Source organism: Pseudomonadota bacterium (assembly GCA_040752895.1).
In the GTDB taxonomy this organism is placed as follows: domain Bacteria; phylum Pseudomonadota; class Alphaproteobacteria.
Window position 1 is genome coordinate 387,850 of sequence record JBFMHN010000002.1, and the last position, 113,565, is coordinate 501,414.

The 113,565-nt window shown below is 64.0% G+C and carries 104 protein-coding genes, 1 tRNA gene and 1 pseudogene (2 of these 106 cut by a window edge); 72 read left to right on the top strand and 34 right to left on the bottom strand.

All coding sequences use genetic code 11. The features are described 5' to 3' along the window. From AB1781_05730 to AB1781_05820, 19 genes are all read left to right on the top strand, one after another. A protein-coding gene (locus AB1781_05730) for a PhoH family protein (GenBank protein ID MEW5704072.1) crosses the window boundary here: on the top strand, window positions 1-90 show its 3' end. It extends 927 nt beyond the left edge of the window; only the last 90 of its 1,017 coding nucleotides appear in the window; the start codon falls outside the window, past its left edge; its stop codon occupies window positions 88-90. Then, entirely contained in the window at window positions 83-625 is a 543-nt protein-coding gene (gene ybeY, locus AB1781_05735; protein MEW5704073.1) for an rRNA maturation RNase YbeY, read from the top strand. The genes AB1781_05730 and ybeY overlap by 8 nt, the downstream gene beginning before the upstream one ends. After that, window positions 622-1,506, top strand: a complete 885-nt coding sequence (locus AB1781_05740; GenBank protein MEW5704074.1) for a hemolysin family protein — start codon at window positions 622-624, stop codon at window positions 1,504-1,506. The genes ybeY and AB1781_05740 overlap by 4 nt, the downstream gene beginning before the upstream one ends. Next, complete coding sequence (lnt, locus tag AB1781_05745) at window positions 1,499-3,118, top strand: apolipoprotein N-acyltransferase (GenBank protein ID MEW5704075.1); 1,620 nt, start codon at window positions 1,499-1,501, stop codon at window positions 3,116-3,118. The genes AB1781_05740 and lnt overlap by 8 nt, the downstream gene beginning before the upstream one ends. A 117-nt stretch (window positions 3,119-3,235) precedes the next feature. Next, the gene (locus AB1781_05750; GenBank protein MEW5704076.1) at window positions 3,236-3,724 is read left to right on the top strand and encodes a helix-turn-helix transcriptional regulator; all 489 of its coding nucleotides are present in this window, start codon (window positions 3,236-3,238) and stop codon (window positions 3,722-3,724) included. Between the two features lie 115 nt (window positions 3,725-3,839). Beyond that, window positions 3,840-5,009 carry a methionine adenosyltransferase gene (metK, locus tag AB1781_05755; protein MEW5704077.1) on the top strand — a complete coding sequence of 390 codons (1,170 nt, stop codon included), beginning with the start codon at window positions 3,840-3,842 and terminating at the stop codon, window positions 5,007-5,009. 16 nt (window positions 5,010-5,025) lie between these two features. Beyond that, window positions 5,026-5,745 (top strand): tRNA (guanosine(46)-N7)-methyltransferase TrmB, encoded by a 720-nt coding sequence (gene trmB / locus AB1781_05760; GenBank protein MEW5704078.1) that lies wholly within the window; start codon window positions 5,026-5,028, stop codon window positions 5,743-5,745. Window positions 5,746-5,889: 144 nt separating this feature from the next. Beyond that, window positions 5,890-6,387: a ribosome maturation factor RimP gene (gene rimP, locus AB1781_05765; protein ID MEW5704079.1), complete on the top strand. Its 498-nt coding sequence runs from the start codon at window positions 5,890-5,892 to the stop codon at window positions 6,385-6,387. 9 nt (window positions 6,388-6,396) lie between these two features. Next, on the top strand, window positions 6,397-8,004 hold the full coding sequence (gene nusA / locus AB1781_05770) for a transcription termination factor NusA (GenBank protein MEW5704080.1): 1,608 nt from the start codon (window positions 6,397-6,399) through the stop codon (window positions 8,002-8,004). Between the two features lie 141 nt (window positions 8,005-8,145). Beyond that, window positions 8,146-10,668 carry a translation initiation factor IF-2 gene (gene infB / locus AB1781_05775; GenBank protein MEW5704081.1) on the top strand — a complete coding sequence of 841 codons (2,523 nt, stop codon included), beginning with the start codon at window positions 8,146-8,148 and terminating at the stop codon, window positions 10,666-10,668. Between the two features lie 41 nt (window positions 10,669-10,709). Continuing rightward, a complete protein-coding gene (rbfA, locus tag AB1781_05780; protein MEW5704082.1) occupies window positions 10,710-11,129 on the top strand; it encodes a 30S ribosome-binding factor RbfA in 420 nt (139 codons plus the stop codon). Next, window positions 11,119-12,063, top strand: a complete 945-nt coding sequence (gene truB / locus AB1781_05785) for a tRNA pseudouridine(55) synthase TruB (protein ID MEW5704083.1) — start codon at window positions 11,119-11,121, stop codon at window positions 12,061-12,063. The genes rbfA and truB overlap by 11 nt, the downstream gene beginning before the upstream one ends. A gap of 11 nt (window positions 12,064-12,074) precedes the next feature. Continuing rightward, window positions 12,075-12,344 (top strand): 30S ribosomal protein S15, encoded by a 270-nt coding sequence (gene rpsO, locus AB1781_05790; protein ID MEW5704084.1) that lies wholly within the window; start codon window positions 12,075-12,077, stop codon window positions 12,342-12,344. 112 nt (window positions 12,345-12,456) lie between these two features. Next, the gene (pnp, locus tag AB1781_05795; GenBank protein MEW5704085.1) at window positions 12,457-14,586 is read left to right on the top strand and encodes a polyribonucleotide nucleotidyltransferase; all 2,130 of its coding nucleotides are present in this window, start codon (window positions 12,457-12,459) and stop codon (window positions 14,584-14,586) included. Window positions 14,587-14,736: 150 nt separating this feature from the next. Continuing rightward, window positions 14,737-16,134, top strand: coding sequence for a nitronate monooxygenase (locus AB1781_05800; GenBank protein ID MEW5704086.1), 1,398 nt, complete (start codon window positions 14,737-14,739; stop codon window positions 16,132-16,134). 98 nt (window positions 16,135-16,232) lie between these two features. After that, the gene (irrA, locus tag AB1781_05805) at window positions 16,233-16,655 is read left to right on the top strand and encodes an iron response transcriptional regulator IrrA (protein MEW5704087.1); all 423 of its coding nucleotides are present in this window, start codon (window positions 16,233-16,235) and stop codon (window positions 16,653-16,655) included. A gap of 194 nt (window positions 16,656-16,849) precedes the next feature. Continuing rightward, window positions 16,850-17,272 (top strand): rubrerythrin family protein, encoded by a 423-nt coding sequence (locus tag AB1781_05810; GenBank protein ID MEW5704088.1) that lies wholly within the window; start codon window positions 16,850-16,852, stop codon window positions 17,270-17,272. 115 nt (window positions 17,273-17,387) lie between these two features. Beyond that, on the top strand, window positions 17,388-18,734 hold the full coding sequence (locus AB1781_05815; GenBank protein MEW5704089.1) for a heterodisulfide reductase-related iron-sulfur binding cluster: 1,347 nt from the start codon (window positions 17,388-17,390) through the stop codon (window positions 18,732-18,734). Further along, window positions 18,731-19,330, top strand: coding sequence for a DUF3501 family protein (locus tag AB1781_05820; protein ID MEW5704090.1), 600 nt, complete (start codon window positions 18,731-18,733; stop codon window positions 19,328-19,330). The genes AB1781_05815 and AB1781_05820 overlap by 4 nt, the downstream gene beginning before the upstream one ends. On the opposite strand, the gene AB1781_05825 is transcribed toward AB1781_05820, so the two are convergent. Beyond that, a complete protein-coding gene (locus tag AB1781_05825; GenBank protein MEW5704091.1) occupies window positions 19,327-19,827 on the bottom strand; it encodes an SH3 domain-containing protein in 501 nt (166 codons plus the stop codon). The genes AB1781_05820 and AB1781_05825 overlap by 4 nt on opposite strands. A gap of 216 nt (window positions 19,828-20,043) precedes the next feature. Between AB1781_05825 and AB1781_05830 the strand changes: the two genes are divergently transcribed. After that, the gene (locus AB1781_05830) at window positions 20,044-21,030 is read left to right on the top strand and encodes a D-glycerate dehydrogenase (protein ID MEW5704092.1); all 987 of its coding nucleotides are present in this window, start codon (window positions 20,044-20,046) and stop codon (window positions 21,028-21,030) included. Between the two features lie 10 nt (window positions 21,031-21,040). On the opposite strand, the gene moeB is transcribed toward AB1781_05830, so the two are convergent. The 6 genes from moeB to AB1781_05860 all read right to left on the bottom strand — a co-directional run bounded on the left by moeB (window position 21,041) and on the right by AB1781_05860 (window position 25,987). Then, the gene (gene moeB, locus AB1781_05835; GenBank protein ID MEW5704093.1) at window positions 21,041-21,847 is read right to left on the bottom strand and encodes a molybdopterin-synthase adenylyltransferase MoeB; all 807 of its coding nucleotides are present in this window, start codon (window positions 21,845-21,847) and stop codon (window positions 21,041-21,043) included. A 23-nt stretch (window positions 21,848-21,870) separates the two neighbouring features. Continuing rightward, a complete protein-coding gene (gene cysK / locus AB1781_05840; protein ID MEW5704094.1) occupies window positions 21,871-22,851 on the bottom strand; it encodes a cysteine synthase A in 981 nt (326 codons plus the stop codon). 77 nt (window positions 22,852-22,928) lie between these two features. Next, window positions 22,929-23,384: an Rrf2 family transcriptional regulator gene (locus AB1781_05845; protein MEW5704095.1), complete on the bottom strand. Its 456-nt coding sequence runs from the start codon at window positions 23,382-23,384 to the stop codon at window positions 22,929-22,931. Further along, window positions 23,381-23,851, bottom strand: a complete 471-nt coding sequence (gene dut, locus AB1781_05850) for a dUTP diphosphatase (protein ID MEW5704096.1) — start codon at window positions 23,849-23,851, stop codon at window positions 23,381-23,383. Before dut ends, AB1781_05845 begins: the two co-directional genes overlap by 4 nt. Further along, a complete protein-coding gene (gene coaBC / locus AB1781_05855) occupies window positions 23,848-25,053 on the bottom strand; it encodes a bifunctional phosphopantothenoylcysteine decarboxylase/phosphopantothenate--cysteine ligase CoaBC (GenBank protein ID MEW5704097.1) in 1,206 nt (401 codons plus the stop codon). The genes dut and coaBC overlap by 4 nt, the downstream gene beginning before the upstream one ends. A 127-nt stretch (window positions 25,054-25,180) precedes the next feature. Then, complete coding sequence (locus AB1781_05860; GenBank protein MEW5704098.1) at window positions 25,181-25,987, bottom strand: class I SAM-dependent methyltransferase; 807 nt, start codon at window positions 25,985-25,987, stop codon at window positions 25,181-25,183. A gap of 48 nt (window positions 25,988-26,035) precedes the next feature. Between AB1781_05860 and mutM the strand changes: the two genes are divergently transcribed. The 4 genes from mutM to rpsT all read left to right on the top strand — a co-directional run bounded on the left by mutM (window position 26,036) and on the right by rpsT (window position 28,426). After that, window positions 26,036-26,866 carry a bifunctional DNA-formamidopyrimidine glycosylase/DNA-(apurinic or apyrimidinic site) lyase gene (gene mutM / locus AB1781_05865; protein MEW5704099.1) on the top strand — a complete coding sequence of 277 codons (831 nt, stop codon included), beginning with the start codon at window positions 26,036-26,038 and terminating at the stop codon, window positions 26,864-26,866. Window positions 26,867-26,878: 12 nt separating this feature from the next. Further along, a complete protein-coding gene (locus tag AB1781_05870; protein ID MEW5704100.1) occupies window positions 26,879-27,277 on the top strand; it encodes a hypothetical protein in 399 nt (132 codons plus the stop codon). A 39-nt stretch (window positions 27,278-27,316) separates the two neighbouring features. Then, complete coding sequence (locus tag AB1781_05875) at window positions 27,317-28,090, top strand: enoyl-CoA hydratase-related protein (protein ID MEW5704101.1); 774 nt, start codon at window positions 27,317-27,319, stop codon at window positions 28,088-28,090. A gap of 75 nt (window positions 28,091-28,165) precedes the next feature. Next, on the top strand, window positions 28,166-28,426 hold the full coding sequence (rpsT, locus tag AB1781_05880; GenBank protein MEW5704102.1) for a 30S ribosomal protein S20: 261 nt from the start codon (window positions 28,166-28,168) through the stop codon (window positions 28,424-28,426). Between the two features lie 61 nt (window positions 28,427-28,487). Here the strand turns inward: rpsT and AB1781_05885 are convergent, their stop codons facing one another. Next, on the bottom strand, window positions 28,488-28,721 hold the full coding sequence (locus AB1781_05885) for a hypothetical protein (protein MEW5704103.1): 234 nt from the start codon (window positions 28,719-28,721) through the stop codon (window positions 28,488-28,490). 217 nt (window positions 28,722-28,938) lie between these two features. Here AB1781_05885 and dnaA point away from each other — a divergent pair, with 217 nt between their 5' ends. The 4 genes from dnaA (at window position 28,939) to gyrB (ending at window position 35,334) form a co-directional block, all read left to right on the top strand. Then, entirely contained in the window at window positions 28,939-30,342 is a 1,404-nt protein-coding gene (dnaA, locus tag AB1781_05890) for a chromosomal replication initiator protein DnaA (protein MEW5704104.1), read from the top strand. Between the two features lie 214 nt (window positions 30,343-30,556). Then, window positions 30,557-31,675, top strand: a complete 1,119-nt coding sequence (dnaN, locus tag AB1781_05895) for a DNA polymerase III subunit beta (protein MEW5704105.1) — start codon at window positions 30,557-30,559, stop codon at window positions 31,673-31,675. 14 nt (window positions 31,676-31,689) lie between these two features. Further along, on the top strand, window positions 31,690-32,862 hold the full coding sequence (gene recF, locus AB1781_05900; GenBank protein MEW5704106.1) for a DNA replication/repair protein RecF: 1,173 nt from the start codon (window positions 31,690-31,692) through the stop codon (window positions 32,860-32,862). A 21-nt stretch (window positions 32,863-32,883) separates the two neighbouring features. Next, window positions 32,884-35,334, top strand: a complete 2,451-nt coding sequence (gene gyrB / locus AB1781_05905) for a DNA topoisomerase (ATP-hydrolyzing) subunit B (GenBank protein MEW5704107.1) — start codon at window positions 32,884-32,886, stop codon at window positions 35,332-35,334. A gap of 11 nt (window positions 35,335-35,345) precedes the next feature. Here the strand turns inward: gyrB and AB1781_05910 are convergent, their stop codons facing one another. Both AB1781_05910 and cobA read right to left on the bottom strand, forming a co-directional pair. Continuing rightward, entirely contained in the window at window positions 35,346-35,936 is a 591-nt protein-coding gene (locus tag AB1781_05910; protein MEW5704108.1) for an SCO family protein, read from the bottom strand. After that, window positions 35,933-36,763, bottom strand: a complete 831-nt coding sequence (cobA, locus tag AB1781_05915; protein ID MEW5704109.1) for a uroporphyrinogen-III C-methyltransferase — start codon at window positions 36,761-36,763, stop codon at window positions 35,933-35,935. Before cobA ends, AB1781_05910 begins: the two co-directional genes overlap by 4 nt. 125 nt (window positions 36,764-36,888) lie before the next feature. On the opposite strand from cobA, the gene AB1781_05920 reads away from it, so the two are divergent. Further along, entirely contained in the window at window positions 36,889-37,986 is a 1,098-nt protein-coding gene (locus AB1781_05920; protein ID MEW5704110.1) for an ankyrin repeat domain-containing protein, read from the top strand. Here the strand turns inward: AB1781_05920 and AB1781_05925 are convergent. Then, window positions 37,983-38,750: a sirohydrochlorin chelatase gene (locus AB1781_05925; GenBank protein ID MEW5704111.1), complete on the bottom strand. Its 768-nt coding sequence runs from the start codon at window positions 38,748-38,750 to the stop codon at window positions 37,983-37,985. The two genes, AB1781_05920 and AB1781_05925, sit on opposite strands and share 4 nt — an antisense overlap. A 69-nt stretch (window positions 38,751-38,819) precedes the next feature. Here AB1781_05925 and AB1781_05930 point away from each other — a divergent pair, with 69 nt between their 5' ends. Next, entirely contained in the window at window positions 38,820-39,800 is a 981-nt protein-coding gene (locus AB1781_05930) for a cobalamin biosynthesis protein (GenBank protein MEW5704112.1), read from the top strand. Here AB1781_05930 and AB1781_05935 read toward each other — a convergent pair. From AB1781_05935 to AB1781_05955, 5 genes are all read right to left on the bottom strand, one after another. Further along, a complete protein-coding gene (locus AB1781_05935) occupies window positions 39,788-41,260 on the bottom strand; it encodes a cobyric acid synthase (GenBank protein ID MEW5704113.1) in 1,473 nt (490 codons plus the stop codon). The two genes, AB1781_05930 and AB1781_05935, sit on opposite strands and share 13 nt — an antisense overlap. Window positions 41,261-41,282: 22 nt before the next feature. Beyond that, window positions 41,283-42,002 (bottom strand): lipid-binding SYLF domain-containing protein, encoded by a 720-nt coding sequence (locus tag AB1781_05940; protein ID MEW5704114.1) that lies wholly within the window; start codon window positions 42,000-42,002, stop codon window positions 41,283-41,285. Window positions 42,003-42,015: 13 nt separating this feature from the next. Next, entirely contained in the window at window positions 42,016-42,657 is a 642-nt protein-coding gene (locus AB1781_05945; protein MEW5704115.1) for a histidine phosphatase family protein, read from the bottom strand. A 118-nt stretch (window positions 42,658-42,775) separates the two neighbouring features. After that, window positions 42,776-43,588 carry an ABC transporter permease gene (locus AB1781_05950; protein MEW5704116.1) on the bottom strand — a complete coding sequence of 271 codons (813 nt, stop codon included), beginning with the start codon at window positions 43,586-43,588 and terminating at the stop codon, window positions 42,776-42,778. Then, window positions 43,588-44,340: an ABC transporter ATP-binding protein gene (locus AB1781_05955; protein ID MEW5704117.1), complete on the bottom strand. Its 753-nt coding sequence runs from the start codon at window positions 44,338-44,340 to the stop codon at window positions 43,588-43,590. The genes AB1781_05950 and AB1781_05955 overlap by 1 nt, the downstream gene beginning before the upstream one ends. A gap of 153 nt (window positions 44,341-44,493) precedes the next feature. Between AB1781_05955 and AB1781_05960 the strand changes: the two genes are divergently transcribed. Continuing rightward, window positions 44,494-44,820 carry a PqqD family protein gene (locus AB1781_05960; protein MEW5704118.1) on the top strand — a complete coding sequence of 109 codons (327 nt, stop codon included), beginning with the start codon at window positions 44,494-44,496 and terminating at the stop codon, window positions 44,818-44,820. Here the strand turns inward: AB1781_05960 and AB1781_05965 are convergent. Together AB1781_05965 and AB1781_05970 are read right to left on the bottom strand one after the other, a co-directional pair. Beyond that, a complete protein-coding gene (locus AB1781_05965; GenBank protein MEW5704119.1) occupies window positions 44,771-46,114 on the bottom strand; it encodes an HlyD family type I secretion periplasmic adaptor subunit in 1,344 nt (447 codons plus the stop codon). The two genes, AB1781_05960 and AB1781_05965, sit on opposite strands and share 50 nt — an antisense overlap. After that, on the bottom strand, window positions 46,111-48,282 hold the full coding sequence (locus AB1781_05970) for a peptidase domain-containing ABC transporter (protein MEW5704120.1): 2,172 nt from the start codon (window positions 48,280-48,282) through the stop codon (window positions 46,111-46,113). The genes AB1781_05965 and AB1781_05970 overlap by 4 nt, the downstream gene beginning before the upstream one ends. Before the next feature lie 284 nt (window positions 48,283-48,566). Between AB1781_05970 and AB1781_05975 the strand changes: the two genes are divergently transcribed. The 5 genes from AB1781_05975 to AB1781_05995 all read left to right on the top strand — a co-directional run bounded on the left by AB1781_05975 (window position 48,567) and on the right by AB1781_05995 (window position 54,965). Then, window positions 48,567-49,712 carry a hypothetical protein gene (locus AB1781_05975; protein ID MEW5704121.1) on the top strand — a complete coding sequence of 382 codons (1,146 nt, stop codon included), beginning with the start codon at window positions 48,567-48,569 and terminating at the stop codon, window positions 49,710-49,712. 100 nt (window positions 49,713-49,812) lie between these two features. Then, window positions 49,813-51,060, top strand: coding sequence for an outer membrane beta-barrel protein (locus AB1781_05980; protein MEW5704122.1), 1,248 nt, complete (start codon window positions 49,813-49,815; stop codon window positions 51,058-51,060). 17 nt (window positions 51,061-51,077) lie between these two features. After that, the gene (locus AB1781_05985; GenBank protein MEW5704123.1) at window positions 51,078-51,722 is read left to right on the top strand and encodes a polysaccharide biosynthesis/export family protein; all 645 of its coding nucleotides are present in this window, start codon (window positions 51,078-51,080) and stop codon (window positions 51,720-51,722) included. Window positions 51,723-52,016: 294 nt separating this feature from the next. Beyond that, window positions 52,017-54,260: a polysaccharide biosynthesis tyrosine autokinase gene (locus tag AB1781_05990; GenBank protein ID MEW5704124.1), complete on the top strand. Its 2,244-nt coding sequence runs from the start codon at window positions 52,017-52,019 to the stop codon at window positions 54,258-54,260. An 18-nt stretch (window positions 54,261-54,278) separates the two neighbouring features. Beyond that, window positions 54,279-54,965 (top strand): hypothetical protein, encoded by a 687-nt coding sequence (locus AB1781_05995; protein MEW5704125.1) that lies wholly within the window; start codon window positions 54,279-54,281, stop codon window positions 54,963-54,965. Here the strand turns inward: AB1781_05995 and AB1781_06000 are convergent. Both AB1781_06000 and AB1781_06005 read right to left on the bottom strand, forming a co-directional pair. After that, the gene (locus AB1781_06000) at window positions 54,962-56,359 is read right to left on the bottom strand and encodes an O-antigen ligase family protein (GenBank protein ID MEW5704126.1); all 1,398 of its coding nucleotides are present in this window, start codon (window positions 56,357-56,359) and stop codon (window positions 54,962-54,964) included. The genes AB1781_05995 and AB1781_06000 overlap by 4 nt on opposite strands. After that, a complete protein-coding gene (locus tag AB1781_06005; GenBank protein MEW5704127.1) occupies window positions 56,356-57,783 on the bottom strand; it encodes an undecaprenyl-phosphate glucose phosphotransferase in 1,428 nt (475 codons plus the stop codon). The genes AB1781_06000 and AB1781_06005 overlap by 4 nt, the downstream gene beginning before the upstream one ends. A 173-nt stretch (window positions 57,784-57,956) precedes the next feature. Here AB1781_06005 and AB1781_06010 point away from each other — a divergent pair, with 173 nt between their 5' ends. The 5 genes and pseudogenes from AB1781_06010 to AB1781_06030 all read left to right on the top strand — a co-directional run bounded on the left by AB1781_06010 (window position 57,957) and on the right by AB1781_06030 (window position 62,397). Next, on the top strand, window positions 57,957-58,727 hold the full coding sequence (locus AB1781_06010; GenBank protein MEW5704128.1) for a metallophosphoesterase: 771 nt from the start codon (window positions 57,957-57,959) through the stop codon (window positions 58,725-58,727). 7 nt (window positions 58,728-58,734) lie between these two features. Beyond that, window positions 58,735-59,817 (top strand): nucleotidyltransferase family protein, encoded by a 1,083-nt coding sequence (locus tag AB1781_06015; protein ID MEW5704129.1) that lies wholly within the window; start codon window positions 58,735-58,737, stop codon window positions 59,815-59,817. A gap of 95 nt (window positions 59,818-59,912) precedes the next feature. Further along, window positions 59,913-60,179, top strand: a pseudogene (locus AB1781_06020) (hypothetical protein). Between the two features lie 16 nt (window positions 60,180-60,195). Next, a complete protein-coding gene (locus AB1781_06025; GenBank protein ID MEW5704130.1) occupies window positions 60,196-60,918 on the top strand; it encodes a methyltransferase domain-containing protein in 723 nt (240 codons plus the stop codon). A gap of 114 nt (window positions 60,919-61,032) precedes the next feature. After that, entirely contained in the window at window positions 61,033-62,397 is a 1,365-nt protein-coding gene (locus AB1781_06030; GenBank protein MEW5704131.1) for an O-antigen ligase family protein, read from the top strand. 63 nt (window positions 62,398-62,460) lie between these two features. Here AB1781_06030 and AB1781_06035 read toward each other — a convergent pair whose 3' ends face one another. Together AB1781_06035 and AB1781_06040 are read right to left on the bottom strand one after the other, a co-directional pair. Next, the gene (locus AB1781_06035) at window positions 62,461-63,606 is read right to left on the bottom strand and encodes a glycosyltransferase family 4 protein (protein ID MEW5704132.1); all 1,146 of its coding nucleotides are present in this window, start codon (window positions 63,604-63,606) and stop codon (window positions 62,461-62,463) included. Between the two features lie 70 nt (window positions 63,607-63,676). Continuing rightward, window positions 63,677-64,960 carry a lipopolysaccharide biosynthesis protein gene (locus AB1781_06040; GenBank protein ID MEW5704133.1) on the bottom strand — a complete coding sequence of 428 codons (1,284 nt, stop codon included), beginning with the start codon at window positions 64,958-64,960 and terminating at the stop codon, window positions 63,677-63,679. Window positions 64,961-65,673: 713 nt separating this feature from the next. On the opposite strand from AB1781_06040, the gene AB1781_06045 reads away from it, so the two are divergent. The 7 genes from AB1781_06045 (at window position 65,674) to AB1781_06075 (ending at window position 72,115) form a co-directional block, all read left to right on the top strand. Beyond that, window positions 65,674-66,858 carry a glycosyltransferase family 4 protein gene (locus tag AB1781_06045; GenBank protein MEW5704134.1) on the top strand — a complete coding sequence of 395 codons (1,185 nt, stop codon included), beginning with the start codon at window positions 65,674-65,676 and terminating at the stop codon, window positions 66,856-66,858. Beyond that, on the top strand, window positions 66,858-67,850 hold the full coding sequence (galE, locus tag AB1781_06050; protein ID MEW5704135.1) for a UDP-glucose 4-epimerase GalE: 993 nt from the start codon (window positions 66,858-66,860) through the stop codon (window positions 67,848-67,850). Before AB1781_06045 ends, galE begins: the two co-directional genes overlap by 1 nt. After that, on the top strand, window positions 67,828-68,610 hold the full coding sequence (locus AB1781_06055; GenBank protein ID MEW5704136.1) for a WecB/TagA/CpsF family glycosyltransferase: 783 nt from the start codon (window positions 67,828-67,830) through the stop codon (window positions 68,608-68,610). Before galE ends, AB1781_06055 begins: the two co-directional genes overlap by 23 nt. A 4-nt stretch (window positions 68,611-68,614) precedes the next feature. Further along, window positions 68,615-69,202 carry a D-sedoheptulose 7-phosphate isomerase gene (locus tag AB1781_06060; protein ID MEW5704137.1) on the top strand — a complete coding sequence of 196 codons (588 nt, stop codon included), beginning with the start codon at window positions 68,615-68,617 and terminating at the stop codon, window positions 69,200-69,202. A 9-nt stretch (window positions 69,203-69,211) separates the two neighbouring features. Further along, the gene (gene rfaE1, locus AB1781_06065) at window positions 69,212-70,699 is read left to right on the top strand and encodes a D-glycero-beta-D-manno-heptose-7-phosphate kinase (GenBank protein MEW5704138.1); all 1,488 of its coding nucleotides are present in this window, start codon (window positions 69,212-69,214) and stop codon (window positions 70,697-70,699) included. Between the two features lie 276 nt (window positions 70,700-70,975). After that, window positions 70,976-71,221, top strand: coding sequence for a hypothetical protein (locus tag AB1781_06070; GenBank protein MEW5704139.1), 246 nt, complete (start codon window positions 70,976-70,978; stop codon window positions 71,219-71,221). Between the two features lie 48 nt (window positions 71,222-71,269). Next, the gene (locus AB1781_06075) at window positions 71,270-72,115 is read left to right on the top strand and encodes a hypothetical protein (protein ID MEW5704140.1); all 846 of its coding nucleotides are present in this window, start codon (window positions 71,270-71,272) and stop codon (window positions 72,113-72,115) included. Between the two features lie 4 nt (window positions 72,116-72,119). Here the strand turns inward: AB1781_06075 and AB1781_06080 are convergent, their stop codons facing one another. Then, window positions 72,120-73,346 (bottom strand): alpha/beta fold hydrolase, encoded by a 1,227-nt coding sequence (locus AB1781_06080; GenBank protein MEW5704141.1) that lies wholly within the window; start codon window positions 73,344-73,346, stop codon window positions 72,120-72,122. 17 nt (window positions 73,347-73,363) lie between these two features. Next, on the bottom strand, window positions 73,364-75,160 hold the full coding sequence (locus AB1781_06085; protein ID MEW5704142.1) for a tetratricopeptide repeat protein: 1,797 nt from the start codon (window positions 75,158-75,160) through the stop codon (window positions 73,364-73,366). 276 nt (window positions 75,161-75,436) lie between these two features. On the opposite strand from AB1781_06085, the gene AB1781_06090 reads away from it, so the two are divergent. Beyond that, window positions 75,437-77,224, top strand: a complete 1,788-nt coding sequence (locus AB1781_06090; protein MEW5704143.1) for a PQQ-dependent dehydrogenase, methanol/ethanol family — start codon at window positions 75,437-75,439, stop codon at window positions 77,222-77,224. 123 nt (window positions 77,225-77,347) lie between these two features. Next, on the top strand, window positions 77,348-77,953 hold the full coding sequence (locus tag AB1781_06095) for a cytochrome c (GenBank protein ID MEW5704144.1): 606 nt from the start codon (window positions 77,348-77,350) through the stop codon (window positions 77,951-77,953). 11 nt (window positions 77,954-77,964) lie between these two features. Here AB1781_06095 and rlmJ read toward each other — a convergent pair whose 3' ends face one another. Both rlmJ and AB1781_06105 read right to left on the bottom strand, forming a co-directional pair. Then, window positions 77,965-78,804 (bottom strand): 23S rRNA (adenine(2030)-N(6))-methyltransferase RlmJ, encoded by an 840-nt coding sequence (gene rlmJ / locus AB1781_06100; GenBank protein ID MEW5704145.1) that lies wholly within the window; start codon window positions 78,802-78,804, stop codon window positions 77,965-77,967. A gap of 67 nt (window positions 78,805-78,871) precedes the next feature. Beyond that, a complete protein-coding gene (locus tag AB1781_06105) occupies window positions 78,872-80,056 on the bottom strand; it encodes an acetyl-CoA C-acetyltransferase (GenBank protein ID MEW5704146.1) in 1,185 nt (394 codons plus the stop codon). 309 nt (window positions 80,057-80,365) lie between these two features. Here AB1781_06105 and AB1781_06110 point away from each other — a divergent pair, with 309 nt between their 5' ends. The 4 genes from AB1781_06110 to AB1781_06125 all read left to right on the top strand — a co-directional run bounded on the left by AB1781_06110 (window position 80,366) and on the right by AB1781_06125 (window position 83,724). Then, a complete protein-coding gene (locus AB1781_06110; GenBank protein ID MEW5704147.1) occupies window positions 80,366-80,764 on the top strand; it encodes a hypothetical protein in 399 nt (132 codons plus the stop codon). A 74-nt stretch (window positions 80,765-80,838) separates the two neighbouring features. Beyond that, window positions 80,839-82,497 carry a copper resistance system multicopper oxidase gene (locus AB1781_06115; protein ID MEW5704148.1) on the top strand — a complete coding sequence of 553 codons (1,659 nt, stop codon included), beginning with the start codon at window positions 80,839-80,841 and terminating at the stop codon, window positions 82,495-82,497. After that, window positions 82,494-83,204: a copper resistance protein B gene (locus AB1781_06120; protein MEW5704149.1), complete on the top strand. Its 711-nt coding sequence runs from the start codon at window positions 82,494-82,496 to the stop codon at window positions 83,202-83,204. Before AB1781_06115 ends, AB1781_06120 begins: the two co-directional genes overlap by 4 nt. A 25-nt stretch (window positions 83,205-83,229) precedes the next feature. Next, a complete protein-coding gene (locus AB1781_06125) occupies window positions 83,230-83,724 on the top strand; it encodes a plastocyanin/azurin family copper-binding protein (protein MEW5704150.1) in 495 nt (164 codons plus the stop codon). A gap of 204 nt (window positions 83,725-83,928) precedes the next feature. On the opposite strand, the gene AB1781_06130 is transcribed toward AB1781_06125, so the two are convergent. The 3 genes from AB1781_06130 to AB1781_06140 form a co-directional block, all read right to left on the bottom strand. Next, a tRNA-Arg gene (locus AB1781_06130) sits at window positions 83,929-84,005 on the bottom strand. A gap of 19 nt (window positions 84,006-84,024) precedes the next feature. Next, window positions 84,025-85,050, bottom strand: coding sequence for a lysophospholipase (locus tag AB1781_06135; GenBank protein ID MEW5704151.1), 1,026 nt, complete (start codon window positions 85,048-85,050; stop codon window positions 84,025-84,027). Next, window positions 85,047-86,045 carry an ABC transporter ATP-binding protein gene (locus AB1781_06140; GenBank protein MEW5704152.1) on the bottom strand — a complete coding sequence of 333 codons (999 nt, stop codon included), beginning with the start codon at window positions 86,043-86,045 and terminating at the stop codon, window positions 85,047-85,049. The genes AB1781_06135 and AB1781_06140 overlap by 4 nt, the downstream gene beginning before the upstream one ends. A gap of 92 nt (window positions 86,046-86,137) precedes the next feature. Here AB1781_06140 and AB1781_06145 point away from each other — a divergent pair, with 92 nt between their 5' ends. Both AB1781_06145 and polA read left to right on the top strand, forming a co-directional pair. Next, window positions 86,138-86,311, top strand: a complete 174-nt coding sequence (locus AB1781_06145; GenBank protein MEW5704153.1) for a zinc-finger domain-containing protein — start codon at window positions 86,138-86,140, stop codon at window positions 86,309-86,311. Further along, window positions 86,308-89,079, top strand: coding sequence for a DNA polymerase I (polA, locus tag AB1781_06150; GenBank protein ID MEW5704154.1), 2,772 nt, complete (start codon window positions 86,308-86,310; stop codon window positions 89,077-89,079). Before AB1781_06145 ends, polA begins: the two co-directional genes overlap by 4 nt. 71 nt (window positions 89,080-89,150) lie before the next feature. Here polA and AB1781_06155 read toward each other — a convergent pair whose 3' ends face one another. Beyond that, window positions 89,151-90,761 (bottom strand): phosphoenolpyruvate carboxykinase, encoded by a 1,611-nt coding sequence (locus AB1781_06155; GenBank protein ID MEW5704155.1) that lies wholly within the window; start codon window positions 90,759-90,761, stop codon window positions 89,151-89,153. A 259-nt stretch (window positions 90,762-91,020) separates the two neighbouring features. On the opposite strand from AB1781_06155, the gene AB1781_06160 reads away from it, so the two are divergent. From AB1781_06160 to trxA, 13 genes are all read left to right on the top strand, one after another. Next, entirely contained in the window at window positions 91,021-91,500 is a 480-nt protein-coding gene (locus tag AB1781_06160; protein MEW5704156.1) for a copper chaperone PCu(A)C, read from the top strand. A gap of 92 nt (window positions 91,501-91,592) precedes the next feature. Beyond that, a complete protein-coding gene (locus AB1781_06165; GenBank protein ID MEW5704157.1) occupies window positions 91,593-92,024 on the top strand; it encodes an HPr kinase/phosphatase C-terminal domain-containing protein in 432 nt (143 codons plus the stop codon). Further along, window positions 92,024-92,926 (top strand): RNase adapter RapZ, encoded by a 903-nt coding sequence (gene rapZ, locus AB1781_06170; protein MEW5704158.1) that lies wholly within the window; start codon window positions 92,024-92,026, stop codon window positions 92,924-92,926. The genes AB1781_06165 and rapZ overlap by 1 nt, the downstream gene beginning before the upstream one ends. Window positions 92,927-92,935: 9 nt before the next feature. After that, window positions 92,936-93,352, top strand: a complete 417-nt coding sequence (locus AB1781_06175) for a PTS sugar transporter subunit IIA (GenBank protein ID MEW5704159.1) — start codon at window positions 92,936-92,938, stop codon at window positions 93,350-93,352. Window positions 93,353-93,358: 6 nt separating this feature from the next. After that, window positions 93,359-93,658 (top strand): HPr family phosphocarrier protein, encoded by a 300-nt coding sequence (locus tag AB1781_06180; protein ID MEW5704160.1) that lies wholly within the window; start codon window positions 93,359-93,361, stop codon window positions 93,656-93,658. Window positions 93,659-93,785: 127 nt separating this feature from the next. Then, a complete protein-coding gene (gene ahcY, locus AB1781_06185; protein MEW5704161.1) occupies window positions 93,786-95,084 on the top strand; it encodes an adenosylhomocysteinase in 1,299 nt (432 codons plus the stop codon). Window positions 95,085-95,158: 74 nt separating this feature from the next. Then, the gene (locus tag AB1781_06190) at window positions 95,159-97,690 is read left to right on the top strand and encodes an ATP-binding protein (GenBank protein ID MEW5704162.1); all 2,532 of its coding nucleotides are present in this window, start codon (window positions 95,159-95,161) and stop codon (window positions 97,688-97,690) included. 62 nt (window positions 97,691-97,752) lie between these two features. Further along, entirely contained in the window at window positions 97,753-98,259 is a 507-nt protein-coding gene (gene tsaE / locus AB1781_06195) for a tRNA (adenosine(37)-N6)-threonylcarbamoyltransferase complex ATPase subunit type 1 TsaE (GenBank protein ID MEW5704163.1), read from the top strand. Next, window positions 98,252-99,262, top strand: coding sequence for a phosphotransferase (locus tag AB1781_06200; protein MEW5704164.1), 1,011 nt, complete (start codon window positions 98,252-98,254; stop codon window positions 99,260-99,262). Before tsaE ends, AB1781_06200 begins: the two co-directional genes overlap by 8 nt. A 2-nt stretch (window positions 99,263-99,264) precedes the next feature. Beyond that, window positions 99,265-99,981 (top strand): nucleotidyltransferase family protein, encoded by a 717-nt coding sequence (locus tag AB1781_06205; protein ID MEW5704165.1) that lies wholly within the window; start codon window positions 99,265-99,267, stop codon window positions 99,979-99,981. Beyond that, the gene (addB, locus tag AB1781_06210) at window positions 99,978-102,953 is read left to right on the top strand and encodes a double-strand break repair protein AddB (protein MEW5704166.1); all 2,976 of its coding nucleotides are present in this window, start codon (window positions 99,978-99,980) and stop codon (window positions 102,951-102,953) included. Before AB1781_06205 ends, addB begins: the two co-directional genes overlap by 4 nt. Continuing rightward, window positions 102,950-106,351: a double-strand break repair helicase AddA gene (gene addA, locus AB1781_06215; protein ID MEW5704167.1), complete on the top strand. Its 3,402-nt coding sequence runs from the start codon at window positions 102,950-102,952 to the stop codon at window positions 106,349-106,351. The genes addB and addA overlap by 4 nt, the downstream gene beginning before the upstream one ends. A 60-nt stretch (window positions 106,352-106,411) precedes the next feature. Further along, window positions 106,412-106,732, top strand: a complete 321-nt coding sequence (trxA, locus tag AB1781_06220; GenBank protein ID MEW5704168.1) for a thioredoxin — start codon at window positions 106,412-106,414, stop codon at window positions 106,730-106,732. A gap of 50 nt (window positions 106,733-106,782) precedes the next feature. On the opposite strand, the gene AB1781_06225 is transcribed toward trxA, so the two are convergent. Next, window positions 106,783-107,142: a MarR family transcriptional regulator gene (locus AB1781_06225; GenBank protein MEW5704169.1), complete on the bottom strand. Its 360-nt coding sequence runs from the start codon at window positions 107,140-107,142 to the stop codon at window positions 106,783-106,785. 125 nt (window positions 107,143-107,267) lie between these two features. Between AB1781_06225 and AB1781_06230 the strand changes: the two genes are divergently transcribed. Next, complete coding sequence (locus tag AB1781_06230; GenBank protein MEW5704170.1) at window positions 107,268-108,458, top strand: class I SAM-dependent rRNA methyltransferase; 1,191 nt, start codon at window positions 107,268-107,270, stop codon at window positions 108,456-108,458. A 49-nt stretch (window positions 108,459-108,507) separates the two neighbouring features. Beyond that, window positions 108,508-109,695: a CoA transferase gene (locus AB1781_06235; protein ID MEW5704171.1), complete on the top strand. Its 1,188-nt coding sequence runs from the start codon at window positions 108,508-108,510 to the stop codon at window positions 109,693-109,695. A 65-nt stretch (window positions 109,696-109,760) separates the two neighbouring features. On the opposite strand, the gene AB1781_06240 is transcribed toward AB1781_06235, so the two are convergent. Beyond that, window positions 109,761-110,222 carry a DUF3775 domain-containing protein gene (locus AB1781_06240; protein MEW5704172.1) on the bottom strand — a complete coding sequence of 154 codons (462 nt, stop codon included), beginning with the start codon at window positions 110,220-110,222 and terminating at the stop codon, window positions 109,761-109,763. A 160-nt stretch (window positions 110,223-110,382) separates the two neighbouring features. On the opposite strand from AB1781_06240, the gene AB1781_06245 reads away from it, so the two are divergent. Further along, window positions 110,383-111,033, top strand: coding sequence for a cytochrome b/b6 domain-containing protein (locus AB1781_06245; GenBank protein MEW5704173.1), 651 nt, complete (start codon window positions 110,383-110,385; stop codon window positions 111,031-111,033). 69 nt (window positions 111,034-111,102) lie between these two features. Here AB1781_06245 and AB1781_06250 read toward each other — a convergent pair whose 3' ends face one another. Further along, on the bottom strand, window positions 111,103-112,416 hold the full coding sequence (locus tag AB1781_06250) for a DUF1329 domain-containing protein (GenBank protein ID MEW5704174.1): 1,314 nt from the start codon (window positions 112,414-112,416) through the stop codon (window positions 111,103-111,105). An 11-nt stretch (window positions 112,417-112,427) separates the two neighbouring features. After that, on the bottom strand, window positions 112,428-113,565 hold the 3' portion of the coding sequence (locus AB1781_06255; GenBank protein ID MEW5704175.1) for an MFS transporter. Its footprint extends 131 nt past the window's final position; only the last 1,138 of its 1,269 coding nucleotides appear in the window; its start codon lies off the right edge, out of view; the stop codon is at window positions 112,428-112,430.

A 113,565-nucleotide genomic window follows, 5' to 3' on the forward strand; every position in this document is an offset into this window, starting at 1 on the left:
GTGTCGGACATCGTTCGCGCCTACGACGCCCGGGACCAGCGGGAAGGCGGCACTTCCTACGATTCGAACAAAACCTTGCCCGATGGCTGAACCCAATCCGCCGGCCGCCCCGATCGTGCTCGCCATCGCCATCCGCGATCGGCGCTGGCGCGAAGCCTTGCCGGAGGTGCGCACGGTCGTCCGCCGCGCCGCCGCCGAGGCGCTGGCCGTCGAAGGGTTTGCCGCCGGCGGCGAGATCAGCTTCGCCCTGGTTGGGGACGCGGAGATCCGAAGGCTCAACCGCGACTACCGCCGGAAGGATCGTCCGACCAACGTCCTTGCCTTTCCGGGCGAAGCGCCCGGCCGCCGGAACGGTGCGCCCGGCCTCTTGGGCCCCGCCCTCTTGGGCGACGTCGTCATCGCGCTTGAGACGGTGACGGCCGAGGCGCGCGCGCAAGCAAAATCTCTTGCCGACCATCTCTCCCATCTCGTCGTCCACGGGGTGCTTCACCTGTTGGGGTACGACCACGGCGCGGCCAAAGCCGCCAACGCGATGGAGGCGCGCGAACGTTGCGTGCTCGCCAGGCTCGGTATTGCGGATCCTTACGTGGCGGCAGGGTCCGCCGCGGCCGAGGGGGTGCGATGAAACCGCCCGCGCTGCCACCCGGTCGTTCCCGGCTCAAGGGTATCCGTGACCGGCTTTTCAGACGCGCCTACGTTCGGGCGGAAAGCCCGCTCGATCGCGCGATCGGCGAGCTGATACCGAACGAAGACGCAGCGAAAATCACCATCGATCCGGACCAACGCGTCCTTCTCGAAAACGTGCTCGCGGTCCGCAACGTCGCCGTCGTCGACATCATGGTGCCGCGCGCCGATATCGTGGCGGTCGAGGCGGAATCGACATTGAAGGAGGTGGCCGCGCTCATGAGCAGCGAAGCCCATTCCCGCCTGCCCGTCTATCGCAAGACCCTGGACGACGTGATCGGCATTGTGCACATCAAGGAGATTCTGGACAGTTGGATCTCGCAAGCGCCGTTCCACCTTTCCAAGATCGATCGGCCGGCTCTGTTCGTGGCGCCGACGATGCGGGTTCTCGATCTTCTTCTGCAAATGCGCTCGGCCCATACGCACATGGCGCTGGTCGTCGATGAATATGGCGGTGTCAACGGGCTCGTCACCATCGAGGATCTGGTTGAGGAAATCATCGGCGAGATTCAGGACGAGCACGACGTCGAGACGCCCCCCATGCTGGCCGCCCTTCAGGACGGCTCGCTTCTGGCCGACGCCCGCGTCGAGCTGGAAACGTTCGAGGCGCGCATCGGCCGTCGGCTTCTCGTCGACGAGGACGAAGACATCGACACGTTGGGCGGCCTCGTTTTTTATCTTGCCGGCCGTGTGCCCGCCCGCGGCGAGATCATCCACCACCCTTCCGGCATCGAGTTCGAGATTCTCGAAGCCGACGCGCGGCGCATCCGGCGCCTTCGAGTCCGCAACCTTTCGGCAACGCTTCCGCCGACCGATGAGTGAAAGCGCGGCCGGTCGGCGGCGTGCCCGTTTTCTCGGCGCGGCCGGCGCGCTGCGCGAACGGGTGGGCGCCCTTTCCGGCTGGCGCCGCTACGGCATGAGCTGCCTGCTCGGCGCGCTGGCTGCCCTTGCGATGCCGCCCTGGCACGCCGTGCCCCTGCTTTTTCTCGCCTTCCCGGCGCTCCTCTGGCAGATCGAGATGGCAGGCCGCCCCCGCATCGCCTTCCTGGTCGGGCTGGCCTTCGGCTTCGGTCACTTCCTTGTCGGCGTCCAGTGGATCGCGAACGCCTTCCTGGTTGACGCGGAACGCTTCGCCTGGCTCGTGCCGGTTGCGATTCCGGGCCTTGCCCTCTATCTCGCCCTTTTCCCTGCCGCCACCACCCTTCTCTTTCGCCTGCTGCGGTCTTCTTTCGCGGCGCGCGGCTGGAGCGGTGCCCTTCTTTTCGCGCTTCTGTGGACGGGAACGGAATGGCTGCGCGGGGAACTTCTGACCGGTTTTCCGTGGACGCCGGTGGGGCTCGTCTGGGCGGTGTCGGATGCGATGCTGCAAGGGGCCGCTTTCTTCGGCGTCTTCGGCCTCAGTTTCTTCACCGTGCTGGCGGCGGCGCTGCCGGCCTTCCTGGCCGAGAGAGGAAGGTGTTGCCGCCTTTTGCCCTTGCTGGCGGCTTGTTTGCTGATGGCCGGCCTTTGGTTCGGCGGTATGGCGCGACTTGCCCGGGCGGAGGCCGCATTTTTTCCGGGCGTTCACTTGCGCCTCGTGCAGCCGGGCATCCCCCAAAGCCTGAAATGGGATCCCGCCCTTCGCGAGCAGCATTTCGAGCGTCACCTGGCGCTCACGCTTGGCGAAGGCTTCGCGCGCGCCACCCTTGTCATCTGGCCGGAAATGGCCGCGCCTTATTTTCTGGCCGAGGATCCGGAACGGCGCGCCCGCCTCGCGCACGCCGTGCCGAAGGGCGGGCTCTTGCTTACCGGGGCGCCGCGCCTGCCGCCGGAAGCGGCCGAGCCAAACCGGGGCTTTTCAAACGGGCTCGTCGCGCTCGACGGCCAGGGGCGAATCCTTGGCGGCTACGACAAATTCCATCTCGTCCCCTTCGGCGAGTTCGTGCCCTTGCGGGACGTTCTGCCCCTCCCGCGGCTGGTCCCCGGCATCGGCGATTTTTACCGCGGGCCGGGGCCGCAGACGCTCATCCTTCCCGGTCTTCCGCCGCTAAGTCCCCTCATCTGCTACGAGGTGATTTTCTCGGGCGAAGTCGTGGGAAAGGCCTTGCCGCCGCGCTGGCTTCTGAACGTGACGAACGACGCCTGGTTCGGCGAAAGTTCCGGCCCATACCAGCATTTCGCCGCCGCCCGCTTCCGGGCCGTCGAGGAAGGGCTGGCGCTGGTGCGCGTCGCCAACACCGGCGTCTCGGCGATCATCGACCCGTACGGACGGGTGCTTGAACGCTTAGATCTCGGCGCGGTCGGCGTGCTGGACGGCCCCCTGCCGGCGTCGCTCGACCTGGCTCCCTTATACGGGCGGCTGCACGGAAAAGCACTCGGCCTTCTTCTGGCGGCCGGTCTTGGACTGCTGGGTCTGCGACGGATCTTGTGCCGTCCCGGCGGCAAGATTTCTTGACGGTTACGATCTCGGCTTGGCCGCCCTACGGGCGTATGCTACATATGGTTGTATGCCGCCGCCGGTTACAATCGCATACTCGAAAAGCCGTCCGGCAAGCCCGGAACGGTGCCGCCCATGACAGCCGCAATCTCGGCGAAGAAGGAACCCCCCCGTCGCTACGGGCGGGCCGGCCGGAAAAGCGACGGCCCCAACCCCGTTGACATTCATGTCGGCGGCCGGGTCCGGCTTCGCCGCACTCTTCTCGGCATGAGTCAGGAAAAACTCGCCAAGGCCTTGGGCCTTACCTTCCAGCAGGTCCAGAAATACGAACGCGGCACGAACCGGATCGGCGCCAGCCGTCTCCATGAGTTGAGCCAGGCGCTGGATGTGCCGGTGGCGTTCTTTTTTGACGATTTGGACGCCGGGTCGGGCGCGGCGCCGGCCTTCACGGGCGGCTATTTGCACGAGGACGCCGCCCCCCCCTTCGAGGGCGATCCGATGGGCAAGCGCGAGACGCTGCAACTGGTTCGCGCCTACTACCGGATCAAGAGCCGCGCCGTCCGCAAGCGCATTCTCGATCTCGCAAGGTCGCTGGCTGACGACAAGGAAGCGGACGAAGACTAGCACGCCTTGCTCGGGCCGCGCGCCTTGACGGCCCGGCGAAAGGCTGCCACAAAATCGCCCCTTAAAAGCCGCCGCCGTTCCCGTGCGGCAAAATCTCGAACCGGGAGGAAGCCTTTTGCGAAAGGGCGAATATCTATTCACCAGTGAGTCCGTGTCGGAGGGTCATCCCGACAAGGTGTGCGATCGCATCTCGGACGCCATCGTCGACACGTTCCTGGCCGCCGAACCGCAAGCGCGCGTCGCCGTCGAAACCCTGGTGACGACGAACCGGATTGTCCTCGCCGGCGAGGTCCGCGGGCCCGCGGCGATCACCCCCCAGACGCTCGAAGACGTTGCCCGCCAAACGGTTCGCGCCATCGGTTACGATCAGGAAAGCTTCCACTGGCAAGAGGCGGAAGTGTCCGTCTATGTCCACAACCAGTCCGAAGACATCGCGCTTGGCGTGGATGCGAAAGGCAACAAGGACGAGGGTGCGGGCGACCAGGGCATCATGTTCGGCTATGCCTGCCGTGAAACCGACGTCCTGATGCCGGCCCCCATCTACTACGCCCACGCCATCCTGCGCGCCCTCGCGGACGTCCGCCACAGCGGCAAGGAGCCGGGCCTGCGTCCGGATTCGAAAAGCCAGGTCACGCTCGCCTATTTGGACGGTTCCCCGGTGCGCGCGACCTCGATCGTCGTTTCAACCCAGCACGCGCCGGAACTTAGCCAGGACGACGTCCGGCGGATCGTCCGCCCCTATGTCGAGAAGGCACTGCCCGCAGGCTGGATGTGCGACGACGAAAATTTCTACGTGAATCCGACGGGCCGTTTCGTTGTCGGCGGGCCGCACGGCGATGCCGGCGTAACCGGCCGCAAGATCATCGTGGACACCTATGGCGGTGCCGCTCCCCATGGCGGGGGCGCTTTTTCCGGCAAGGACCCGTCGAAGGTCGACCGCTCGGCGGCCTATGCGGCGCGCTACCTTGCGAAGAACGTCGTCGCGGCTGGGCTGGCCGATCGCTGCACGATCCAGCTGGCCTATGCGATCGGCGTGTCGAAGCCGCTCGCGGTTTATATCGACACGCACGGCACCGGCCTTGCCGACGAAAGCATTCTTTCCGACGTGCTTTGCGATCTGGTTGACCTCTCCCCGCGCGGCATCCGCGAGCATCTGAAACTCAACCGCCCGATCTACGAGCGGACGGCGGCCTACGGCCATTTCGGCCGCGCGCCGGAAGCGGACGGCGGGTTTTCCTGGGAGCGGCTCGACCTCGTTGACGAACTCAGGGCCGCCTTTAAATAAACAAAAAGGGGTGGGAATGGCCGACGGCCCGCCGCCACGGAAGCGCATTCTGTACGGCAGGCGGCACGGCCATCGCTTGCGCCAGGTCCAGAAGGCCAGGTTCGAACGTCTGCTGCCGGGCCTTGCCGTGCATCTTCCCCGGGAAGGCGACTTGCTCGAACCCGAACGCCTGTTCCATGCCCGGCCGGCCGAGATATGGCTCGAGATCGGCTTCGGCGCCGGCGAGCATCTGGCGTGGCAGGCGCGGGCGCACCCGGAGATAGGCTTTCTCGGCTGCGAGCCTTTCGTGAACGGCATTGCCGGGCTTTTGAAGCAGATCGAGGAAGGCGCCTTGCAAAACGTCCGCATTTTTCCGGACGACGCCAGGCTTCTTCTCGCCGCCCTGCCGACCGGTTCCGTGGGCCGCGTTTTCCTCTTATTTCCGGACCCGTGGCCGAAGAAGCGTCACCACAAGCGGCGTTTCGTCACGCCGGAGAACCTGGACGTCCTTGCGCGCGTCATGCGGGAAGGGGCCGAACTCCGGCTTGCCACCGACGACCCGGACTATGTCCGATGGATGCTGCGGCACGCCCTCGCCCATCCGGACTTTGCCTGGGAAGCGAAGGGCCCCGGGGCCTTCCGGCAGCGTCCCGCCGACTGGCCGGCGACCCGCTACGAGGCGAAAGCGGCACAAGCAGGGCGGCGGGCGGCCTATTTGCGCTTCCGCCGCCTGGCCGCCGCGCCGGCCAGGGCTTAGAAAAAGGGTTGAAGAAACCGCGGAGTCTTTCTATTTTAAAGAAAAATTCCCTAAGCCTGAAAAGCTTCAGACGATAAAAGGGGTGGGCCAACGGCCCGCCTTTTTTGTTACGGAATGCCGGAGTGGGCGAAAGGGGAGGGCCGGATGCGAGAGCGCTCGCCAAAACTGGAAGAGCCGATCTTGAGGATGATCACACCGCCGTTGGAGGCAATGGGCTTTGAGATTGTCCGCGTGCTTCTTACCGGTGGCCGCGCGCCGACGTTGCAGGTGATGACGGAGCGCGCCGACGGAACGGACGTCACGATCGAAGACTGCGCTGAAGTGAGCCGGACGATCTCGGCTCTTCTCGATGTCGAGGACCCAATCACGGGCGCCTACCATCTGGAGGTGAGCTCGCCAGGCATCGATCGGCCGCTCGTGCGGCGGAAGGACTTCTCCCGGTTCGCCGGTGAACTTGTGAAGCTGGAAGCTGCGCGGCCGGTCGGCGGGCGCAAGCGGTTCCAGGGGAAGCTCCTGGGCCTCGACGGCGACACCGTCCGCGTGGAACATGACGGGGAAGTCGTGGCGCTTGATTTCGACGAGATCCGGCGCGCAAAACTTGTTCTGACCGATGAATTAATTGCAAGGAAGACAAAACCATGAGGCGTGGACATGGCCATAGCAGCTGAGACCGCAACGGAACCAAGACCGGAGCTTCTGCAGGTTGCGGAGAGCGTTGCTCGAGACAAAGGCATCCAGCCCGAAGAGGTCCTGGTGGCAATGGAGCAGGCTATCCAGAAGGCCGGCCGTTCGAAGTATGGTCACGAGCACGACATCCGCGCGACGGTCAATCGCAAGAACGGCTCCATTCATCTCGCGCGCTACATCGAGGTCGTCGAGGGGGTGGAGAACGAAGTCACGCAGATGACGCTGGACACGGCGCGCAAACAAAAGCCCGACGCCGAAATCGGCGAGTTCCTGGTCGAGCCGTTGCCGCCGATCGACTTCGGCCGGATCGCCGCCCAGACCGCCAAGCAGGTCATCGTGCAGAGGGTGCGGGAAGCGGAGCGCGAACGCCAGTATGAGGAATACAAGGACCGCGTCGGTGAAATCGTCAACGGTATCGTCAAGCGCAGCGAGTTCGGCAACCACCTGATCGTGGATATGGGGCGGGCGGAAGCCCTGCTGCGCCGGGACGAAACGCTGCCGCGGGAAGTTTTTCACAACGGCAACCGCGTGCGGGCCTATATCTACGACGTGCGCAAGGAACTGCGTGGCCCGCAGATTTTTCTTTCGCGCACGCATCCCCAGTTCATGGCGAAACTCTTTACCCAGGAAGTGCCGGAAATCTATGACGGCATCATCGAGATCAAGGCGGTGGCGCGCGACCCCGGCAGCCGGGCGAAAATCGGCGTTCTTTCGAACGATTCATCGATCGATCCGGTCGGCGCCTGCGTCGGCATGCGCGGCAGCCGCGTTCAGGCGGTCGTGAGCGAGCTGCAGGGCGAAAAGATCGACATCATCCAATGGTCGCCGGACCCGGCGACGTTCATCGTGAATGCGATGGCGCCGGCGGAAGTGACGAAGGTGGTGCTGGACGAAGAACAGCACCGGATCGAAGTGGTTGTCCCGGACGATCAGTTGAGTCTCGCCATCGGGCGGCGCGGCCAAAACGTGCGTCTTGCCTCTCAACTCACCGGCTGGGACATTGACATCCTGACCGAGGCGGAGGAATCCGAGCGCCGGACCGAGGAATTCCGCAACCGCTCGCAAAAATTCACGGAAGCGCTCGATGTAGACGAAGTCATCGCGCATCTTCTGGTGACGGAAGGCTTCTCCACCGTCGAAGAGGTTGCCTTCGTGCCGACCGAGGACCTCGCCGAGATCGAAGGCTTCGACGAGGGGGTTGCGACGGAACTGCGCGATCGCGCACGGGCTTACATCGAAGGCCAGAACGAACGCCTGACCGCCCGGCGGAAGGAACTTGGCGTGACGGACGAAGTGGCGGTCGTTGAAGGCTTAAACCCCACCTTGCTCGTCAAGCTCGGCGAAAAAGGCATCCAGACCCTCGATAATCTGGCGGATCTTGCCAGCGATGAACTTCGCGACGTCGTGGGCCACGCCCAGCTTAGCGTCAGCGAAGCGGACGCCATCATCCTGGCGGCGCGCGCCCACTGGTTCCCGGAAGAAGTGACAGAAGAGACAGCATCGGCTTCGCCTGCCGCGGGGGCGGACGCCGAGGAAGGGCAGGCGAGCAAAGCAAAAGAGGAAAACACTTAACCCTTTCGGTTTTGCGGTAGATGCCTTGGGCGCGCGGTTTGTGGCTTCCGGTAGGGAAGGGTATGATTTCGGGCGCGCCCGCTTGGCAAGAGAAGAACGGCGTATAGAAAGAATATAGAAAGAAAAGAACGGCCGATTTTAATGACGGAAATGAACGAAACGGAAGAGAAGGAAGGGAAGAAGCTCTCGCTTCGCCGCCCTGGACGGCTGGAACTGAATAAAACCGTCAAGGTTGGCCAGGTAAGGCAGAGCTTCTCGCACGGCCGGACGAAGGCGGTGACCGTCGAGGTGCGCAAGAAGCGCACCTTCTCGAAAGACGCCCGCGGCGGCATGACGGAAGTCAAGCACGTGGCGGAGGCGCACCCTTCTTCCCCCCCGGTGGACGAAAGCGAGACGGCGGCCGCTGTACGGCTGACGGAGGAGGAGCGCAAGGCCCGCGCCCGCGCCCTCGAAAGCGCCTCGGAAGGAGAGGTGGCCCCGCTCCCCGTTACGGAAGCGGAGGAAACGCCGCCGAGCGGCGAGATAAAAGCCCTTGTCCTGGAACCGGAGGGGACGCTTCCGCCCGCCGAGGCGCTTACCGCCAAGGCGCCGCCCGCCCCGCCGCGGGGCCGCGCCGCCGAGCGCCAGAAGGGCGGCCGGGCCAAACTCGAAAGCGAGGAGGAAAGCGATGCGCTTTCCGCCGCCGCCGCCCGCATCCGCGAGAAGGAAGGCCGGGTGGGAAAGAAGGCGGCGCCGAAACGCTTGCCGCCGGTAAGCCGCTTGGAGCCGCGCCGCCGCGCCGGCAAGATGCGGGTCGCGGAAGCGCTCAACGAAGAAGAGCGCATTCGCAGCCTTGCCTCGGTGCGCCGTGCGCGCGAGCGCGAAAAGCGAAAAAGCAGCGAGACCGAAGAAGACGGCAAGATCATCCGGGATGTTATCATCCCGGAAACAATCACGGTGCAGGAGCTTTCGAACCGGATGGCGGCGCGCGCCATCGACGTCATCAAGGCGCTGATGAAAATGGACGTGATGGCGACCGTCAACCAGGCGATTGACGGCGACACGGCGGAACTCATCGTCACGGAATTCGGCCACCGGAGCAAGCGCGTCAGCGAAGCGGACGTGGAAGTCGGCTTAAAGACCGCGCCGGACGACGAGGAAACGCTCGTGCCACGGGCGCCAGTCGTGACCGTCATGGGCCATGTCGATCACGGGAAGACTTCGCTTTTGGACGCGCTTCGCAAGACGAACGTCGCCAGCCACGAAGCGGGCGGCATCACCCAGCATATCGGCGCCTATCAGGTGCAGCTTCAGTCCGGGAACCGAATCACCTTCCTCGACACGCCGGGCCACGAAGCCTTCTCGGCCATGCGCTCGCGCGGCGCCAGAGCCACCGACATCGTCGTCCTGGTGGTTGCCGCCGACGACGGGATCATGCCGCAGACGATCGAAGCCATTCACCACGCCAAGGCGGCCCAGGTGCCGATCCTTGTCGCGATCAACAAGATCGACAAACCGGAAGCCAACCCGGAGCGGATTCGGACGGAGCTTCTCCAGCATGAAATCGTTGTCGAATCCATGAGCGGGGACGTGCTTGCCATCGAGGTTTCGGCGAAGACCGGCCAGAACCTGGACAAACTGGAAGAAGCAATCCTTCTTCAGGCGGAGATTCTCGACCTTAAGGCAAACCCGAACCGCAAGGCGGAAGGCATCGTCGTCGAGGCAAAACTCGACCGCGGCCGCGGCGTGGTGACGACGCTGCTCGTCCAGCGCGGCACGCTCCGCGTCGGCGACATTTTCGTCGCCGGCAGCGAATGGGGGCGTGTCCGCGCGCTGATCGACGACAAGGGCCAGGCGATTGACGAGGTGAAGCCCTCGATGCCGGCCGAAGTTCTTGGCCTGAACGGCGTGCCGCTCGCCGGCGATGAATTCGTCGCCGTTGAAAACGAGGCGCGCGCACGTGAAATCGTCGCCTACCGCAAACGCCGGGAACGCTCGGTCGCCGCCGCGGCGAAGACCCGCGGCACCCTCGAACAAATGCTTGCGAAGATCGCAAGCGGCGCCGCGAAGGAGCTTCCCATCATCGTCAAGGGCGACGTGCAGGGCTCGGTGGAGGCGATCGTCAGCAGCCTTGAAAAACTGTCCGGGGAAAGCGAAGAGGTTTCCGTCGTCGTGCTTCATTCGGGCGTGGGCGGCATCAATGAATCGGACGTGACGCTTGCGAGGGCGTCGAACGCGCTCATCATCGGCTTTAACGTGCGCACAAATCCGCAGGCTCGCGAGCTTGCGCGGCGGGACGGGGTGGACATTCGCTATTACTCCATCATCTACGACGTCACACGCGACATGAAGGCGGGGCTTGAGGGGATGCTGTCGCCGATTCGCCGCGAGAGTTACCTCGGCAACGCCGAGATTCGCGAAGTCTTCGATATTTCGAAGGTCGGCAAGATCGCGGGGTGCATGGTGACGGATGGTCTCGTCCGCCGCGGTGCGGGCGTACGGCTTCTGCGCGACAGCGTCGTCGTTCATGAAGGCAAGCTGAGCAGCCTCAAGCGCTTCAAGGACGAAGTCAGGGAAGTCCGCGAAGGCAACGATTGCGGCATGGCCTTCGAGAATTACCAGGACCTCCGGGTTGGCGATACGGTTGAATGCTTCGATGTCGTGGAGACGGCGGCGAAGCTGTAGGCGGGTTTCTTCGCGTATTTCGACAGGACGGAAGAAACGTCATGACGTCTTCCCGGGGCAAGGCCCCTTCCCAGCGGCAGCTTCGCGTCGGCGAGGAGCTCCGGCATGCGCTCGCCCAGATTCTCGAACGCGGCCACTTCCGCGACCCCGCGCTGGTTGCGACGTCGATCACGGTGACGGAGGTTCGCGTGACGCCGGATCTCCGCCAGGCGGTTGTTTTCGTGACCCCTTTGGGCGGCGCCGGCATGGAGCCTGTCATCGAGGCCCTGCGCCGGGCGGCGCCTTATCTGCGCGGCCAGTTATCCCACCATGTTCGGCTTCGCTACATGCCGACGCTCATTTTCGAGCCGGACCTCTCCTTTGCCGCCGTCGAACGGGTCGAGGGGCTGCTCAACCGGCCGGAGGTGGCGCGCGATCTTGCCCCCGCCGAGCCGGTCCGGAAACGGAAGGATGGCGCGTAAACGCAAGGGAACGCCCATTCACGGCTGGCTGGTTCTCGACAAGCCGCCGGCCCTGACGTCGGCCAAGGTGGTCGCGATCGTGCGCCGGCATCTCGACGCCGCGAAGGCCGGCCACGGCGGTACGCTCGACCCGCTGGCGACCGGCATCCTGCCCATTGCCTTCGGCGAGGCGACAAAGACGGTGGCCTATGCGATGGAGCGTCGCAAGACCTACCGCTTCGTGGTGCGCTGGGGCGAGGCGCGGGCGACGGACGATGTCACGGGCGAGCTCTTGGGCGACAGCGCCGTCCGGCCGACAGCCGAGGCAATCCGCGCCGCTCTCGCCACCTTCACCGGCGCCATCGCGCAGGTGCCCCCCGCCTATTCGGCGATCCAGGTGGCGGGGAGAAGGGCCTATGCCCGGGCCCGGGCCGGCGAATCGCTCGAACTAGCCCCGCGGGGCGTCGTTGTCCATCGCTTGAGCCTTGAGGGCCTGCCGGACAGGGATCATGCCCTTTTCGAGGTGGTGTGCGGCAAGGGAACCTATGTGCGGAGCCTGGCGCGCGACTTGGGCGTAACCCTTGGCACGCTTGGCTGTATCGCCGAATTGCGCCGCCTGGCGGTCGGTCCTTTCACCGAAAACCAAGCAATTTCGCTGGATTATCTGACTTCCCTCGGGCATGATGCCGTGCTTGCGAAGCATCTTCTGCCGGTTGAGACCGGGCTGGACGACATCCCGGCTCTGGCCTTGACGGAAGAAGAAGCTGCCCGGCTTCGGCATGGACAAATCATCCCGATGCTTGGCGACGACCACCACCACCGGCAGGCGCATGTGCGGGCGGCGGGCTCCGAGCAGGAGGAGACGCTGGTTTGCGCTATGTCGGAAGGTCGACCGGTCGCGGTGGCGCGGCTGGCGGGCGGCAAGCTCCGCGCATTACGTGTGTTGAATTTGTAGGGTGAATTACGATGTCGATTACGGCCGAGAAGAAGACAATCCTTATAAAAGAATATGCCTTGAAAGAAGGCGACACCGGCTCGCCCGAGGTGCAGGTCGCGATTCTGAGCGAGCGAATCGGCAACCTGACCGAGCATCTCAAGGGCCATGGCAAAGACGTTCATTCCCGCCGCGGCCTGCTGAAGATGGTCAGCCAGAGGCGCCGGCTTCTTGACTATCTTCAGAAGACGGATGCGAGCAGGTACGAAAATATCCTTAAGCGGCTTGGTTTGAGGAAGTAACAAGACCGATGCGCCTTGGCGGGGATGGGCTCGCCTGGCGGAGGTGTGTGTCAACGCGGACGAGCCGCGGCGTAGGGCGCCGCAGGTTGTTGGATGGAAGGAAGAAAGAAGAATGTTTGATATTACGCGTAAGGAAATTCTGTGGGGAAAGCGGAAGCTTGTTCTGGAATCGGGAAGAATGGCAAGGCAGGCGGACGGCGCGGTGCTCGCGAGTTACGGCGAGACGTCGGTCCTGTGCACCGTCGTCGGTCAGAAAACGGCGAAAGAAGGCATTGATTTTCTCCCCCTTACGGTAAACTATTTCGAAAGAACCTACGCCGCCGGAAAAATCCCTGGCGGCTTCTTCAAGCGGGAAGGCCGGCCCAGCGAGAAAGAAACCCTGGTCTCCCGTTTGATTGATCGGCCGATCCGGCCGCTTTTCCCGGACAATTTTCATAACGAAGTGCAAGTGATCTGCACGGTGTTGAGTCACGACCTCGAGAACGATCCGGACATCGTGTCGATGGTTGGCGCCTCGGCCGCGCTTGCGATCTCCGGTCTGCCTTTCCGCGGGCCCATCGCGGGTGCCCGGGTTGGCTATATCGACGGGCGCCACGTCCTCAACCCCCAGCTCGACGAAATGGTGAACTCGACTTTGAACCTCGTCGTGGCCGGCACCAGGGACGGCGTGCTGATGGTCGAATCGGAGGCCAGCGAGCTTTCCGAGGACGTCATGCTGGAGGCCGTCATGTTCGGCCATCGGGAATTCCAGGCGGTCATCGAGGCGATCTCGGAAATGGCGAAGGCCTGCGGCAAGAAGCCATGGGAGATAGCAAAGCCCGCCCAGTCGGTCGAAGCGGTGGCGAAGGCCGTGAGCGGGAAGGCGACGAAGGGCTTGCAGGAGGCCTACAAGATCACGGAGAAACAGGCCCGCGTCGAGCGCCTGGCCGATGTCCGCCGGGGCCTCGTTGAAACGCTTGCGACAGAGGAACTCGGCGAGACCGCGATCCTCAATGCGACGAAGAAAGTCGAAAAGGCCATCGTCCGCCACGCGATTCTCGAGACCGGGCGCCGGATAGACGGGCGGGATACTCGGACGATTCGTCCCATCTTCGGCGAAGTCGGCGTGCTGGCTCGCGCGCATGGCAGCGCCCTTTTCACCCGGGGCGAAACCCAGGCCCTGGTCGTCGCCACCCTTGGCACCGGCCAGGACGAGCAGTTCGTGGACGCCCTTGACGGCGAATACCACGAACATTTCATGCTGCATTACAATTTCCCTCCCTATTCCGTCGGCGAAGCCGGCCGCGTCGGCTTCACCGGCCGTCGCGAGATCGGCCACGGCAAGCTTGCCTGGCGGGCGCTGCGGGCGCTGCTGCCGAAAAAGGAGGATTTTCCCTACACGATGCGGGTCGTCTCCGAGATCACCGAATCGAACGGCTCTTCCTCGATGGCGACGGTTTGCGGAGCCTCGCTTGCGTTGATGGACGCCGGCGTTCCACTGACGCGGCCGATCGCCGGTATCGCCATGGGGCTTATCAAGGAAGACTCCGGCGTGGTTGTTCTCTCCGATATTCTCGGCGACGAGGACCATTTGGGCGATATGGATTTCAAGGTGGCCGGCACCGAGCAGGGCATTACGGCGCTGCAGATGGACATCAAGATCACCGGCATCACGGAAGAGATCATGCAGACGGCGCTCGCCCAAGCCCGCGAGGGGCGGCTGCATATCTTAAACGAGATGACGAAGGCCCTGTCCGGTTCGCGCGATGCCGTAAGCAGCCACGCGCCGCGCATCACGGTGCTCACGATTCCGAAAGACAAAATTCGCGAAGTCATCGGCACGGGCGGCAAGGTCATTCGCGAGATCTGCGAAACGACGGGCGCCAAGATTGACATTGAAGACGACGGCACCATCAAAGTCGCCGCGGTGAACAACGAATCGGCCACGGCGGCGATCGAATGGATCCGGGGCATCGTAGCCGAGCCGGAAATCGGCCACATCTACACCGGCAAGGTCGTAAAAACCGTCGACTTCGGCGCCTTCGTGAATTTCCTGGGCGCGCGCGACGGGCTTGTCCACATCAGCGAACTGGCACCGCGTCGCGTCGGCAAGGTGACGGACGTCGTCAAGGAAGGCGACGCGGTGAAGGTGAAGGTGCTGGCGATCGATGACCGGGGCAAGGTGAAGCTCAGCATGCGGGCGGTCGATCAGGAAACCGGCGAAGACATCCAGAAGGCGGAGGAAACGGCTTCCGCCGGCTAGGCCAGCCCCCCGCCAGCCCCCGAAAATCATGGAAAACCACTTGATTTTATTTGTGAATCTACAGCTGGTTTTCGGGTTTTCCTTGTCTATATGCAAGGGGTTGGGGAATCGGCGTGCCGATTGGCAACCGCAAGGCGGGGAGAGCGCTTCGTGAAAACCCTAAACCCCCTTTTCCTTTCCGGTAAAGAAGTGATCCCCCTCGTCGAGGGAGGGAAGGGCATTTCCATCTCGAACGGCCGCAGCTCTGGTGCTTGGGCGGCGATGGGCGGCATCGGCACCTTCTCCGGCGTCAACGCGGATAGCTTTGCCGCCGACGGCAAGCCCATTCCTTATATCTACAAGGGCCGCAACCGCCGCGAACGCCATCAGGAACTGATCGAGCAATCCATCCTGGGCGGTATCACCCAGGCGCGCATAGCCCATGAAATGTCGAACGGACAGGGCCGGCTCCACGTCAATGTCCTGTGGGAAATGGGGGCCGCGGAAACCGTTCTGCGCGGCATCCTCGAGGGCGCCATGGGCCTGGTGCACGGCGTGACGTGTGGGGCGGGCATGCCTTACCGCCTGGCGGAAGTCTGCGCGCGTTACCGAGTCTACTGTTACCCGATCGTTTCCTCGGCGCGCGCCTTTCGAGCGCTTTGGAAACGTGCCTATCACAAATTCGCGGATTTTCTCGGTGCCGTTGTCTACGAAGATCCGTGGCTGGCCGGCGGCCACAACGGCTTGAGCAACAGCGAGGACCCGCAAAGGCCGGAAGACCCCTACCCGCGCGTACGCGCCATGCGCGAGATGATGCGCGAGTTCGGGCTCGGCGAAACCCCGATCGTCATGGCCGGCGGGGTCTGGTATTTGCGGGAATGGGAAAACTGGATCGACAACCCAGAGTTGGGACCGATCTGTTTCCAGTTAGGAACCCGGCCGCTGCTGACCCAGGAAAGCCCGATTCCGGAGCCATGGAAGCGCAAACTCATCGAATTGAACGAAGGCGATGTCCAGCTCAACCGTTTCAGCCCGACCGGCTTCTATTCGTCCTGCGTCAACAATGGCTTCCTGCAGGAGTTGAAGGAACGTTCCGCCCGCCAGATTGCCTACACGGTCGAGGCGGTCGGCGAACATCGGATTCCCTTCGGGGTCGGCGCCCGGAAACGGCAGGTTTTCCTTACGGCTTCCGACAAGACGCGGGCCGACGGCTGGGTTGCCGAAGGTTTCACGGAAGCCTTGCGCACCCCGGATTCGACGCTCGTCTTCGTCACGCCGGAAAAGGCGAAGCAGATTCGCGCCGATCAGGTGAACTGCATGGGTTGCCTTTCGGCGTGCCTGTTCAGCAACTGGTCCCAGAGCGAAACCGGCACGACCGGCAAGAAACCGGATCCCCGCTCCTACTGTATCCAGAAGACGCTGCAAGAGATCGCCCATGGCGGCAATCTCCAAAACGAGCTTATGTTTGCCGGCCACAACGCCTTCCGGTTCAAGACCGACCCTTTCTATGCGAACGGCTATATCCCGACGGTCCGCGAGTTGTTTGAGCGCCTGCTCACCGGAAATTGATTTAGGGAAGACCCCGGGAAGCCGTTGAAGACAATGTTTCTTCTTGATTTTATTAGAAACATTCTTAAGTTCTATTCTAGAACAATCAGGGAAGTGACATGGCGCCCGTCCGCCCTTACGCGAACGCATACGATCTTCTGAAAGAATCGGCGCTGCGGCCGACGCGTCAGCGCTTGGCCCTGGCGAAGCTTCTGTTCGATGGAACGGATCGTCATGTGCACGCCGAGCAGCTGCACGGAGAAGCGCTCGCCGCCGGTGTCCAGGTTTCGCTGGCGACCATCTATAACACGCTGCACCAATTTATGGAGGTCGGTCTCCTGCGCGAGGTCGTCGTCGAGGCCGGCCGCACCTACTTTGACACGAACATCAGCGACCACCATCACTTCTTCTGCGAGGAAGACGGCGAGCTTCGGGATATTTCTTCCGACCGGCTGGTTTTCGGCCGGTTGCCGGACCCGCCGGCTGGCAAGGTCGTGAAGCGGGTGGATGTCATCGTGCATCTGGGTAACCTGGACGACTGAAATTTCCGGGATTTTCCCGAAAGATTTTCTGCAAAAAACGCTTTACGTCACGTCACCCAGTCTATATATTAGAATAATTCTAATCTATGGCCTGGATGGGGCTGGGCGGTAGCGCCCATCTCTCCGGCCTGGAACGTGGGGCTTTTCTTTTTAAGACATGCCCCGGAACGAAACTGCCCAGATGGAGGAACAAGATGCCATCCCTTAAAGGAACCAAGACCGAAGAAAACCTGAAGGAAGCCTTTGCCGGCGAATCCCAGGCGAACCGTCGTTATCTCTACTTTGCCCAGAAGGCCGATGTCGAAGGCTACAACGACGTCGCCGCCGTCTTCCGCTCGACCGCCGAGGGTGAAACGGGCCACGCCCATGGCCACCTCGAATTTCTCGAGGAAGTGGGCGACCCGGCAACCGGTAAGCCGATCGGGGAGACCGACGATAATTTGAAGGCGGCGATCGCCGGCGAGACCTACGAGTACACGGACATGTACCCGGGAATGGCGAAGGCCGCCCGCAGAGAAGGCTTCGAGGAAATCGCCGACTGGTTCGAAACATTGGCGAAGGCTGAAAAGTCCCACGCCGGCCGTTTCCAGAAGGCCCTGGATAGCCTGGGCCAGTAACCGGCGCCCCGGATGTAGGATCGCTTAAAGGTAACGAAGGCCCTCCCACCCTTCTCCGAAGGGTGGGAGGGCGTTCCGGCCGACACCAACACCGGATAAGGTTGGAGGCAAAGCCATGGCAGGCGAAGGATCCTTGGGCGCGCCGATGCGCCACCCCATTCCCTGGCAGGACCCGGCTTTCACGGACCGCGCCAAGGTCGAGGCGGAATGCCGCCGCGTCTTCGATATCTGCCATGGCTGTCGGCGCTGTTTTAATCTCTGCGACAGCTTCCCCCGTCTCTTCGACCTGATCGATACCGGCCCCACCGGCGAACTCGATGGCGTCAAGGACGCGGACTTCAAGCGCGTTGCGGATGCCTGCACGCTTTGCGACATGTGCTTCATGACGAAGTGTCCCTACGTGCCACCGCATGAGTTCGACCTCGACTTTCCCCATCTCATGCTGCGCTACCGGGCGATGGAGCGGCAGGAGGGGAAGGTTGCCTTCGCCGCCCGCCAGCTGACGGAGACCGACCGCAACGGGCGGCTCGCCGCCCCGGTGGCGCCGCTTGCCAACTGGGCGACGGACACCAAGAACAAACCGGTCCGCGCCGCGATCGAGCTTCTGGCCGGCGTTGACCGCAAGGCGCACCTGCCGAAATTCCACGGCAAGACCTTTGCCGCCGCCGCCCGGTCGGAACCTGCCGCGGTCAACCGCGAAGCGCCTGCTTTCGGCCGCAAGGCCGTCCTCTACGCAACGTGTTTCGCAAACTACAACCATCCGCGGATCGGCCTTGCGACGCGCGCCGTGCTGGCGCGGAACGGTGTCGAGACGGAAGTCGTCTACCCCACCTGCTGCGGCATGCCGAAGCTTGAGCACGGCGATCTCGAAGAGGTGGCGGCGCGCGCCGAGAAAGTCGCCACCGCCATGAAGCCCTGGATCGAGAAAGGCTACGCCGTCATCGCCCTCATTCCTTCTTGCGCCCTGATGTTGAAATTCGAATGGCCGCTCGTGCTTCCTGACAACGCGGACGTGAAACGCCTGGCGGAGGCGACCTTCGACGTTTCGGAATATGTCGTGGACCTTGCCGCGAAGGAAGGGCTTGCGGAAGGCCTAAAGCCCTTGCAAGGCGGAGTGGCGCTGCACATCGCCTGCCATGCCCGGGCCCAGAACATGGGCCAGAAGGCGGCCGAGATGCTGCGCCTTCTGCCGGAAGCGGACGTGCGCGTGATCGAGCGCTGCTCCGGCCATGGCGGTTCGTGGGGGGTGATGAAGGAAAATTTCGAAACGGCGATCAAGGTTGGCAAGCCCGTCGCCCGCCAGGCCGTGGAAGCGAAGAAGGCCTACCTTGCCTCGGAATGTCCGCTTGCCGGCGCCCATGTCGTGCAGGGGATGGAACGCTTGCCCGACAACGCAGCCCACGCCCAGGCGTTTCACCCGATCGAGCTTTTTGCCGAAGCCTACGGGATAGCGCCGCCATGACGACGCCGCGCGAACTTCGCCGCGAGGACATCCTGCCGGTGGAAGCGTTCGAAAAAATTCGCAAGGAACGCCGCCGGGAAATTTCCGCCGTCAAGAAAGCGCGCCGGGTTTCGGTCGGGCCGTCGGCGACGTTCTACTTCGAAAACTACGACACGATGTGGTGGCAGATTCACGAGATGCTCTACATCGAGAAGGGCGGCGAGGCCCAGATTGCGGACGAGCTTGCCGCCTATAATCCGTTGATCCCGAAGGGTAATGAGTTAGTCGCGACCTTGATGTTCGAAATCGAAAACCCGGAACAGCGGCGGCAATTCCTGGCCACGCTCGGCGGCATAGAGCGCGCGGTTTTTCTGCGCGCCGGCGGAGAGGAAATCGCGGCCCGGCCGGAGGCGGACGTTGAACGTTCGACGGAAGGCGGCCGGGCGTCCTCCGTTCACTTTCTGCGTTTTCCGTTCACGCAGGCGGCGATTGCCGCTTTTCGGGACCCGGCGGCGGAAGTCGTTCTCGGCATCGGGCACAAGGCATACGCGCACATGGCCATCGTGCCAGAGAACGTCCGGGCGGCCCTTTCGGAAGATTTCGACGGCGCGGCCTAGCGGACTTCCTCGTCCGGGTAAGTGCCCCAGAAATCGCTTCTCTGCATCCACCCCTCGAAATCGCCGACGCCGATCCGGCACCATTGGGATTTGGCCGGGCAGGAGAGAATTTCTCCCATCACGTTTGCTTCCACCATCGCCGTGACGGCGGCGGCCGTATCCGGCTTGCGGAAAAGCCTTCGCGTCTCGCCGGTTACGATCAGCGCGCGCTTGCCGGAAAGCAGGCTCTGGTGCACCCACCCCTCCGTTCCTTGCGAATCGCGGATTTTCCGCCAGGTGTCGAATTCGGCGACGATTTCGACCGGAAGCCCGTGGCGGTGGAAAATCCAATCGACGGGATAGCGAACCCCTGGCCCGGTGCGGACGTTCACTTCCGAGGCGCGCAGGCTAACGAAGCGCGGCAGGGGAAGCCCAGTTGCCGCGAAGGCCAACAAGGGGAGGATTTCCATCATCATAAGGGTCAGGGTGAAAACGAGAAGCCGGTGTAAGGGCGGCATGGGCAAGGGCGCTGAAGTTGTCAAACGGGGATCGATCTTCTCCCCATATAATAGAAAGGGCTAGGCGGCATCGGTCAAGCGGGGCCCATCGGAAAAGACCCGGGTTTTTTTAAAGGCCCGAATGACGGCGACGGGACGACGGCAGGGACAGGCGGTGGACAAGGTTGTAATATCCTTGCTATGGGAGGGCCGCAGTCGCGGAAGGAGGAAAGCGGGATGACCCCGAAAAAACCCTTGGTCGTTGTTACCCGGAAACTTCCGGACGCTATCGAAACGCGGTTGATGGAACTCTTCCGAGCCGAGCTCAACCTCGACAACCATCCATTCAGCCAGGCCGAGTTGATCGCCGCGGTCAAGCGGGCGGACGTCCTCGTGCCTACCGTGACGGACCGCGTCGATTCGGGCATTTTGGCCCATGCCGGGCCGAATTTGCGCCTAATCGCCTCCTTCGGGGCCGGGGTGGACCATATCGACTTAGGCTCGGCGCGCCAGCGCGGGGTCACGGTCACCAACACGCCGGGCGTGCTGACCGAAGACACGGCCGACATGACGATGGCCCTCATTCTTGCCGTGCCGCGCCGCCTGGCCGAGGGAGAACGCCTGATCCGTTCCGGGCAGTGGCCTGGCTGGAGCCCGACCTGGATGCTGGGCCATCGGATCTGGGGCAAGCGCCTCGGCATCGTCGGCATGGGCCGGGTCGGCACCGCCGTCGCCCGCCGGGCCCGTGGGTTTGGGCTTTCCGTTCACTACCACAACCTGCGCCGCGCGCCCGAGACGCTGGAGCGCGAGCTGGATGCCACCTATTGGGAAAGCCTGGACCAGATGCTTGCCCATATGGACATTGTTTCCGTCACCTGCCCCCACACGCCGGCCACCTACCATCTGCTTTCGGCGCGCCGTCTCAGCCTGATGCAGCCTTCCGCCTATCTCGTGAACACCGCGCGCGGCGAAGTCGTGGACGAAAACGCGCTTACCCGCATGCTTGAACGCGGCGAACTGGCCGGCGCCGGCCTCGACGTCTTCGAACATGAGCCGGCCGTCAACCCGAAGCTGCTCAAGATGGATAACGTCGTCCTGCTGCCGCACATGGCGTCGGCGACGCTGGAAGGGCGGCTCGACATGGGCGAGAAGGTTCTCATCAATATCAAGACGTTCGTGGATGGTCATTCGCCCCCCGACCGGGTGATCGGGACAGACTCCTAAACCAAACGTCCTAGACGGTGCACATCGCCGCGGCCGCCTCGAGGGTGCGAAGGGTGGGGGCTTCCCCGCACAGCGGGCAGCCCTTGTCCCGCTTGACGGCGATCTTGCGGAAGGTGCTGCCAAGGCCGTCGTAAATCAGCATGAAGCCGTCCAGGCTTTGGCCGATCCCGAGAAGTTCTTTCACGACTTCCGTCGCCTGCAGGGTGCCCATGACGCCGGCGATGGCTCCGAACACGCCGCCTTCCGCGCAATTCGGCACCGTGCCGGCCGGCGGCGGCTCACGGAAGATGCAGCGGTAGCAGGGGTGATTGCCGGCCGTGTAGGCGCGGAAGGTCGCGAGCTGCCCGTCGAATCGAAGGACCGCCGCCGTCACCAGGGGCTTTTTTGCAAAATAGCTGGCGTCGTTGACCAGGAAGCGGGTCGGAAAATTATCGCTGCCGTCCGCGATCAGGTCGTAGTCGGCGAAAAGCCCGAGCGCGTTCTCGACGTTAAGGCGCATCCGGTGGCGGACGACCCGGACCTCCGGGTTGATTTCCGCCAGCGTCTTCGCCGCGCTTTCGACCTTCGGTTCGCCGATCCGGCCGGTCGGGTGAACGATCTGCCGCTGGAGATTGCTGAGATCCACGTCGTCGTCGTCAATGACACCGATCGTCCCGACCCCGGCGGCGGCAAGGTAAAGCAGGTTTGGCGAGCCGAGACCGCCGGCGCCCACCACCAGGACCTTCGAGCGGAACAGCTTCTCCTGCCCCTTGGCGCCGACCTCCGGCAGGATGATGTGGCGGGCGTAACGCTGAATCTGCTGTTCGGTGAAGGCCATGCTTTGCGTTCCGCCGTTCCGCCTCAGAGCCCCTCGAAAAGTGCTGTCGAAAGATAGCGTTCGGCGAAGGAAGGAATGACGATGACGATCACCTTGCCCTTCATCTCGGGACGCGACCCCACTTCGAGCCCGGCGGCGAGGGCGGCGCCGGAGGAAATCCCGACCGGGATACCTTCGACCCGGGCGATCTCGCGGGCCATCGCGAAGGCGGTTTCGTTGCTGATCCGGACAACTTCATCGATCAGGGAACCGTCGAGGATTTCCGGCACGAAGCCGGCGCCGATTCCTTGAATTTTGTGCGGGCCCGGCGTGCCGCCGCTTAAGATGGGGCTATCCTCCGGCTCGACGGCGACCATCCGTAGGCTTGGTTTCCGCGCCTTCAGGACTTGGCCGACGCCGGTGAGCGTGCCGCCGGTGCCGACCCCGCTGATGACGACGTCCACCCGGCCCTCCGTGTCGCGCCAGATTTCCTCCGCCGTCGTCTGCCGGTGAATCTCGGGATTCGCCGTGTTCTTGAACTGCTGCAGCATGATCATGTCCGGCGTTTGTTCGAGCAGTTCTTCGGCGCGCGCGACGGCGCCCTTCATGCCTTTCGCCGCCGGCGTCAATTCCAGCTCGGCGCCGAGAAGCTGCAGCATCTTTCGCCGCTCGATCGACATGCTTTCCGGCATCGTCAAGATGAGGCGATACCCTTTCGCCGCGCAGACGAAGGCCAGGGCGATTCCGGTGTTGCCGGAAGTGGGTTCGATGAAAACGGCGCCCGGCTTGACCCGACCGTCCCTTTCCGCCGCCTCGATCATGGCGAGCCCGATCCGGTCCTTGACCGAGGAAAGGGGGTTGAAGAATTCGAGCTTGCAGAGGAGGTCCGCCGCGCAGCCATGGGCCTTGGCGAATTTCGCAACGCGGACGAGCGGGGTGTTGCCGATCGTCTCCAGGAAGTTTTCGTAAATCCGTCCGCGGCCGGGCTGGCCGACATCGGAAGCTTTGCGTTTGGCCGGCTCCATCTATTCACCTTTTAAATCTTGTAAAAAAAATTTTATTACAACTTATAAATGTTATTTAGGCTTTCGTCCGCGAAAAATCAAATGCTGAAATCGAGCTTCTCTTCCGCCTCGCTGGCGACGCCAAGGGCGGCGGCCTGGTTGCAAAGGTCCTCGATGGTGAGCGAGTCGAGACGGGCCATCGTCTCGTCGAAGATACGCATCCAGAGCGGGCGCAGAATGCGGCGGCCAAGTTCGGCGCCGGCCGGGTTCTCCAAGGGGTCCTTGGTCGTCTCCAGCTCGCGCACGGTGCGCGCCACCTCGCCCAGCGTGATGCGCCTTCTTTCGCGCGCCAGCCGGTAGCCGCCGCGCGGCCCGCGCACGCCGATCAGGACGCCGGCGCGGACCAGTTGTTGCAGAACCTGTTCGAGGTAACGCTTCGGAATTTTCTGGCGGCGGGTGATGGCGCTCGACTGCACCGGCTCGCCGCCGGAATGGTAAGCGATGTCGAGGACCGCCTCGAGAGCGAAAAGCAGTTTCTTCGAGATCCGCATTATTCGCCCGCAGGGTTGGCGTGAAGGCCCGTCGAACCGAAGCCGCCCTCGCCGCGTTGGCTTAAGGGCAAGGCCTCGACCTCTTGCCAGGTGACGCGGCTCACCGGGGCCACGACCATCTGGGCGATCCGCATGCCGCGCTCGACCGTGAAGGGTGCGGCGCCGAGATTGACGAGAAGAACGGCGATCTCGCCGCGGTAGTCGGCGTCGATCGTGCCCGGCGCGTTGAGGACGGTCAGGCCAAAGCGAAGGGCGAGGCCCGAGCGCGGACGGATTTGCGCCTCGAAGCCTGGCGGTAGCGCGATCTGGATGCCGGTCGGGATCAGGGCGCGGCCGCCGGGTGCCAAGGTTTCGGGCAGAGAATTCGCTGCCAGCAGGTCGAGGCCGGCGCTGGCGGCTGTCGCGTAGGCCGGGAGATCAAGATCCCTGCCGTTGGGCAGGCGTTCGACGGTAACGGCAACGGGGGTCATGGCTGTCCCGCGAAATGGGCGACAATCCGTTCGGCGAGCAAGGCGGCGACGGCGTCCTTGCTTTGGGTCGGCCATGCCTCGATGCCTTCCGCCGTGAGGAAGCGTATGGTGTTGAGGTCGCCGCCGAACACGTTGCTTTCCGGCGACACGTCGTTCGCCAGGATCCAGTCGCACCCCTTGCGCTTGCGCTTGGCCGTGGCGTTCTCGATCAGGTTTTCGGTCTCGGCGGCGAACCCGATGACGAGCCTCGGGCGCTTAGGTCCCGTCGCGCTTAGACGGGCCAGCACGTCCGGCGTTTCCTGCAGTTCCAAGACCGGCGGCCGGCCTTCTTCCTTCTTGAGCTTGTGGTTCGGTTTCGCGACCGGCCGCCAATCCGCCACGGCGGCCGCGCAAACGGCCACCTCGACGGGCAGTTCTGCTTCGCAGGCGGCCAGCATCTCTTCCGCCGTGGTGACGTGGCGAACGCGGACGAGCGGGGGGGATTGAAGCGCGGTCGGCCCCGTCACCAGCACGGTGTCGGCGCCGAGCCGGGCCAGCGCCCGGGCAATCGCATAGCCCTGCTTGCCGGAAGAGGCGTTCGTTAAGTAGCGGACGGGATCGATCGCCTCGCGGGTGGGTCCGCTGGTGACCATTACCCGCCGCCCGCGAAGCGGCGTTGGGCGGGTCAGGAAATTCTCGATCGCGGCCAGAATGTCCGAAGGCTCCGCCATCCGGCCGGGACCGGTCTCGCCGCAGGCGAGATCCCCTTCCGCCGGGCCGATACGCAACACCCCGCGACTTTCGAGCAAGGCCATGTTCGTTTGCGTGGCCGGATTCATCCACATCTCGACGTTCATGGCGGGCGCCACCAGCACCGGCTTGTCGGTGGCGAGCAGCGCGGTGGTCGCCAGATCGTCGGCCAGGCCGCCCGCCATCCGGGCAAGCAGATCGGCGCTCGCTGGGGCGACGACGAGAAGATCGGCCTCGCGGGAGAGGCGGATGTGCCCCATCTCGCTTTCGTCCGTCAGCGAGAAAAGGTCCTGATAAACTTTCTCGCCGGAAAGGGCTGCGACGGAAAGGGGAGTGACGAACTCGGCGCCGCCCTTGGTCAGGATCGCGCGCACGCGCGCGCCCCGCTCCTTGAGCCTGCGGATGAGGTCGAGGGCCTTGTAAGCGGCGATGCCGCCGGAGACGATCAGCAAGATGCGCTTGTTTTCGAGCACGGGAGGATCACCATCGGGCGGCGGGAAAACTACGGAAGAAAACCGTAAATAATGTAAGAGGCGGCGACTGGCGAGACAAGGTTTCCGTACAACCTGCCCGATTGCGTGGGTTATCCGGGGCTTAGGCCTACACCCGCCAGGCGGAATGGATGGCGGCGATACCGCCGGAAAGGTTGCGCACCTTCACGCGGCCAAGCCCGGCGGCGCGGATTTTTTCGCAAAGCGTCTCTTGATCGGGAAAGCGGCGGATGCTTTCGACCAGGTAGCGGTAGGCTTCCCCGTCCTTGGCGACGATCTCGCCCAAGAGCGGGATGACGCGGAAGGAATAGGCATCGTAAAGTGCGGCCAGGCCAGGGAGGACCACCCGGCTGAATTCGAGGCAGAGGAAATGTCCGCCGGGCTTCAGCACGCGGGCCGCCTCGCCGAGCGCAGCCTCGATCCGGGTCACGTTGCGCAGCCCGAAGGAAATGACGTAGGCGTCAACGCTTTCCGAGGCGATGGGAAGCTTCTCCGCATCCCCCGCCACCCACGCGATGCCGCGCAGGCGGCCGCGATCAAGCGCGCGGTTCCGCCCGACACCAAGCATGGCCGGGTTGCGGTCACAGACGATGGCCTGGGTTTGGGCCTGGACGTGGCCGGTGTCGCGCCGGTCCGCCTCGGCGCTGACGAGAAAACGCCGGGCGATGTCCCCGGTGCCGCCGGCGACATCGAGCAGGCGCATCCCCGGCCGGGGCGCCAGGTGGTCGATGAGGGCGCGCTTCCACAGACGATGCACGCCGCCGCTCATGAGGTCGTTCATGAGGTCATAGCGTTCGGCGACGCGGGCGAAGACGGCATCCACCAGAGTCGTCTTTTCCGCCGCCGGGACCCGGCGGAAACCGAAATCAACCGTCTCCGGCGCGGGCGTGGGCGGGTCCTGGTTTTTCAGTGTCATGCTGGGCCCGAGGATAGCGGAGGCCTTGGGAAGGCGCTACCTTGGGTCATGCCGGAACTGCCGGAAGTCGAGACCGTTCGCCTTGGCCTGCGGCCCCATCTCGAGGGGCGGCGGATCGCCCGCGTCGTCGTTCGCCGCGGGGATCTGCGCGTGCCCTTGCCGCCTTCCTTCGCGGCCCGTCTCGAGGGAAAGCGCGTCCACACACTTGGCCGGCGCGGCAAGTATCTGCTGTGGCACCTCGAGGACGGGACCGTTCTCATCCAGCATCTCGGCATGTCGGGCCGGCTTTCCATCCTCGAAGGCGAAGCGCCGCCGCCCGGACCCCACGACCATCTCGATTTCGAGATCGCGGCGGGCCCGGTGATCCGCTTTCGCGACCCCCGGCGCTTCGGGCTTTGCGCCCTCGGCGTCGAGGCAGGCCTCGCCACCCACCCGCTGTTCAAGGCGATGGGGCCGGACCCCCTGGAACCGGGCTTCGCGGGGGATGCCATCGCGGCGCGGCTTCACGGCCGGCAGGGGCCGATCAAGACGGTCCTCCTCGACCAGCACGTGGTGGCCGGTCTTGGCAACATCTATGTGTGCGAAAGCCTCTATTGGGCAGGGTTTTCGCCACGGCGCGGAGCCGCCTCCGTCCGCGGGCGCCGCGCCGAACGCCTGGCCGGGGCCATCCGCGAGGTGTTGACGCGGGCGATCGCCGCCGGCGGGTCCTCGCTCAAGGACCATGCGCGGCCTTCTGGCGAACTCGGCTATTTTCAGCACCACTTCGCGGTCTATGATCGGGAAGGCGCGCCCTGTCCGGCCTGCGATTGCGGGGCGGGCGTGCGGCGGATTCGCCAGGCGGGGCGTTCGACGTTCTATTGTTCGAAACGCCAGCGATAGGAAAAGGGCCGGATGGCGCAAAGACGGGCGACGGGGTGGAGGAAGCGGGGCGTGCGGCTTGCCGGGTGGCTGCTGCTCGGGTTCTTGTCGCTTGGGCCGGTGCGCGCGGCGGCCGACGAGGCCTCGCCCGCCTATCTGCGCGCCATCGACGATCTTCCCCTGATGCCGAAGCTGGCCGAGGTGGAAGACGAAGGGGTCGTCTTCGACAAGCCGATGGGGCGCATCGTGATTTCCCTGGCGCAAGGCGAGGTGGGGGAAGCGGAGGTCGCGGCCTTCTATGCGGCGACCCTGCCCCAGCTCGGCTGGACGCCGGAAGGTAAGACCACCTTTCGCCGCGAGGGCGAGGTGCTGCGCATCACCTTCGAGGGCCGCGCCCCCTTGCTGGTTCGATTTTCGCTTTCCCCCGACTAAACAAGATCGTTCCCGGACAGAAACGAACAGGAGCAGCCTATGGCATATGAGAACATTCTCGTGGAGACGCGCGGCCGCGTCGGCCTCATCACCCTGAACCGGCCGAAAGCCCTCAACGCGCTTTGCGACGCCTTGGTCGGCGAGGTGGGCGAGGCCCTGGAAACCTTCCGGGCGGACGACAACGTCGGCGCGGTCGTGTTCACGGGCAGCGAGAAGGCTTTCGCCGCCGGCGCCGACATCAAGGAAATTCGTCGGATGACCGCCATCGAGGCGCACGAACGCACCTTCACGTACAACTGGGAGTGCGTCGCCCGTTTCAACAAGCCGACGATCGCGGCGGTGGCTGGCTATGCCCTTGGCGGCGGGTTCGAGATCGCGCTCATGTGCGACATTCTGATCGTCGCCGATAACGCGAAACTGGGCTTGCCGGAAATCACGATCGGCACGATTCCGGGCGCCGGCGGCACCCAGCGGCTGACGCGCGCCATCGGCAAGTCGAAGGCGATGGAGATGTGCCTGACCGGGAGAATGATGGGGGCCGAGGAGGCCGAGCGGACCGGGCTCGCCTGCCGGGTCGTGCCGCTGGCCTCCCTGATCGAGGAGGCGGTGGCCCTGGGCGGGAAGATCGCCGCGCTTTCGCTGCCGGTGACGCGGATCGCGAAGGAGGCGGTGAACGCGGCCTTCGAAACCACCCTGAAAACCGGCCTTCAAGTCGAACATCGCCTCTTCAACCTGACCTTCGCGACGGAGGATCGCGAGGAAGGAATGGCCGCCTTCGTTGACAAGCGAAGCCCGGCCTGGAAGCACCGCTAGATCTGGTCGGCCTTGACGTTTGGCCCAGCTTGACGCTATAAACCCGACCCCACCGAGAGGAATCGGATTTTTCCCATGGCGACGACGAAATCGGCAAAAAAGAGCACGCGCCAGATGGCGAAGCGCACGGAAGTGAACCGCGCGCGGCGGACGCGTATCCGCACCTTCCTGAAGAAGGTCGAAACGGCTACGGCAAGCGGCGACAAGGAAGCGGCGGCGGCGGCCCTGCGTGCGGCGCAGCCGGAAATCATGCGCGGCGTCACGAAGGGCGTGCTGAAGAAGAATACCGCGGCGCGCAAGCTCTCGCGTCTCAGCGCAAGAATCAAAGCGCTTTAACTTAAAATTTTATCGTTTGGTTTGTGTGGGCGCCTGATTTTTTGCGATCGGGCGGCACAGTTTACCGCCTGTCGCGCGCGAAAATTTTTCTCCGAGTTCCCCTTTCGGTCGGCTTGCCAAGACGGGCAAGTGTGGCTAGTCTTGTTTCTTCTTCGCGGGGGTGTTGCGGCTGCGGATTAAGCGAACGCACCGCCTTCGCGTCGAAGTTTTCGGAGAGAAATTTAAACAGCGCATTCGGGAAAACTTTTTCAGTCGTTTTGAAGTTTTCCGCGAACAAAATTTTACGTTCGGGCATCAAGGCAAACGCAATTGCCTGATGAACCGGGGGGTCGTTTTCAGGGAGAGGGCATGTCGCTTAGGGCGAAGCAGAAGGCATGGCTCGCACGCGCCGCGCGGCGGCAGAAAACGCCGGCGGGCATCGCGGCCTTACCGCCCCGGCGCACCTTCCTAGAAGCAGCGCTTAACAGCCTGGGATTTCATACATTTCTGTCTTTTCCGGCGGGGGATGGTCGATGAACCAGAGTCCCCTTTCCCTGACGCTCGCCACGGAATGGGGCGGCGTTCGCAAGCGGCTTGAAACGGAGTTTGGCGAGGCAATCTTCAAGAGCTGGCTCGGCCCGCTCGAAGTGGAATCCATCGAGAACGGGACGGTGACGTTTTCCGTGCCGACCCGTTTTATGCGCGACTGGATTCAATCGAAATACGCCGAGCGCATCCGCGAGCTTTGGCAGACCGAAAACCATGACCTGCGCAAGATTGATTTCATCGTTCGGGGCTTGCGCGGGAAACCGGCAGAAAAGGAAGTGGACGCCGAGCGGGTGGCGGCCGAAGCCGGAATCGCCGTCGAAAGCGTGAACCTGCCGTCCGCCGGCCGGGCATGGACGCTTGAGGAAGTGGCCGCCCCCCTGGACCCACGCTTCACCTTCGACAACTTCGTCGTCGGCAAGCCGAATGAGCTTGCCCATGCCGCTGCCCGCCGCGTCGTCGAGGCGACGGCGGTGCCCTTCAATCCCCTCTTCCTCTATGGCGGGGTCGGGCTCGGCAAGACCCACCTCATGCACGCCATCGCCTGGTACATCCGCGAGCGCGACCCCTCGCGCAAGGTTGTTTACCTTTCGGCCGAGAAGTTCATGTACCTGTTCATCCGGGCGCTCCGCTTCAAGAATACGATGGCGTTCAAGGATTTGTTCCGTTCCGTCGACGTTCTCATGATCGACGACGTTCAATTCATGGCGGACAAAGAGGCGACACAAGAGGAATTTTTCCATACTTTCAACGCCTTGGTGGACCAGAAGCGCCAGATCATCATTTCCGCCGACAAATCCCCCTCCGATCTCGACCGGCTGGAAGAACGGCTGCGCTCCCGCCTGGGCTGGGGGCTAGTCGCCGACATCCACGCGACGAGCTATGAGCTCCGCCTCGGCATCCTCCATTCGAAGGCGGAGCAGATGGGGTTCGCCGTGCCGACAAAGGTGATGGAATTCCTCGCCAACCGCATCACGTCGAATATCCGCGAACTGGAAGGCGCGCTCACCCGCGTCGTCGCCCATGCGACGCTCGTCGGTCAGGCCATCACCCTTCAAGGCACCCAGGAGGTGCTGCGCGACCTGCTGCGGGCGAATGAGCGCCGGGTCACGATCGAGGAGATCCAGAAACGGGTCGCCGAGCATTTCAATGTCCGGGTTTCGGACATGCATTCGGATCGCCGCGCGCGCGCCGTCGCCAGGCCCAGGCAGGTGGCGATGTATCTGGCCAAGCAGCTGACCCAGCGCTCGCTGCCGGAAATCGGCCGCAAATTCGGCGGCCGGGATCACACAACCGTCATGCATGCTGTCCGCAAGGTGGAGGAATTGCGCCTTTCGGACCCGAGTTTTTCGGAAGACATCGAGCTACTTCGCCGTCTTCTGGAAGGCTGACGGCACTGGCTTGCCGCCGGGCCGAAAAGCGGGCGGTTTTTCGCCCTTTTTTTATCCCCGAAAAGCCGCAAGAAAGCTTCGAAAACCAACGGCTTGTGCTATACTGCGTTGCCGCTTCGGGGTTCCCTCGCGAAGCCGTCCCACCGGGCCGGCGAAAAGCGGGGGGCGCCCCGGCCGGTGCCCGGACAACCGGTTTAAAACGTTCTTGTCGGACATGAAATTTACCATCGAACGCGCGGCGCTTCTCAAGTCCCTGGGGCATATTCAACGCGTCGTCGAACGCCGGACGACGATCCCCATTCTTTCCAACGTTCTCTTCTCCGCCGAAAAGGGGCGCCTGCATTTGACGGCGACGGACATGGATTTGGCGGTGATCGAAACGCTGGCGGCGGAGGTCACGGACAAGGGCCAGGCGACAGCACCTGCGCACACGCTTTACGACATCGTGCGCAAATTGCCAGAGGGCGCCCAGGTCGCCTTCGATTACGAGACGAAGACGGCGCGCTTGAATCTCGCCGCCGGACGGTCGCGTTTCGCGCTGAGCACGCTGCCGGTTGAGGAATTTCCCGCCATCGCCGGGGACAAGTTTTCCCACCGCTTCGGGCTGCCGGCGGCGGACCTTCGCAACCTCCTGGACCACACGAGCTTCGCCATTTCAACGGAGGAGACGCGCTATTACCTGAACGGCATCTTCCTGCATACGGCCAAGCGCGGAAACGTCGAGATGCTGCGGGCGGTGGCGACGGACGGCCACCGGCTGGCCCAGGTCGAGATGCCGATCCCGGAAGGGGCGGCCGGCATGCCCGGCGTCATCCTGCCGAGAAAGGCGGTGCTTGAGCTCGGCAAGCTGATGGAAGAGGCAACGGCAGCGGTCGAAGTCGAGCTTTCGGATACCCGCGTACGCTTCACCGTAGGGTCGGCGGTGCTCACCTCGAAGCTCATCGACGGCACCTTTCCGGACTACGAGCGCGTCATCCCGACCAAGAACGATAAGGCGATGGTTGTAAACCGCCAGGAATTTGCGGCGGCCGTCGACCGGGTCTCGACCATCTCGATCGAAAAATCGCGGGCTGTGAAGCTGGCCTTGGCGCCGGGCAAGCTGATGCTTTCGGCAAGCTCGGAGGAAAGCGGCACGTCCTCCGAGGAACTGGCGGTGAAATACGACGCCGACCCGGTCGAGATCGGCTTCAACGCCCGCTATCTTCTCGACATCACCCAGCAGATCGAAGGCGAAGGCATCGAATTGAAGTTCGCCGACGCCAGCTCGCCGACTCTCGTGCGGGATCTGGCCGACGGCAACGCGCTCTACGTTCTGATGCCGATGCGCGTATGAGGGCGGGCGCGCTCATGACCCCGGACATGCTCGCCTCGGCGCGAAGCACCGGGGTGTCGGCGGTGCTTCGCCTCGTTCTCACGGAATTCCGGAACTACGCCTCGCTCCGGCTTTCCTTGAACGCCTCGCCCGTCGTGCTGACCGGGCCGAACGGGTCGGGCAAGACCAACCTTTTGGAAGCGCTGTCCCTGCTCGTGCCGGGCCGCGGCCTGCGCCGGGCCAGGATCGCCGAGCTTGGCCGCCACCTTTCGCCGGCGTTCGCCGCCTGGGCGGTCGCCATCGGCGTCCAGACCCCGGAAGGACCCGCGGAAATCGGTATCGGCCGCGACCCGCAGGCGGCGGAAAAGGGACGCGAACGCCGCCTGCTTCGGATCAATGGGCGCGATCCGCGAAGCCAGGCGGCGCTGGGCGGGGTGTTGCGGGCAAGCTGGCTTACGCCGGAAATGGACCGGATTTTTCTGGAAGGCCCCGGCGGGCGCCGGCGCTTCCTGGATCGGCTGGCCTATGGTTTCGATGCCGCCCATGCCACGCGCCTGGCCGACTATACGCGCGCGATGCGCGAGCGCACCCGCCTGCTTGAAGAAGAAACGGCCGATACCGGCTGGCTGGTGGCGCTTGAGGAAACGATGGCGGAAAACGGTGCCGCGATCGCCGCTACGCGACGTGACTATCTGCACCAGGTCAGCGCTGCCGTGGCCGAGGCGACGGGGCCCTTCCCGGGCGCCGCCTTAAGCCTTCGCGGGACGCTGGAGGCGTGGCTTGAAGAGGCCGATGCCGCCGCCGTCGCCTTGCGCTTTCGAGCCCGACTCCAGGCGCTGAGGGCCCGCGACCGGGCGGCCGGCCTGGCGACCGAGGGGCCGCATCGGAGCGACCTTCGCGTCCATCACCTGGTCAAGGGGATGCCGGCTGCAACCTGTTCGACGGGCGAGCAGAAGGCGCTCCTGATCGCGATCTTGCTGGCCGACGCCCGGCTGCAAACGGCTCGCCGCGGTTCGCCGCCGCTTCTTCTTCTGGACGAGGTGGCGGCGCATCTGGACGCCATCCGGGTGAAGGCGCTTTTCGAGGCGATCGCGGGCTTGGGTGCCCAGGCTTGGGTAACGGGAACCGACGCCGCCCTTTTTTGGCCGCTGCAGGGGCGCGCCCAGTTCTTCCGCGTCCTCGAAGGCGCGGTCATCGCTGAGGGGTAAGGGGTGGAAAGCAGCCAAGCGATGGATCAGACGGTGGAAAAGTCAAAGAAGCTGAAAACCGGGCCGGATCAGGAATACGGCGCCGAATCGATTAAGGTCCTGCGCGGCCTCGACGCCGTCCGCAAGCGGCCGGGCATGTATATCGGCGACACCGAGGACGGCACCGGCCTCCACCACATGATCTACGAGGTCGTCGACAACGCCATCGACGAGGCGCTGGCGGGGTACTGCGATCGCATCGAGATCGTCTTGCGGGACGACGGTTCCGTCCGGGTCGCCGACAACGGCCGCGGCGTTCCCGTCGGCATCCACAAGGAAGAGGGCGTGTCGGCGGCCGAGGTCATCATGACTCACCTGCATGCCGGCGGGAAATTCGACCAGAATTCCTACAAGGTTTCCGGCGGGCTGCACGGCGTTGGCGTCTCTGTCGTGAACGCGCTTTCCGAGTGGCTGGAGATGCGTATCTGGCGGCAGGGAAAAGAACATTTCATGCGCTTTAAGGACGGCGTGCCGGAAGCGCCGCTGGCCGAGACCGGTCCCGCCGGGGAACGGACCGGCACGGAAGTCACCTTCCTGCCGTCGCCGGCCACCTTCTCGATGCGGGAGTTCGACTTCTCGACGATCGAACACCGGCTGCGGGAACTCGCGTTCCTTAATTCCGGCATCACCATACGACTCGTGGATGCGCGGAGCGCGGAAGAAAAAAGCGTCGAATTTCACTACAAAGGCGGGCTTGAGGCCTTCCTAGGCTATCTTGACCAGTCGAAAACGCCGATTCACACGCCGCCGATCCTCGTGCGTGCCACGCGGGACCGCACGGAGGTCGAGATCGCGCTGCAGTGGACGGACAGCTACCACGAAAACATGCTGTGCTTCACGAACAACATCCCCCAGCGCGACGGCGGCACGCATCTGGCGGGGTTTCGCGCGGCGTTGACCCGAACGATCAACGCCTACGCCCAGGAAAGCGGCGTCCAGAAGAAGGAACGCATCGCGCTTACCGGCGACGACGCGCGGGAAGGGCTCACCTGTGTCCTCTCCGTCAAGGTGCCGGATCCGAAGTTTTCCTCCCAGACGAAAGACAAGCTGGTTTCCTCCGAGGTCCGCACGGTCGTCGAAGGCGTCTTCGGAGACGGGCTTTCCCAATGGCTGGGGGAGCATCCGGTTGAGGCGAAGAAAATCGTCGCCAAAATCTTCGAAGCGGCCGTTGCGCGGGAGGCGGCGCGCAAGGCGCGGGAATTCACCCGCCGGAAAGGCGCCCTCGATATCTCCTCGCTGCCCGGAAAACTCGCCGATTGCCAGGAGCGCGACCCGAAGAAAAGCGAGCTTTTCATCGTCGAGGGAGATTCGGCGGGCGGTTCCGCGAAACAGGCGCGCGACCGGGCGTGCCAGGCAATCCTGCCACTGCGCGGGAAAATCCTGAACGTCGAGCGCGCGCGGTTCGACCGCATGCTTGCCTCGGCCGAGATTGGCACGCTCATTTCCGCCATCGGCACCGGCATCGGGCGGGATGACTTCAACATCGAAAAGGCGCGCTACCACAAAATCATCATCATGACGGACGCCGACGTGGACGGCAGCCACATCCGCACCCTCCTGCTCACGTTCTTCTACCGTCAAATGCCGGAGGTCATCGAGCGTGGCTATCTCTACATCGCGCAGCCGCCGCTCTATCGCGTTCGCCGGGGCAATTCCTCGATCTACCTGAAGGATGACCGCCAACTGGAGGATCACCTCGTCTCGACCGGTCTTGAGGACGTGGTTTTGGTTTTGAGCGACGGGTCCGAGCACGCCGGCCCCGACCTTCGCGCCATCGTCGAGGAGGCGCGCGTCGTCAATCACCTGATCGAGCCGGTGGCCCGCCGGGTGGGCAGCCGCGACGCCATCGAGCAAGCGGCGATCTTGGGCGTGCTCAACCGCGATTTCGCGGTCGATCCGGCAACCGCCAGCGAAGCCGCCGCCTATATCGCACGAAGGCTCGACGCGCTCGCCACCGAAACCGAGCGTGGCTGGAATGGCGAGGCGCTTCCGGCCGGCGGCTATTGTTTCTCGCGCACGCTGCGCGGGGTGACGACGCGGCACGAGCTTAGCATTGCGCTCATTCAAAGCGCGGAAGCCCGCCGCTTGGACGAACTTGCCTCGCGCCTGCAGAAAACCTGGGAGCGGCACGCGACCCTTCGCCGGAAGGACGAGGCGAGCACGATTACCGGCCCCGTCTCCCTGGTCGAGGCGGTCACCCGGGCCGGCCGCAAGGGGCTTGCCATTCAGCGCTACAAGGGGCTGGGCGAGATGAACCCGGAGCAATTGTGGGAAACGACGCTCGACACGAACGTCCGCACGCTCCTTCGGGTCAAGGTGAGCCACGCGGACGAGGCCGGGAAGATCTTCTCCACCCTGATGGGCGATGCCGTCGAGCCTCGCCGCGACTTCATCCAGGAAAACGCCCTCAAGGTCGTCAACCTCGACGTCTAGGGCGTTTTTTTCTATTCGAGAAAGCCGCTCATGCCGGCGGCCATCTTCTCGGCGGAATCATCGCTCCGGAAATGGGCAAGGTAACGCCCGTCCGGACTCATGAAGAACAGGATGGCGCTGTGATCGAGGAGGTAGTCCTCGTCCTCGCCCGACTTCGCGTAGTAGACGCGGTAGGCCTTTGCGACGGCGGCGATTTGCTCGTTTGAACCGCTCAGACCGACAAGACGCGGGTGGAAGCTTGAGACGTACTTCCCCATTCTTTCGGGCGTGTCCCGTTCCGGGTCGACCGTGATGAAGATGGGCGTAACTTTTTCTGCCTGCTTGCCCAGCCGGTCGAGCGCGCTGCCCACTGTTTGCAAGGTGATCGGGCAGACGTCCGGGCAAAAAGTGTAGCCGAAGAAGACAAGCAGGTACTGGCCCGGGAAGTCGGCGTTCGTGCGCGTCACCCCTGCCGAATCGAGGAGCGTGAAGGGCCCGCCGATCGGAACGTCCTCTTCTTTTTCTTTTTTCGTTTCCGGCAGGGTCATGAGCAGGAAAAAGCCGAGCGCCAGCACGGCCAGAAAGACGAGCGGCACTTGGGTATGGGGCGGAATCTTCTTCACGGGGTCTTTCCTTTCTCGGCGCGCTTCAGGATAGCATCGTACCAGTTCAGGCGCCGCCGCAAGGTAACGGATTCCCCCACCACGAAAAGAGCGGGCGGTTCGATGCCCCCTTTTGCCGCGTCCGCGGCGGCGTCTCCCAACGTCGTCTCGACGGCGGTTTGTTCCGGTGTTGTCGCCTTGCTCAGGAGAAGTGCCGGCTCCTTCGCCTGCCGCCCGGCCGTGATCAGGCGGCGGGCAAGGGCTTCGAGATTGCCCATCGGCATATAAAAGACAAGCAACGGCGAGCCCTTTACCAAACCTTCCCAGTCCACGTTCTTCGGTAGATCTCCGTCGTCGGCGTGGCCCGTCACGAAGGTGACGGCGGAGTTCATTCCGCGATGGGTGGCCGGCACGCCGGCGTAAGCCATGCCGCCGATCGCCGCCGTGATGCCGGGGACCAGGCGGAAGGGGATGCCGGTTTCGGCCAGGGCCAGCGCCTCCTCGCCGCCGCGGCCGAAGACGAAGGGATCGCCCCCTTTAAGCCGCAGCACGCGCTTGCCTTCTTGCGCATGGCGGATTAGGCGTTTCGAGATGTCGGGTTGCTTCGGACCGGGCCGGCCGCCGCGCTTGCCGGCGTATTCGCGCGAAGCTTTCGGGTTGGCGAGCGTCAGGATCTGCGGGTCCACGAGGGCGTCGTAGACGACGACATCGGCGGTGCGTAGCGCATGCAGCGCAAGCAAGGTGAGCAAGCCAGGGTCTCCAGGGCCGGCGCCGACCAGCCAAACGGACCCGGCCTCGAACTCGGGCAGCGGCAAGGGCCCGGGTGGCGGCAAGGAGGAGTCGTTCATGGGCGCGAGATTACCCCGCCGCCTACGGCGCGAGAAGCCCCTGTGCGGTGCAAGTTCCTTGATGGACCGTTGCATTCCCGGCGGCAGCGGAGGATAAGCGCCGGAACGAAGGGGGAAAGAACCCGATGCCGAAACGCCCGCCCGCTTGCCTGACGCTTCTTTTTCTTGCCGTCTTTTTCGCCACGCCGGCCTCGGTCGGCGCGGTGTCGTGCGGACCGGCCGGCGAAGGTCTCGCCGAGAAGGAAGCCGCCCTCATCTTGGCGGCATGGGCGGGCAAGCTTGACAAGGTGCGCGAGCTGCTCGGCCGCGGTGTTTCTCCAAACGTCACGGACGCGAGCGGGTTCACGCCCCTTGCCCGGGCGGCGGCGGCCGGCCGTCGCGCCACCGTCGAAGCCCTTCTTGCGGCGGGGGCTGACCCGGAACTTTCCTGCCGGCTTGGCGTCACGCCCCTCATGTGGGCGGCGATGCGAAACGAAACCGGCGTCCTTTCGGCGCTGATCGCAGGTGCTGCCGACATCGAGGCGCGCAACTTCGCGGGCTTCAGCGCCTTGATGCTGGCGGCAAGGGCCGGGCATGAGCAAGCCGTCCGGTTTTTGATCGGCAAAGGCGCCAGGCTTGAACACGCGACATGGGAGGGGGAGACCGCCCTTCTCGCCGCCGCCGCCGAGGGCCATCGCGCGGTGGTGGAAGCACTGGTCGAAGCCGGCGCCGACGTCAACCGGCAAAACGTCGAGGGCGAAAGCGTGCTCGCCATGGTCGTGCTGTATGCGGACAGCGCTCTTGTTAAACGCATGCTGGCAAAGGGCGCCGACCCGAACGTCGTCGACGCCGACGGCCGCCCGGTCCTGATTTGGGCGGTGCTGCGCGGCGATTCGGATGTCATCGAAGCGATGCTGGCCAAAGGCGCCGACCCCGGCGTGCACGCCAGCCGGTACGACGACCGCGTCACGCCCCTCATCCTGGCCGCCTGGATGGGAAGGGAGGTCGTCGTTTGCCTCTTGCTCGACCGGGGAGCGCCGGTTGACGCCGAGGATGCAAACGGCGAGACGGCCCTTTTCTGGGCGGCGGCGGTCGGCCATGCGGACATCCTGCGCGCTTTGATCAAAGCCGGAGCTTCCGTCAACCACCGGAACCGTAAGGGCGATACGGCGCTCGCCATCGCCAGGCGGGAAGGCAAGGCGGACGGCGCGCGCGTTCTCAAGGCGGCGGGCGGCAAACCCTAGGCGTTCGCGATCTCGGCGATCCGGTCGCAGGCCGCTTCTTCGAGAAGCGGGTGACCGAAAAGATGCGAAGCGAGAAGCCATTCGACATCGCCATTGGCGGCGGCCACGGCTTCCACTTCCGCGCGGAGCTGCTTCACGAGTTTGCCGGTGAAAAGAAAATAGGGAACGACCACCACGCGCGGCGCACCCGACCGGCGGGCGCGTTCAAGCCCTTCCTTCAAGGTGGGCCGGGCAAGGCCGCTGAAGGCGGCCAGGGTCTCGCCAAAACCGAGTTCGGCCTTGAGCCGGCCGGCGATGGTCGCGGCATCCCTTGCCGCGCCTTCCTCGCGCGCGCCGCGCGCGACGACCAGCAGAAAAGCGTTTTCACGCTCGCCGGCTTTGGTCTTTGCCTCCGCCTCCGCTGCGCGAACGCGATCGGCAAGAAGGCGAAGGAGTTTCTCCTCGACCCCGAAGGCCCGGCCGTAGCGTAGGCGAAGCGCGGGGTGAGCTTGGCCGAAGGCGCGCAGGGCGTTCGGGATGTCGGCTAGGCTGTGGCCGCCTTCGAAAAGGGTGACCGGCAGGGCGAGGATTTCCTGCGCGCCTTCCGCGTGCAGCCGAAAGAGGCCTGCGGCGAGGGTGGGCTCGGCGAATTCGAGGAATCCGTACCCGACCGCTGCGGCGGGGTTGCGGGCGCGCAAGCGGTCCACGAAAGCGATGAACTCCGCAAGCGTTTCCGGGTCCCGGCCGCCATGGCCGCAGAGGAAAATGGCGGGTTGTTTTTTCATGCCTCCGGTCCTGGCGGGGCGCTTACGGCATTGACGGTGCTGGGCTTTTCGCCCCATCTTTGAGACCGCATGCCGATCCCCCTTCCCGGCGGGAGCCCCGACTCCCTGTTTTTCCTGCTGATTGCGCTCGTCGTCAACGCGCTTCTCGGTGGCTTTTCGCTTTCCTTTCTGCGGCCCGTCCACCCGGAGGCGCTGCTTGCGCGCTTGGCCGACGGGTTCGACCGCCGCCTGAATCGGGAGAAGCGCAGCGAACGGAACCGGATTATTCGCGGCGCGCTTGTCGTTCTTCTGCTGACCGGTCTTTCCGTGGCTGCGGGCTTCGTGCTGCTTCGCTACGCGGCGACGATGCCGTTCGGAAGGTATTTCGAAATAGCGCTGCTGGCCGTGCTGATCCCGCAGCGCCAAATCTTCGACGAAGGAAAGAAGCTTGCCAAGGTGCTGAAGGCCGAGCCCTTCGACCCCGCCCAGGCGTCCCTTTCCATGCGTGGTTTCTCGGGCGAGGTTCCGCGAGATGCCCACGCCACAGCGCGTATCGCGATCGAGCGGCTGGCCGGCCGTTTCGGGCAGGACGTCGTGGCGCCCGTTTTCTGGTTCATGCTGCTTGGGCTGCCGGGCGTTTTCTTGAGCCGCGCCGCCCGCCTGCTCGGCGCACGCATCGGCCGGTCGGACGCCCGGCACGAAGCCTTCGGCTTCGCCGCCCGCCGGTTCGACGCCGCCCTTGGCTTTCTGCCGGCGCGGCTGGCGGGGCTTCTTCTGACACTTGCCGCCCTTTTCACGCCGACGGCGAACCCTCTCGCGGCCGGCCGCGCCTTCGCCAGGGAAGGCAAGAAGCATCCGGATTGGAGCGCAGGCCCTGCGGTCGCGGCGGCGGCCGGCGCCCTCGATCTCGCCCTGCTTGGCCCAAAGCCCGGCCGGCCGGCGGGGCAGCCCTGGATCGGCGGCGGCCGGGCGCGGGCGACCTTCCAGGACGCGCGCCGTGCGCTCTATCTTTTCACGGCGGCCGCCCTTCTTCATTTCGGGCTGGTGGCGGGGCTCGCCTACCTCGCCTGAACTTCTTTTGTCTTGGCGCGCGTTCTCGCAAGCTTCAGCAGGCGCTCGATCGCAAGCGTCGCCTCCAGATGATCGGCAAGACGATCGAGCGTTGCCTCGACCTGACGTTCGTAATGCACGCCGCTTGGGGCGCGCGGACGAAGGCGGTGAAGAAAGGCATGGCGAAAGTCATCGCTTGTAAAAAGACCGTGCAGATAAGTGCCGAAAATTTTTCCGTCGGCAGACACCGCCCCTTCCGCCTCGCCCGCCAGTTCGAACCATGGGCGTTGCAGCGCTTCGCCTCTTGAGACGCCGACATGGATTTCGTAGCCGGTGACGGCGTCGCCGCTTGCAACGGCTTTGCCTTCCGTCAGGCGGAGCCGTTTTTCCGGGCCAAGCACTGTCTCGAAGTCGAGGAACCCGAGGCCGGCCTCACGGCCGGCTTTGCCCTCGACGCCGGCCGGGTCGCACACCAGCTTTCCCAGCATCTGGAAGCCGCCGCAGATGCCCAAGATGACACCGCCGCGCGCGCGGTGGGCGCGCAAATCCTCCTCCCACCCTTGCGCCCGCAAGAAACGCAAATCCGCAAGGGTTGCCTTCGTGCCGGGGAGAATGACGAGGTCGGCCTTGCCCATCCGTTCGCCGGGCGGGACGATTTCGATACTCACGTCCGGCTCCGCCAGCAACGGGTCTAGATCGTCGAAATTGGCAAGCCGGGAAAAGGCGGGCACCAGCACCCGGATCTCCCTTCCCGCGCTTTCGCGATAGGCGGCAAGGGGCAGCGAATCCTCGGCCGGCAGACGCTTCGCCTCCGAAAGAAAAGGCACGGTGCCGAAGCAGGGCCAGGCCGTGCGTTTCTCGATGAAACGCACGCCGTCTTCGAAAAGGCTTACGTCGCCGCGGAATTTGTTGATGAGAAAACCCCCGATGCGTCGTCGCTCGCGCGGGGGCAGCACCTCGAACGTGCCGACCAGGGCGGCGATGACGCCGCCGCGCTCAATGTCGCCCGCCAGCACGACCGGCACGTCGGCGGCTTCGGCGAAGCCCATGTTCGCGATGTCGCCTTCGCGCAAATTCACCTCGGCCGGGCTGCCAGCGCCTTCGACAAGGACAAGGTCGGCCGTCGCGGCGAGGTGCGCGAAACTTGCCAGGACGTAGGGCAGAAGGTCCGGTTTTCTACCCTGATAGGCGCGGGCTTCCAGACGGCCCACGGCCTTGCCCTGGACGACGACCTGGGCGGCGGTATCCGTCTCCGGCTTCAAAAGCACCGGGTTCATGTGGAAGCTGGGCTTGATGCCGGCGGCGCGCGCCTGCAGGGCCTGGGCGCGGCCGATCTCGCCGCCCTCGACCGTCACGGCGGCGTTGTTCGACATGTTCTGGGGCTTGAAGGGGCATACGCGAAACCCGCGCCGCGCGAACACGCGGCAAAGCCCCGCCACCAGCAGCGACTTGCCGACGTCCGAGCCGGTCCCCTGGATCATCAGGGCCGGCGCGCGGGCCGCCTTATTTGCCGGCGACGGCTTGGCGGAGCGCATCGGCGCCGGCGTTGTGCACGCTTCTTTCGATGAGGATTTTCCGCGCCGTGGTGCCTTCGCCATAGTAGAGCTGATTCCAGGAATCGCGGCCGTAGATGACGGTGCCTTCGCCCGAGACGCCGCCGAACAACCCGGTCGCCCGCGAGAACGAGACGATGTCGGCGCCGAAACTGGTCGTCGTCGCCCCCTCGATGCCGGCGCCGACCGGGCCCACCGCAAGGCTGGCGTCCGCCCCCAGCTTCATTTCCGTGCGGAGCGTGGAATCCAGCCCCTTGTCGGTCAAGATGACAAGCAGCACCTCCGCGTCCTGGGCGCCGAACTGCAGGCCGAAACTGGCGCCGCCGAGCGTGTAGAAGGCGGGGTAGCTCCACGTGCCGTCGGTGTTCTTGGTGAGAAGGACGCCGTTGCCGCCCTCGCCGCCGAAGAAGAAACCCGCCTTGAAAAGGCTTGGGACGATCAGGATGGCTTTGGCGCGGGCCATGTATTCCGGCACTTTCGAAAAGAGCTCGTCCTTCAGCATCCGCTCGATCGTGTATTTGGACTTGTCGACGAGTTCCTGCTGGTCGGACGCCGCTTGGGCTGGAGCGAGACCCGTCATGAGGAACGCGCATACGAAAAGAAAGACGAAAGACGTTCGGATTCGCTTTGGCATGGGCGTGTTCTCCGCAAGGGTAAAAAGGGGTTGCATGGACCGCCTGCTTTCAGACGGGCTTCAATTGGTTCGGCCGCAGATTGATGCAGCGCACGCGCCATTTTCCACCTTCCGCGCCCGGCTGGGAAGGGTGGGCGTATTCCAGTCGCGTCAGGGAAAGATTGTTGATGTGGAAATAAACGGCCTGCGCCATCTCGCAGCCAAGCGCCAAGCCGATCGCCGCCCGGATCGGCCCCCCGTGTGAGACGGAGACGATATCCCGCCCGGCGAATGCTTCGGTCAGCCGCTCGACGGTGGGAACGACACGTTCGCACATCTGAAGAAAACTTTCGCCGTTCGGCGGGACGACGGCGGGCGGGGTGAACCAGACCGGATGGCCGCCGCTCACTTTCCGAAGCTCGGCGTAGGTCATGCCCTGCCAGTCGCCAAAACTGAGCTCCTGAAGCGATTCCTCGACCTGCCGCGCCACCGGCGCGAAGCCTTGGGCGGATATGGCGTCCGCCGTCTGCATTGTACGGTGCAAGGGGCTCGTGAGGAGAACCGCGTTCGACGGCAAGGCTGCGGCCAGCGCGCGATAGGGCGTGGGATCGCTGGTATCGACGGGAACGTCGATCGTGCTGCCATAGACGCGGCCGTCATGGCCGACCGCGGGCGCGTGCCGCACCCACCACCAGCGCGTCGTTTGCGTCATCCCGCGCGTTCCTTCGGAAAATTCGCCAAGACCGCCCGCCGAAATGCCAAGGGCAACCCCTTTCGTTTCCTTTATAGGGCGGTTCGCCGGCTCCTGCCAATGCCGCCGCGCCGATCGTTCATTCACCGATCTGCAAAAGCAGGCCGCGCACGCGCGCGGCGCGAAAGGCGGCCAGCAGAATGACCCAGCCGGCGCCAAGGTAGAGAAGGTTGAGGCCGACCGCCCAGCCGAAGCTGTCCCAGCGGAAGACGCCTTCGAACATGACGGCCCGCATCCCTTCGAACACGTGGGCGGCGGGCAGCGCATAGGCCGCCGGCTGGAGCCAATCGGGCAGTGCGGCGATCGGGTAGTAGATGCCGCTCAAGGGCGCGATCGCGAAGACGACGAGCCAGGCGAGGCTTTCCGCGCCCAGGCCATACCGCAAGATGGCGGCGGCGACCATGAGGCCGATCGCCCAGCCCAGGACGAGCAGATTGACAAAGAACGCCAGCAGCGGCAACCCCAGCTCGAAGATCGAATAGTGGTAGAGAAGGATCGCGAGAAGGGCGGCAGGGACGACGCCGATCAGCGTGCGCAGAAGGCTGATGCCCAGAAGCGCGGCGATGAACTCCCAAGGCCGCAAGGGGCTCACGAAAAGCTGGCCCAGATTCCGCAACCACATTTCCTCGAGGAAGGAAAGCGAAACGCCGAGCTGGCTTCGGAACAGCACGTCCCACAAAAGTACGGCGGCGATCAGGACGCCGCTTGCCTCGAGCAGCCAGGAACTGTTCGTGAGAAGGAATCGGGTGATCAATCCCCATAGGACCATCTGGACGGTCGGCCAATAGGCAAGTTCGAGGATGCGCGGCCAGGAACCGCGCAGGAGGTATAGGTAGCGAAAGAAAAGCGCCATCGTGCGCCGCCAGGAAAAGGCTGGGTTCGGAAGTTCCATCATGGCGCCTCCGGCCTTTCCCGCGGCGTCCGCTCGCGGGCGATGGCGAGGAAAACCTCTTCCAGCGTTTGCCGGCCATGGCGTTCGATCAGGCCTTGCGGGCTTCCCCGATCGACGATCCGGCCCCGCTGCAGCACAATGACGTCGTCGCAGAGCCGTTCGACCTCCGCCATGTTGTGGGAGGCAAGCAGGAGCGTGGCGCCCGTCTCGCGCCGCGTGCGTTCGAGGTAACCGCGCACCCAGTCCGCCGTCTCGGGGTCGAGGGAGGCGGTCGGTTCGTCGAGCAGCAGCAGCGCAGGCCGGTTGAGGAGCGCCTTCGCCAGCGCCACCCGGGTGCGCTGGCCGGAAGAAAGGCTGCCCATCGGGCGATGGAAGAAGTCCTTGAGGTCGAGGTCGCGGGCGAGCTCCTCAAGGCGCTCGGACGCCTTGGGGATGCCATAGAGGCGGGCATAGACGAGCAGGTTCTCGCAAGCCGTCAGGCGCCGCGGTAATTCCACGTAAGGGGAGGAGAAATTCATCTTCGGCAGGACGCGGTAGCGGTGGTTGCGCATGTCGCAACCCAAAACGACCGCCCGCCCGCCGGTGGGCAGCAGAAGGCCCAGCAGGATCGCGAGCGTGGTCGTCTTGCCGGCGCCGTTGCCGCCCAGAAGCGCCGTCGTGGTGCCGGTTTTCACGGCAAAACTGATACCGTCCACGGCGGGGATCGCGCCAAAACGCTTGGTGAGGTTTTCAACCAGGATCGCCGTTTCCATGCCGGCCCATAAAAGGGCGCGCCCCGTGTTCTGGCAAGGGATAACCCGCGCGCGGTCCGGCGCGGGCAGTTTTGTCTTGCCTTGGCCGGCCGCCCTCAAGCCTTGTTTCCGGTCGGGCAAGACCGCATAGTTTCGGCCGAAGGGTGGCGCGGCATGGGCGAAGAAGGCATGGGCGAAGAACGGTTTTGCCGAAACCCGGCGGTCAGCGTGACGGCGGTCGAGGCCGACCTTTTCCTCGTCGAGCCCATAGGCCAGGACGTTTACTATTTGAACGCCATCGCCGGCGGCATCTGGCAGGTCCTGGAAGCGCCGGCCATGCGGGAAGAGGTCCTCCGGCTTTATGCGGCGGCCTTTCCCGATGAGGACCCGACCCTTCTGGCGCGCGAAGTGGGTGCCACCTTCGACGACATGGCCCGGCTCGGGCTTGTGATCAGCGCTCCTGAAACGCTTGAGCGGAAGTCCGAAACATCCGATCCGTAAGGTAGGAAAGAATGGACTTCTCGCCGATCCGCAGATCGACGTCCACTTCCATGCCCGGCTGCACCGGCTGTTCGTCGGGCCGTTTGCCGAGATGGGCCCTCTCCGTGCGGATGACGACGGTAAAGTAGGACTCGCCGCCCGCGGCCGGCGTCACGGCGTTCGCCGCGACCTGCTCGACCCGGCCGTCGAGGCTTCCGAAGCGAAGGAAGTCGTATGTGCGGAACTTGACCCGCGCCGCCTGCCCAAGGGCGACATAACCTATGTCGCGATTCTGGACGCGCGCCTCGACGATAAGGCTGTCCGTCGTCGGCACGATGTTCATCAGGGGATCGTTCCCGCCGATTGTCTGACCGACGCTCGTGACCCGCAGGTTCTGGACGATGCCGGCGGCCGGCGCCCGGATCACGAGCGCCTCGCGCTGACTCTTTCGCTGGGCCAGCGCGCCTTCGGTCGCGTCACGCTCTTTCTGGGCGGCGGCCAGGTGGTCGAGAGCCTCGGCGTGGAATTTCTGTCCAACCGCTTTTTGGCGTTCCTTCGCCTCGGCGAAGGCGGCGATCAATCTTTCCCGGGCTTCGGCCAGCGTGCCTTCGGATTCGGAAAGCTGGCGCTGGATCGAAAGGTGGCGAAGTTCCGGGAAATAGCCTTTTTCCACCAATAGGTTGACGGAACGTTCCTGCTTTTTCAGGAGGGCGAGGCTGTTTTGCAGTTCCTCGATCCTGAGGGTCAACGCCTCGACGTCGCTGGCGCGCTGCTCGACCACGCTCGCCGCGATTTTTTCATCGCTGGCGAGCGTGGTCGAGCGGGATTCGAAGAGCCGGGTCTGCAATTGTTCGAGATCGGGCCGCGCCGCGTGCAGCGCGGCCGGAAACTCGGGCCGCGATCGGGTCGCTTCCGCCTCGAGGCGGGCGCTCCTGGCCGCCAGGCCGTACCACGCGTCCTGCAGGCGGGTGATTTCCTCCTCCAAAAGGCTGGCGTCGAGTTCGACCAGCGCCTGCCCGGCGTCCACCCTGTCGCCCTCTTGCACGTGAACGGCGACGACCCTTCCCCCTTCCGGATGGTTGATGATCTTCACGCGGCCGAAGGGGCGCACGACGCCTTGGGCGGTGGCGACCTGTTCGACCGTGCCAAGACCCGCCCAGATAAGGACGGCGGCCAGGAAAAGCGCGATGGTGAAGATAAGGAGGCCGGCCAGAGGTGCCGGTTCCGCGTCCAGGCCGACCGCCTTGGGATGAAAGTCGGCATCGGTCTGCGTTACCTTCCGGAACAGCGAGAGAATTTGGCGCGCCCGCGTCATGTGCCTTCTCCTCCCACAAGGTCGGCCAAGCGCTCGCGCACCACGTCCAGCATTTCCGACGCCGGCCCCTCGCGTTCGATCCGTCCGTCCACCAGGAGGACGACGCGGTCCGCGATGGCAGCCGGCGTCAGCCGGTTCGTGAGCAGAAGGATGGTATGCCCCTTCGCCTTCCGGCGCAGCTTGTGAAGCAGCGCCGCCTCGGCCGCCGGGTCGATGGCGTTCGTCGTCTCGTCCAGGATCAGCACCTTCGGGTTGCGGGCCAGCGCCCTAGCGAGGCAGAGCAACTGCCGCTGGCCGGCGGAAAGCCCGCGCCCGCCTTCGCCGAGAAGCGTGTCGTAACCTTTCGGCAGGCGCTGGATGAAGGCGTGGGCGCCGACGAATTTCGCAGCCTCCACGGCACGCGCCGCCGGCATGCCGTGAAGGCCGAAGAGAAGGTTCTCGCGCACGGTGCCGGAAAAAATCTGGCTTTCCTGCGGCCCGGCGATCACCTGCCGGCGCAGGGCGGGGGCGGAGAAATGGGCGGCGTCCGCCGCGTCCAGAAGAATCCGTCCCGCGGTCGGCGCGTAAAGGCCTTGCACCAGCTTCGCCAGCGTGCTTTTCCCCGAACCGGCCGGGCCGACGATCGCAACGACCGTCTCCTTTGGGATTTCGAGAGTAACGCCGCGCAACACCTCCGGCAGTTCCGGCGCGTAGCGAAAGGAGACGTTCTCGAAACGAAGGGCACCGGTAATGGGCGGCAAGACCGTCGCCATGCCCGGCGCGCCTTCGGCGGGGGCGGCGAAGAGGGCGTTAAGTTCGTGAAAGGCGGTCCGCGTCTCCTGCAGTTGATTCCAGGCGGAAACGGCTTGGCGGACGGGTGCGATCGCGCGGCCGGCCAGAAGGTTCGCGGCGACCAGCGCGCCGATGCTGAGTTCGCCGGCGATGACCAAACGGGCGCCGACGAAGATGATCGCAAGCGCGGTCAGTTGCTGTAACAGAGCGGCGAGGGCATTTACGAGCGCGGCCAGATGGTCGGCGCGGAAGCCGGCGCCGGCGGCTTCCGCTACCCGTTCCTCCCACCGGCGTTCGACCTCGGGCTCCAGGCTCAAGGCCTTCACGGTCAACGCGTTCCGAAGCGTCTCGAGATAGGCCGACGACCGCGCGGCGAGCGCCCGGAAGCGTTCCTCGAAGAGTCCTTTCTGCGCTCGGTAGAGCGCTAGGGAAACGAGCGCGAAGAGAAAAAGCGCGGCAAGCGCGATGACACCGAGCAGCGGGCTGAGGAAGAAAAGGACGATCAGGAAAAGAAGAACGAAAAACTGATCGATCAGGAGGACCGGCACGGACCCGGTAAAGAATTCACGGACCGTGTCGAGCCGGCGAAGGCGCTCGTTCATCAGGCCGGCGGGGGCCGCCTCCAGGTCCCGGTAAGGGAGGTGGAGCACGCGGTGCATCGTTTCGCCGCCGAGGGTTGCGTCAATCCGCGCGCCGGTATGGCTCACGACGTAGCCCCGGATGCCGCGTAGCACGGCGTCGAAGGCATAAAGGCTCAGCATGCCGAGGGCGAGCACGTTGAGGGTGTCGAGGGCGGCCTGGGCGATCACCTTGTTGTAGACCGTCATGACGAAAAGGGGCGTCGCCAGCGCGAAGAGGTTGATAACGAGAGAGGCGATCAGAATCTTGACAAGGACGCGCTGGAAACGCCCCGCGAAAAGGCCGCGCAGGCCTTCCCCGGCGGTGACGGCCGGCCGCCGGCGGAAAAGCAGGACGTCCTGTTCGGCGCCAAGCCGGCCCGCCTTCTCCTCCCGGCTTTTTCCGCTTGCCGGATCGAACAGGCGGAGATGCTCGCCCTTGCGTTCAAGCGCGAGCAGGGTTGGCTTGCCGTCGCCGTCGAGGAGCAGGAAGGGCGGACGGACGTTCCCCGGCTTCGCGCGCCGCCGCTTTGCCCGGAAGCCGAGCCGTCTTAAGGCGCGGACGAAATCCTTCGCCGCCGCCCCTTCTTTCGCAGGCGGCAGCAGGGCATAAAGGTCAGCGGCATCCAGCGGCCTTCCGGCCTCCGCCATCAGCACGGAGAGGATGGCGCGAAAAGGGTCTCCCGATGGGGATGGCGACGGCGCCGCCGGGGATGGGGGAACTGCCTTTTTTTCAGCGTCGCCGTTTTTCGGCAGGTGTGCTCCGGTAACCTGCAGCACGGTTAAGACACCTTTCTAGCCGACTCTTCGGGCCGGTCTCTCGGGTTGCGGCTTTCGGTCCGGCATTCTTGCGAACAATAAAACTCCGCGGTATTAAAATCCGCGGAGCCAGAAGGAAAACGGTAAAGAAATCGTAGGCGAAAATCCATCGGCCCGGCGGCGGATCGCGGCCCGCGCCAGCGCTTATGATGCAACTTGTTGGAAACACAGGTTTTTTTTAAACGCCCCCGATCGCCTAAGCTTTTTTGATTTCCCGGGATGAGCGGTTTCTGTTAGATTTTCGTATGACTTACGGTAAGCGCTTCGCAGACGTTAGGGTGTGGCGGGCGAACCTTCGGCGGCTCGTATGCGCCGCCTTTACCGGTGCTTTTTTCGCAAGCTTTCCTGCCACCGGGCCTTCGGGTGCGGCCGATGCCACGCAGCCGGAACTATCGCCGGCCGAGCGGAAGGCGCTTCTCGGCGCGCTCTCCGGCACGGAGGAAGGCCTCGCCGATCTCGACCGGCTTCTCACCCAAGGCAAGGCCGGCTCCAAGGAAGTGGAGGCGCGCGCCGAGAACCTTCTTCAGCAATTGAAAGCGGGCGGCTTCATCCAGGACGCCACGGCGGCGCTTACGGTCGCCGATCGGATCATCCAGGCTTCCATTTCCCATTCGGGGGGTGGCGCGAAGATCATCCAATTCGATCCTTCCAGCAATTTCCTTCCGTCGAAAGACGTCATCGCGCTCGATTTTGGGCCGTCCGATAAGAAGGTCAGCCCCGGCTTCGAGCGCATCACCACCCTCGACAAGCGCATCGAGCCGGCCGAAAAGGACGGCCTTCAGGCGATTCGCCGCCCCGGCCAGGACACCCTCCAGTCGGGTGGCATGATCGGCATCGGCAATTTGAAGGTCGAACTCACGAAAAGCGGCCGCTGGCGGATCATCCTGATGACGGAAGCCTTGGGCGAAGGCGGTGCCGCGGCACCCTTCGGGGAGTTCATCATGGTGAACGGGGTCAATATCCCGATCGCCCAGGCCCTGCCGGAGGATTGGGTTCGGGTTGCGCGGCTTAAGACCGGGGGTGAGTCGGCGGCCGAAATCTTCAATCCATCACAGGCCGGCCCCACTGCCCGGTTTGCCGGCGGCATCATTGTTCTTGAGGTGGACGTGCCGGGCAGCGAATTGAAAATCGGATTTTCTTCCGGAAAAACATACCTGACCGGGGCGATTTTCGAGCCGACGGACAAGCCTAGCGTTCTCAACCTGCCACCGGAGGCCAAGGACGCCGTTTTTTCAGACAAGCGGCGCCTGCAAGTGGAAGCGAATGTCAGCTCGAAAGTTGCCGAATTGGTCGCCGAACTTGTGACCAAGGCCAAGGACAGCGAAAAAAAGAAATCGCTCGATCTGCCGGAGCCTGTCCTCAAGAATGAGCGGATCGCAAGCCCCAGCTAAGCCGAAAGTCCATCCTTTTCGTTCTTCCCCATGCGGCGTGGCGGGCCATACCGGAGAGAGCAAGCCTTTGTGGACCTGCCGACTGCGGCGTTTTGGTCTTTTGGCCCTGTTTGGTGTGGCGGGGACCGGGGCCGCCCTTGCCCAGACGGCGAAGGAGGATTCGGTCACCACCCGCGTCCGTCCGGACTACGACGCCTTAGGGATCGAGTCGCGGGATTTCTTTCCCGCCACCGGGACGGCGGCTGACCCGGCGGTGAGCAGTTTTATCCTCTTCCCGAAAATAGATATCGAGACGGAGTACGATGACAACACCTTCCGCACCGAAACGGACAAACGTGCCGACACGGTCTTTCGCGTGAAGCCGGGTATTCGCGCCGAATCGGACTGGGATAACCACTTGCTTGCCTTTCGCGCGAACGGCGAGCTCGGCCGCTTCGCCGAGAACGGAAGCGAGGATTACAACGACTATAATTTCGGCGTGAACGGCCAGCTGGATTTGACGGAGGAAATGTCGGTGGGCCTGGGGAGCGGTTTCGCGCGGGCGCACCAGGACCGCGGCTCGCCGGACGACACCGGCCTCGGCATTCCGCTGACGAAATTTTTCCAGACGTCTTACGACGCCAACGTCGTTTTCACGGGCGAGCCTCTTTCCTTTCGCCTGGACGGGGTGGCGGACGTCTTCAATTTCCAGGACGCCGGCCCCATCAACAACGACGACCAGGACCGCAACAAATACAAGACGACCTTCCGCGTCGGCTATGAAATCCTCGAAGGCACGACGCTCTTCGTGCAGCCAGGCTACAACGTCGTTCGCTATGACGCGGCGGTGGACGACGAGGGCCTTCGCCGGGATTCACAGGGCTATGAAGTCCTCGCCGGGTTCACCTGGGATCTCTCCGGCGTCACCTTCCTCGAACTCGGCGCGGGCTATCTCCGTCAGAGCTTCGACGACCCGCTGCTGGGCACGGTGAGAGGCCCCTCCTTCAGTGGCGATCTGGTCTGGAACGCGACGGATCTCATGACGCTGACCGGCAGACTGTCACGGACGGTCAAGGAAACGACGCTCCGCAACGCCTCCGGCATCCTGGAAACCAATCTCGAATTCGTGGTGGATTACGACCCGCTGGAAAACCTGATCTTCACTCTGAGCGGGGCGTTCCGCAACCAGGACTTCAAGGGGATAGACCGCAGCGAGGATGGGGTTCGCTTCCGGCTCGGCATGAAATATCTTATGAATCCTAACGTGGTGTGGGAATTGCGCTACGAGAACGAGGATTTGGATTCAAACCTGGCTGGCGAAAGCTATAAGAACAACCAGTGGCTTGGGCGGCTGACCTTCCGTCTGTAAGGGGCGGGGAGCGCGGGATGACGAAGCGGGAAAAAGAAAAAAGCGCGTATTTTCGCCGCCGCCGCGGCGCGGAGCGTTGCCCGCGTCGAAGGATTTTCCCGGCGGCGGGCGTCGCCCTTGCGGGTATCTTCTTCTTTCTTTTGTTCGCGGCCGGGTCCTTGGCCCAGAACCCGGGAGAGACCAAAGCTTCGGATTCGGTCGGGGTGGAGTACTACCTTGGGGCGGGGGACAAGCTGAAGGTCACGGTCTTCGGGCAGCCCGACATTTCTGGCGAGTTCGACATCGACGGCGCGGGCTATATCTCCCTGCCGCTTCTGGGGCAGGTCAAGGCGGCCGATCACACCGCCCGCGACCTGCAAACGCAGATCGAGCGCGAGCTCGACGCCAAGTTCATCATCGACCCCAAGGTCAGCATCGAGGTCCGCAATTTCCGGCCCTTCTTCATCCTGGGCCAGGTCACCAAGCCGGGAAGCTACCCTTACCAGAGCGGCATCGATATTCGCCAGGCGATCGCCATCGGCGGCGGCTTCACCCGGCGGGCGCAAACGGACGTCGTGACGCTGATCCGGCGGACGGGGGCAGGGAAAACCCGCTACGATGCGACCCTCGACGTACCGGTCCTGCCGGGAGATACGATCGAGGTCGAGCGCCGCCTCTTCTAGCCAGGCCCTACTTTAACGTCGGCGCCGACCATACCCTCTCACGTGAATGTGAGAGCCGAGGGCATTTCATTAAAAACATAACAAATCTAACAAGTTAGCGCCAATTATCCGACCGTTTATGATAGATGTTTGCCGGAAGTGAATGGAAAAATAGCAAAAAGGGTTTACGGAAAATCCTAAAATATGCGGTAAGCTTACGTCAATTCCTAACGGCGCCTATATAGGCTACGGCGTTCGGGCAATGGCCGACGCCTTGAGATCTTAAGGGGGATCTGGGGAGAAGCGTTGAATCGTATGGCCGACATTCGTCAATTGCGGGGCACGCCGCCGGCTTCGCCCTCCGCGCCGACGTTCGGCGAAGCCGAGGGGGACGAGCTCGACCTCGTCTACCTCTTGGGCGTGCTGCGCCGGCGCAAATACCTAATCGCCGGCATCGTGTTCCTGATCACCAGCTTCACGGCACTTTTCGTCAGCCAGATCACGCCGCTTTACCGGGCGGAGGCGTTGCTGGTTCTCGAAGAGAACCAAAGCAACGTCTTGAACATTGACGCCGTCACCAGGGGAATGCGCACGGACTATTACACGAACGAGACGGAGGCCGCCGTCATCGGCTCGCGCGCCCTTGCCGTCAAGGCGGTGAAGCGGCTCAACCTTGTCGAAGATCCGATGTTCAACCCTTTCCTGGTGCCGCCGCAACCAAGCCTTTGGGCCGCGATCGGGGTCTGGCTGTTCGGCAAGGCCGAGGAAAAGGACTGGACAAGCGGCATGACACCCGAAGCGGTCGAGAACTACACGCTTGAGCTTGTGACGGATTACTACCTTGCCGACCTTTACGTCCAGCCCTCGCTCACCTCGCGGATCATGTCGGTCGGCTATTCGTCCACGGATCCTGCCACCGCGGCCAGGCTCGCGAACGCCGCGGCTGAAATCTACATCCTGGACCAGCTCGAGACGCGCGGCGCCGCCACCGTCCGGGCGACGGACTGGCTGAACGAGCGCGTGGAGCAACTGCGCCTTCGCGTCATCGAATCGGAGCGTCGCTTCGATGTGTTTCGCCGCGAGTCCGGCATCGTCGAGGTCGGCAGCACGAACGTCTACCAGCAGCAACTTGCCGAACTCAGCACACAATTGATCGCATCGCGCGGGCAGCGGGCCGAGGCCGAGGCGCGCGAGCAGCAAATCCGGCAATTAATGGCTTCTTCCGGCAACATCGAATCCGCCGCTGCCGTTATCGATTCGCCGCTCATCCAGAAATTGCGCGAGCAGGAAGCGGAACTTCTCCGCAAGGTTTCCGAGCTTAAGACCCAGTTCCGGGAAGGGCATCCAAAGCTTCTGTTGGCCCAGAACGAGATCGGCGACCTTCGCGAGAAAATCGCGAACGAGGTGAACAAGATCGCCCGCAACATCGGGTATGAACTTGAAATCGCCCGCGTGCGCGAGGCGAATTTGCAGACGGAAGTCAGGAATCTGCAACACCGCATCGAGGAGCAGGCCGAGGCGGAAGCGAACCTGAATTCGCTGGAGAGCGAAATCAAGGCGAACAAACAGCTCTATGAGACGGTTCTTGCCCGCTTCAAGGAAACGAAGGTGCAGGACGAGGATCTGATTCAGGCGAACGCGCGGGTGATTTCGCCCGCCGTCGAACCCAGCCGGCCTTACTACCCGAAGAAACGGCTGATGGTGATGGCCGCCCTTTTTGCCTCCCTTGTCGCCGGCATCGCGCTTGCCTTCATGCTGGAATATCTCGACTCCGGCTTCCGCACGGCCGAGCAACTGGAAAACGTGACGGGTCAACCGGTGTTGGGGATTTTCCCCTATCTTCGGGACGGCAAGGTGCCGTATCTCGAGGCGGTCGACCGTCCGAACAGCATCTTCGGCGAGGCGGTCCGCCGCCTCCGCACCTCGCTTGCGCTTTCCGACGTTCACGGGAGGCCGAAAACGCTGATGGTCACCTCTTCCGTGCCGGGCGAAGGGAAGACATCGCTTGCCGTCGCCCTCGCCGCGTCGGCGGCGAAGTCGGGGCAGAAATGCGTTCTTGTCGATTGCGACCTTCGGCACCCGAGCGTCCATCGCGTCATGGAACTTGCGAACGATCGGGGCTTGAGTACCCATCTCACCGGCCAAGCCAGCCTCGGCGACGTGCTGGAGGTCGACTTGCGTTCCGGCTTGCGCGTGATTCCGGCGGGGCCCATCGTGCCGCACCCGGCCGATCTTCTGGGCTTGCAGGAGATGCGCGGCCTGATCCACCGGCTGGAGGAACTTTTTGATTTTGTGGTGCTGGATGCGCCGCCGCTGCTTGCCGTGTCTGACGCGCTGGTGCTGACGCGCGGCGTGAACAAGGTTATTTTCGTAGTGCGTTGGGCGAAGACGGACCGCAACACGGTCAAGGCGGCTTTAAGGCAATTGCTTGAAGCCGGCGGCGAGGTGGCCGGCTTGGTCTTGAGCCTCGTCGATATCCGCAAGGGCGCCCCTTACGGATTAGGCTCTTCCGGCCGCGCCTATTACGAGGGCTACGACCGGTATTACAAGGAAATTTGAGGAAACGGCTCAATCCCCGTGCGGCGAACCCCCGGAAGCCTTGCCCTGTTTGTCCTGCCGCTTCTGCTTGCCTTGCTTGCGGTTGGCCTCGCCGTTCCCCGGCTCGCCGCCGCCTTCCTTCTGCTTCCCGCCCACGGCATCGTCGAGGCGGCGGGAAAGGGCGAGCCGGTTTCCGACGCCGCCCTTTCGCGGGCACTCACTGCGAAGACGGCCGCCTTTCGGTGGGTGAGCGACCCCAAGACGCAATCGGACATCGGCACCCTTCATCTGCTCGCTGCGCACAGGGCCGGCACCGGAAGCCCGGAGGGGATCCGTTTGCTTGAGGAAAGCGTGACCGCGATTCGCGCAAGCCTCGGTCTTTCGCCGGCCCAGCCCTATGCCTGGCTCCAGCTCTTTCAGGCCCGCCTCGCGCTTGAGGGGCCCACCGCCGCGGCCAGCCCGCTTTTCGTTCAGGCCATCCGCACGGCGCCTACCGAATCCCACATCGTTCTTCCCCGCCTCGAGGTTGGCCTCGCCGTCTGGACGTTTCTGGACGCCGAGGCCGTGCGCCACCTCAAAGGGCAGGTGGCCCTGGCGGCGCGTTACCATCTGTGGCCGCTCACCGAGATGACGAAGAAGCGGCATGCGCTAAAGCTGGTCCGCGAGGCGCTGGAGGAAGATCCCGAATTGCTCAACCAATTCGATGTCATCTATCGCCGGCTTTAGGAAGGCGAAACCGCTTCCTCGCGCGCCGACCAGGACTGGGCCGAGGCAACGCCCAGCAACCCGAGATAGGTGATGGCGACAGCCGGAATCTGGAGGCTGAAATCCGCCAAGGCGTGCACACCAACCAACGCCGTGACGGCAACGCCCGCGGCCGGGAAAATCGCGTTCCGTCGGCGGCGCAAGGCGCCCAGGAAACAGAGAAGCGTTACGTAGCCGGCCAGAAAGAGGAGAAGCGCGAAGGCCGGCAGGCCGCCCCCCATTGCGAGTTCCAAGTAGGTGTTGTGGGCATGGTCGATTGTATCGACGTAAAACCGAAAGCCCTCGTCCCGGTAAAGACGGAAACTTTCCTTGAAGGTGTCGAGGCCAAAGCCGAGGAAGGGTCGGTCCCCGATGCCCTCCAGCGTGCGTTCGTAAATCGCCAGCCGATCGGTCTTCGCGGCGTCGCCCAGCCGGTTGAAGACTTCCTTTCCGCTGACGGCAAGGATGGCGGCGAGGAGGCTTAAGGCCAACATGCCCCCCACCGCCATGGGCAGGACTTCAATCGAGCGCCGCTGCTCGCGCAGCCGCATGCCGGCGACGACGGCGAAGGTGCCGATCCCGACCGCGGCGCTCAGGAATCCGCCGCGGGAATGGCTGAGCAGGAGGGCGGTAAAAAGAATTCCGCAGGCAACGATCAGGAAATAGAAGCGGAAGCCGCACGCGTCGAAAAATCCCAAAGTGTCCTCGGCCGCGATCGGGCTGTGACGCCGGATGCGCCGGATTTCAGCGAGCAGAAGGGCGAGACAGGCGAGCAAGGTAACGCCGGCGTAGGTCGCGTAGTGGTTACGATTGACGAAGGTGCTGGTTAGCGAATCCTGATACGCCCATTTCGGGTACCAGAGAATTTTCTGGCTGCCGCCGAGATGTGCGACGAGGCCATAGATCGCATAGGCAAGCCCGGCCATTGCGACGATCCAGAAGATGTTCCTGGCGCGCTTCTCGTTGCGGCCGAGCTGGAAGGCAAGCCAGAAAACGCCGCCATAGGTGAGCAGCCGCAGCACGGCTTGCCTGCTCGCCTCCGGGTTCAGGCTGATGGCGCCGGCAAGCGGCGCATTCAGCGCCCCCGAAGCCTCCCGCCAAAGCGGGTGGTGCCAGGCTTCCGGCATCCCCCCGCTTGCCTGCGCCAGGAACCAGAAAACCAGGACGGCGAAGGGAACGACGATCAGGCGGGAACGCCGCCATTCGATCGGGGCGAGCGCAGCGTTCCGGAAGGCCGCTACTGCCCAAAGCACGACGAGAAACCCGACGCCAAGGCCAAGCAGCGCCCATGCCCACGGCCGGTTGCCGCCGAGCGGCAACGGCGAAAGCGCAATCAGTGTGCCGAGCGACCAGAAAAGGAAGGTGCCCGCGTTCAATAGGCGTTTTCCTGCATGAAGGGTACGAGAAAGGTCAGAAAAAGAATCTTGATGTCGAAAAAAAGCGACCAGTTGTCCACGTAGTAAAGGTCGTACTGCACCCGGCGCCGCATTTTTTCGAAGGTGTCCGTCTCTCCGCGCAAGCCGTTTACTTGCGCCCAGCCCGTGATGCCCGGTTTCATGCGGTGCCTGCCGAGATAATCGTCGATGATGGCGGCGTATTGCTGGTTATGGACGACGGCGTGCGGCCGCGGGCCGACCAGCGACATGCGGCGCTGCAACACGTTGATCAGCTGCGGCAGTTCGTCGAGACTGGTGCGACGCAGGAAGGCGCCGACCCGCGTTATCCGGGGGTCCCCCCGCCGCGCCTGGGCAACGTCGCCTTCGGCCTTCGCCGCCGACGCGCTTTCCTTCGTGTGGCACATCGTCCGGAATTTGTAGACGTGGATCGGGTTGTTGTAGAAGCCGTACCGCCGCTGGCTGAAGATGACAGGGCCGGGGCTGTCCAGCTTGATGACGGCTGCGATCAGGAGCATGGCCGGCGAAAGCAGGAGCAGGAGCAAGCTTCCGAGAACCAGGTCCTCGACGGTTTTGGTGACGAGGTCCCAGCCGCTCAAGGGCCGTTCCTGAACCGTCAGCATTGGCCACCCGGCCACCCGGTCGATCTTGTGAATGGGGATGGGGGCGTTCACGATTTCCGGGCAGAGGTAGATACTCAAGGGAAGCGTGCGCAGCTTCTTCAGGACGCCCAGCAAATTTTCACCCTCCGACCAGGGAATGGCGACGATGACTTCGTCCACCTTGTGCGTCTGGCTATAGGCCGGCAAATCCGCGACCGTGCCGAGCACCGGAAATTCGCCCACCTTCTCGGGCAAGGACGCCCTCGCGTCGTCGAAGAAGCCGACCAGCCGTATGCCCGACGCCGCGCCCTGCATCAAGTGTCTGGCCAGCGCTTCGCCAAGCGGCCCGGCGCCGACGACGGCGGCGTTCAGGGTCAAATCGCCCGTTCTTCGCCAGCGGCGGGTTTGCAGAAGGGCGAGAAAACGTAAAAAAAGAAAACCGACGAAGCTGAAGGAAAACCAAAGCGCCGCCCAGATGCGCGAATAGTCCTCCGACGACTTCGTGAAGTAGGCGATAAAAACCAGCGTCGCGAGAACGACGATCCAGGTAAACGCCAGGCGGCCGAATTGAGGAATCGGCACGGTAATATCGGAGAAGTTATAAAGCCGCGCGAAATGAAAGTAGTTGATCGTCAGCAGAACGCCGGCGGCAAGGGCGGCCTGATAGTTTGTCGGCAAGTCGAAATCCGCTTCGCGGAGCCAGTAGGCGAGAATGCCGGTCGCGGCGACGACGCAGGCATCTCCCACCCGCAGCGCGCCCATCAGGAACGTCTGCAGGTCGGTCGAAATCGTCCTCGAACGCAATGGCGGGTTCGCGTGCACAAAGATAAGGATACGTAAGGTATCGCCGCAATCAAGCGAAAGGCGCCGCCGCGCTGGCGGCGAGAACGGGCTTGCAGGAACCCCGTGCTTGCCGATCCCCGTCCGGAAGCGCCTTTTCCCTGGCGATTTCGTCGCGGAAGGGACATATCTTTGGCATGCGCCAGGATTTTCCCAGCCTTGCCCGCCGGGCGGCCGCGTCGGAGAAAGAAACCCGTCCGCCCGAGGGGACCGTCGTTTACGCCATCGGCGACATCCACGGCCGGGCGGATTTGCTTGGGGAATTGCAGGCAAAAATCCGGACGGATGCCGGCGCGCGCGAGGGGCCGCGCAAGGTCATCGTCTATCTCGGCGACTATGTGGATCGCGGCCTGCAATCGCGCGAGGTGCTCGACCGTCTGCTTGATGAGACGCTTCCCGGCTTTCTCTCCGTTCCCCTCAAGGGCAACCACGAAGAGGCGCTGCTGAAATTTCTCGACGACATCGACATCGCTCCCGGCTGGTTCTCGTACGGCGGGGATACGACCCTTTACAGCTATGGCGTAGAGGTGCCGCGTCCGCCGCTCACGGCGGAGAAACTATTGGGCACCCAGGCCGAATTCCTGCGCAAGCTGCCGAACCGCCATCTCGCCTTCCTGCGCGGCCTTCGCCTTTACCACGAGGAAGGGGACTATTATTTCGCCCACGCCGGCGCCCGGCCGGGGCGCGCGCTGGGCGACCAGGCGGAAGAGGACCTGCTCTGGATCCGGGACGAATTCCTGTTCTCGGCCTATGACTTCGGGAAAATCATCGTGCACGGCCATACGATCGCGCCGGACCCGGAGTTCCAGCCAAACCGGATCGGCATCGACACCGGCGCCTTCGCCAGCGGACGGCTCACCTGCCTCGTCCTCGATGGCGCCGAACGGCAGATCTTGCAAACCGGGTAGTCATTTCGTGCCGGACCGCGCCGCGACCGAACGCAACGGAGAGACCGGCTTCTGGCGGCTCGTCACGCGCCCGGAGACGGCTTCCCTCGCCGTCGCCACGCCCGAGCTTTTGCGCCGTTTCGGCGATCTCCTTTCCCCGGCCTTCGCGCGCGAGGCGCTCTGTGTCGCCGAAGCGCGGGCGGGCAGACCGCTCCTTGCCCCGGAAGCGGCGGAGAAGAGCCTGCTCTACAACCGCTTTCTCCGGCACAACCAGTTGCGCTGGGTGCGCGAGATCGGGCAGGCCGGCTTCGATGTCGTTTATCTCAAAGGCTTCGCCGCGGCGCACACGCTTTACGAGAACCCGGACGCGCGCACGGTCGGCGATCTCGACCTCCTTATCCGGGAGGCGGACCTCGACCGGCTCATCCGGTTTCTGGCCGGTCGCGGCTTCCGGTTCGGAGGCGGCGCGCGTTCGCCCTGGGGCTTCATCTCGAAGACCAGCTTCCTTCCCTTCGTTTCCGCGGACGGTTCCGCCAACCTCGACCTCCATATCGCCCCCGACGCCTACCCGGCGACGCTTGCGCTTTCAACCGAAGCGCTGTTCGCCGAATCGCAAAAGATCGAGGCGGCCGGCCTGGTGTTGCGCGTTCCCTCCGCCGAGCATGGCTTCTTTCTGCTGCTGACGAACGCCGCGAAGGTGGCCTTCGGGCCGCTCAGCGTGCGCAAGACCGTGGACGCGATTTGCCTGCTTCGGCGCGTGAAAACCCTCGATTGGGATCGGCTGGGGCGGCTGGCGGCAAAGGGCCGCCTGGCCAAGCCGTTGCGCGCCTACTTAGCCCTTCTGCGCCACCTCGGGGCCGAAACCGCGGGCGTGCCGGACGCCCTTATGGCGCCCTTCCGTGGGCTTGCCGCGGCCGAGCTTGGCCGCCTCCTGCACCGCTACGACACGCTCTTTGCGAAAGCGCCCGGCCGGTTCGAAACCTTGCGAACCGAGCTTCTTCTGGGGGGCGAGCTTCGCGTCGGGCTTTACCGGAACTGGCTTCGCCTGCGAGGTCTCGTCCGGCCTTATGGCGGGCGGCCACCCGAAAAGGGAATCGGTTTCTGGCGTTGAGCGAAGGGTTCGGGTTTATGACGCGCCTTCCAAAAGAAAAATGCGGCCCAAGGTCCCGTTCGTCTTAACCGGCCGAATGTGTTAACGTTTCCTTTGTTAAAGGCGACCCCCTAGAGACATTGGGAAATATGGCTCCGTTGCTTGGGAAAATCTCCATATTACGCCTGGACGCCGATCGGTATGAATCTGCAAAAACCGAACTGGAGATCTTATGCCCCCGGTCAAGCGCGGGGGGTGTTCCGGCCCCGGATGATGACGGATTGTTGGTTGGCGGCGAAAAGTCGGCCGATAAGTGTTTTCAAGAAAACGGCAAGCGGCCATTGTTTCTAAATATGATTAAACCGACCCCACCGCAGCTCTAATCATTCATCGCGTGCCATGCGGGTGCTAAATATAGGGTGTGGCACGAAGACTTCCGATCGGTGCGTTAACATCGACTGGTCTCCCTATCTTCGGATAAAGAAAAATAAGTTTTTTCGTGCGCTCGTTGTGCCGTTCCTTAATGAGAAACGGCGGCAGCGCCTGAGCCTGCTATCGGACAACGTGATGGCCCATGATTTAAGAAAGGGCATCCCGTTTCCAGATGCAAGCGTAGACGCCGTTTATCATTCTCATATCCTTGAACATATTGATCGCGAGGATGTCCTTTCCTTTCAAAAAGAAATTTATCGCGCGTTGAAGCCGCGCGGCATTCAACGAATCTGTGTGCCGGATCTGGAAACCCTTGCGCGAAACTATTTAACCAGCCTGGAGCGTTGCAGGGCAGATGAAGCCATGCTCGGCAAGCACGACGGTCATATCGCAGATATGTTTGAGCAGTGCGTTCGAAGGGAATCCTTTGGCACGAAGCATCAACCGCCCATGCAGAGGTATTTGGAAAATCTAATCTTGGGAGATGCGCGCAAGCGTGGAGAGACGCATCAATGGATGTACGACGCGTGCAATTTACGATTTATTCTAGGGCAAGCCGGATTTCAGGACATCGCCACCCGTGGTTTTAACGAAAGCGATATTCCAGACTGGCAATCTTTCGGCCTTGAGGTGGATGAAGAGGGAAACGAATATAAGCCGGGGTCCTTGTACGTTGAATGCACAAGATAGAATCGCGAGGGTCTTTCGATGTGTCCGATGCAATTTGCCTTTGGCGCGCCAGAAGAAAGCCGGGCCCTTCGCTTTCATGAAAATATTTCAGGCGTCATTTAAAAAGAGGCAGTCTTGACTCTCGCAAACGTTCGAGACCGGTTGGCTCTTTTCATTCTCTCTTGTTACCTGATTCTCAACTATGGCTTCATGATTCTGCGCGTGCCGCCAAGCGTTGGCGCGCCGTTCGGCGAGCTGTTGTTGCTGTGCTATCTTCTGTGGCTTACCGATGTGCGGTTTTTACCGCGCTTTTCACACGCGCTAGTCCTGCCGCCTTTTCTCCTTTGGTGGAGCCTTGGGTTCGGGCAGCTTTTAGTCAATACGCCAGCGCATGGAATGTGGGCGTTTCGCGACGCCACGCATGTCATCGAATCTCTTTTTCTTTGGGTTGGTTTTGTTTTTGCGACCAAGGAAGCAAATATCGAGCGTTTCTTCCGGTGGCTTCCCCGGCTGCTTGTGATTGGTGTTGTGTACGGCTTGACTTTTCCCTTCAGCGACTTTTTTCAGAACCTTTCGCCCGCGATAATCTCGCCCGCCGGAAATAATGTCACGATCCTCTTCCAGTACGTAAACTCGTCAGTCATGCTGTTGATGGCGGCAGCGTATCTCATGATTATCCGGCCGAAAACGATCGCTATCGGGCCTATGCTGCTGGCGTCGCTGCTGCTTGCCTTTGTCGTCGCCTTCTTCCAGGCGCGGACGGTTTACCTTCAGGTGCTCGCAATGCTGCTGCTGTTTGCCTGGCAGTACCGCAGCTCCTTCGCAAAAATGTCTTCTTCTCTGGCCGTGGGCATGGTTGCTTTTCTCGTCGTTTCCGCGTTGGGCATTCAGTTTACCGGCCGTATCGGAGGCCCCATATCCTTCGAATTCATGATCGCGCATTTTGCGACGATCATGGGCAAAGGCAGCGGCGAATTGGCGGGGGCGGCTGGGGGCGTGGACCTTCGTATCGGATGGTGGGTCGATATCTGGGAACGGGTCACGTCCAGTTTTGGAAACCTGTTTTTTGGCTTGGGCTACGGCGAGCCGCTGGTCAAATTCGTCAACCTGGAAGGTTCGATCGTTCGCGAACCGCACAATTCCTACATCTCGGTTTTTGCCCGCATCGGCGCGGTCGGTCTCTTCGCCTTTGTTTGGATGCATATAGTGCTTGTGCTGTTGTGGTCGCGCGCCTTTCGACTGTGCCGTCGGGCGAAATATCGTGTTGGGCAAGAGCGGCTGCTGACCCTTTTCGTCTTTTTCCTTCTAATCTGGATTTTTGCGATCGGCGAGGATGCCTTAGAGAAGCCCTTTAACACGATTCCCTATTATTTCTTTTGGGGGGTCATCGTTCATTATTCTCTTAACCTTCGGGCAAAACTAAAGGCGCCGCTTCGTCACCGGCGGCCACTGCGTACGCTTCTTCAAGGCCAAATCCAGGGGCATCCTTCTCGTCCGTAACTTCTACGGGCAGGCCGGCGATGAAGACGCCGTGTTTGCGAACGGGCGCGCGTCGCCGGGCGGTCACTCTCTCTTCGTGAGGCGCTTTTTGAGGGATAGATAATTTATATACGCCGTGCCGTAAGCTTCAACCATCTTGTCCACCGTGAAATTCTCGCCCCAGCGCGCCGCTATCTCGCGAAGTTGCCCCTTATCGAAAGCACCATTCACGAAATCCGCGATCAGATTTCCAAGTGCCGTGGCGTTCTCAACCGGCACTTTAAGCGGCCACTCCGGCGGGAGGGTGTCTTTCAAGCCAGGAGCGGATGTGCCGATTACGGGGACGCCGGCGGCCAGACTCTCGAGGGCAACAAGACTATGCCCTTCAAAACGCGACGGCATAATGACGGCATCGAAGGCGGGAAAAAGGCGGCCGATTCCAGGTACCGGCGGGTGGAAAAAGACGGGCAACCGTCGTTCGGCCGCTCGATCGGCGCAGGCGCTCTTTTCTTCGCCGTCGCCAAAAGCATGCAGCTCGAACTTTTCCAACATTTCTTCCGGCAAGCGTTCAAATGCGTCAAGAAGGATGTCGAAACCCTTTTGAGGCATGAACCGTCCGGCAAAACAAAACAGGATCTTTTCGGCGTCTGCGCCAAATTCGCCAACCAGCGCAGGGCGGTCAAAACATTCTTTCTCGGATATTTTGCGAATACCATTGGGAATTTTCACTTGTATCCGGGATTCCGGAAGCCCATATCCTTGTCGGAGCTTTTTGTAAGCATCCCTTGCGCCATCGGAGATATGGACAATTAAGTCATCGCGAAAATTCGATTCAGAGACCCACCCCATTAGACGGTGCGTCGGCCACAGCGTGGTGTTGTGAATGGTCCTCGCAGGCGTGATATCCGTCACGCGCCCCGCCAGAGAGAGGATGAAATCCGGTATATCCGTGTGGGAGTGCACGATGTCCGGATTCCACGCGCGACAGAAAGACGCTAGTCGGAAGGGGGCGGTTAGACTGTTCAGGCGGACATGAGACCCGCCAATTTCCAAGAATTCCACGCTTGCCCCGGAAAGGCGTTTCTTCTGATCGTCACCCACCCTATTGGCGATCTTGGGCGTCTTCACCGCCACCACGCAAGAGTCGTGCCCCCGCTGTCTTAAGCCAACCGCCAGGCTGACGGCCACTTCCTCGGCGCCGCCCACCCAAAACGCCGTTATGACCTGCATTATTCTCATAAACGAAAATCCATGATTTCAAAGTGTGGCGCAAAACGATCCGCACAAATAACGCGATGGGTTAACGTTTGGCGGGGGCTGATTTAAGGGAGGAAGCCGTCGTTAAGCCAAACAACAGTTTGCCAATAAGTATTACGTTGGTGATGAATATACCGGCTACCACGCCGGAGGGCCCCATTAGCTGGATCAACGGATACGCGGCCAGAATGCTGAACAGGGTCATCCAGCAGTAGGCCGCAAAAACGACTTGGGTGCGTTCGATTGCCTGCAGGCCGGATCGCAAAGGCAATGTGAGAAAGATCAGAGGATAGATCGCGGCCCACCATTGCAAAAGGTATCCATAGCCAACGTAGTCGTCGCCATAAACAAGGGCGAGCCAGTAGTCGGGAGCAATGGCCGCGATGACGGCGACGATGGCCATGGCGCCACTGCCGAGCAGCGTTACCCGCCTCAGGTAATCGAATAAAGCTTTCTTGCCGCCGACATGGAAATGCCGCGCCGCCCGGGTCGGAACGATGTTCTCAAGCCCTTGGAACAGAATGTGGGTGATGCCCATCAAATTCTGCGCCGCCCTTATGGCGCCCACCGCGGTGGTGCCGAGCAGCGCGCCGGCGGCGATGATGAAAAGATTCCCCGTCGTCCACAGCATCAAGGCCGAAGGCGTCAGCCACTTGGAAAAATGCCAGTGGCGGGAAGCGATCGTGCGTAGGCTCGCTGCGTTCACCTCGATGCGCCCGACGGTGAATGCCCCATAGGCGGCGGCGGCGGCGGCTATTATCGCAATGACCCATAGCACCCTGGCGCTGTCCATCGTCTCGCGGAACGAAAGGAACAGCCATATCAGAACGGCGATCTGCCCCAAATAACGGACCGCGTCGTTAGCGAACGCCGCGGCGGCGCGCCCTCGGGTAAAGAAGTAGCGGCGCAGGAAATCCTGGAACTGGAAGGCAAGCGCGGCGGCGGCCAGGGGAAAGGCCAGGCCTTCCACCCGCCACTCAGGGAAAACCGTGCCGCTGAGGCGGACGCCGGCGAAAAGCAGGAAGAAGACCGCGCATGAAAAAACGATCTGCTGAACCACGACCGCACCGTAATAGGCCGGGGCTTCGGCCTCGGCCTGCTTGGGGCCGATGCTCATCATCGGGGAATTGATCGCGGCGTGCTGGATGCTGTTGACGAACAATACCGCCATCCAGGCCAGGGTGAACCGCCCAAACTCCTCCAGCCCCAGATAGCGAGCCACTAGGATGCCGGTGAGGAAATTGACGCTGCTGACCATCGTCTGGTCGGCCAGCGCCCAGTTGACGTGACTGTAGCGGGTCCACAATCGTACGATCGGCTGAATCATGGGGTGCCATCCGCTCCGGCGTTAAGCGCTCTCGTCGCGCGCGGGCGCATCCGCGTCCAAGGATTAGCTCCGCAGACCCAGAACTTGCAGAAGCGCTAACAGGGTGAACCGGGGCGTCACTACGGGGTAACGCCGCCACGGACAAGGCTCGGTTGCCAGGCGGTGGGGCCATTCAAGCTCGCTTCGCTGCATCCGAGCCGATTTCTGACTGGCCATAATGCCATGTATGCCCCGAATATAAACGGTGTCGGGCTAATGGCCTTCGATTCACCCGTCGATGATGTCGGGAGCCGAAAGCATGGCGGTGGCGCTCGCCGATGGAACTACGCTGGCATGAATAAGGAGTTTCCGTCAAGAGTGGTGCGGATGAACTTGGAGGTCGGAGGCGTTGTTGGTGCAGGGGATCTTGCGGTTGGTGGTGCCGCCGTGGCGGTCGGTCTTGCGGCCTTTATTTGGATGCATATGATGCACGTTGCTGTGATTCCGCGCCTTTCGGCCGGGCCAGGAACGGTTCCTCGTCCTCCGCGTCTTTTTTCTGCGGATCTGGGTTTTCGCGATCGGCGAGGACGCCTTCGAGGAACCGCTCAACGCGACTCCCTATTATTTCCTGTGGGGGATTATTCTCCACTATTCGTTATTCTTGCGGGCGAAGCTCAAAGCGCCGCCGGCGCCGGCCCGGCGGCCGCTTCGCAGCCTCCTGCGGGGTGAGGCCCATGCGCGTCCTTCTCGTCCATAACTTCTACCGGCAGCCGGGCGGCGAAGACGCCGTGTTCGCGAACGAGCGCGCGTTGCTGGAATCCCACGGCCATGACGTACGCCCGCTTACCCTCTCGAACGACGACCTCGGCGGCGCCCTCGCCATGCTGCGGACGGCATGGGAGACGCCCTATTCGGAGCCTTCCCGCCGCCGCATGGCGAAAGCTTTAGCCGAACACGCGCCCGATCTCGTCCACGTCCACAACTTTTTTCCCCGGTGGACGCCTTCCATTTTCGACGCCACGCGCGAGGCCGGCGTGCCGTCCGTGATGACGCTTCACAACTACCGGCTGATCTGCCCGGCGGCGACGCTTTACCGTTCGGGCCGTATTTGCGAGGAATGCGTGACGGGCTCGCCCTACCGGGCCGTGCTGCACGGCTGCTACCGCGATAGCCAGCCGGGGTCCCTGGCCGTCGCCCGCCTGGTCGCCCGCCACCACCACCGCCGCACTTGGCACGACAAAGTGGACCGCTTCATCGTGCTTACGGAATTCGCCGGGCGGAAATTCGTCGAAGGCGGCCTGCCGGCCGACCGGCTGCGTGTGAAGCCGAACTTCCTGCCGGCCGTCGGGGCGGATGCCGCGGACGGGCGGGGTCGCGGCCCCCACGCCCTCTTCGTCGGGCGCTTGAGCGCGGAGAAGGGAATCCAAACGCTGCTGCGCGCTTGGGCGGGGCTTGCGGTGCCGCTCCGCCTGGTGGGAGACGGCCCGCTTCTCGATGCGGCGCGCGGTGCCGCGCCGCCTGCGGTTGCCGTGCTGGGCGCGTTGGCCAGGGAAAGGGTGGCCGAGGAGATGCGGCGCGCCGCCTTTCTCGTGCTGCCTTCGGAATGGTATGAGGGCTTTCCGATGGTGCTGGTCGAGGCCTTCCGGGCCGGCCTTCCCGTCGTCGCCGCGCGGCTTGGCGCAATGGCGGAAATCGTGGAAGACGGCTTGACCGGGCTGCACTTCGCGGCCGGCCGGGCGGCCGATCTTGCCGAGAAGGTTCGCTTCGCGGCGGCCAACCCGGAGACGATGCGCGCCATGGGGGAAAACGCCCGCAGAGTCTATGAACGGCGCTACACTGGCGAAGCGAACTACGCACGGCTCATGGAAATCTACGGCGAGGCGCTGCGGGCCGGGACCGGCGAAGGGGGAAATGGCTGATGCGCGTGTTGGTCACGGGGGGTGCCGGCTACATCGGAAGCCAGACGGCCTTGCGGCTTGCCGAGGCGGGCCACGATATCGTCGTCCTCGACAACCTGTCGGCCGGCCACCGCTGGGCGGCGCCTGGGCATGCGCTGGTCGTTGCCGATCTCGCCGATGCGGATGTCCTGGAAAGGCTTTTCGAGGCCCGCGCCTTCGAGGCGGTCGTCCATTTCGCGGCCCATATCGAGGTCGCCGAATCGGTCGCCAACCCGCTCAAATACTACCGGAACAATACCCAGAACACGCTGGCCCTTATCGATCGCTGCCACCGTTTCGGCGTCCGGCACTTCGTCTTTTCCTCGACGGCGGCCGTCTACGGTATGCCAGAGGACGGCCGCGTCGCCGAAAACGCGCCCCTTCTTCCCATCACCCCTTACGGCGCCTCGAAAAGGATGAGCGAGCGCATTCTCGAAGACGTGGCGAAGATTTCTTCCCTTCGCTACGTCGTCCTGCGGTATTTCAACGCCGCCGGCGCCGACCCCGAGCTTAGGCTCGGCGAAGCCCACGACCCCGAAACCCACCTCATTCCGATCGCCGTGCAGACGGCCTTGGGGTTCCGCCGCCGGCTTCAGGTCTTCGGCACCGACTACCCGACGCCGGACGGCACCTGTGTCCGCGATTACATTCACGTCGACGATCTGGCGATGGCGCACATCGCCGCCCTCGACCACCTGGCTAGGGGAGGCGGATCGCTTACCCTCAACTGCGGCTACGGCCACGGGGCAAGCGTGCGCGAGGTCATCGCGATGGTGAAGGAGGTCAGCGGCTTCGATTTTGCGGTCGAGGAAGGGCCAAGGCGTCCGGGCGATCCGCCGGCGCTGGTGGCGGACACGCGGCGCATCGGCGAGGCGTTGCGCTGGAAGCCCGCCCACGACAATCTGCGGTTTATCGTCGAGACGGCGTTCAACTGGGAACGGAAATACCGGGATGACTTTGCCCGGAAAAAGTAAGCAAACGAAAACCGGCCTGGTCATCGGCGCGCCGGTGACGGTGGGGGATCGGGCCTTGGCCAGGGCGGCGATCCTTGCGGCAGCACGCCAGGGCCAGGGCGGCTATGTTTGTGTCGCGAACGTCCACATGGTGACGACGGCAAGGCGCGACCCCCGCCTTCTGGAAGCCATGCGTCGCGCGCTCTGGGTCACGAGCGACGGCATGCCACTGGTCTGGGCGCTCCGGCGCGGGGGGCATAAGGAAGCCTGCCGGGTGGCGGGGCCGGATCTCCTGTGCGACCTTCTGGCGGCGGCGGAGAAAGAAAGCCTGCCGGTCTATTTCTACGGCGGCGACGGCGAGACGGCGGTGCGCCTCAAAGACGTGCTGGCTGAACGCTATCCCCGGCTAATCGTGGCGGGGATCGACGCTCCGCCCGCCCTCGCCCTCGAACCCGTCGTCGAGCCGGTTTTCGTCGAGCGGCTGAACGCCTCGGGCGCGGCCCTTCTCTTCGTGGGCCTCGGCTGCCCGAAACAGGAATACTGGATGGCGGCCCACGCCCCCCATCTCAAGGCCGTCTCGCTTGGCGTGGGGGCCGCCTTCAACTTTCTTGCCGGGACGGTTCGCCGCGCGCCGGGCTGGATGCAGAATCTGGGGCTGGAGTGGCTGTTCCGCCTGCTGGCCGAACCGCGGCGCCTGTGGCGGCGCTATCTGGTCACGAACAGTCTCTTTATCTGGTACTATCTTGGCGCGTTCCTGGGATCAAAAGATAGGCGTATGTAAGCGCATGACAGCCCCCGACCTCCGCAAATTCTTCGCCGCCGAGTTTTCCGAGCACGCCGCCGTCGTTGCGGCGACGGAGCAGGCCCTCTACGAGCCTTTCGCGCGCCTGCTTGAGGTTTCGGCCAAGGCGGTGCGCGGCGGCGGCAAGCTGCTTTTCTTCGGGAACGGCGGCAGTGCCGCCGATGCCCAGCATTTGGCGACCGAGCTGACCGTTCGTTTTCAGAAGAACCGCAAGGCGATACCCGCCATCGCGCTGACGACCGACAGTTCCGCCTTGACCGCCATCGGCAACGATCTCGGTTTCGACCAACTGTTCGCGCGGCAGGTCGAGGCGCTGGGCAGACCCGGCGACGTCGCGATCGGGATCAGCACGTCGGGCCGCAGCCCGAACATCCTTCTGGGGTTGAAGCAGGCGCGCGCGATGGGGCTTGTCGCGGCGGCGCTGACGGGAAAGGACGGCGGCGAGCTTCCGCCGCTCGCCGACCCGCTGCTCAAGGTGCCGAGCAGCCGCACGTCCCGCATCCAGGAAATGCACATCACGCTCGGCCAGATGCTGTGCGGGGCGCTTGAGATGGAACTCGGCCTCGTCTAGGAAGCGCGCATGAACCAGGAAAGAAACGGAACGGTCGCGGATCCTTCGGCGCTGGCGCCAAGCGTGGAAACCTTCCGCAGCGCCCGCGTCGTCTGCGTAGGCGATGTCATGCTGGACCGCTTCATCTACGGCAAGGTCGAGCGGGTCTCGCCGGAGGCGCCGATCCTCGTCCTCCAGGTGCAGCGCGAGACGGCTACCCTGGGTGGCGCCGGGAATGTGGTGCGGAATTTGGCGGCCTATGGGGCGAAAGTTTCCTTCTTCGCCATCGTCGGTGACGACGCGGCCGGCGCCGAGATACGCGAACTCGTCCGGAAGGAAGGTTGCTCGAACGACGGCATCGTCATCGAGCGCGGCCGACGGACAACGATCAAGGAACGCTTCGTGGCCGGCAGTCAGCAATTGCTGCGGGCCGATCAGGAGACCCGCGCCCTTCCCTCCGACGCGACGCTCGGCAAGCTTCTCCTCGGCGTCGAGGCGGCGCTGAAGGCGGCCGATATTCTGGTGATATCGGACTACGGAAAGGGCGTGCTGGCGGGCGGCGCCATCGAACGCGTGCTCGGTTTCGCCGAACGGGCAGAAGTGCCCGTCCTCGTCGACCCGCAAGGGTTTGATTATAGCCGCTACCGTGGCGCGGCGCTGCTGACGCCGAACCTGCGCGAACTGCACGAGGCGACGCTTCTTCCCGTCGCAACCGACGACGACGTTATCGCGACGGCGAAGAAACTGATCGAGACCGCCGGCGTAGGCGGCGTCCTCGTCACGCGAAGCGAACGCGGCATGACCCTCGTCACCAAGAACGGCGAGGTCGAGCATCTGCCGGCGCGCGCCCGGGAAGTCTTTGACGTATCCGGCGCCGGCGATACGGTCGTGGCGACGCTGGCGGCCGCGCTTGTCGGCGGCGTTTCCCTTTCGGAAGCCGCTTACCTGGCAAACACCGCCGCCGGTATCGTCGTCGGGAAGGTGGGAACCGCCGTCGTGCACCCCGCCGACCTAGTCGCCGCTCTCCACGAGCGCGACCTCCTGGCGAGCGCGGACCGGATCGTCGCGCTGGAAGAAGCGAACGAGGCGATCGAACGCTGGCGGCGCCAGGGCTTTCGCATCGGTTTCACGAACGGCTGCTTCGATCTTCTGCATCCCGGTCACGTCGCCTTGCTGCGCCAGGCGCGGGCGGCCTGCGACCGGCTGGTCGTCGGGCTCAACAGCGACGCCTCGGTGGCGCGGCTGAAGGGGCCGGACCGTCCGGTGCAGCCGGAGATGGCGCGGGCGACCGTGCTCGCTTCGATCGCCGACGTCGATCTCGTCGTCCTCTTCGCCGAGGATACGCCGGTCCGCCTCCTGAAGGCGATCCGCCCGGATGTGCTGGTCAAGGGGGCGGACTACCGGGCGGACGAGGTGGTCGGCGGCGATTTCGTGCGAAGCTATGGCGGCAAAATTCTGCTGGCCGACCTCGTGCCCGGCCACAGCACCAGCGCGACGATCACCCGCCTCGCAAAGTAATGGCCGGCGACCTCGGAAGATTTGGAGGAAGCGGGGTGCCGCCGCCGCAGAATTCGGCCGCGGCCGAGGAAGCGCGAATTCAGAAAGCCGGTCACAGGGGCGCGCCATATGCTTGCACGCGCGCCAGCCTAACTTTTTGATTTAAAATAATTTTTCTGAAGATTCCGGCGGCGGCGGGAAGAGGGCCTATATACGGGAAGAAGGCCTATATAATAGAGGCCCGGTTGCGGTACAATTCAAGGCATCGGGGAAAACTTTCCCAAGGAGCGAGGCAGGATGACAAAATCTTCACAAGCCAAGCCTTCACACGATCGGGAAATGAGCCGCCGGAAGGCGCTGGCCCGGCTGGGCTTGGGCGTGGCGGCGGCTTACGCGGCGCCGGTCCTGTTGCATCTCGACGGCAGTGCCATGGCGACGGTCCAGCCGTCCCCTTGCGGTAAGGGCCCAGGCAAGGACGGGCCATGCCCGAGCGAGCCGAGCAAGCCGAGCCGGCCAAGCAGGCCGGGCCCGGACAAAGACTAGCCGCTTTTCCGTTGACGGAAGGGGAAGCCAGCTCTTCTTAGCTGACGCATGCTGCTTCGTTTCGAGGGGGTGCCGGCCCCCGTCGCCTTTCGGGATTGCGATTCTCTGCTTCCCCGTCTCGCGCCGCCGATCGCGACCTGGCCGCACGCCGCGTGGCAGGGAAAAGAAACCAAGCCTTCCATCATCCTCGAACGCACCGTAGGCGGCTTCCGGGTCGAAGCGCCGCCGTCCGGCCGTGACCGGTCCCCCGACTACGCGCACGATTATACGAACGACTACGAGGCGATCGCCGGCTTCTTCGCCAAGCTTTACGGCGCCTACATCCTCGCCAACCCGGACCTCATCTGCCTGCACGCGGCGGCCGTCAAGTTCGAAGGCGGCCTCGTCGTTCTGCCGGCCAGCGGCAAGGCCGGCAAAAGCACGATGGCGGTGCATTGCGCGGCGGCCGGGGCGAAGCTTTTTACCGACGACGTGCTGCCTGTGCGGGACGGGGCGGGGCTTGGCGTCGCCTTGGGCGTTGCACCCCGCCTGCGGCTTCCCTTGCCCGGGAACGCGACGGAAGGCTTTCGCGCCTTCCTAGGTGCGCGCGACGTGTTGGGCGATGCGTACGGCCGGTTCGTGGGCTTGCGGCCCGGCGAAATCGCCGCCTTCGGCGAGACGGCGCCAATCGGCGCCATCGTCCTGCTCGACCGCAAGGAAGAGGGCGCGCCCTCGCTCGCGTCCATCGGCAAAAGCGAAGCCTTGCGCGATCTCGTGGGGCGGAACTTCACCCGTTCGATCGGGGCGGAGGAACGCCTAAGCCGCCTGCTCAGGATCGCGGAGGCGGTCCCTTGCTACCGTCTCCGCTACGCGGCTTGCGAGCCGGCCATCCCTCTCTTGCGCGAGGTCGGCTGAGGCCTCACGGGCGAAGCCGTGTCGCGACGCGTATTTCCGAGTGCAGCGTGCGGTGGACCGGGCATTTGTCGGCGATTTCCAGAAGCCGTTCGCGCTGCGTCGCGTCCAGCTCGCCTTCGAGTTCGATCTCGCGCTCTATGGCGTCGACCTTGCCTTCTTTCGTTTCGCAGCCCTCGCAATCCTCGGCGTGAATCTTGCGGTGGGTAAGGCGCGCCGTCACTTTCGCAAGCGGCCATCCCTTGTGGTCCGCGTACATCCGAAGCGTCATCGAAGTGCAGGCGCCGAGAGCGGCCAGCAGAAAATCGTAGGGCGACGGTCCGGCGTCCTCGCCACCCGCCTTCTCGGGCTCGTCGGCAAGGAGGCGATGGCGTCCGATCCGAATGGCGTTCGTGAATTTTCCCGTTCCCATCTCGGCGACGACGACACGACCTTCCTCGGGCGCCTTCGCCTTCTCGGGTTCTTCTTTTTCGAGGTATCGGCTCGCCCAGCCGGCCAAGGTTTCGGCGACGTATGTCGCGTCGCGCTTCTTGCTCAGGAGATGGTCGGCGTCGGCCAGCGAGACGAAGCTTTTCGGGTGCTTCGCCGCGACGAAGATAGCTTGCGCGTTCTCGATGCCGACAACCCGATCGACCGGCGAGTGGAAAATAAGAAGCGCCTTCCGCATGCCGGCGATCGCCGCCTTCAGGTTCTGGGAGGCAATGTCCTCAAGGAAGTGCTTCCGGATACGGAACGTGCTCCCGCCGATGCGAACCTCGGCCTCGCCTTTTTTCTCGATGGCGGCGAGGCCCTCCTTCCTGAAAAGACGGCTCACGTGGTCGGGACTGGAGGGCGCCCCGATGGTGACGACGGCGACCGCCTCCCGGACGCGGCCGGCCATTGCCAGTACGGCGGCCCCACCCAGGCTGTGGCCGATCAGAATTTTCGGGGCCTCGAAGTTGGTGCGCAGGAAATCGGCGGCGGCCAGCAGGTCCCCGATGTTCGATGTGAAATTCGTGTTCGCGAACTCGCCTTCGCTGTGGCCAAGCCCGGTGAAGTCGAAGCGGAGCGTCGCGATGCCGTGAAGGCCCAGGGCGGCGGCGATCCGGGAGGCGGCGAGGCTGTCCTTCGTGCAGGTGAAACAATGGGCGAAGAGCGCGTAGGCCCTGGGCTTTTCCGCCGGGCGGTCGAGGCGGGCGGCGAGTTTTGCGCCGTCGGCCCCTGCGAAGACGACTTTCTCGGGCGGGGTTGCCATGGCGGCCTTCCGAGGCTTCAATTCTTGGCGGCGAGCTTCAGCGAAATGTAGCGGCAATCGTGGCCGGCAGAAAGGCGCACGGTCTCGCCCTTGCGCAAGCGCCGGGGCGTCTTCTCAAGATAGATCGCCTGGCGCCAGTGGGTATCGTCCTCGCGCGGCCTTGTTTCCAGCGCGAGGGTATCCGTGAGGTCGAGACGGAACCAGAGAAGCACCGCGTGGCAGACGCCGTCCGCCGTGACGGGGATGGGAATTTCCTTCGTCTCCGGTTTCGGCGGGTCGTTCCGAAAATCGAAGGAGAAGACCTCGGCCGAATCGGAAAGCAGCCGGTGCGGGTATGCGTTGAGCCGCTTCGTCAGATATTCAGCGCCCGCGAAGTCGTTGAAGGCGGAAACGTCGAAGCCGCCCGCTTGATCCACGCGGTCCTCCTCGGCCAGGCGTTCGCTTTCGATCAGCATGGCGTGGACGGTGCCGCCCTTCGGGATGATTGCAGCCTCCGGCTTCAGAAGGTTCGCGCGGGCGTGCTGGATGACTTGGAGGATTCCCTCGCCGAGAAAGCCCGCGTTCAAAAGCTCCGTCACCATCACGTCGGCGCGTTCCGGAAGGTCCGCGCCGACTTTCAGGCTGTAGGAATGTTTCGGCAGAACCGTCACGCGGCCCTCAAGGCCGTTCGCGGCTACGATGCGTTCCGCCATCTCCGCGATGGGGTGCACGGCCTCGCAGGCATAGACGTGTTTCGCCCCCGCCCGTGCCGCCATCATCGAAAGAAGCCCGGCGCCGGCCCCGATGTCGAGGACGCGCGTCTTCTCCGAGACCGTCTCGCGGATCGCCCGGTCGTAGGCTTCGTTGCGCGCGCGGTCGTTCATCATGGCGAAGTGCCAGCGCGGCACCTGGCGCTGGCGGGCTTCGGCAAGCCCGGCGCGCGCCCCTTCGAGGGCGGGGTTGAGCTCAAGCGCCTTTGAGAAGGCGGTTGCGGCTTCCGCGACGCGGCCGACGGCAAGGTAGGCGTTCCCCAGATTGTGGTGCGCCTCCGGGAAATTCGGGCGAAGCGCGATCGCCTTTTCGAAATGCAGGATCGCCGCCTCGATTTCGCCCTCGCCCTTGCGGATGTTGCCAAGGTTGTTCTCGGCCTCGGCGAAGTTCGGGTGGATGCGCAGGGCGCTTTCGAGGTGGCGCGCCGCCCCTTCGATATCCCCTTCCGCGCGCAGGAGGCTGGCCAGGTTGTTTTCGGCTTCCGCGAAATCGGGTCTAAGCTCGAGCGCGCGGGCAAGGGCTTTCTTCGCTTCGCCGGGCTTGTTCAGGACACGCAGCGTGTCGCCCAAATTGTAGTGGACCTCCGCGTAATTCGGGTGCGCCGCCGCTGCCGCGCGAAGCTGGGCAAGCGCCGGTTCCATCTCGCCCTGGGTGCGGAGCGCGATACCCAGGCTGGTCGCGGCCTCCGGAAAATCGGGGCGAAGGGCAAGCGCCTGCCGGAAACGGGCTATGGCTGCCGCCGCCTTGCCTTGGGCGAGCAGAATATCGGCCAGGTTGTAAACCGCCTCCGCCGCTTGCGGAGAAGCCGCGATCGCCCGTTCGATAAGCGCGATCGCCTCGTCGTCGGCTCCCTTCTGGTGGCGGAGCAGGCCTAAGAAGTGGAGCGCGTCCGCGTGGTTCGGTTGCTGGCGAAGGACGTTTCGGTAGATTGCCTCCGCCTGCTCGAGCTTGCCCTGGCGGTGCAGGCGAAGGGCATCGTCCAGCCGCTCGTCCGAGACGCCGGCCGGCCGGCTCGTCTTTTGCCGCGTTTCATGGGCTTGTCGGCGTCGCTGTTGGCGGTTCATTTAGATTCCCTGTGAAGTTTTTCCGAAGGCCATGTTTTTCCATCCGAAGCGCGGCCGGAAGCCTTGGGCAGGGGGATATTGGGCCAGCCGGCTTACCTCCTTCAACCGAAAAATGACGCGCAAGGCGCTTGATGGGACACCCGGAAAGTCCCTGAAATCGGTACCCGCCGCCTGCCTCAAAAGGAGGTTGGCATCCCAGGGAGAAGGCGGCATCATGGGGCAGCCAAGAACGACCGGACAGTCGGCAAATATAGATAGGGGACGAGGATACAAGCCATGCAATCGGATACGCGCGCCAAGAAGTGGCCATGGATTCTAGCCGGCGTGGGTAGCGTCCTGCTGGCGGTGGTGCTGTTCATCGAGAGCGGCCAGCGCAACGGGGCGACGGCGCAAATGACGAACGAGCGGCTCATGAACACCTACCGAGAGCCGCAAAACTGGATCACCCATCACGGCAGCTACGCCGGGCAGCGCTATTCGCGCCTCGACGACATCAGCCGCAAGAACGTGAACAAGTTGAAAGTGACCGGAACGGCTGCGCTGGGCGGGATCCAGGCGGGCGGTTTCTGGCCCTTCGCCGGCTACGAAGCCACCCCGCTGGTCGAGGATGGCTATATGTACTTTCCGGACGGTTGGGGCACCGTTTACAAGTACGACGTCCGGGACGGCGCGCCGAAGCTGGTTTGGGAATACAACCCCGACGTCGACCGCGACTGGGCCGGCAACGTCACCTGCTGCGGAGTCAACAACCGGGGCGTGGCGCTTTGGGGGAACACGGTCGTCTCCCATGCCCTCGACGGCAGGCTGCTGGTTATTGACAAGGAAACCGGCCAGCTCGTGTGGGAACGGACGGTCGCCGACCCCGACAAGTCCGAAACCATAACGGCTGCTCCCCTCGTCGTGCGGGACCTCGCGATCACCGGGGTTGCCGGCGGCGAATACGGCATCCGCGGCTGGCTCGCCGCGACGGATCTGAAGACCGGCAAGGAAGTCTGGCGCACCCATACGATTCCGGCGCCCGGCGAACCCGGCCACGAAACGTGGAAAGACGATCACGACGCCTGGAAAACGGGCGGCGGCCCGACCTGGGTGACCGGTTCCTACGACCCCGATCTCGACCTCATCTATTGGGGCGTCGGCAACCCAAGCCCGGACTGGGACAACGCCTACCGGCCCGGCGACAACCTCTATACGAACAGCGCGCTGGCCATCGAGGCCGCGACCGGCAAGATCAAGTGGCATTTCCAATACACGCCGAACGACCCTTACGACTATGATTCGGTCAGCGAACATGTCCTCGCCGATGTGGACGGCAAGAAGATCGCGTTGCACGCCAACCGCAACGGCTATCTCTACGCGTTCGACCGGGCGAACGGGACGTTCCTGTGGGCGGCCCAGTTCGTGAAGCAGCTTACCTGGACGAAGGGGCTCGACCCCAAGACCGGCCGGCCGAATTCCTACGACCCGAACACCGACGTTCAGAAGTACGAGCCCGGCACGGCGCCGACCCGCGAGGACAAGACGGGCCGCACCTGCCCCGGCAACATGGGCGGCAAGAACTGGCCGCCGATGGCCTACAACCCCGAGCGCAAGCTCGTCTACATCCCGGTCATCGAAAGCTGCAACCAGATCGACAACCAGCCGGTCGCTGCTGGCGATCACAAATACCGGGACTGGTTCACGGGTGGCGGACCGAAGCAGTTCCAGCCGATCACCGGTAGCGTGACGGCGGTCGATGTGACGACGGGCAAGGTGGTCGCCAAGCAGGAGACGGCCTACCCCATGCTGGGCGGCGTCCTGACGACGGCGGGTGATCTCGTCTTCGTCGGCTACCCGGAAGGCGCCTTCGTGGCGCTCGACGCCGAGACGCTGAAAGAGCTCTGGCGGTTCGAGACCGGCGGCGGCATCAACGCGCCGCCCATTACCTACAAGGTGGACGGCAAGCAGTACGTGGCGCTGACCGTAGGCCTCGGCGGCGCCTGGCCGAAATGGTTCATGGACGGCACCAAGGGCCTCGAAAAGATAAAACACGGCGCCACGCTCTATATCTTCGCCTTGCCCTAAAATCTTGCAGCGTTCAGGGAGGAAGGATGCGCCACCGCAAAGGGTGGGGCATCCTTTTCTCTGAACGCAGACCTGCTATACTTTTCCTTCCCCCGTTGCGTCGCCTTGAAATAACGTTTGCCGATGAACCGCAAAACCCTCCTGCCCAATCTCCTCGCCGTTCTTCTGGCATGCGGCGTGCTTAGCGCCCTTTGGTTTGGCAACCGGCCATCACCGGCGAACTCGACGCCGGTCGCGGTCGAGACAGCATCCCCCGACCTGGTGGAAGCCGCCGTCGGGTCTTCGGCGCCAGCACCCGAGCCCGCGGCAATGGTCGCAGAGGATGCCGAGATTGCCCGCGGCAAGGAGGTTTACAAGGAAGCGAATTGCATCGGCTGCCACAAATGGCATGGCGATGGCGGCGGCGGCTATGGCGGGGCGGCGCTTTCGCTTCGCGATACGATACTCAACCTGGAACAAATTGTCGAAGTCGTCGCCTGCGGGCGGCCCAGCACCGGCATGCCCGCTTTCCATCGCCGGGCTTACAAGGGGTACGACTGCTATGGGATGACGTTGCAGGACCTGGGCGAAGACAAGCCGCCCTCGCCTGCCAAGCGCTTGAATGAAGAAGAGATCGCCCGGGTCGCCGCCTTCGTCGCTGCGAAGATCAAGGATAAGGGGCCGATGACGAAGGCGCAGTGCGAGGACTTCTGGGGCGCCGCTTCGCGGGAATGCGAACGCTTCGAGTGAGTCCCGAGCGATTATTCGGGGACCAGCCAATCCGCCCGTACCGGCCCCTTGGCGCCCAGGGTTTCGGCCAGCCAGGGCAGGGCGCCCGCGACGGCCGGGGCCAGCGTGAAGGGCGGATTTAGGATGAAGAGGCCGCTGCCGGTCATGCCGTGTCCCCTGGTGTCCGGCGCCACGCAGAACTCGACGCGATAAATCTTCCGGGCTCCGCTTTTCCGAAGGGCCGTTTCCATTTCGTGAACGCGGCGGCGCTCGATCACCGGGTACCAGAGCGCGTAAACGCCGGTCGCAAACTTTCGCCATGCCTTGATCAGCGTGGCGACGACGTCTTCGTAATCGTCCTTGATCTCGTAGCTTGGGTCGATGAGGAAAAGGCCGCGCCGCTCGATCGGCGGCACATGGGCGAGCAAGCCCTTGAGGCCGTCGGCGTGGTGGATGGCGAGGCGTTTCTCCCGGCGCGTGTGGTCGGCGAGGCACTGGAAATCCGTCGGGTGAAGTTCGAAAAGGACGACGCGATCCTGCGGCCGCCGGAACGCCGCGGCCAGCGCCGGCGAACCCGGATAGGTGGTCGGCGCGGCGGATGGATTCCAGGCCTCGACCAGGGCAAGGTAGTCGCGCAAAAGCGCCGGCGCGGTCGCCTTTCGGGGCAGGACCCGGGCGATCCCTTCCCGGAATTCGCCGGTCTTTTCCGCCGCCGCCGCGCGCAAATCGTACAGGCCGGCGCCGGCGTGGGTGTCGAGGAAAAGCACGCCACCCGCCTTTCGCTGCAGGTGGCGGGCGAGGAAAACGAAAATGGCGTGCTTCAGCACGTCGGCGTGATTTCCGGCATGAAAGCCGTGTCGGTAGGAAAGCATGGCGCACCCTACGACGCCAAATTCCGGCAAGGCTAGCCGGCGACGTTCCGCCGCCGCTTCGAGGAAACTAGATTGCCTCCAGCGCCAGGGCGATGCCCTGGCCGCCGCCGATGCAGAGGGTGACGACACCGCGCCTTATCCCATCGCGGCGCATCGCGTGCAGAAGGCGGGTCGTTAAGACCGCGCCCGTCGCGCCGATCGGGTGCCCGTGCGCGATGGCGCCGCCCTCGACGTTGACGATGTCCTCGGCAAGGCCGAGCTCGCGATAAACCGCAACCGCGATCGCCGCGAAGGCTTCGTTGATCTCGATGCGCTCGATATCGCCCATGGTCCAGCCAGCGCGGTCGAGAACCTGGTGCACGGCCGGCACCGGCCCCATCCCGAACAGGCCCGGCTCGACGGCGCCGACGCCATAGCTTACGAGACGCGCCGCCGGGTCGAGCCCGTGCGTATCGGCAAACCCCCGCTCCGCCACGATCAGGCACGCCGCGCCGGTGTTGAGCCCGGGCGCGCTACCGGCCGTGATGGTGCCGTCCGGGCGAAAGGCGGGTTTGAGTTTGGCAAGGGATTCGAAGGTGGTGTCGGGGCGGTTGTGCTCGTCCTTGGCAAAGGGCTCCGGCCCCTTCCGGCCCTTGATTTCGACGGCGACGATCTCGGCGTCGAACTTGCCGGCGGCCTGCGCCGCCGCGAAGCGTTTCTGCGAGCGTTCGGCCCAGCGGTCCTGCTCCGCGCGGTTGATCTGGTACTTCTGGGCCAGATCTTCGGTGTGCCAGCCCGAATGTTTGCCGGAGAAAGCGTCGTTCAGGCCGTCGCGCAGCATCGAGTCATAGATTTCGGCGTCGCCCATGCGGTAGCCCCACCGCCCGCCGCCCATTAGATAGGGAGCGGCGTCCATGTTCTCTATGCCGCCAGCGATGGCGGCGTCGGCAAACCCCAGCCAGACTTCCTGGGCGGCCGAGGCAATCGCCTGGGCGCCCGAGCCGCAGACCCGGTTGACGGTCATCGCCGGCACGCCGATCGGTACGCCGCCATGCATTGCCGCCTGCCGCGCCGGGTTCATCTTGTTGCCGGCCTGGAGGACGTTGCCGAAGATCACGGCGTCGAGCTTGGCCGGGTCGAGCTTGGCGCGTTTCAGCGTCTCGCGCAGGACGGTGGCGCCGAGCTCGGTGGCAGGTATCGCCTTGAGGGAACCGTTGTAGGTGCCGATGGCGGTTCGGACTGGGCTGCAGAGCACGACGTCGCGGCGGGTCATGAGCGGTCTCTCCTTTCCTTTACGGCGGGCCTTTACGACAGGCCTTTATTGCAGGGATGGTGTTGGCCGCCGCGGCGTTTCGCCGAGCATGAACCGGAAACGCGGCCAACCATCTTCACGTTAACAGGATTTTCGGCGGCGGTTAAGGGTGCTTGAAGGACGGTAGTGGGCCAGTTTGAATTTCTAGCCGCCATTCCGTGGGCGCATGGCATAGAAAGTTCAAATGCCAAGCCTTGTCCTGCAATCAGACTGGTCTTAAGATACCACTACTTTTCCTCTGCCATTTCCGAAGGCGGCAAGCATCGGGGCATGATGCGCAACCGAACGATCATAGTGCTGGGCCTGTTTCTCGCGAGCGTTCTTTTGAACGCCGCCGTCGTGCACTGCGTGCCGGGCCTCGATGCGTTCGTGGGCGTCAAGAGCGCGGCTGCCGCTGAAACGCACGGATCCGGTCCGGCCCATCACCAGGACAATGGGTCGGGCGGCCAAGACTGTGTCGTCTCGGATGTACGGACTCTCGTCAACTTGCAGTCGGTCTCGCCCGCCCCGGCGCCGACAGCCAAAGCCCTCGTCGTCCGCTGGCCTCTGGCTCTCCTCGCCTACACGGCGTCAGGACATAATTTGCGCAGCCCGAATTTCGGCGCCGCAGCGCGTGGCTCGCCTTCTTATGCCGCTGTTTTTGCGCGCACCGGCCGTCTCCTGATCTAAGCATCTTCCTCGACGTGATGCGATCGGCTGCCATTTCGGCTGCCGTAACGATGGCGCTTTCGAGGAGATGAGACGTGTCGTATGCGTTCAACCGCTTAAATATCGCGCTTCTGGCCGGCCTGTTCATCGCCCTTGGGGTGGGCGGTCCGGTGCGGGCCGGAGAATACGACCTTGTCATCGACAGGACCGAGGTCAATGTCACCGGAAAGCCGGTCAAGGCGCTGACCATCAATGGGGAATTGCCCGCGCCAACCCTTCGCTTCAGGGAAGGCGAGCCGGTAACGGTCCGCGTGACGAACCGCCTCGGCGAGACGGCGTCGATCCATTGGCACGGATTCCTGATCTCGCCGGAGATGGACGGCGTTCCTGGCCTCGGCGGCTTTCCCGGGATCTTGTCCGGCGAGACTTTCACTTACCGATTCACCGTCCGCCAAAGCGGCACCTACTGGTACCACTCCCATTCCGGAACGCAGGAGCAGGCCGGCCTCTATGGCTCGATCGTCATCGAGCCCGCCAAAGCGGATATCGTGAAGGTCGACCGCGACTATATCGTGGTGCTCTCGGATTTTCCGGCCGACGATCCGGACCAGATCCTGGCTAACCTCAAGGCCGATTCGGGCTACTACAACTATAGCAAGCGGACGATCGTCGACTTTTTCCGCGACGCCCGGCGAGACGGCCTCTGGACGAGCATCCGCGATCGACTCGATTGGGGCCAAATGCGCATGGACCCCACCGATCTTGCCGATGTCGCCTCGGGCTACACTTTTCTCGTCAACGGCAAATCCCCGGAGGCGAATTGGACCGGCTTCTTCAAGCCGGGAGAACGGATACGCCTGCGTTTTATCAATGCATCGGCGATGACCTATTACGACCTGCGCATTCCGGGATTGAAGATGATCGTGATCCAGGCGGACGGTCAAAATGTCCAGCCCGTGCCCGTTGACGAATTCCGCATTGCCGTTGCCGAGACTTACGACGTCATCGTCACTCCAAAGGACGACAAGGCCTACACGATCTTCGCCGAATCCGTCGATCGCAGCGGCTACGCACGCGGCACGCTCGCCCCGCGCGACGGCATGACCGGCGACATCCCCGAACGCCGGCCGCGCACGCTCCTCACCATGGCCGATATGGGGATGGCGCATGGCGACATGGATCAGGGCTCGACGCGCGGCATGCAGGGGATGGACCATGGCGACATGGCCGGCATGGACCAGGCGCCCATGGGCTTATCGAAGGAAGAGACAAGAGAGCCGCGCGGCTGGGCGGATGCGTCGACCCCGAAAGGCATGAAGGCGCTTTCTTACAGCGACTTAAAATCGCTCACGCTGCAGAAAGACACGCGCGAGCCAGGCCGCGAGATCCGCGTGCGTCTTGGCGGCAACATGGAGCGTTTCATCTGGACGATCAACGGCCGGAAATTCGAAGACGCCGAACCCATCCAACTCCAATATGGCGAACGCGTGAAGCTTACCTTCGTCAATGAAACGATGATGGCGCATCCCATGCACCTACACGGCATGTTCGTGCAGTTGGTCAACGGTCAGCCCGCGGGGCGCCTGCCGAACAAGCACGTCGTCAACGTGGCGCCGGGACAGAGCTATTCCGTGCTGCTGACGGCGGACGAAATCGGCGAATGGGCCTTCCATTGCCACTTGCTCTATCATATGAGCGCCGGGATGATGACGAAAGCCGTCGTCGCGCGCATGACCGCCGAGGTGTCGCAATGACCCGGCGCCCTATCCTTGAGATCGCCGCCGCCGCGTTCATCCTCTCGGCCGTTCCCGCCCTAGCCATGGATGGGGAACATGGCGGCCAGGTCTTTCACCTGGTTCGCGCCGAGGTCGACTGGTCGAAGAGCGATGGCAAGGATCTCTTCGCGTGGGACGCCTCCGGCTGGATCGGCGGCGACCGGGACAAGGCCTGGTTCCGATCCGAGGGCGAAACCCTCGGCGGCAAGACCGAACAGGCCGAACTTTGGGGGATGTATAGCCGCAACATCGCCGCCTTCTGGGATGTGCAGGCGGGCATTCGCCAGGATTTCGAGCCAACAACCGTAACCTATGCGGTCATCGGTATCGAAGGACTGGCGAAGTACTTCTTCGAAACAAGCGCGCATGCCTTTGTAAGCGACAAGGGTGACGTGAGCGCGCGGATCGTGCAGGCCATCGATCTCTTGATCACGCAAAGGTTTATTGCCGAGCCACATATTGAATTGAATCTTTACGCGCAAGACGTGCCGGACCGTCATGTTGGGGCAGGGCTGTCCGACATTGAGGTTGGGCTTCAATTTCGCTACGAGATCCTTCGAGAATTTGCACCCTACGTCGACGTGAATTATGCGCGCGCGGTTGGCGAAACGGCGAGTCGTATCCGTGCGGCGGGCGAGGACCCGGAAGAGTTCACGGTTCGGCTTGGACTTCGATTCTGGCTTTGACCAAAAGACTTGTGGAGATTGCAGCATGAACAAGAGGTTTTTCGTTTTTGCCGCCATGGCGATGCTTTCCGTTTCCGGCGCGGCGCTGGCCAGGGGTGATCACAAAATAGCCGAGGAGGTGGCCTTCGGCCGACCCGGCGATCCCAAGAAGGTCACCCGGACCGTGACGTTAGAGGCGACCGAGATCGCTTTCAGCACCCAAGAGCTCACCTTCAAGATGGGCGAGACCGTGAAGTTCGTGCTCGTCAACAAAGGCGAACAAAATCACGAGATAACGATTGGCGACGCGGCGATGCAGCAAACGCACCGGAAGATGATGGCCGAGATGACCGGCGTGAGTCACGCCGAAATGGATGCCAAGATGCCGGAACACAAGATGCACGGTAATTCCGTCGACTCCGAGCCCGGCGAGACAAAGACCTTGGTCTGGCAATTCACGAAGCCAGGCGTTTTCGAATTCGCCTGCAACTACCCGGGCCACGCCGAAGTGGGCATGGAAGGAAAAATTACCGTGCGTTGATGCATCGCAACCACGGTCTGGCAACCCGTCCGCCTACCGAAGGCCGTCCGAATAACGGCGACCGCTGGTAACAAGACGGAAGCCTTCGCTTTCCATCGAGACCGCTATGGTTACTGCCGTGCCCCATGGGGTGCTCCGGCCAACCAATGCACCGGGCCCATTGAAGTTGGAAATATAATAATTCTTGTTTATCAACAAGGTAGCTGGCGCACCCGGCGAGATTCGAACTCACGACCTCTGCCTTCGGAGGGCAGCGCTCTATCCAGCTGAGCTACGGGTGCATTCGCGAAGGTGGAAAACCTACTCCAAAGGGGAGGCGGCTGCAAACCGATCCGCCCTCTCTCTCTCCGTCAGGAGCCAGGCCCGGGCCACCTCCTCGGCGCCGGAGGGCAGCGGGGTTTCCTCTGCCAATATCCAACTGGCGAGGTCTTCCAGCACGGTCTTGGCCTGCAAATCGCGCAGCAGCAAGTGGTAACCTTTCTCGTAAACCGCGATCCGCACGTCGTTCGGCCGCGGCCGTGGCAGCTGCGCGACCATCACCCGGAAGGCGTCCTTCGGCACGATTTCGTCCTTCTCGCCATAGAGAATCAGCGCCGGCCCCTTGAGCCGGTCGACGGCGGCAAGCGCGTCGTCCATCAGGTTCACAAGCCCCCACAGCGCGTCCACCCGGCTTTTCTTGATGACGTTGGGATCGCGGCCGAGGGCCTTCAGCATCTCGATGTTATCGGAAGGCGGGATATCCAGACCGCGGCTCGAAAGCTTCGCCCATGGCAGCGTGTGGGCGGCAAGCCAGAGAAGGGCGGGTTCGTAGAAGCGCATCGTCTTCCGCGCGCGAAGGGCGGGGGATGTCAGCACGATGCCGTCGGCTTCAAGCGGGGCTTCGGCAAGCGCGGCGAGCAGGACGGCACCCCCCATGCTTTCGCCCAAAAGATAAAGCGGGGTTTCCGGGTAGGCTTCGCGCAGGAGTGCAGCCGCGGTTCGCGCATCCCCGGTCAGGGTTTTCTCCCCCGGCCACAGGCCGCGGTTGGGCGCCTGGCCGAAGCCACGCTGGTCGTAGGCGTAGACTGCGATGCCGTGCCGGGCCAGGGTGCGGGCCGGCGCCTCGAAGGTAAGCCGGTAATCGTTGAAACCGTGCAGGCTCAGGAGAATCGCCTGCGGTTTTTCCTCGGGCAGGAAACGCGCGAGCGGCAGCTCGGCGCCGTCCGCCATGCGGATGCGGTCTTCGAAAAGCCTTGGCTCGACGGCGGCCGGCCCGGCGCCAAGGCTGAGCGGTGCGCAGGCGGAAAGCGGGAGCAGAAGAAGAAAGGCAAAAAAGAGCCGGCTCACCGACCCGGCCTTTCTTCCCGCCGCGCCGCGGGGCTTTGCGTGAGTTGCAGGAAAAGATCCTCGAGGTCGCTTTCCCGCGTCGAAAGGTCGGTCAGGTTTAAACCCGCGTCGTGCACGGCCTTGAGGATTTCAACGATGCCGGTCTCGCTTGTTCGGAAGCCAAAGCGCAGGCAGCGCGGCGGCTGGAAACTCACCCGGAAGCGCCCGAGAGCCGCCGGCACCGCGTGCAGGTCTTCGGCCACTGTTACGACGATCTCCCGCTGGTCCATCCGGCGAAGCAGCGCTTCCGTGCTGTCGCAAGCGACGAGCCGTCCGTGATCGAGGATGGCGATCCGTTCGCAAAGCCGCTCGGCTTCTTCCAGGTAATGCGTCGTGAGCAGGACCGTCGTGCCTTCCGCCTTCAGCTCACGGAGAAGCTCCCAGATCTGCTGGCGAAGTTCGACGTCGACGCCCGCCGTCGGCTCGTCCAGCACCAGGATCGGCGGGTCGTGGACCATCGCCTTCGCGATGAGCAGCCGCCGCCGCATGCCGCCGGAAAGACTGCGGGCGTAGGCGTCGGCTTTGTCCGAAAGCCGGAGCGCGCGGAGAATCGCGTCCGTCCGGCGCGCCTTCTTCGGAACCCCGTAGAACCCCGCCTGCATTTCCAGCGCCTCCCTCGGCGTGAAAAAGGGATCGAGGTTGAGTTCCTGCGGCACGACGCCGATCGCGGCGCGGGCGAGCCTCGGTTCCCGGTCGAGGTCATGGCCCCAGACGCGAACCTGGCCGGCCGTCTTTACCGTCAACCCGGCCAGGACGTTGATGAGGGTAGACTTCCCGGCGCCGTTCGGCCCTAAAAGCCCGAAGAAGACGCCGCGGGGAATCTCAAGGTCGAAGTTCTCAAGCGCCAGTACGCCGCCCAGCCCGGCGCCTTCTCCATAGACCTTCCGCAACCCCCGGATTTCGATGGCGTTTTCGGAAAGCCCGGGCGCCGCTTTCCCTGGAGTTGTTTCGTTCATGTGCTAAAGCTTAAGGGGCTGGCGGTTGATTGTCCGCTTCCAATCGGTATCATCCGTCGAATCATTTGCGGGATCAAGGAAAGACCAAAAACATGGAAGCGGATACGGTGTTGGCGGGCCACCCGATCGTTGCTTGCGACGGCGGCGGCGGGGCGGGGCATCCCCGCGTTTTCCTGGACATGGAAGAAAGGGGCGAGGTCGTTTGCCCCTATTGCAGCCGCCGCTTCGTCCTCAAGGAAAGTGCTCCGGAAAGCATTGAACCTTGAGCGCGAAGCCCAAGCACGTCTTCCTTGTTGACGGCTCCGGCTTTATTTTTCGCGCCTACCATGCCCTTCCTTCCCTGACCCGCCCCGACGGCACGCCGGTCGGCGCCGTCTTCGGCTTCACGCAGATGCTGATGAAGCTTCTGAACGAAACGGATGCCGACCACATCGCCGTCGTCTTCGATTCGGACCGGGTGAGTTTCCGGAACGCGATCTACCCTGCCTACAAGGCCAACCGGCCCGAGACGCCGGAGGACCTGATCCCCCAGTTCGCGCTGGTGCGCGAGGCGACGGAAGCCTTTGCCGTGTCCGCGGTCGAGCTGAAGGGCTTCGAGGCGGACGATCTGATCGCGACCTACGCGCGCGCCGCCGCGCGCGAGGGCGCGGAGGTGACAATCGTTTCCTCCGACAAGGACTTGATGCAGCTTGTCGGCGGCCCGGTCACGATGTTCGACGCCATGCGGAATCGCAGGATCGGACCTAAGGAGGTGGAGGAAAAATTCGGTGTCGGCCCCGAGCAGGTCGTCGAGGTGCAGGCCCTGGCCGGCGATTCGACCGATAACATTCCCGGCGTTCCCGGCATCGGCGTCAAGACGGCGGCTGAGCTCGTCCGGCAATACGGGGATCTTGAGAACCTGCTCCGGCACGCGGACGAGATCCCGCAGCCAAAGCGCCGCGAGCGGTTGCGGGAAAACGCCGAGCTTGCCCGCGTTTCCCGCAAGCTGGTGGCGCTCCGCGACGACGTTGAGATGCCGGTCCCGCTCGCATCCTTCAAGGTGAGAAAGCCGGATGCGGGGCGGCTTCTTGCCTTCCTTAAGGCGCAGGGTTTCCGCACCCTGGTCGCCCGGGTCGAAGGCAGTATGCCGGGCGGTGCGCCGCAGGCGGAAGCCGCCGCGGAGCTCAAGGCGTCCGCCAAGGACCGCGACTACGAGCTCGTGCAATCGGTCGGGCGCCTGAAGGCCTGGATCGCGGCAGCCGAGGAGGCGGGTAGCGTCGCCTTTGATACGGAAACGACGAGCCTGGACGCCACCCAGGCCGAGCTTGTCGGTTTCTCCCTGTCCGTGACGCCGGGGAAGGCCTGCTACGTGCCGCTTTCGCATCGGCAAACCCAGGACGGCACGCTCGCGCTGGCCGGCGAGGCCGGCGAGGGGATGCCGCAGATCGCCTTCGACGCGGCGTTGAAGCTTTTAAAGCCCCTGCTGGAAAACCCGAGCGTCCTCAAGGTCGGCCAGAATCTGAAGTACGACATGCTGGTTATCCGCCGCTACGGGATTTCGATTTTTCCCTTCGACGATACGATGCTCCTCTCTTATGCCCTTGAAGGGGGCCTGCACGGGCACGGCATGGACGAGCTTGCCAGGCTTCATCTCGGCATCGAGACGATCACCTACAAAGACGTCGCCGGCAGCGGCAAGAACCGGCTTCGCTTCGATCAGGTTCCGCTGCAAAAGGCCTGCGACTACGCGGCCGAGGACGCCGACGTGACGGGCAGGCTGTATCGGCTTTTGAAGCCCCGCCTTGCCCAGGACCACATGACGCGCGTCTATGAGACGATCGAACGGCCGCTGGTTCCCGTCCTCGTCGAGATGGAAGCGGCCGGCATTCGCGTGGACAAGGCGGGACTTCGCAAGCTGAGCGCGGAATTCGCCGGCCGGATGGCGACGCTCGAGACCGAGATCCACAAGGCCGCGGGCCGTCCTTTCAACGTCGCCTCGCCGAAGCAGCTGGGCGAAATCTTGTTCGACGAGATGGGCCTGGACGGCGGCCGGAGGGGAAAGGCCGGCGCCTACGGCACGGACGCGAGCGTGCTCGAAGAACTGGCGGCCGAAGGCCATGCGTTGCCAGCCCGCGTCCTCGACTGGCGGCAGATCGCGAAGCTGAAAAGCACCTATACGGATGCGCTCATACAGCAAATCCATCCCGAAACCGGCCGTGTGCATACGTCCTATGCGATGGCGGCGACCTCGACGGGAAGGCTTGCCTCCTCGGACCCTAATTTGCAGAACATTCCCATCCGCACGGAGGACGGCCGCAAGATCCGCCGGGCTTTCGTCGCCGAGAAGGGTTTTTGCCTGCTTTCCGCCGACTATTCGCAGATCGAACTTCGCCTGCTGGCCGAAGTAGCCGACGTCGGAACCCTGCGCGAGGCGTTCCATGCCGGGATCGACATCCACGCGCTCACCGCCTCCCAGGTCTTTGGCGTGCCGGTCAAGGGCATGGACCCGACGGTGCGCCGGAAGGCGAAGGCAATCAATTTCGGAATCATCTACGGGATCAGCCCGTTCGGGCTTGCCCGCCAGCTCGGTATTTCGCAAAAGGAAGCGGCGGCGTACATCGACGCTTATTTCGAGCGCTACCCAGGCATCAAGGCCTATATGGAAAAAACCAAGGCCTTCGCACGCGAGCACGGCTTCGTCACGACGCTGTTCGGGCGGCGCTGCTTCGTCCCCGGCATCCAGGATAAAAACCCGGCGCGCCGCAATTTCTCCGAGCGCGCCGCGATCAACGCGCCGCTGCAAGGGGCCGCCGCCGATATCATCAAGCGCGCCATGCTTCGCGTGGGCCCGGCGCTCCGGCAGGCGAAGCTTGCGGCGCGCCTGCTGTTGCAGGTGCACGACGAACTCGTCTTCGAGGTGCCGGCCGGGGAAGCAAAGGAAACGGAGGCGCTCGTCAGCCGCCTCATGGCGGAGGCCGCATCCCCCGCCGTTTCCTTGAGCGTTCCTCTCGTCGTCGAAACGAACGCAGCCATGAACTGGGCGGACGCCCACTGAGCCAAAAAAAACCGGCCCCTTGGCGGGGGCCGGTTTCGGTGTCTCCTCCCCGAAGATCCGAAGGTTTTTTTTCAAGCCGCGCGAATGGAGGCGGCTTTCACTTTTTCGTCCACGTGATTTTCGAATTGTTTGAAATTCTTTTCGAACCGCTGCGTCAAATTCCGCGCCGCGAGGTCATAGGCTTTCTTGTCGGCCCAGGTATGCCGCGGATTCAACACCTCGTCCGGCACGTTCGGGCAGCTCTCCGGGATGTGCAGACCAAAGTGCGGGTCCTTCCGCGAGGCTGCCTTCGCCAGCCTCCCGTCGAGGGCGGCGTGCACCATCGCTCGGGTGTGGCCGATCTTCATGCGCTCGCCCGTGCCGTAGGCACCACCGCTCCAGCCGGTGTTCACGAGCCAGCAGTCCACCTTGTGCTTGGCGATCTTGTCGCGCAGAAGCTTGGCGTAAACCGTCGGATGGCGCGGCATGAAGGGTGCGCCGAAGCAGGTCGAGAAAGTGGCTTGCGGTTCGCTGCCCAAGCCCTTCTCGGTGCCGGCGACGCGCGCCGTATAGCCGGAGAGAAAGTGGTACATCGCCTGCTCCGGCGAAAGCCGGCTGATCGGGGGCAGCACGCCGAAAGCGTCGGCCGTCAGCATGATAATCGTTTTTGGATGGCCGCCGGCGCCGTCCTTGCTGGCGTTCGGGATGAAGTCGATCGGGTAGGAGGCGCGCGTGTTTTCCGTGAGCCTGGCGTCGTCTAAGTCGAGTATCCGGCTTCCTTCGTCATAGACGACGTTCTCAAGGATCGTACCGAAGCGCCGCGTCGTAGCGAAAATTTCCGGTTCCGCCGTCGGGCTGAGCCGAATCACCTTCGCGTAGCAGCCGCCTTCGAAATTGAAGACGCCGTTGTCGCTCCAGCCGTGCTCGTCGTCGCCGATGAGAGTCCGCTTCGGGTCGGCCGAGAGCGTCGTCTTGCCGGTACCCGAAAGGCCGAAGAAGATCGCGGTATCGCCGCCCGGTCCCATGTTGGCCGAGCAGTGCATCGGCAGCACGCCGCGTTCCGGCAGCAGGTAGTTCAGAATGCTGAAGACGGATTTCTTGATCTCGCCGGCGTAAGACGTGCCGCCGATGAGGACCAGCCGCTTCGAGAAATCGATGACGATAAAGACGTCCGAGTTCGTGCCGTCCACTTCCGGAATCGCCCGAAAGGAAGGCGCGTGCAGGATCGTGAACTGGGGGACGAAATCCCGCAGCTCGTCGCCGGTCGGCCGAATGAACATGTTGCGGGCGAACAGGCTATGCCAGGCCGTTTCCGTTACCACGCGGACGTGCAGTTGGAACGCTGGATCGCCGCCGCCGTAGCAGTCCTGAACGAAGACCTCCCGGCTTTCGAAATGGCCAAGCAGACGCTTGTAGATGCCGTCGAACTGCGCCAGCGAGATCGGGCGATTGACGGCTCCCCAGTTGATGTTGGCCTGGTTGCCTGGCTCCTGCGTGAAGAATTTGTCGTTCGGCGCCCGTCCGGTATGGACTCCGGTATGGACGGCAAGCGGGCCGCCATGGACCAGGGTACCCTCGCCGCGCCGGATCGCTTCCTCGCAAAGCGTGGGCGTGGCGTAGTTCCAATGAATGTGGGAAAGATTGCGGATGCCATGGCGTTCAAGCCCATGGCTGCTTCGTACAGGGCTGGTCTGCTGCAACATTTTTCCCCTTGGGCAGGACGTTTCGATGGGACTTTTGGGAGGTCTGTGGCGAACGACCCCCCAATCAGCTTTCTCCTATCATGCCGAAATCGGACTGCCGAATCAATTGGACAAAAGAAGTAAATCTCAGCCTTTTCCGCGGCTTTTCTATTGGTGGTGGCGGGCTGCCCTTTGGCGCTTTCCAAAGGCCTTTTCCGGGCCGGGCGGCTGTGGCTAGATGGCGGTCGATTTCAAGACTTGCCACGGAAAAGATCTTGCCATGACACGTTCGACGCGGGGCTTTGCCCTGGCCTTGGTTGGGCTACTTCTTACGGTTGTCGCCGCTTGCGGCGACGGCGGGGAGTCCCGCTTGCTGATATCGGACGCCTGGGCGCGGGCCAGCGCGGAAGGGGCGACGACAGGCGCGGTCTATCTGAGCATCCGGAACAGCGGCCCGGGGGATGACCGCCTGATAAGCGTCGAGACGATGCGGGCTGACAGGGCAATGCCCCATGGCCAGGAAATGAAAGGCGATACCCATCGTATGGTGGCGCTGGACGCCATTTCGCTGCCGGCGGGTCAAGAAGTACGCCTCGAACCCGGCGCCATGCACCTCATGCTGATGGGGCTGAAAAGCCCGCTTCGGGAGGGCGAGACCCTCACCTTGCGGCTGCGTTTCGCCAAGGCGACCGAGGTCGAGCTCGTCGTACCGGTTCTGAACCCCGGAACCGCCGGGCCGTTATCCGAGGAGATGGAGTAGACTCGACAGTCAAGCAACCCAGTCAAGGTGCCGATCGACTCGCGAGCCTTTTCTGGCTCGGTGTCCCGGCTTCGGCGAGGAAAAAGCGCAGCATGATTCAAGTATATGGCACTTCCCTCGCGTGGGAAGGAAAGGCGTTTCTCCTGCGCGGGCCTTCCGGCGCCGGCAAATCCGATCTCGCCCTTCGCCTGATCGAGGAAGGCGCCTGCCTTATAGCCGACGACCAGACGCGGCTTGCGGCCCGGAAGGGGCGGCTGCTGGCCTCGGCGCCGCCGGCGATCGCCGGCCTCCTGGAGATCCGCGGGCTTGGCATCGTGAAGGTGCCGTTTGCCGAACCCTCGCCGCTTGTCCTCGCGGTTGATCTCGTCGCGCCTGCGGCCGTCGAGCGGTTGCCGGAAGTCGCGCATTGCACCTATCTCGGGGTTCGCGTGCCGCGGATGTTGCTTTATCCCTTCGAGGTGTCGGCGACGGCGAAGCTGCGCCGCGCGGCTGCCGCCCTTGCCGCCGGGGAGCTTGCGGCCTGATGGAAAACGCGCGGCAAACCGCTTTGCCTGCTGTGCGCCGGGTGCTTCTGGTGACCGGGCTTTCCGGGGCGGGGCACACGACCTCGCTGCGGGCGCTCGAGGATGTCGGCTTCGAGGCGATCGACAACCTGCCGATTTCCTTTCTTCAGAGGCTTCTGCACGCGCCGGACGGTTCGGCCCGGCCGCTTGCCATCGGAATTGATGTTCGCACCCGCGATTTCGGTGTCAAGGACCTGTTGGAGGCGGTCGCCTCGCTCGAAGAGCTTGAGGGTTTGGATCTCAAGCTTCTGTTTCTGGACTGCGACGACGAGGTCTTGGTGCGCCGCTACACAGAAACCCGCCGCCGTCATCCGGCCGCCGGCGACCGGCCGGTGCTGGACGGCATCGCCCATGAACGGCGTTTGCTGGCGCCCCTTCGCGACCGCGCCAACCTCGTCTTCGACACGACGCGGCTTACCCCTTGGGAGCTTCGGCGGCGCCTGAAGGAAATCTTCGCCAAGGAGGAAGCGGCCGAGCTTCTGCTTTTTCTCACCTCCTTCGCCTATACGAACGGCCTTCCCCGCGAGGCGGACCTCGTCTTCGATGTCCGTTTTCTTGCCAACCCGCACTATGTCCCGGCGTTGCGGCCTTTGACCGGCCGTGATAGGGAGGTTTGCGAATACATCGAGGCGGACCCCGATTTTGCCCCCTTTTTCGACAGCCTGACGGCCATGCTTCGCCTGCTGCTTCCGCGTTTTGAGAAAGAAGGCAAGAACTACCTGACGATCGCCCTCGGCTGCACGGGCGGTCGGCACCGTTCGGTCTTTGTCTCCGAAAAGCTGCAGGGCTGGCTGGCGGGCGAAGGGCAACGGGCCTTTCTCCGCCATCGCGATCTCGAAGCCTTGCCTGAAAAACCCGCCTAAGAGAACCGGATGATCGGACTCGTGCTCGTAACCCACGGCCGTCTTGCGGAGGAATTTGTCCGGGCGCTTAAGCATATCGTCGGACCGCAGCGTCATATCCGGACCGTGTGCATCGATCCCGGCGACGCCGTTGAGAAGCGCCGGCAGGAAATTCTGGACCGCATTTCGGAAGTCGACGACGGGGATGGCGTCATCGTTTTGACGGATATGTTCGGAGGCACGCCGTCGAATCTGGCGATCTCGGTCATGGAGCGCGCGAAGGCCGAGGTGATTGCCGGGTTGAACCTGCCGATGCTGATCAAGCTTGCGAGCCTGCGTGAAGGCACCGACATCGTAACGGCGGCGGCGGCGGCACAAGACGCGGGGCGCAAATACATCCATGTGGCCTCGCGGTTGCTGGCCGAAGAAGAAAAAGTAAAGACGTAACGGGAGATGTCCGTGGTGCGGCGCAAGCAAGCGGCGACTTTCCTTCGCCGACGAGTCAAGATCCGGAACGCGCGCGGGCTGCACGCCCAGGCGTCGGCGAAATTCGTTCGTTGCGCGTCCTCGTTTGATGCCGAGATCGTCGTCGCCCGCCGCGGTGTCATCGTTTCGGGGCTTTCGATCATGGGCCTTCTGACCCTGGCGGCCAGCCGCGGCACGATGATCGAGATTCGGGCCACGGGTCGCGTAGCGGAAGCGGCCATGGACGCTCTCTGCACGCTGGTGCGCGACCGGTTCGGCGAAGACTAAAGGCCAGGGCGGGCGTTTCGCGGCTTGATCGCGGCGCGAAAATCCTGCTATGTCGGGACTTCTTTCCGGGGCCTTCGGGCCCCTTCGGGCAAAGCTTTCGGAAAACCGGGCGGGGTAGGCGCAGCGCATGACTTCTTTCACGGACTTCAAGGTCAAGGATATCGCCCTCGCCGACTGGGGACGGCGGGAGATCGCGATCGCCGAGACGGAGATGCCGGGGCTGATGGCGCTCCGCGAGGAATATGGCCAAGCGCAGCCGCTCAAGGGCGCGCGCATCGCCGGCTGCCTCCACATGACGATCCAGACGGCTGTCCTCATCGAAACCCTGCTCAAGCTGGGCGCCACGGTGCGGTGGAGCTCGTGCAACATCTTCTCGACGCAGGATCACGCCGCCGCCGCCGTCGCCCGGGACGCCCGCGTGCCGGTTTTTGCCTGGAAGGGCGAGACGGAAGAAGAATACGACTGGTGCGTTGAGCAGACGATTCATGGCGCGAAGGACTGGCAACCGAATCTGCTTTTGGACGACGGCGGGGATTTGACCCGCGTCATGCACGACCGCTTCCCGGAACTGATGAAGGACGTCAAGGGCATCTCCGAGGAGACGACGACCGGCGTGCTTCGCCTGCGCGAGATGGAAGCGGAAGGGCGCTTGCGGGCGCCTGCCATCAACGTGAACGATTCGGTCACGAAGTCGAAATTCGACAATTTATACGGCTGCCGCGAGAGTTTGATCGACGGCATCAAACGGGCGACCGACGTCATGCTGGCCGGTAAGGTCGCCGTCGTGAACGGCTATGGCGACGTGGGCAAGGGCTGCGCCGTCTCGCTGCGCGGCCAGGGTGCCCGCGTCCTGGTGACGGAGGTTGACCCCATTTGCGCGCTTCAGGCGGCGATGGAAGGGTTCGAGGTCACAACGATGGACGAGGCTGCGTCCATCGGTGACATGTTCGTCACCGCGACCGGCAACGTGGATGTCATCACGCTAGACCATATGCGGAGGATGCGGGACCGGGCGATCGTTTGCAACATCGGTCATTTCGACAGCGAAATCCAGGTCGAGGCGCTCCGGAATTACACGTGGGAAGAGGTCAAGCCGCAGGTGGACGAAATCGTCTTTCCGGACGGCAAGCGGCTTATCCTGCTGGCCAAGGGACGCCTCGTGAACCTGGGCTGTGCGACGGGGCACCCCAGCTTCGTGATGAGCGCTTCCTTTTCGAACCAGGTGCTTGCCCAGATCGAGCTCTGGCAAAACCACGCGAGTTACGAACGGAAGGTTTATGTGTTGCCGAAACGGCTCGACGAGAAAGTTGCCCGGCTCCACCTCGCGAAGCTTGGGGCGAAACTCACGCAGCTTACGGAAAAGCAGGCCAAATATATTGGCGTGAAGCCCGCCGGGCCTTTCAAGCTGGACCACTACCGCTACTAGGCGGGGACCCTTCGCCAGCGGCGGCGGGCTTGTTCGCGCCCTGGTTCGCGCCTAAACTTTCGGTTGTGTGGAAAATGTGGAAAACGGGGATAAGGCGTCGTCTCGTCGGATCCGAACGTCGCGCCGCCTTTGCCGCCGCCCCGTTCGCAGGACTGGAGAACGGGCTGGAGGGGTCTCTTTCGGACCCCTTCCTGCAAGGGCTTGCCGTCCTCGTTGTCGGTCTTGCGGTTCTTGGCCCGCTCGGTTTCCGCTCGGTCTGGCGTAGGCGGCGGGCGGCCGGCGCGCGCGGGGAGAAGGCGCGGCGGGAAATGGCCGAGCTTCACGCGATTTTAGAAAAGGCGTCGGCCGGGTTTTTCTTCTGGCGGGCGGGCGAGACGCAGGAAACGGCCTTCGGCGATTTTTCCGCCTTTGGTTTCGACGGCGCGACCGATGCGGGGCCGGGTTTCGAGGGGGCGCTTCGGCGCTTCGAAGCCGACTCGGCCGAGCAATTGCAAAAAGCGGTCTCGAAACTGCGCGCCGGGGCCGGGCGTTTCGATCTGGATCTCGCGACGGACGACGCGCGTCGCTTGCGGGCGCGCGGACAGCGGCTTGAATCGGCGGATGGCGAGGCGATCGGCGATCTGGTCCGGCTGGAAGACGTAACCGAGGTCGAAGCCCGCGCCCTGCAATTCACCCAATTCGCCCAGCGCAACGCGAAACTTCTGAAAGACCGCGAGCGGCTTCGGTTTCTTCTTGATCAATTGCCGTTCCCGGTTTGGCTTCGCGGGCCAGACCTCAAGCTTGAATTTTGCAACCGGGCGTACGCCTCCGTCGTCGGCCTGCGCGCCGAGGAGGCGGTCGCGCGCGGCCGGGAATTTGCCGAGGGCATCATCGGCGAACAGGGGCAGGCCTTGGCGAAGCGCGCCCATCGGGTCGGCTCGCCGCAATCGGAAAGCCATCACTTTGTCGTTGACGGCGTGCGCCGCCTGCTCGAAGTCACCGAGATTCCGTTCACAGCCGCCGCCGGCATGGTGGGCTACGCGCAAGACTTCACGGAAGTCGATCGCGTGCAGGACGAGCTTGGCCGGCATATCGACGCCCAGGCAAAGGTCCTCGAAGGGCTTGCCACGGCGATCGCCATCTACGGGCCGGACACGCGGCTTAAATTCTTCAACCGGGCCTTCGCGCTGCTGTGGCGGCTCAACGAGGAATGGCTGCGGATGGAGCCAACCCAGGGCGAGGTGCTGGAGACGCTCCGCGCCCGAAGGCGCTTGCCGGAAACGGTGGATTTCCCGGCCTACAAGAAGGGCCAGCTGGCCCGCTTCACATCCCTTATCGACCCGGTCGAGGAACTCTTGCATCTGCCGGATGGCGCCACGCTGCGTTCGAGCGTCTCGCCCCATCCTTTCGGGGGGCTGCTTTGCACCTACGAGGACGTGACGGACAAGCTCGCGCTTGAACGCTCTTACAACACGCTGATCAAGGTACAGCGGCAATCGCTCGACAACCTCTACGAAGGGGTTGCCGTGTTCGGAAGCGACGGGCGCCTGAAACTCAGCAACCCGACCTACGCCCAAATCTGGGGCTTTGCGCCGAACGAGCTTGAAGGGGAACCGCATATTTCCGAAATCGTCGACAAGTCCGCGCGCTTTGCGGCGCCGGAGGATTGGCCCGTCTTGCGGGCGCGGATCGTTGCCGGCACGTGCGAACGCGCCGCGAAAAACGGACGCTTTCATCGCCAGGACGGCACGGCGATTGATTTTGCCAGCCTGCCCTTGCCGGACGGCGGCGTGCTCTGGCGCTATGTGGACGTGACGGACAGCACGCGGGTCGAGCACGCGCTTCGCGAACGGAACGAGGCGCTGCTGGCGGCCGACAAGCTGATGTCGGAATTCGTCGCCCATGTTTCGTACGAGTTGCGGACGCCCTTGAACACCATCATCGGCTTCGCCCAGCTTCTGGAAAACGCCTACTTCGGCGATCTGAACGATCGGCAGCAGGATTACGTGGCGGGTATTCTCGTTTCCTCTCAGGTGCTGCTTTCGCTGATCAACGACATTCTCGATCTCGCGCTGATCGAAGCCGGCCAGATGCCCATCCGGCGCGAGGAGGTGGCGATACGGTCATTGCTGGAAGAAGTGCTGCGGCTTGTTCGCGAAAAGGCGAACGAGAAAAACTTGACCGTCGTCATGGATATTCAGGGCAATCCCCCGCCGATCTATGCCGACAAGCAGCGCCTGAAACAGGTTCTCTTCAAGCTTCTGAACAACGCGATAAACTTCAGCACGCCGGGCGGTGAAGTTTCGCTTTCCGCCCGCAAGGAAAGGGCGGACCTCGTCCTGCAGGTCACGGACACCGGTGTCGGCATCCCGCGCGAGGAGCAGACGCGTATCTTCGAGAAGTTCGAGCGCGGCAGTTCGAGCAAGGGGCGCGGCTCGGGCCTCGGCCTCTCCCTGGTGAAGAAGTTCGTCGAACTGCACTACGGCCAGGTCGATCTCCAATCCGAGCCCGGCCAGGGTACGGCCGTTCGCTGCCGCCTCCCCTATGCCGCCCGGGACGTTGCGGAAGGCGAGGCGCCGCCCGCCGGCGAGGCGCAGCCCGTACCGCCGATGAAGACCGGCACCTGAGCTTCCTTCCTTTTTGTGACCACCGGTTGCAGGCGGCAAGCGCCGCCGCTACAAACGGGTGAATGGCTTCCGACACCCGCGTGCTGCAACGCGTTCTCGCCGACTTGGCGGCGACGGAGAATCTTGCGCGCGCCCTGGCCGGGCTTGTCCGCCGCGGTGACGTCATCGGGCTGGCGGGCGAACTCGGCGCCGGCAAGACGACGTTCGCCCGCGCCTTCCTTCGCGCCCGTGCCGGCGCGGAACGGGAGGAGGTGCCGTCGCCGACCTTCACCCTGGCGCAGGCCTACGATCTGCCGGGTTTGCCGGTCTGGCATTTTGACCTTTACCGCCTGGCGAAGGCGGAGGACGCCTTCGAGCTCGGCATCGAAGAGGCCTTCGCGGAAGGGGTTTCCCTCATCGAATGGCCGGGCCGCCTGGGCAGGTGGCTGCCCGTCGACCGCCTCGATATCGTGCTGACGCAGGGACCCCTGCCGGACGCCCGTAACGCCATGCTGGTTGGCCGCGAAAGCTGGGCGCGGAGACTGGATGATCTCGAAGCCCTCGAAGCGGGTGCCGCCTCCGATGCCTGAGCGGACGCAGCAGAGGGAAGCCTTTCTCGCCGCCTGCGGCCTGGCGGGCAGCAGGCTTTTTCCCCTGGCGGGAGACGCCTCCTTCCGCCGCTACTTCCGGCTTTCGGGCGCGGCAGGGCGCTGGGTGCTGATGGATGCCCCGCCGGAGCGGGAAGACGTCCGCCCCTTTCTGCAGCTGGCCCGCCATCTTCGCGCGCTTGGCTATAGCGCGCCCGAAATTATCGCCACCGACGCCGAGGCCGGCTTTCTGCTGCTCGAGGATCTGGGCGAGGCGACCTATACCCGCGTCCTGGCCGAGACGGGCATGGAAGAACCGCTCTACCGCCTCGCCATGGATCTGTTGATCGACCTCCATCGCAAGCCCTTGGCCGAGGGGGTGCCGCCCGGCCTGTCGGCCTATACGGACGCGCGCTTTCTGGAAGAGGCGTGCCTCCTTCTTGATTGGTACCTGCCGGCCGTGACCGGGAAGCCGGTGCCGGAGAAGGCCCGCGCGGCGTACGCCGCGCTGTGGCCGCCGCTCTTCGCCCATGTCCGGAGCGTCCCGGAGACTCTCGTCTTGCGCGACTACCACGTGGACAATCTTATCTATTTGCCGGAGCGCGAGGGTGTTCGCGCCTGCGGGCTGCTTGATTTCCAGGACGCGGTCCGCGGGCCGGCCGCCTACGACGTCGTCTCGCTGCTTGAGGACGCAAGACGCGACCTTTCGCCCGGCCTGGTTGATCGCATGTGCGCGCGCTATGTCGAGGCCTTTCCGGCGCTCGACCGGCAAGCCTTCGCGCGGGCTTACGCGATCCTCGGCGCGCAGCGAAACTGCAAGATTCTCGGCATCTTCACGCGTCTCTTTCGGCGCGACGGAAAGTCCGCTTATCTTGCCCACATTCCCCGGGTATGGCGCCTGCTGGAGGGGGATATGAAGGCCGGCGTTCTTGCCCCCTTGCGGGCGTGGCTGGACGCAAACCTGCCGGTTGCCCTTCGCAAGACGCCGGAGGCCGAAGGCGGATGACGATGGCCTGGATGCCGAAACGGGCGATGGTGCTGGCGGCCGGGCGCGGCGAGCGCCTGCGTCCGCTGACCGACAGGCTCCCCAAGCCGTTGATCGCAATCGCCGGACGGAGCCTGCTCGACCGGGCGCTGGACCGTCTCAAGGAGGCCGGCGTCGAGGAGGTCGTCGTTAACCTGCAACACCTGGGAGAGAAAATCCGGCAAGCGCTGGCCCGGCGCGACGACGTGCGGATTGTCTATTCGGAAGAAAAAGAACGCCTTGAAACCGGCGGCGGCATCGCGAAGGCGTTGCCGCGGTTCGGCCAGGCGCCCTTCTTCGCCGTGAACGGGGACGTGCTGTGGGAAGAGGGAGGGCCGCCGGCCCTTCGGCGCCTGGCCGAAGGCTTCGACGCGGCGCGGATGGACGGCCTTCTTCTGGTGCAGCCCCGCGCCGCGGCCTTGGGCTATGACGGCAACGGCGATTTCGAGCTTGGCGCAGGAGGAAAGCTCATCCGGCGGCAGGGAAATACAGCGCCTTACGTTTTCACCGGCATCCAGCTTTTGCATCCCAAGCTTTTCGAAGGCGCGCCCGGCGGGCGGTTTTCCATGAATCTTCTGTATGACGCGGCTCTCGCCAAGGGCCGCCTTTTCGGCCTTGTGCATGTGGGGGCCTGGTACCACATTGGAACGCCCGAAGCCCTTGCTGCGATCGAGGAAAGGTTTCGGGCGGGGCGCCCATGATCAAGCCGTCTCCCAAGCCGCCGCGCTGCTTCACGATCCCGCCCGGCAAACCCTTCGTCGACGCGCTGGCCGCCGGCCTTCTCGAAGAGACGGCCGCGGACCCTTCCCTTCTTGCCGACTACCGGATTTTACTGCCGACCCGCCGCGCCGTCCGCGCGCTTCGCGAAGCCTTCCTTCGCCTGAACGGCGGCCGGCCGATGCTGCTGCCCGCCATGACGCCGATCGGCGACATCGACGAGGAAGCGCTTTTCTTTGAAACCAGTGCCTTTCCCGAGGCCGAGGCGTCCCTGCCGCCGGCCATCCCGGAGTTACGCCGAAGGCTTCTTCTGAGCGAGCTCATCCTGCACAAGGGCCTGGCGCGGAAGGACGGCTTGGCACCGCCAAGTCCCGACCAGGCCGCCCTGCTGGCCGCCGAGCTTGGCCGCCTTCTCGACCGGGTCGAAACCGAACGCCTTTCTTTCGAAGGCCTTTTGAAACTGGCGCCGGAGGACTACGCCTCGCATTGGCAGGAGACGCTCGGCTTCCTCGGCATCCTGACCGAACACTGGCCGGCGATCCTCATGGCCGAGGGCTGCATCGGTCCGGCCGACCGCCGCAACCGCCTGCTCGAGCTTCAGCTCAAGGCGTGGATGAAGACGCCGCCGAAGGGCCCGGTCGTGGCGGCGGGTTCGACGGGCAGCATCCCGGCGACGGCGGACCTTTTGAATCGGGTGGGGCGGCTTGCCAATGGCCGGCTCGTCCTGCCCGGCCTCGACCGGTTCATGGACGAGGAAAGCTGGGCGAGGCTCGACCCCACCCATCCCCAGTTCGGGCTGAAGCAGCTGCTCGAACGGCTCGAGATTGCGCGTGCGGCCGTCCGCGACTGGCCGGCCCCCGGCATCGCCGAGACCCCGCCCTTGCGTGCCGAACTGGCCTCGGAACTCATGCGCCCCGCCGCGACGACCGACGCCTGGCACCGTGGGCGGCGGGAATGGAACGCCGCCCTTCGTGAAGTTTCCTACGTCGAATGCCGGGACCCGACGGAAGAGGCGGGCATCATCGCCCTGCTGCTGCGCCGCGCGCTTGAGGAAGAAGAAACGCGCGCCGCCCTCGTCACGCCGGACCGCAATCTGGCGCGCCGGGTCGCTGCCGAGCTTCGGCGCTGGGCAATCGAGGTGGACGATTCCGGCGGCACGCCGCTTGGCGCCACCGCGCCCGGCGCCTTCCTGCGGCTTATCGCGCACCTGGCGGGGGAAGCGATGGCGCCGGTTCCGCTGCTCGCCTGCTTCAAGCACCCGCTTGCCGTCGGCGGGCTTCCGCCCGGCGCCTTCCGCCGGCAGACCCGCGCGCTGGAGGCGGCGGTCTTGCGGGGCCCGCGCCCCGGTTCCGGCTTCGAGGGGTTGAAGCGCGCGCTGGAGGCGTCCGGGCACCCGGAGAAAGCAAAACTGCGGGCCTGGCTTGCGGCGCTGGAGACGGCGGCCAAACCGTTCGTGCAAGCCGTGGCCGGGCGAAAGGCGCGGCTCAAGGATCTTCTCGATGCCCATGTCCGCTTCGCGGAAAGCCTTGCCGCCACGCCGGAAGAACCATCGGGCAGCCGGCTTTGGGCGGGCGAGGCGGGCGAGGCGTTGGCCGACTTCATCGCCGATCTCCGGCAGGCGGCGCGAAGCTTTCCCCCGCTCGCCGGCGCTTCCTACGCCGGCCTTTTCGAATCCCTGCTCGCCGGCCACGCCGTTCGCCCAAAGCTCGGCCAGCATCCGCGAATCCACATCTGGGGGCCGCTGGAAGCGCGGTTGCAGCACGCCGATCTCGTCATCCTCGGCGGCCTTAACGAAGGGACCTGGCCGCCGGAGGCGGCGGCCGACCCCTGGATGAGCCGTCCGATGCAGGCGAAGTTCGGCCTTCCCCTGCCGGAGCGCCGGATAGGCCTTGCCGCCCATGACTTCGCCCAGGCCTTCTCGGCGCTGCGCGTCGTGCTGACGCGCGCCGGCCGGGTGGAGAACGTGCCGACGGTGCCGTCGCGCTGGCTGCTTCGGCTCGAAAGCCTGATTGGTTCCCTCGAAGCGATCGCGGCGAAGGAGAGCTTGCGTTGGTGCGCGTTTCTCCAGCAGCCGATAGAGACTTTCGCGGCGTGCGCGCCATGCCCGCGCCCGTTGCTCGCCGCGCGGCCGCGCAAGCTTTCCGTCACCGAGATCGAGACTTGGATGCGGGACCCTTACGCGATCTATGCCCGCCGCATTCTCAAGCTCGAACCGCTCGACCCGCTCGACGCCGACCCCGGCGCCGCCGAACGCGGGCGCTTCATCCATGAAGCGCTCGACCGCTTCGTCCGCGCCCATCCCGGCCGCTTGCCGAAGGACGCGGTGGCAAAGCTGCTGGCGATCGGGCGCCAGGTCTTCGGGGCCGCCCTTGCCTATCCCGGCGTCGCCGCCTTCTGGTGGCCGAGGTTCGAGCGCATCGCCCAGTGGTTTGTCGCCAAGGAAAACGACCGCCGCGCCGGGCTTCTGGAATCCGCGACGGAAGTGCGGGGACGTCTCGTCTTCGAGGCACCCGGCGGGGCGTTTCTGCTGACCGCGAAGGCGGACCGCATCGACCGCTTGCGCGAAGGCGGGCTCGTCATCCTCGATTACAAAACGGGCGCGCTGCCCAAGCCGAAGGACATCGAAGCCGGGCTTTCGCCGCAGCTTCCGCTCGAGGCTGTCCTCGCCGCGGCCGGCGGCTTCGAAGGGCTGGCGAAAGAGGCCGTCGCCGAGCTTCTCTACCTGCGCCTAAGCGGCGGCACGCCGCCCGGCGAAGAAAAGACAGTGCAGAAAAACCCGGAAAAACTCATGCTCGAAGCAAGGGAAGGGTTGGCCCGCCTGATCGCGGCCTTCGACGACCCCGCAACGCCCTATCTTTCCGAGCCCCGGCTCACGGTGCGCCCCGCTTACCGCGCCTACGAGCACTTGGCCCGCGTTCAGGAATGGACGAACCCGCGCGAGGGAGGAGATTCGTGAAGGCGGAAAAATACGGGAACCAGCAGGCGGCGGCCAACCCAAAACTTTCCGTCTGGGTGCGGGCAAACGCCGGCACCGGCAAGACGCACGTGCTGATGAACCGCGTGCTGCGCCTTCTTCTCGACGGCGCGCCGCCCTCGAAAATTCTCTGCCTCACCTTCACGAAGGCCGCCGCCGCCGAAATGGCGCAGCGCATTTACAAGGAACTCGGCGCCTGGACGCGGCTGGACGACAAGACCCTTGCGGAAAAGCTCGACGCGCTTCGCGGCAAGGCCCCGTCGGCCGAAGACCTGTCGAAGGCGCGGCAGCTTTTCGCCCATGCCCTCGATGTGCCGGGCGGCCTCAAACTTCAGACAATCCACGGCTTCTGCGAATCCCTTCTCGCCCGCTTTCCGGTCGAGGCCGGCGTCGTTCCGCACTTCACCGTGGCCGATGAACGCGCCGCCGCCGAATTGCTTCGGGAGGCGCGCGAGAGGGTTTTTCTCGCGGCGGGCAAAGCGGCAGGCTCGGCCCTCGCCGCCGCCCTTCAAGAAGTAACGGCGCAGGTGGCGGAGGGAAAGTTCCTCACCGTTCTGGAAGCCCTGGTCGGGGAGCGCGGCAAACTCCGCCGCGGGCTTGCCCGGTACGGCGGCGCGAACGGCCTTGCGCGCGTCGTCCGGGAACGCCTCGGCCTCGGGCCGGACGAAGACAGGTCCGCGATTCTTGGCGCCGCCGCGCAAGACAAGGCTTTCGATGGCAAGGCGTTGCGGCGGGTCGCGCGCGGGTTGAGCGAAGGCAGTGTGACCGACCAGGCGCGTGGGGCAAAGCTCGCCGCCTGGCTTGGCGCTTCGGCGGCCGAACGGAAGGAAGGCTTCGACGCCTATCTCGAGGTCTTCTTTATCGGCGGCGGCAAAGGCAAGCGCCGCGCCGAGCTCGCTTACACGGCGACCCTGGAACGGTGCCCGGATGCGATTGAAATCTTGGCGGCGGAGGCGGACCGGCTGGACGCCCTGCGCGAAAAATTGAAAGCCCTCGCCATGGCCCGCGCCAGCCAAGCCCTGGTCGGTATTGGCAAGGCGCTGCTCGAGGCGTACGAGGATTTGAAACGGCAGGCCGCCCTTCTCGATTACGACGACCTCATCTTCGAGGCCCGCCGCCTGCTCGAGCGGGAAGGGATTGCGCCCTGGGTGCTCTACAAGCTCGACGGCGGCATCGACCATATCCTGGTGGACGAGGCGCAGGACACCAACCCGGACCAGTGGCGGGTCATCGCGGCGTTGGCCTCCGAGTTCTTTACCGGCGCCGGCGCGCGGGAAAATTTGCGCACGGTCTTCGCGGTGGGCGACGTCAAGCAATCCATCTTCGGTTTCCAGCGCGCCGACCCCGAAGCCTTCGCCGCCATGCGGGACCATTTCGCCGCCCGCGTCCAGGCGGCGGACGAACAATGGCGGGATGTGCCGCTCGAACTTTCCTTCCGTTCCGCGCCGGCGATCCTGCAGGCGGTGGACGCGGTTTTTTGCCGGGACGACGCCCGCGACGGGGTGGCGTTCGGGGTTGCGCGGATCCAGCACAAGCCTGAGCGGCAGGGCCAGGCCGGCCGCGTCGAGCTGTGGCCGCCGGAGCGGGAGGAGAAGCCCGCGCCGGAAAAGCCCTGGACGCTTCCTCTCGAACAGCTTTCCGCGGACGCGCCGGAAAGCCGCCTTGCGAAAAAGATCGCGGCCCAGATCCGGACCTGGCTCGATACCGGTGAACGGCTTCCTTCCCGTGACCGCGCGATCCGTCCCGGCGATATTTTGATTCTCGTCCGGCGGCGCCACTCCTTCTTCGAGGAACTCGTGCGCACGCTGAAAGAGCACGATATCCCGGTCGCCGGTCTCGATCGCATGGTGCTAACCCGGCAGCTCGCGGTCCGCGACCTGATCGCGTTCGGGCATTTCGTCCTGCTGCCGGAGGACGACTTGACGCTCGCCACCGTGTTGAAAAGCCCCCTCGTCGGTCTCGATGAGGACGCACTCTTCGAGCTTGCCCATGGGCGGCAAGGCACGCTTTGGGAGGCGTTGTGCGCTTGCCGCGCGAAGTGCGAGAAATTTGCCAGCGCCCACGCCCTGCTTGCGGCCTGGCTTGCGAAGGCGGACTTCGTGCCGCCTTTCGAGTTTTTTGCTTCCCTTCTCGGGCCTTCCGGCGCCCGCACGCGTCTTGTCGCGCGCTTGGGCCGCGAGGCGAACGACCCGATGGACGAATTCTTAAGTCTCGCCTTGGCTTACGAAAAGCTGCACGCGCCTTCCCTCGAAGGGTTCCTTCATTGGCTCGCGGCCGGCAAGTCGGAGATCAAGCGCGACCTAGAACGCGGCCGGGACGAGGTTCGCGTCATGACGGTTCACGGCGCGAAGGGCCTCGAAGCGCCGATCGTTTTTCTGCCCGATACTTGCCAGATGCCGCGCCCGCAGGAGGACAATCCCCTTCTCTGGCTCGAAGGCGACGTTCTTCTCTGGCCGCCGCGCCGTGAACATGAGGTGGGCGCCGCCCGCGCCGCCCGCGCCGCCCAGGCGCGCCGCCGCGATCAGGAATACCACCGCCTCCTTTACGTGGCGATGACGCGGGCCGAAGACCGGCTCTATATCGGCGGCTGGGAGAAGAAGGCCGCCGGTTGCTGGTACGACCTCATTCGCCAGGGCCTCGAAGGGATCGCCAAGCCGGTCACGCTGGTCGGCGGAGAGGAAGGCTTGCGGCTCGAGACGCCCCAGAAGCGGCAGCCCAAGGCGAAGGCTGAAGCCGCCGAAACCACCATATCGGTGGTGAGTGGCCTGCCGGACTGGGCGCGGAAGGCGCCGAGGCCCGAGCCCGCGCGGGTGCGGACCTTGAGCCCGTCGCGCGCCGCCCTTTCCGAGCCGCCGGTCCGCTCCCCGGTCGGCGCCGACGAGGGTTTGCGCTTCCGGCGCGGCCGGCTCGTCCACCGGCTCCTGCAATTCCTGCCCGGATTGCCGCAAGCCGATCGCCCAGCCGCCCTCCGGCGCTACCTTTCCCAGCCCGCCCTCGCCCTTAGGGAAGCCGCCGGGGCCGACATCGCGGCGGAGGTGATGGCGGTTCTTGAGGCCGGCGACTTCGCGCCCATATTCGGGCGGGGAAGCCGCGCCGAGGTGCCGATCGTGGGCGAAGTGAATGGGCAGGTCATCGCGGGCCAGGTGGATCGTCTTCTGGTCACCGACGATTTAATTCTCGTTGTTGATTACAAGACGCAGCGCACCCCGCCCGAGACGGCGGCGGAGACGCCCGAAATTTACCTTCGCCAGATGGCCGCCTATACCGGCCTGCTCGCGAAAATCTACCCGGGACGCCGGGTGCGGGCGGCGCTGCTCTGGACGGATGGGCCTAAGCTCGTGCCCTTAAAGGAGGAATGGCTGCGGCCTTACGCGCCTTGACGCTTCTCCTGCAGCCACCTAGATTCGAGCGGCCTTAAAGAAAAAAAGACGGGAGAAAGCATGAGCATTACCCACGTGACGGACGCCTCTTTCGAAAAGGACGTTCTCAACGCCGCCGGTCCGGTCCTGGTCGATTTCTGGGCCGAATGGTGCGGGCCCTGCAAGCAGATCGCGCCGATCCTGGAACAGATCGGCCAGGAGATGGGGGATCGCGTTTCGATCGCCAAGGTCGATATCGACAGCAACCCGCAAACGCCGACCCGCTATGGCGTGCGCGGCATCCCGACCCTCATTCTGTTCAAGGGCGGCGAGGTGGCGGGCGTGCGCGTCGGCGCCATGCCGAAAAGCAAGATCGAGGAATGGATCGAATCGATCCTTTGAAACTTCGGATACCCGCGCGCGCCCAAAAAACCCGCCGCTAGGCGGGTTTTTCATGCGTCCGCCGCGCCCGTTCCGGCGGCCGCCCGCAAGGTGGCGTCGGCGAATTCCCGCAAATAGACGGACCCCTTGACCGTCCGCTGGACGAGAACGTTCCGGCGGTCGCTGTCGTCCCGCTTGCGTCGGGCGAGATCAAGCAGGCCCAAGCGATCGAGCGCGCGGGTCACGGCTGGCTTCGAGACATGGAGTTGCGCCGCCAGGCCCCGCACGGTGTGGGGCGGCGGCGTCAGGTAAACGGTGAGCAGGATGGCGAACTGGCGCGTCGTCAAATCCGGCGTCTCGCGGCGGAGGCTTTGCACGATCGTCTCCCGCCAGAGATTGAGCATCGCGATAGGGTCGGGAGCACTCGCCATCGAAGGACGGCTCGGTCGTTTCGGCTGCGAAACTGAATTCCACCACAAAGCGGGAAGGGGGGCAAGGCGGGCGCGCATCCTTAGAGGCCCTCGACGCCGCTCGCCACCCGCGCTAGGAAGGCCCTATGCTCACCCTTTGCCTGAAGAAACGCGCCGCCGCCCGCATCCGCGGCGGCCACCCCTGGATCTTCCGCGACGACATTGCGCTTACCTCCGAACTCGAACTCGCCCCGCCCGGCAGCTTGGCCCGGGTGGTGGACCCGCAAAGCCGCGCCCTGGGCATCGCCACTTTCTCGCCTTCGCCCACCCTTGCCGCCCGGCTGCTTAGCCGCAACCCCCGCCAGGCCATCGATCTGCCCTTCTTCCGCCGCCGGGTGGAAAAGGCGCTGGCGCAGCGCGAACGCCACTTCGGGGAACCGTTTTACCGGCTCATCTACGCCGACAGCGACGGTTTCCCCGGCCTTGTCGTCGATCGCTTCGGCCCTTACCTCGCCTGTCGGGTCACGACGGCCGGCATGTGGCGACTTCTTCCCTTGTGGCGTGCGGCGCTTCTTGCCGTGCTGGCGCCCAAGGGGCTTGTCATCGATCATTCCGATCCTTTGCTCGCCGGCGAGGGCGTTCCCTCCGGTCTCGCTATCGAGGGCGAGGTGCCGGACACCGTGCCGGTGCACGAAGGTGCTCGCCGCTACGTCGCGGACCTCCGCCATGGGCAGAAGACGGGCTGGTTTTTCGACCAGCGCGCCAACCACGACTACGTGCAGAGCGTGGCGGCAGGCGCGCGCGTGCTCGATCTCTATTGCCACGCCGGCGGTTTCGGCATCGCGGCTGCGGTTGGCGGCGCGCACGAGGTGACGATGGTGGACAGCTCCGAACTTGCGCTCTCGCTCGCGTGTGCCTCGGCGGCGGCAAGCGGGGTCGGCGAACGCTGCCGCGGGATGCGCGCCGAGGTCTTCGCCGATCTTGAAGCGCGCCGCGCGGCGGGTGAGAGCTACGACCTCGTCATCGCCGACCCGCCCGCCTTCATCAAGACCCGCGCCCATGTCGGCCAGGGCCTCAAGGGCTATGCGAAGCTTGCCCATCTGGCGGCTGGCGTCACCGCGCGCGGCGGGCTGCTGTGCCTGGCGTCGTGCTCCCATCACGCCGGCCCGGCTGCCTTCCGGCGGGCCTGCGAGAAAGGCCTGAAGGCCTCGGGCCGCGCCTTTACGCTCGCCCACCATGCCGGTGCCGCCCGCGACCATCCGGTGCATCCGAAATTGCCGGAAAGCCGTTACCTGACGTTTCTCGCCTACCGTCTCGACGGGGCGGGGATGTGCTAGCTTGGGCTTGCGAAGCTGGGGTTACGAAGGGGAAGCGGCGGGCGTGTCGATGGCCGATTTCGATCCGGATTTTCCGTTTGCCGGGCTTCGCGTGCTCGAGATCGCGCAAGGCATCGCGGCGCCGGGGGCGGGCGCGCTGCTTGCCGCCTATGGCGCCGACGTTATCAAGGTCGAGGATCTGGCGGGCGACTGGGCGCGGGGGCTAGGGAGGCCCTTCGGCGATCTTTGCGCGGCCTTCGTCGCCGTTAACCGGGGAAAACGCAGCTTCGCCCTCGACCTGCGGTCGGAAGCGGCGCGCGGGGTTTTGAAAACGCTCGCCCTGCGGGCCGATGTCTTTCTCCAGAACTTCCGCCCCGGGGTCATGGACCGCTTAGGCCTTGCTTACGCTGACCTCGGCCCTTCGCGCCCGGGCCTCGTGTACGCCTCGCTTTCCGGCTTTGGAACCGAAGGCCCCTACCGCGACCGCCCGGCCACCGATTCGGTTCTTCAGGCGATGAGCGGCATCCTGGCGCTCAACCGCGGCGACGACGGCCGCCCCCATAAGATGGAAATCCCCGTCGTCGATCTGGCCAGCGCGCTCAATCTCTTTCAGGCGATCGCGATGGCTCTCTTCGTGCGCGCAAGAACGGGCCGGGGGCGCCTCATCGAGGCCTCGCTCCTTGAGACCGCAGCCTGGCTGCAGGCGGCAAACCTGGCCGAGCACGCCGCCACCTCGGGCGCGCCGCCGGCGCCGCTCACTACACCCTCGGCCGTCTTCGAGACAGCGGACGGCCTGCTCGTCGTCGTCGCCTTCGGGGACGACCAGTTCGCAAGGCTGTGCGGGGCGCTTCGCCAGAACGCGCTGGCCGAAGACCCGCGCTTTGCCACCGCCCAAGCCCGCATCCTGAACCGCGAGGCGCTCGTGCCGCTGCTCGCGGCGGGCTTCCTTGCCCGCTCGACCGCCGCCTGGGAGGAAGCCCTTGGCGCGGCCGACATTCTGCATTTCCGGGTGAACGATATCGCGGCCTTCTTGCGTGACCCGCAAACGACGGGTCTTTTCGCGACGGCCGGCCAAGGGACGATGGGGCGCTTGCCGGTTCCCCGCGTCGTGGGAACGCGCGCCCTTCCCGACGGTGCGGCCGGCATACAGGCGCCCCATCTCGGCGCTCACGGACGCGAGGTCCTGCGGGAGCTTGGCCTGGCCGAGCTGGAGATCGAACGGCTTTGCGCGGCGGGTATCGTAGGCCAGCCGCGCTAGGGGCCGGCCCGCTCGGCGAAGGAGAAGGCGGCAAGCAGGCCGGCGATCAGAAACGCAACCGGCGCCTACAGCCGATCGATTTCGTATTCCTCGCAGGAATAGCCGAGCTGGGAGAAGCCTTCTTCGAGGAAGTCGCCGAGAAGGGGCGTGCCGACGAGGTAGGCAATCACTTTTTTGTCGAGGGTTTCCCTGGCTTCGGCAAGGATGTCCGGCCAGTCCTCGGCCGTGTAGTCCTCGCGCCCGAGCCACACCATGGCCAGCACCTCCGCGAGTTCGTCCTCGTTCAGGTTCTCGAGCGCGCTTGTCAACTCCTGCAGCGTGGGATCGTCGGCGTAGTCTTCGAGAATCTCGATGTCCCGGTCGTCGGTCGGGTTGTCGCCGGTGTCGAGCCCGGCCGGCGCCACCTTGACGTCGAATTCGCGCGCCTTGATGATGATGTAGCAAATCTTTTCGGGGCTGACGGTTAAAACGTCTCCCTCGCCGTTTGGCTCGGCCACGCCTGCCCCCTCGGTTTTCTTTTCGGCCATGGCTGCTCCCTTCCTTTTCTTTGCGGACGCCCGATGATGGCGAGACGGGCGCTAAAAGTCCATGCCGGAAATAGGGGGAATCGGCATGCGGCTTTTGTCTGTTTGGCGGGCGCCGCGCGGGCGTTAGAGTGGTGCCCGAAGCACACACCGGAGGTCGCGCATGCGCGAAGATCATCAATCGACGCAGGTTTACGTGTGGGACCTTTATGTGCGCGTTGCGCACTGGGTGCTGGTCGCGGCCTTTACCATCGCCTTTGTAACGGAGGACGAAACGATGGGGCTGCACGCATGGGCCGGCTATGTGGTCGGCGCGCTCGTTCTGATGCGGGTCGTCTGGGGGGTTATCGGGCCAAAGCATGCCCGCTTTAGCGATTTTCTCTCCAGGCCGGCCGCCGCCGTCACCTATGTCCGCGATCTTTTTGCCCTTCGGGCCAAGCGCTATCTCGGCCATAGCCCGGGCGGCGGCTTCATGGTGGCGGTCCTGTTGTGCAGCCTCGCGGTTACGGTCGCAACCGGGCTCATCGTCTACGCCGCCGAACACAAGGCGGGGCCCCTGGCCGGCTTCTTCGCCGCAACCCCCGCCGGCGTCTTGACGGCAGCGCCCGGCCGGTCTTCGGAAGAGAAAGAGGAAAACGGGAAGAAGGGGCATACCGAAAGCGCGCTCGGCGAAGCGGTCGAGGAACTGCACGAGTTCTTCGCTAACTTCACGCTGGCGCTGGTGATTGTTCACATCGGCGGCGTGCTGTTCGCCAGCTTCGCCCATCGCGAGAACCTCGTCAAATCCATGCTCACGGGATACAAGCGGCGCTAGATGACGTCCCGGTGCGTGTTCGTGAAGACGGGGCCTCGCCGGGATGTTATGGGAAGTCGCCTGGCCGCCTTACCTTCCGTAGGATTGTATCGTTTGTTCGTTGATATCCGTCGGGTCAATGCCGCTGTTGAATTTGGAATCCTTATCGACGATCAAAATCGTCGCATGGTTTTCATTAAAGTCCGAAATCACCGACCAGCTTGGCCAGACAATAATCTCGGCGCCGTCCCGCTCGGATCGGAAGACGTGATAGCCTTGGATCATGGTTTTCCATAACGAATTGCTTTTGTTATAGAATTCCCCAAGATACACATTCCAATTTTCTGCATCGACATAGATCAGCTTGCGCCCGTAGGGGTGGTCTTCGGGGGGGATGGCCTCGATGACGTAAACCTCGCGCGGCTCCCATCGGTCAACGGGGTTCCAGAAAGGCGGCTCCGCAAGGTTGAATCCGGGGAATCGGCCGGCAAGGGTTGCCGCGCTTTTATTCCAGAAGGGATTCCTCGAATTCGCGATCGCGAGAATTTTCTTTTTTCCGATCAGGCGGTAGCTCCGATACCAGGTCGGGTAGGCGCTGAATATGGCGATATCGTCCCCCACCAGATTGGTTCGTGGAATTCGAAGATTCCATAGGGTTCCGGAAAGTCTTTTTAGCCGGCGTCTCTGTTTCAGCCGTAGGTAGACGAGGTCGGGGCGGTCAACGTCGTGGCGTACGATGTAAACGCCGTTTCCCTCGATATCTTGAGGCGCCAGGGCGATCCGTATCAGCTTCTCCAAAATATCGCCCTCGCCGCGAACCGGACCGCCTTTTTCCCGGAGCACGCCTTTCAGGAACACCCGGATGACATGATAAAGCTCCGTCGTGTGTATGCCGGCTTTGCCGCTTACCAGAAGAAGCAGCGTATTTGGCAGATCCTGTGAATCGCCGTGTTGCTGCCCGTAATACAAATTCCATATGACTTTTATCGCGGCGTGCGGATCGTCGGAATCGACCATGGGAAACGGCACGCCTGCGCGCCAGCCGATAACACGGCGTGATTTTTCATCGAAGGTGACTCGGCGGGTATTGTCGCGCGTGAATTTCTCCATCACGGGGTCCTTCACCGGCGGCTTTGCGTGCGCCAATTCCAGCGTCAGGCCTTTCTCGCGGATTTGCCACTTGAAAACGTCGGGAATCATCGTCGCGATCGGCACGCCCTCGAAGGTTTTCTTGCCGATTTCATCCAGGTTATCCGCGCGGATAACCGTGCCTTCTCGGGCTTCCTCCGCGAAAGCAGGAATGGGCCGCGCGAAAAAGAAAAGCAGCGAAAGAAGCAGAAAGAGCGCGCAAGCCGGACCGCCGGGCATGGTTCTCGAAGACGGAGCGGTCGGCAGGATACTCATACCGATTCGCCTCAGCGCGCCTTGACCAAGACAAGAGTCCCGGCCGCCATCAGAAAGGCGGCGACCCCGAACCCGAACGTTGGCGAGACGGCCGTCCATAAGAGACCTATCGCCGAACTGGAGATGAACTTGGCCGCGCCGTTGACTACGCCGAGCGCGCCGTAACTTGTGGCAAGGATATACGCGTCCACCATTTCGGCGGTGACCGTCGGTTCCAGCGCTTCCTGCACGGCCACATAAAGACCGGCGCCGAAGAAGACCGCGGCCAGGATCGCGATCCGGTCCACGTCGAGCGCAAAGGCAAGCGCGACAAGTCCCGCGGTGAGCGCGCCCACGGCATAGCCGAAGATGAGGACGCTGCGCTGGCCGTAGCGGTCGGCCCGCGCGCCAATGGGGTAAAGGGCGAGGGCCTGCACGACGTTGCGCCACACATACAGCAACCCGGCGATCTGGGCCGCCCGGACGATGCCCATCGTGGGGGCAAGCAGCTGCGTCGCCGCCAGGATCAGAAGGCTGTGCGAGAAGTCGCCCAGTCCGAAAACGCCGACGGCGCCGAGGTAGCGTTTGAAGCGGGCGGGCAGGTCGCGCAGAGTCGCAAAGAATCGCAACGCCGGGTTGGGTGAACGTTTGGGATCCTTGACCAGGAACAGGAAGGCGAGAACCGCGAGCAGGCCGGGTGCCATGGTCAGCCAGAACACCAGGCGGAAGGGTTCCGCGGTGTCCTTTCCCGCAAGCGTCTGCGCCCAGCCGAGCAGGGCGACACCGAGCAATGGCCCGGCAATGGCGCCGAGCGTATCCATCGTGCGGTGAAAACCGAACGCGCGTCCGCGCGCGTCCGGCGAAATCGCTTGAACGATGATGGCGTCGCGCAGGGGGCCGCGCAGGCCTTTGCCGAACCAGGACACCAGCCGGCCGAGCAGAACAAGCGGCCAGCCCGCGGCGAGCGCAATCAGCGCCTGCCCGACCGGCGTAAGCCCGTAACCGACGAGTACTAACGCCTTGCGGTGGCCGAACTTGTCCGCGATATAGCCGGCGGCCATTTTCGTGAAACTCGCGATGGCGTCGGCCGTTCCCTCTATGACGCCGAGAACCACCGCGGGAAGCCCGAGCACGGCAAGAAAGCTCGGCAGGATCACCGTGGTCGTTTCG

Bases quoted from the DNA above. Each gene is read 5' to 3' on its own strand.
- AB1781_06145 (MEW5704153.1), top strand. From the start codon at position 86,138: ATGGAAGCGGATACGGTGTTGGCGGGCCACCCGATCGTTGCTTGCGAC.
- nusA (MEW5704080.1), top strand. From the start codon at position 6,397: ATGGCCATAGCAGCTGAGACCGCAACGGAACCAAGACCGGAGCTTCTG.
- AB1781_06045 (MEW5704134.1), top strand. From the start codon at position 65,674: ATGCGCGTCCTTCTCGTCCATAACTTCTACCGGCAGCCGGGCGGCGAA.
- AB1781_06155 (MEW5704155.1), bottom strand. From the start codon at position 90,761: ATGTTGCAGCAGACCAGCCCTGTACGAAGCAGCCATGGGCTTGAACGC.
- AB1781_06110 (MEW5704147.1), top strand. From the start codon at position 80,366: ATGATGCGCAACCGAACGATCATAGTGCTGGGCCTGTTTCTCGCGAGC.
- AB1781_05740 (MEW5704074.1), top strand. From the start codon at position 622: ATGAAACCGCCCGCGCTGCCACCCGGTCGTTCCCGGCTCAAGGGTATC.
- addB (MEW5704166.1), top strand. From the start codon at position 99,978: ATGATCAAGCCGTCTCCCAAGCCGCCGCGCTGCTTCACGATCCCGCCC.
- AB1781_06105 (MEW5704146.1), bottom strand. From the start codon at position 80,056: ATGACCCGCCGCGACGTCGTGCTCTGCAGCCCAGTCCGAACCGCCATC.
- AB1781_06035 (MEW5704132.1), bottom strand. From the start codon at position 63,606: ATGCAGGTCATAACGGCGTTTTGGGTGGGCGGCGCCGAGGAAGTGGCC.
- AB1781_05950 (MEW5704116.1), bottom strand. From the start codon at position 43,588: ATGGAACTTCCGAACCCAGCCTTTTCCTGGCGGCGCACGATGGCGCTT.
- trxA (MEW5704168.1), top strand. From the start codon at position 106,412: ATGAGCATTACCCACGTGACGGACGCCTCTTTCGAAAAGGACGTTCTC.
- rfaE1 (MEW5704138.1), top strand. From the start codon at position 69,212: ATGAACCAGGAAAGAAACGGAACGGTCGCGGATCCTTCGGCGCTGGCG.
- AB1781_06070 (MEW5704139.1), top strand. From the start codon at position 70,976: ATGACAAAATCTTCACAAGCCAAGCCTTCACACGATCGGGAAATGAGC.
- gyrB (MEW5704107.1), top strand. From the start codon at position 32,884: ATGGATCAGACGGTGGAAAAGTCAAAGAAGCTGAAAACCGGGCCGGAT.
- AB1781_06175 (MEW5704159.1), top strand. From the start codon at position 92,936: ATGATCGGACTCGTGCTCGTAACCCACGGCCGTCTTGCGGAGGAATTT.
- AB1781_06025 (MEW5704130.1), top strand. From the start codon at position 60,196: ATGCGGGTGCTAAATATAGGGTGTGGCACGAAGACTTCCGATCGGTGC.
- trmB (MEW5704078.1), top strand. From the start codon at position 5,026: ATGGCCGACGGCCCGCCGCCACGGAAGCGCATTCTGTACGGCAGGCGG.
- AB1781_05820 (MEW5704090.1), top strand. From the start codon at position 18,731: ATGACGACGCCGCGCGAACTTCGCCGCGAGGACATCCTGCCGGTGGAA.
- galE (MEW5704135.1), top strand. From the start codon at position 66,858: ATGCGCGTGTTGGTCACGGGGGGTGCCGGCTACATCGGAAGCCAGACG.
- AB1781_05925 (MEW5704111.1), bottom strand. From the start codon at position 38,750: ATGAAAAAACAACCCGCCATTTTCCTCTGCGGCCATGGCGGCCGGGAC.
- AB1781_06180 (MEW5704160.1), top strand. From the start codon at position 93,359: ATGTCCGTGGTGCGGCGCAAGCAAGCGGCGACTTTCCTTCGCCGACGA.
- AB1781_06165 (MEW5704157.1), top strand. From the start codon at position 91,593: ATGATTCAAGTATATGGCACTTCCCTCGCGTGGGAAGGAAAGGCGTTT.
- lnt (MEW5704075.1), top strand. From the start codon at position 1,499: ATGAGTGAAAGCGCGGCCGGTCGGCGGCGTGCCCGTTTTCTCGGCGCG.
- moeB (MEW5704093.1), bottom strand. From the start codon at position 21,847: ATGGCCTTCACCGAACAGCAGATTCAGCGTTACGCCCGCCACATCATC.
- AB1781_06230 (MEW5704170.1), top strand. From the start codon at position 107,268: ATGCTCACCCTTTGCCTGAAGAAACGCGCCGCCGCCCGCATCCGCGGC.
- AB1781_06010 (MEW5704128.1), top strand. From the start codon at position 57,957: ATGCGCCAGGATTTTCCCAGCCTTGCCCGCCGGGCGGCCGCGTCGGAG.
- AB1781_06060 (MEW5704137.1), top strand. From the start codon at position 68,615: ATGACAGCCCCCGACCTCCGCAAATTCTTCGCCGCCGAGTTTTCCGAG.
- AB1781_05870 (MEW5704100.1), top strand. From the start codon at position 26,879: ATGGCGCAAAGACGGGCGACGGGGTGGAGGAAGCGGGGCGTGCGGCTT.
- AB1781_05985 (MEW5704123.1), top strand. From the start codon at position 51,078: ATGACGAAGCGGGAAAAAGAAAAAAGCGCGTATTTTCGCCGCCGCCGC.
- truB (MEW5704083.1), top strand. From the start codon at position 11,119: ATGGCGCGTAAACGCAAGGGAACGCCCATTCACGGCTGGCTGGTTCTC.
- AB1781_05860 (MEW5704098.1), bottom strand. From the start codon at position 25,987: ATGACACTGAAAAACCAGGACCCGCCCACGCCCGCGCCGGAGACGGTT.
- AB1781_06225 (MEW5704169.1), bottom strand. From the start codon at position 107,142: ATGGCGAGTGCTCCCGACCCTATCGCGATGCTCAATCTCTGGCGGGAG.
- dnaA (MEW5704104.1), top strand. From the start codon at position 28,939: ATGAACCAGAGTCCCCTTTCCCTGACGCTCGCCACGGAATGGGGCGGC.
- AB1781_06120 (MEW5704149.1), top strand. From the start codon at position 82,494: ATGACCCGGCGCCCTATCCTTGAGATCGCCGCCGCCGCGTTCATCCTC.
- AB1781_06235 (MEW5704171.1), top strand. From the start codon at position 108,508: ATGGCCGATTTCGATCCGGATTTTCCGTTTGCCGGGCTTCGCGTGCTC.
- ahcY (MEW5704161.1), top strand. From the start codon at position 93,786: ATGACTTCTTTCACGGACTTCAAGGTCAAGGATATCGCCCTCGCCGAC.
- AB1781_06205 (MEW5704165.1), top strand. From the start codon at position 99,265: ATGGCCTGGATGCCGAAACGGGCGATGGTGCTGGCGGCCGGGCGCGGC.
- AB1781_06190 (MEW5704162.1), top strand. From the start codon at position 95,159: ATGTGGAAAACGGGGATAAGGCGTCGTCTCGTCGGATCCGAACGTCGC.
- AB1781_05945 (MEW5704115.1), bottom strand. From the start codon at position 42,657: ATGACGCAAACGACGCGCTGGTGGTGGGTGCGGCACGCGCCCGCGGTC.
- AB1781_06085 (MEW5704142.1), bottom strand. From the start codon at position 75,160: ATGAACCGCCAACAGCGACGCCGACAAGCCCATGAAACGCGGCAAAAG.
- rpsO (MEW5704084.1), top strand. From the start codon at position 12,075: ATGTCGATTACGGCCGAGAAGAAGACAATCCTTATAAAAGAATATGCC.
- AB1781_05955 (MEW5704117.1), bottom strand. From the start codon at position 44,340: ATGGAAACGGCGATCCTGGTTGAAAACCTCACCAAGCGTTTTGGCGCG.
- AB1781_05990 (MEW5704124.1), top strand. From the start codon at position 52,017: ATGGCCGACATTCGTCAATTGCGGGGCACGCCGCCGGCTTCGCCCTCC.
- tsaE (MEW5704163.1), top strand. From the start codon at position 97,753: ATGGCTTCCGACACCCGCGTGCTGCAACGCGTTCTCGCCGACTTGGCG.
- dut (MEW5704096.1), bottom strand. From the start codon at position 23,851: ATGACCCCCGTTGCCGTTACCGTCGAACGCCTGCCCAACGGCAGGGAT.
- AB1781_05935 (MEW5704113.1), bottom strand. From the start codon at position 41,260: ATGATCCAGGGGACCGGCTCGGACGTCGGCAAGTCGCTGCTGGTGGCG.
- ybeY (MEW5704073.1), top strand. From the start codon at position 83: ATGGCTGAACCCAATCCGCCGGCCGCCCCGATCGTGCTCGCCATCGCC.
- AB1781_05830 (MEW5704092.1), top strand. From the start codon at position 20,044: ATGACCCCGAAAAAACCCTTGGTCGTTGTTACCCGGAAACTTCCGGAC.
- AB1781_06095 (MEW5704144.1), top strand. From the start codon at position 77,348: ATGAACCGCAAAACCCTCCTGCCCAATCTCCTCGCCGTTCTTCTGGCA.
- AB1781_05960 (MEW5704118.1), top strand. From the start codon at position 44,494: ATGGGCGAAGAAGGCATGGGCGAAGAACGGTTTTGCCGAAACCCGGCG.
- AB1781_05920 (MEW5704110.1), top strand. From the start codon at position 36,889: ATGCCGAAACGCCCGCCCGCTTGCCTGACGCTTCTTTTTCTTGCCGTC.
- rimP (MEW5704079.1), top strand. From the start codon at position 5,890: ATGCGAGAGCGCTCGCCAAAACTGGAAGAGCCGATCTTGAGGATGATC.
- AB1781_06240 (MEW5704172.1), bottom strand. From the start codon at position 110,222: ATGGCCGAAAAGAAAACCGAGGGGGCAGGCGTGGCCGAGCCAAACGGC.
- rapZ (MEW5704158.1), top strand. From the start codon at position 92,024: ATGGAAAACGCGCGGCAAACCGCTTTGCCTGCTGTGCGCCGGGTGCTT.
- AB1781_05965 (MEW5704119.1), bottom strand. From the start codon at position 46,114: ATGACGCGGGCGCGCCAAATTCTCTCGCTGTTCCGGAAGGTAACGCAG.
- cysK (MEW5704094.1), bottom strand. From the start codon at position 22,851: ATGGAGCCGGCCAAACGCAAAGCTTCCGATGTCGGCCAGCCCGGCCGC.
- dnaN (MEW5704105.1), top strand. From the start codon at position 30,557: ATGAAATTTACCATCGAACGCGCGGCGCTTCTCAAGTCCCTGGGGCAT.
- AB1781_06040 (MEW5704133.1), bottom strand. From the start codon at position 64,960: ATGATTCAGCCGATCGTACGATTGTGGACCCGCTACAGTCACGTCAAC.
- AB1781_06090 (MEW5704143.1), top strand. From the start codon at position 75,437: ATGCAATCGGATACGCGCGCCAAGAAGTGGCCATGGATTCTAGCCGGC.
- AB1781_06160 (MEW5704156.1), top strand. From the start codon at position 91,021: ATGACACGTTCGACGCGGGGCTTTGCCCTGGCCTTGGTTGGGCTACTT.
- AB1781_06245 (MEW5704173.1), top strand. From the start codon at position 110,383: ATGCGCGAAGATCATCAATCGACGCAGGTTTACGTGTGGGACCTTTAT.
- cobA (MEW5704109.1), bottom strand. From the start codon at position 36,763: ATGAACGACTCCTCCTTGCCGCCACCCGGGCCCTTGCCGCTGCCCGAG.
- AB1781_06055 (MEW5704136.1), top strand. From the start codon at position 67,828: ATGACTTTGCCCGGAAAAAGTAAGCAAACGAAAACCGGCCTGGTCATC.
- AB1781_05810 (MEW5704088.1), top strand. From the start codon at position 16,850: ATGCCATCCCTTAAAGGAACCAAGACCGAAGAAAACCTGAAGGAAGCC.
- AB1781_06140 (MEW5704152.1), bottom strand. From the start codon at position 86,045: ATGAACGAAACAACTCCAGGGAAAGCGGCGCCCGGGCTTTCCGAAAAC.
- AB1781_05975 (MEW5704121.1), top strand. From the start codon at position 48,567: ATGACTTACGGTAAGCGCTTCGCAGACGTTAGGGTGTGGCGGGCGAAC.
- AB1781_05885 (MEW5704103.1), bottom strand. From the start codon at position 28,721: ATGCCCGAACGTAAAATTTTGTTCGCGGAAAACTTCAAAACGACTGAA.
- rpsT (MEW5704102.1), top strand. From the start codon at position 28,166: ATGGCGACGACGAAATCGGCAAAAAAGAGCACGCGCCAGATGGCGAAG.
- AB1781_06075 (MEW5704140.1), top strand. From the start codon at position 71,270: ATGCTGCTTCGTTTCGAGGGGGTGCCGGCCCCCGTCGCCTTTCGGGAT.
- AB1781_05750 (MEW5704076.1), top strand. From the start codon at position 3,236: ATGACAGCCGCAATCTCGGCGAAGAAGGAACCCCCCCGTCGCTACGGG.
- infB (MEW5704081.1), top strand. From the start codon at position 8,146: ATGACGGAAATGAACGAAACGGAAGAGAAGGAAGGGAAGAAGCTCTCG.
- recF (MEW5704106.1), top strand. From the start codon at position 31,690: ATGACCCCGGACATGCTCGCCTCGGCGCGAAGCACCGGGGTGTCGGCG.
- AB1781_05875 (MEW5704101.1), top strand. From the start codon at position 27,317: ATGGCATATGAGAACATTCTCGTGGAGACGCGCGGCCGCGTCGGCCTC.
- AB1781_05815 (MEW5704089.1), top strand. From the start codon at position 17,388: ATGGCAGGCGAAGGATCCTTGGGCGCGCCGATGCGCCACCCCATTCCC.
- AB1781_06080 (MEW5704141.1), bottom strand. From the start codon at position 73,346: ATGGCAACCCCGCCCGAGAAAGTCGTCTTCGCAGGGGCCGACGGCGCA.
- AB1781_05940 (MEW5704114.1), bottom strand. From the start codon at position 42,002: ATGCAACCCCTTTTTACCCTTGCGGAGAACACGCCCATGCCAAAGCGA.
- AB1781_06125 (MEW5704150.1), top strand. From the start codon at position 83,230: ATGAACAAGAGGTTTTTCGTTTTTGCCGCCATGGCGATGCTTTCCGTT.
- irrA (MEW5704087.1), top strand. From the start codon at position 16,233: ATGGCGCCCGTCCGCCCTTACGCGAACGCATACGATCTTCTGAAAGAA.
- AB1781_06250 (MEW5704174.1), bottom strand. From the start codon at position 112,416: ATGAGTATCCTGCCGACCGCTCCGTCTTCGAGAACCATGCCCGGCGGT.
- rbfA (MEW5704082.1), top strand. From the start codon at position 10,710: ATGACGTCTTCCCGGGGCAAGGCCCCTTCCCAGCGGCAGCTTCGCGTC.
- AB1781_06200 (MEW5704164.1), top strand. From the start codon at position 98,252: ATGCCTGAGCGGACGCAGCAGAGGGAAGCCTTTCTCGCCGCCTGCGGC.
- pnp (MEW5704085.1), top strand. From the start codon at position 12,457: ATGTTTGATATTACGCGTAAGGAAATTCTGTGGGGAAAGCGGAAGCTT.
- AB1781_05930 (MEW5704112.1), top strand. From the start codon at position 38,820: ATGCCGATCCCCCTTCCCGGCGGGAGCCCCGACTCCCTGTTTTTCCTG.
- rlmJ (MEW5704145.1), bottom strand. From the start codon at position 78,804: ATGCTTTCCTACCGACACGGCTTTCATGCCGGAAATCACGCCGACGTG.
- AB1781_05825 (MEW5704091.1), bottom strand. From the start codon at position 19,827: ATGCCGCCCTTACACCGGCTTCTCGTTTTCACCCTGACCCTTATGATG.
- mutM (MEW5704099.1), top strand. From the start codon at position 26,036: ATGCCGGAACTGCCGGAAGTCGAGACCGTTCGCCTTGGCCTGCGGCCC.